The sequence below is a fragment of the Leclercia sp. UBA1284 genome (genome assembly GCF_002308415.1).
Taxonomy (GTDB): Bacteria; Pseudomonadota; Gammaproteobacteria; order Enterobacterales; family Enterobacteriaceae; genus Enterobacter; species Enterobacter pneumoniae.
The window spans coordinates 226435-339688 of record NZ_DBUS01000009.1 but is presented as its reverse complement, the minus strand read 5'-3'; the positions used below and the strand labels follow the sequence as shown (position 1 = coordinate 339688).

109 protein-coding genes, 1 tRNA gene and 1 pseudogene (1 of these 111 cut by a window edge) are annotated in these 113254 nt (G+C 56.6%); 48 read left to right on the top strand and 63 right to left on the bottom strand.

Annotation, left to right across the window (positions count from 1 at the left end; all coding sequences use genetic code 11):
* Positions 1-64: the start of an arginine exporter ArgO gene (gene argO, locus B3511_RS20210; protein WP_286791433.1), read on the bottom strand. It extends 572 nt beyond the left edge of the window; 64 of the gene's 636 nt are visible here — the first part of the coding sequence; the start codon lies at positions 62-64; its stop codon lies off the left edge, out of view.
* 158 nt (positions 65-222) lie between these two features.
* On the opposite strand from argO, the gene dctP reads away from it, so the two are divergent.
* Positions 223-1275, top strand: coding sequence for a TRAP transporter substrate-binding protein DctP (gene dctP / locus B3511_RS20205; protein WP_286791432.1), 1053 nt, complete (start codon positions 223-225; stop codon positions 1273-1275).
* 50 nt (positions 1276-1325) lie between these two features.
* On the opposite strand, the gene B3511_RS20200 is transcribed toward dctP, so the two are convergent.
* From B3511_RS20200 to tkt, 6 genes and pseudogenes are all read right to left on the bottom strand, one after another.
* Positions 1326-2186 carry a small-conductance mechanosensitive channel MscS gene (locus tag B3511_RS20200; protein WP_046887126.1) on the bottom strand — a complete coding sequence of 287 codons (861 nt, stop codon included), beginning with the start codon at positions 2184-2186 and terminating at the stop codon, positions 1326-1328.
* Between the two features lie 185 nt (positions 2187-2371).
* Positions 2372-3451, bottom strand: a complete 1080-nt coding sequence (fbaA, locus tag B3511_RS20195; protein WP_040074120.1) for a class II fructose-bisphosphate aldolase — start codon at positions 3449-3451, stop codon at positions 2372-2374.
* Between the two features lie 89 nt (positions 3452-3540).
* Entirely contained in the window at positions 3541-4704 is a 1164-nt protein-coding gene (gene pgk / locus B3511_RS20190) for a phosphoglycerate kinase (protein ID WP_040074119.1), read from the bottom strand.
* A 49-nt stretch (positions 4705-4753) separates the two neighbouring features.
* The gene (gene epd, locus B3511_RS20185) at positions 4754-5773 is read right to left on the bottom strand and encodes an erythrose-4-phosphate dehydrogenase (RefSeq protein WP_040074118.1); all 1020 of its coding nucleotides are present in this window, start codon (positions 5771-5773) and stop codon (positions 4754-4756) included.
* 245 nt (positions 5774-6018) lie between these two features.
* Positions 6019-6570 (bottom strand): annotated as a pseudogene (locus tag B3511_RS20180) (nucleoside triphosphate hydrolase); the annotation flags it as partial.
* Positions 6571-6661: 91 nt separating this feature from the next.
* On the bottom strand, positions 6662-8653 hold the full coding sequence (gene tkt, locus B3511_RS20175; RefSeq protein WP_040074111.1) for a transketolase: 1992 nt from the start codon (positions 8651-8653) through the stop codon (positions 6662-6664).
* Between the two features lie 273 nt (positions 8654-8926).
* Between tkt and B3511_RS20170 the strand changes: the two genes are divergently transcribed.
* A complete protein-coding gene (locus B3511_RS20170) occupies positions 8927-9685 on the top strand; it encodes a M48 family metallopeptidase (RefSeq protein ID WP_040074110.1) in 759 nt (252 codons plus the stop codon).
* Between the two features lie 343 nt (positions 9686-10028).
* Positions 10029-11297, top strand: coding sequence for an OprD family outer membrane porin (locus B3511_RS20165; protein WP_040074109.1), 1269 nt, complete (start codon positions 10029-10031; stop codon positions 11295-11297).
* A 126-nt stretch (positions 11298-11423) separates the two neighbouring features.
* Here B3511_RS20165 and B3511_RS20160 read toward each other — a convergent pair whose 3' ends face one another.
* The 14 genes from B3511_RS20160 to B3511_RS20095 form a co-directional block, all read right to left on the bottom strand.
* Positions 11424-13064, bottom strand: coding sequence for a thiamine pyrophosphate-binding protein (locus B3511_RS20160; protein WP_286791431.1), 1641 nt, complete (start codon positions 13062-13064; stop codon positions 11424-11426).
* 13 nt (positions 13065-13077) lie between these two features.
* The gene (locus B3511_RS20155; RefSeq protein WP_286791430.1) at positions 13078-14547 is read right to left on the bottom strand and encodes an aldehyde dehydrogenase; all 1470 of its coding nucleotides are present in this window, start codon (positions 14545-14547) and stop codon (positions 13078-13080) included.
* A 9-nt stretch (positions 14548-14556) separates the two neighbouring features.
* Positions 14557-15327, bottom strand: a complete 771-nt coding sequence (locus B3511_RS20150) for an aspartate dehydrogenase (protein WP_286791429.1) — start codon at positions 15325-15327, stop codon at positions 14557-14559.
* Between the two features lie 9 nt (positions 15328-15336).
* Complete coding sequence (locus tag B3511_RS20145) at positions 15337-16131, bottom strand: SDR family oxidoreductase (protein WP_040074105.1); 795 nt, start codon at positions 16129-16131, stop codon at positions 15337-15339.
* A complete protein-coding gene (locus tag B3511_RS20140; protein WP_286791428.1) occupies positions 16115-16885 on the bottom strand; it encodes an alpha/beta fold hydrolase in 771 nt (256 codons plus the stop codon). Before B3511_RS20140 ends, B3511_RS20145 begins: the two co-directional genes overlap by 17 nt.
* Before the next feature lie 9 nt (positions 16886-16894).
* Positions 16895-17425 (bottom strand): cupin domain-containing protein, encoded by a 531-nt coding sequence (locus B3511_RS20135; protein WP_006178420.1) that lies wholly within the window; start codon positions 17423-17425, stop codon positions 16895-16897.
* Positions 17426-17435: 10 nt separating this feature from the next.
* Positions 17436-18692 carry an MFS transporter gene (locus tag B3511_RS20130; protein ID WP_046887137.1) on the bottom strand — a complete coding sequence of 419 codons (1257 nt, stop codon included), beginning with the start codon at positions 18690-18692 and terminating at the stop codon, positions 17436-17438.
* Between the two features lie 25 nt (positions 18693-18717).
* Positions 18718-19905, bottom strand: a complete 1188-nt coding sequence (locus B3511_RS20125; protein ID WP_286791427.1) for an NAD(P)/FAD-dependent oxidoreductase — start codon at positions 19903-19905, stop codon at positions 18718-18720.
* Positions 19902-20828 carry a VOC family protein gene (locus B3511_RS20120; RefSeq protein ID WP_046887139.1) on the bottom strand — a complete coding sequence of 309 codons (927 nt, stop codon included), beginning with the start codon at positions 20826-20828 and terminating at the stop codon, positions 19902-19904. The genes B3511_RS20125 and B3511_RS20120 overlap by 4 nt, the downstream gene beginning before the upstream one ends.
* Positions 20829-20906: 78 nt before the next feature.
* Positions 20907-21695, bottom strand: coding sequence for an IclR family transcriptional regulator (locus B3511_RS20115; RefSeq protein WP_212476508.1), 789 nt, complete (start codon positions 21693-21695; stop codon positions 20907-20909).
* Between the two features lie 12 nt (positions 21696-21707).
* Positions 21708-22457, bottom strand: a complete 750-nt coding sequence (locus B3511_RS20110; protein ID WP_286791426.1) for an SDR family oxidoreductase — start codon at positions 22455-22457, stop codon at positions 21708-21710.
* The gene (locus B3511_RS20105; protein WP_046887141.1) at positions 22457-23479 is read right to left on the bottom strand and encodes an aromatic ring-hydroxylating oxygenase subunit alpha; all 1023 of its coding nucleotides are present in this window, start codon (positions 23477-23479) and stop codon (positions 22457-22459) included. The genes B3511_RS20110 and B3511_RS20105 overlap by 1 nt, the downstream gene beginning before the upstream one ends.
* A gap of 10 nt (positions 23480-23489) precedes the next feature.
* Positions 23490-23798, bottom strand: coding sequence for a recombinase-like helix-turn-helix domain-containing protein (locus tag B3511_RS20100; RefSeq protein ID WP_286791425.1), 309 nt, complete (start codon positions 23796-23798; stop codon positions 23490-23492).
* Complete coding sequence (locus tag B3511_RS20095; RefSeq protein WP_013098654.1) at positions 23795-24118, bottom strand: Rieske (2Fe-2S) protein; 324 nt, start codon at positions 24116-24118, stop codon at positions 23795-23797. Before B3511_RS20095 ends, B3511_RS20100 begins: the two co-directional genes overlap by 4 nt.
* A 406-nt stretch (positions 24119-24524) precedes the next feature.
* Between B3511_RS20095 and B3511_RS20090 the strand changes: the two genes are divergently transcribed.
* Positions 24525-25736, top strand: coding sequence for an MFS transporter (locus B3511_RS20090; RefSeq protein WP_286791483.1), 1212 nt, complete (start codon positions 24525-24527; stop codon positions 25734-25736).
* 3 nt (positions 25737-25739) lie between these two features.
* On the opposite strand, the gene speB is transcribed toward B3511_RS20090, so the two are convergent.
* The 4 genes from speB to B3511_RS20745 form a co-directional block, all read right to left on the bottom strand.
* Positions 25740-26660, bottom strand: a complete 921-nt coding sequence (gene speB / locus B3511_RS20085) for an agmatinase (RefSeq protein WP_040074090.1) — start codon at positions 26658-26660, stop codon at positions 25740-25742.
* 261 nt (positions 26661-26921) lie between these two features.
* Entirely contained in the window at positions 26922-28898 is a 1977-nt protein-coding gene (gene speA / locus B3511_RS20080; RefSeq protein WP_072039477.1) for a biosynthetic arginine decarboxylase, read from the bottom strand.
* A gap of 8 nt (positions 28899-28906) precedes the next feature.
* Positions 28907-29038 (bottom strand): acid stress response protein YqgB, encoded by a 132-nt coding sequence (yqgB, locus tag B3511_RS20075; RefSeq protein ID WP_154298976.1) that lies wholly within the window; start codon positions 29036-29038, stop codon positions 28907-28909.
* A gap of 94 nt (positions 29039-29132) precedes the next feature.
* Entirely contained in the window at positions 29133-29276 is a 144-nt protein-coding gene (locus tag B3511_RS20745) for a hypothetical protein (protein ID WP_422393496.1), read from the bottom strand.
* A gap of 422 nt (positions 29277-29698) precedes the next feature.
* On the opposite strand from B3511_RS20745, the gene metK reads away from it, so the two are divergent.
* The 8 genes from metK to ruvX all read left to right on the top strand — a co-directional run bounded on the left by metK (position 29699) and on the right by ruvX (position 36838).
* Positions 29699-30853 carry a methionine adenosyltransferase gene (metK, locus tag B3511_RS20070; RefSeq protein WP_040074088.1) on the top strand — a complete coding sequence of 385 codons (1155 nt, stop codon included), beginning with the start codon at positions 29699-29701 and terminating at the stop codon, positions 30851-30853.
* A 365-nt stretch (positions 30854-31218) separates the two neighbouring features.
* Positions 31219-32616 (top strand): galactose/proton symporter, encoded by a 1398-nt coding sequence (galP, locus tag B3511_RS20065; protein ID WP_040074087.1) that lies wholly within the window; start codon positions 31219-31221, stop codon positions 32614-32616.
* A gap of 60 nt (positions 32617-32676) precedes the next feature.
* Positions 32677-33174, top strand: coding sequence for a SprT family zinc-dependent metalloprotease (locus tag B3511_RS20060; protein WP_286791423.1), 498 nt, complete (start codon positions 32677-32679; stop codon positions 33172-33174).
* Between the two features lie 93 nt (positions 33175-33267).
* Positions 33268-33975: a deoxyribonuclease I gene (endA, locus tag B3511_RS20055; RefSeq protein WP_040074085.1), complete on the top strand. Its 708-nt coding sequence runs from the start codon at positions 33268-33270 to the stop codon at positions 33973-33975.
* A gap of 95 nt (positions 33976-34070) precedes the next feature.
* The gene (gene rsmE, locus B3511_RS20050) at positions 34071-34802 is read left to right on the top strand and encodes a 16S rRNA (uracil(1498)-N(3))-methyltransferase (protein WP_040078396.1); all 732 of its coding nucleotides are present in this window, start codon (positions 34071-34073) and stop codon (positions 34800-34802) included.
* 20 nt (positions 34803-34822) lie between these two features.
* Positions 34823-35770 carry a glutathione synthase gene (gene gshB / locus B3511_RS20045; RefSeq protein WP_040074083.1) on the top strand — a complete coding sequence of 316 codons (948 nt, stop codon included), beginning with the start codon at positions 34823-34825 and terminating at the stop codon, positions 35768-35770.
* Positions 35771-35861: 91 nt separating this feature from the next.
* Positions 35862-36422 (top strand): YqgE/AlgH family protein, encoded by a 561-nt coding sequence (locus B3511_RS20040; protein ID WP_040074082.1) that lies wholly within the window; start codon positions 35862-35864, stop codon positions 36420-36422.
* Entirely contained in the window at positions 36422-36838 is a 417-nt protein-coding gene (ruvX, locus tag B3511_RS20035; protein WP_040074081.1) for a Holliday junction resolvase RuvX, read from the top strand. Before B3511_RS20040 ends, ruvX begins: the two co-directional genes overlap by 1 nt.
* A 114-nt stretch (positions 36839-36952) precedes the next feature.
* Here the strand turns inward: ruvX and B3511_RS20030 are convergent, their stop codons facing one another.
* Entirely contained in the window at positions 36953-37648 is a 696-nt protein-coding gene (locus B3511_RS20030; RefSeq protein ID WP_046887146.1) for an IclR family transcriptional regulator domain-containing protein, read from the bottom strand.
* A 65-nt stretch (positions 37649-37713) separates the two neighbouring features.
* Between B3511_RS20030 and B3511_RS20025 the strand changes: the two genes are divergently transcribed.
* On the top strand, positions 37714-39972 hold the full coding sequence (locus B3511_RS20025; RefSeq protein WP_286791420.1) for an FAD-dependent oxidoreductase: 2259 nt from the start codon (positions 37714-37716) through the stop codon (positions 39970-39972).
* Here B3511_RS20025 and B3511_RS20020 read toward each other — a convergent pair.
* Complete coding sequence (locus B3511_RS20020; protein WP_286791418.1) at positions 39969-40949, bottom strand: type IV pilus twitching motility protein PilT; 981 nt, start codon at positions 40947-40949, stop codon at positions 39969-39971. The genes B3511_RS20025 and B3511_RS20020 overlap by 4 nt on opposite strands.
* 17 nt (positions 40950-40966) lie before the next feature.
* Between B3511_RS20020 and B3511_RS20015 the strand changes: the two genes are divergently transcribed.
* From B3511_RS20015 to B3511_RS19990, 6 genes are all read left to right on the top strand, one after another.
* A complete protein-coding gene (locus B3511_RS20015; protein ID WP_286791417.1) occupies positions 40967-41668 on the top strand; it encodes a YggS family pyridoxal phosphate-dependent enzyme in 702 nt (233 codons plus the stop codon).
* A 21-nt stretch (positions 41669-41689) separates the two neighbouring features.
* Positions 41690-42256: a YggT family protein gene (locus B3511_RS20010; RefSeq protein ID WP_046887150.1), complete on the top strand. Its 567-nt coding sequence runs from the start codon at positions 41690-41692 to the stop codon at positions 42254-42256.
* Positions 42253-42549 carry a DUF167 family protein YggU gene (yggU, locus tag B3511_RS20005; RefSeq protein ID WP_286791415.1) on the top strand — a complete coding sequence of 99 codons (297 nt, stop codon included), beginning with the start codon at positions 42253-42255 and terminating at the stop codon, positions 42547-42549. Before B3511_RS20010 ends, yggU begins: the two co-directional genes overlap by 4 nt.
* Positions 42550-42552: 3 nt before the next feature.
* The gene (locus B3511_RS20000; protein WP_286791414.1) at positions 42553-43146 is read left to right on the top strand and encodes an XTP/dITP diphosphatase; all 594 of its coding nucleotides are present in this window, start codon (positions 42553-42555) and stop codon (positions 43144-43146) included.
* Positions 43139-44281, top strand: coding sequence for a radical SAM family heme chaperone HemW (gene hemW, locus B3511_RS19995; RefSeq protein WP_212476524.1), 1143 nt, complete (start codon positions 43139-43141; stop codon positions 44279-44281). The genes B3511_RS20000 and hemW overlap by 8 nt, the downstream gene beginning before the upstream one ends.
* Before the next feature lie 63 nt (positions 44282-44344).
* Positions 44345-44683, top strand: a complete 339-nt coding sequence (locus tag B3511_RS19990; protein WP_286791413.1) for an endonuclease domain-containing protein — start codon at positions 44345-44347, stop codon at positions 44681-44683.
* Positions 44684-44881: 198 nt separating this feature from the next.
* Here B3511_RS19990 and B3511_RS19985 read toward each other — a convergent pair whose 3' ends face one another.
* The 3 genes from B3511_RS19985 to trmB are packed head-to-tail and all read right to left on the bottom strand — an operon-like array spanning position 44882 to position 46699.
* Complete coding sequence (locus B3511_RS19985) at positions 44882-45601, bottom strand: DUF2884 domain-containing protein (protein WP_046887155.1); 720 nt, start codon at positions 45599-45601, stop codon at positions 44882-44884.
* A 52-nt stretch (positions 45602-45653) separates the two neighbouring features.
* Positions 45654-45980, bottom strand: coding sequence for a YggL family protein (locus B3511_RS19980; protein ID WP_040074066.1), 327 nt, complete (start codon positions 45978-45980; stop codon positions 45654-45656).
* A complete protein-coding gene (gene trmB, locus B3511_RS19975; RefSeq protein ID WP_040074065.1) occupies positions 45980-46699 on the bottom strand; it encodes a tRNA (guanosine(46)-N7)-methyltransferase TrmB in 720 nt (239 codons plus the stop codon). The genes B3511_RS19980 and trmB overlap by 1 nt, the downstream gene beginning before the upstream one ends.
* Positions 46700-46843: 144 nt before the next feature.
* Here trmB and mutY point away from each other — a divergent pair, with 144 nt between their 5' ends.
* The 4 genes from mutY (at position 46844) to B3511_RS19955 (ending at position 50828) form a co-directional block, all read left to right on the top strand.
* Positions 46844-47896: an A/G-specific adenine glycosylase gene (mutY, locus tag B3511_RS19970; protein ID WP_286791410.1), complete on the top strand. Its 1053-nt coding sequence runs from the start codon at positions 46844-46846 to the stop codon at positions 47894-47896.
* 26 nt (positions 47897-47922) lie between these two features.
* A complete protein-coding gene (locus tag B3511_RS19965) occupies positions 47923-48195 on the top strand; it encodes an oxidative damage protection protein (RefSeq protein ID WP_040074062.1) in 273 nt (90 codons plus the stop codon).
* Positions 48196-48246: 51 nt separating this feature from the next.
* Positions 48247-49326, top strand: coding sequence for a membrane-bound lytic murein transglycosylase MltC (gene mltC / locus B3511_RS19960; RefSeq protein WP_233800956.1), 1080 nt, complete (start codon positions 48247-48249; stop codon positions 49324-49326).
* A 242-nt stretch (positions 49327-49568) separates the two neighbouring features.
* Positions 49569-50828 (top strand): nucleoside permease, encoded by a 1260-nt coding sequence (locus B3511_RS19955; RefSeq protein ID WP_040074059.1) that lies wholly within the window; start codon positions 49569-49571, stop codon positions 50826-50828.
* A gap of 36 nt (positions 50829-50864) precedes the next feature.
* On the opposite strand, the gene B3511_RS19950 is transcribed toward B3511_RS19955, so the two are convergent.
* Positions 50865-53000 (bottom strand): ornithine decarboxylase, encoded by a 2136-nt coding sequence (locus tag B3511_RS19950; protein WP_286791408.1) that lies wholly within the window; start codon positions 52998-53000, stop codon positions 50865-50867.
* 399 nt (positions 53001-53399) lie between these two features.
* Here B3511_RS19950 and B3511_RS19945 point away from each other — a divergent pair, with 399 nt between their 5' ends.
* The 3 genes from B3511_RS19945 (at position 53400) to B3511_RS19935 (ending at position 55436) form a co-directional block, all read left to right on the top strand.
* Positions 53400-54110 (top strand): DUF554 domain-containing protein, encoded by a 711-nt coding sequence (locus B3511_RS19945; protein ID WP_040074057.1) that lies wholly within the window; start codon positions 53400-53402, stop codon positions 54108-54110.
* A 95-nt stretch (positions 54111-54205) separates the two neighbouring features.
* A tRNA-Phe gene (locus tag B3511_RS19940) sits at positions 54206-54281 on the top strand.
* 591 nt (positions 54282-54872) lie between these two features.
* Positions 54873-55436 (top strand): fimbrial protein, encoded by a 564-nt coding sequence (locus B3511_RS19935; RefSeq protein WP_286791407.1) that lies wholly within the window; start codon positions 54873-54875, stop codon positions 55434-55436.
* Positions 55437-55516: 80 nt separating this feature from the next.
* Here the strand turns inward: B3511_RS19935 and B3511_RS19930 are convergent, their stop codons facing one another.
* Complete coding sequence (locus B3511_RS19930) at positions 55517-56893, bottom strand: PTS transporter subunit EIIC (RefSeq protein ID WP_286791406.1); 1377 nt, start codon at positions 56891-56893, stop codon at positions 55517-55519.
* A gap of 274 nt (positions 56894-57167) precedes the next feature.
* Here B3511_RS19930 and B3511_RS19925 point away from each other — a divergent pair, with 274 nt between their 5' ends.
* Entirely contained in the window at positions 57168-58367 is a 1200-nt protein-coding gene (locus B3511_RS19925; RefSeq protein WP_046886032.1) for an enolase C-terminal domain-like protein, read from the top strand.
* On the opposite strand, the gene B3511_RS19920 is transcribed toward B3511_RS19925, so the two are convergent.
* Together B3511_RS19920 and B3511_RS19915 are read right to left on the bottom strand one after the other, a co-directional pair.
* Positions 58355-59074, bottom strand: coding sequence for a GntR family transcriptional regulator (locus tag B3511_RS19920; protein WP_286791405.1), 720 nt, complete (start codon positions 59072-59074; stop codon positions 58355-58357). The two genes, B3511_RS19925 and B3511_RS19920, sit on opposite strands and share 13 nt — an antisense overlap.
* Positions 59075-59155: 81 nt before the next feature.
* The gene (locus tag B3511_RS19915; protein ID WP_349676220.1) at positions 59156-59893 is read right to left on the bottom strand and encodes an alpha/beta hydrolase; all 738 of its coding nucleotides are present in this window, start codon (positions 59891-59893) and stop codon (positions 59156-59158) included.
* A gap of 291 nt (positions 59894-60184) precedes the next feature.
* Here B3511_RS19915 and B3511_RS19910 point away from each other — a divergent pair, with 291 nt between their 5' ends.
* Together B3511_RS19910 and B3511_RS19905 are read left to right on the top strand one after the other, a co-directional pair.
* Positions 60185-63232, top strand: coding sequence for an autotransporter outer membrane beta-barrel domain-containing protein (locus B3511_RS19910; RefSeq protein WP_286791403.1), 3048 nt, complete (start codon positions 60185-60187; stop codon positions 63230-63232).
* 115 nt (positions 63233-63347) lie between these two features.
* Positions 63348-63971: a DUF2238 domain-containing protein gene (locus tag B3511_RS19905; protein WP_286791402.1), complete on the top strand. Its 624-nt coding sequence runs from the start codon at positions 63348-63350 to the stop codon at positions 63969-63971.
* On the opposite strand, the gene cobT is transcribed toward B3511_RS19905, so the two are convergent.
* The 10 genes from cobT to gss all read right to left on the bottom strand — a co-directional run bounded on the left by cobT (position 63961) and on the right by gss (position 73476).
* The gene (cobT, locus tag B3511_RS19900; RefSeq protein ID WP_286791401.1) at positions 63961-65010 is read right to left on the bottom strand and encodes a nicotinate-nucleotide--dimethylbenzimidazole phosphoribosyltransferase; all 1050 of its coding nucleotides are present in this window, start codon (positions 65008-65010) and stop codon (positions 63961-63963) included. The genes B3511_RS19905 and cobT overlap by 11 nt on opposite strands.
* A gap of 11 nt (positions 65011-65021) precedes the next feature.
* Positions 65022-65630 carry an adenosylcobalamin/alpha-ribazole phosphatase gene (locus tag B3511_RS19895; RefSeq protein ID WP_286791400.1) on the bottom strand — a complete coding sequence of 203 codons (609 nt, stop codon included), beginning with the start codon at positions 65628-65630 and terminating at the stop codon, positions 65022-65024.
* Between the two features lie 3 nt (positions 65631-65633).
* Positions 65634-66392 (bottom strand): adenosylcobinamide-GDP ribazoletransferase, encoded by a 759-nt coding sequence (cobS, locus tag B3511_RS19890; RefSeq protein ID WP_286791399.1) that lies wholly within the window; start codon positions 66390-66392, stop codon positions 65634-65636.
* A complete protein-coding gene (gene cobU / locus B3511_RS19885) occupies positions 66389-66934 on the bottom strand; it encodes a bifunctional adenosylcobinamide kinase/adenosylcobinamide-phosphate guanylyltransferase (RefSeq protein WP_286791397.1) in 546 nt (181 codons plus the stop codon). The genes cobS and cobU overlap by 4 nt, the downstream gene beginning before the upstream one ends.
* On the bottom strand, positions 66931-68448 hold the full coding sequence (locus tag B3511_RS19880) for a cobyric acid synthase (RefSeq protein WP_286791395.1): 1518 nt from the start codon (positions 68446-68448) through the stop codon (positions 66931-66933). Before B3511_RS19880 ends, cobU begins: the two co-directional genes overlap by 4 nt.
* Before the next feature lie 32 nt (positions 68449-68480).
* The gene (locus tag B3511_RS19875) at positions 68481-69110 is read right to left on the bottom strand and encodes an NrsF family protein (RefSeq protein ID WP_286791394.1); all 630 of its coding nucleotides are present in this window, start codon (positions 69108-69110) and stop codon (positions 68481-68483) included.
* Positions 69097-69654, bottom strand: coding sequence for a sigma-70 family RNA polymerase sigma factor (locus B3511_RS19870; RefSeq protein ID WP_286791481.1), 558 nt, complete (start codon positions 69652-69654; stop codon positions 69097-69099). The genes B3511_RS19875 and B3511_RS19870 overlap by 14 nt, the downstream gene beginning before the upstream one ends.
* Positions 69655-69674: 20 nt before the next feature.
* On the bottom strand, positions 69675-70907 hold the full coding sequence (locus B3511_RS19865; protein WP_046886022.1) for a protein-disulfide reductase DsbD family protein: 1233 nt from the start codon (positions 70905-70907) through the stop codon (positions 69675-69677).
* 19 nt (positions 70908-70926) lie between these two features.
* On the bottom strand, positions 70927-71478 hold the full coding sequence (locus B3511_RS19860) for a peroxiredoxin (RefSeq protein ID WP_046886036.1): 552 nt from the start codon (positions 71476-71478) through the stop codon (positions 70927-70929).
* A gap of 135 nt (positions 71479-71613) precedes the next feature.
* The gene (gss, locus tag B3511_RS19855; RefSeq protein ID WP_286791392.1) at positions 71614-73476 is read right to left on the bottom strand and encodes a bifunctional glutathionylspermidine amidase/synthase; all 1863 of its coding nucleotides are present in this window, start codon (positions 73474-73476) and stop codon (positions 71614-71616) included.
* Between the two features lie 153 nt (positions 73477-73629).
* On the opposite strand from gss, the gene B3511_RS19850 reads away from it, so the two are divergent.
* Positions 73630-74178, top strand: a complete 549-nt coding sequence (locus B3511_RS19850) for a DsbA family protein (protein ID WP_286791391.1) — start codon at positions 73630-73632, stop codon at positions 74176-74178.
* Between the two features lie 42 nt (positions 74179-74220).
* Here B3511_RS19850 and B3511_RS19845 read toward each other — a convergent pair whose 3' ends face one another.
* The 5 genes from B3511_RS19845 to B3511_RS19825 all read right to left on the bottom strand — a co-directional run bounded on the left by B3511_RS19845 (position 74221) and on the right by B3511_RS19825 (position 79620).
* The gene (locus tag B3511_RS19845; protein ID WP_286791390.1) at positions 74221-75198 is read right to left on the bottom strand and encodes an ABC transporter ATP-binding protein; all 978 of its coding nucleotides are present in this window, start codon (positions 75196-75198) and stop codon (positions 74221-74223) included.
* Entirely contained in the window at positions 75195-76172 is a 978-nt protein-coding gene (locus tag B3511_RS19840; protein WP_286791389.1) for an ABC transporter ATP-binding protein, read from the bottom strand. Before B3511_RS19840 ends, B3511_RS19845 begins: the two co-directional genes overlap by 4 nt.
* Entirely contained in the window at positions 76165-77010 is an 846-nt protein-coding gene (locus B3511_RS19835; protein ID WP_040074033.1) for an ABC transporter permease, read from the bottom strand. The genes B3511_RS19840 and B3511_RS19835 overlap by 8 nt, the downstream gene beginning before the upstream one ends.
* Positions 77011-77015: 5 nt before the next feature.
* On the bottom strand, positions 77016-77969 hold the full coding sequence (locus B3511_RS19830) for an ABC transporter permease (RefSeq protein WP_207292399.1): 954 nt from the start codon (positions 77967-77969) through the stop codon (positions 77016-77018).
* 61 nt (positions 77970-78030) lie between these two features.
* Positions 78031-79620 carry an ABC transporter substrate-binding protein gene (locus tag B3511_RS19825; protein ID WP_286791388.1) on the bottom strand — a complete coding sequence of 530 codons (1590 nt, stop codon included), beginning with the start codon at positions 79618-79620 and terminating at the stop codon, positions 78031-78033.
* A gap of 246 nt (positions 79621-79866) precedes the next feature.
* On the opposite strand from B3511_RS19825, the gene yghU reads away from it, so the two are divergent.
* Positions 79867-80733 (top strand): glutathione-dependent disulfide-bond oxidoreductase, encoded by an 867-nt coding sequence (gene yghU, locus B3511_RS19820; protein ID WP_286791387.1) that lies wholly within the window; start codon positions 79867-79869, stop codon positions 80731-80733.
* A gap of 27 nt (positions 80734-80760) precedes the next feature.
* On the opposite strand, the gene B3511_RS19815 is transcribed toward yghU, so the two are convergent.
* Positions 80761-81432, bottom strand: coding sequence for a substrate-binding domain-containing protein (locus tag B3511_RS19815; RefSeq protein ID WP_286791386.1), 672 nt, complete (start codon positions 81430-81432; stop codon positions 80761-80763).
* A complete protein-coding gene (locus B3511_RS19810) occupies positions 81432-82484 on the bottom strand; it encodes an ABC transporter substrate-binding protein (RefSeq protein ID WP_286791385.1) in 1053 nt (350 codons plus the stop codon). Before B3511_RS19810 ends, B3511_RS19815 begins: the two co-directional genes overlap by 1 nt.
* A 181-nt stretch (positions 82485-82665) precedes the next feature.
* On the opposite strand from B3511_RS19810, the gene B3511_RS19805 reads away from it, so the two are divergent.
* Both B3511_RS19805 and fucR read left to right on the top strand, forming a co-directional pair.
* Positions 82666-83649, top strand: a complete 984-nt coding sequence (locus B3511_RS19805) for a sensor domain-containing diguanylate cyclase (protein WP_286791384.1) — start codon at positions 82666-82668, stop codon at positions 83647-83649.
* Positions 83646-84362, top strand: coding sequence for an L-fucose operon activator (gene fucR, locus B3511_RS19800; protein ID WP_040074026.1), 717 nt, complete (start codon positions 83646-83648; stop codon positions 84360-84362). The genes B3511_RS19805 and fucR overlap by 4 nt, the downstream gene beginning before the upstream one ends.
* Before the next feature lie 50 nt (positions 84363-84412).
* On the opposite strand, the gene B3511_RS19795 is transcribed toward fucR, so the two are convergent.
* On the bottom strand, positions 84413-86044 hold the full coding sequence (locus B3511_RS19795) for a methyl-accepting chemotaxis protein (protein ID WP_212476595.1): 1632 nt from the start codon (positions 86042-86044) through the stop codon (positions 84413-84415).
* 503 nt (positions 86045-86547) lie between these two features.
* Here B3511_RS19795 and B3511_RS19790 point away from each other — a divergent pair.
* The gene (locus tag B3511_RS19790; RefSeq protein ID WP_286791383.1) at positions 86548-89151 is read left to right on the top strand and encodes an autotransporter outer membrane beta-barrel domain-containing protein; all 2604 of its coding nucleotides are present in this window, start codon (positions 86548-86550) and stop codon (positions 89149-89151) included.
* Positions 89152-89195: 44 nt separating this feature from the next.
* On the opposite strand, the gene yghX is transcribed toward B3511_RS19790, so the two are convergent.
* A complete protein-coding gene (gene yghX, locus B3511_RS19785; protein WP_040074023.1) occupies positions 89196-90083 on the bottom strand; it encodes a YghX family hydrolase in 888 nt (295 codons plus the stop codon).
* Positions 90084-90166: 83 nt separating this feature from the next.
* Between yghX and B3511_RS19780 the strand changes: the two genes are divergently transcribed.
* A complete protein-coding gene (locus tag B3511_RS19780) occupies positions 90167-91207 on the top strand; it encodes an aldo/keto reductase (RefSeq protein ID WP_286791382.1) in 1041 nt (346 codons plus the stop codon).
* A gap of 47 nt (positions 91208-91254) precedes the next feature.
* Here B3511_RS19780 and B3511_RS19775 read toward each other — a convergent pair whose 3' ends face one another.
* Entirely contained in the window at positions 91255-91746 is a 492-nt protein-coding gene (locus tag B3511_RS19775; RefSeq protein WP_046886010.1) for a TIGR00645 family protein, read from the bottom strand.
* A gap of 82 nt (positions 91747-91828) precedes the next feature.
* On the bottom strand, positions 91829-92332 hold the full coding sequence (locus B3511_RS19770; protein WP_046886009.1) for an ESA_00282 family adhesion-associated protein: 504 nt from the start codon (positions 92330-92332) through the stop codon (positions 91829-91831).
* 101 nt (positions 92333-92433) lie between these two features.
* Between B3511_RS19770 and B3511_RS19765 the strand changes: the two genes are divergently transcribed.
* The 3 genes from B3511_RS19765 (at position 92434) to B3511_RS19755 (ending at position 94324) form a co-directional block, all read left to right on the top strand.
* On the top strand, positions 92434-92838 hold the full coding sequence (locus B3511_RS19765) for a hypothetical protein (RefSeq protein WP_046886008.1): 405 nt from the start codon (positions 92434-92436) through the stop codon (positions 92836-92838).
* A 1-nt stretch (position 92839) separates the two neighbouring features.
* Positions 92840-93277 carry a cytoplasmic protein gene (locus B3511_RS19760; RefSeq protein ID WP_286791381.1) on the top strand — a complete coding sequence of 146 codons (438 nt, stop codon included), beginning with the start codon at positions 92840-92842 and terminating at the stop codon, positions 93275-93277.
* A gap of 150 nt (positions 93278-93427) precedes the next feature.
* Positions 93428-94324 carry an SDR family oxidoreductase gene (locus B3511_RS19755; RefSeq protein ID WP_286791379.1) on the top strand — a complete coding sequence of 299 codons (897 nt, stop codon included), beginning with the start codon at positions 93428-93430 and terminating at the stop codon, positions 94322-94324.
* Positions 94325-94700: 376 nt separating this feature from the next.
* On the opposite strand, the gene exbD is transcribed toward B3511_RS19755, so the two are convergent.
* Together exbD and exbB are read right to left on the bottom strand one after the other, a co-directional pair.
* Positions 94701-95126, bottom strand: a complete 426-nt coding sequence (gene exbD / locus B3511_RS19750; RefSeq protein WP_040074017.1) for a TonB system transport protein ExbD — start codon at positions 95124-95126, stop codon at positions 94701-94703.
* Between the two features lie 4 nt (positions 95127-95130).
* On the bottom strand, positions 95131-95862 hold the full coding sequence (exbB, locus tag B3511_RS19745; protein ID WP_040074016.1) for a tol-pal system-associated acyl-CoA thioesterase: 732 nt from the start codon (positions 95860-95862) through the stop codon (positions 95131-95133).
* Positions 95863-96111: 249 nt separating this feature from the next.
* Here exbB and metC point away from each other — a divergent pair, with 249 nt between their 5' ends.
* Together metC and yghB are read left to right on the top strand one after the other, a co-directional pair.
* Complete coding sequence (gene metC, locus B3511_RS19740; protein WP_040074015.1) at positions 96112-97299, top strand: cystathionine beta-lyase; 1188 nt, start codon at positions 96112-96114, stop codon at positions 97297-97299.
* A gap of 141 nt (positions 97300-97440) precedes the next feature.
* Entirely contained in the window at positions 97441-98100 is a 660-nt protein-coding gene (gene yghB, locus B3511_RS19735; protein WP_040074014.1) for a DedA family general envelope maintenance protein YghB, read from the top strand.
* A 27-nt stretch (positions 98101-98127) separates the two neighbouring features.
* Here the strand turns inward: yghB and B3511_RS19730 are convergent, their stop codons facing one another.
* The gene (locus B3511_RS19730; RefSeq protein ID WP_040074013.1) at positions 98128-99027 is read right to left on the bottom strand and encodes an AraC family transcriptional regulator; all 900 of its coding nucleotides are present in this window, start codon (positions 99025-99027) and stop codon (positions 98128-98130) included.
* A 194-nt stretch (positions 99028-99221) separates the two neighbouring features.
* On the opposite strand from B3511_RS19730, the gene yqhD reads away from it, so the two are divergent.
* From yqhD to B3511_RS19715, 3 genes are all read left to right on the top strand, one after another.
* Positions 99222-100385 carry an alcohol dehydrogenase gene (gene yqhD / locus B3511_RS19725; RefSeq protein WP_212476601.1) on the top strand — a complete coding sequence of 388 codons (1164 nt, stop codon included), beginning with the start codon at positions 99222-99224 and terminating at the stop codon, positions 100383-100385.
* Between the two features lie 107 nt (positions 100386-100492).
* Positions 100493-101320: a 2,5-didehydrogluconate reductase DkgA gene (gene dkgA / locus B3511_RS19720; protein WP_286791378.1), complete on the top strand. Its 828-nt coding sequence runs from the start codon at positions 100493-100495 to the stop codon at positions 101318-101320.
* A 110-nt stretch (positions 101321-101430) separates the two neighbouring features.
* Positions 101431-101904 carry a DUF3828 domain-containing protein gene (locus B3511_RS19715; protein WP_286791377.1) on the top strand — a complete coding sequence of 158 codons (474 nt, stop codon included), beginning with the start codon at positions 101431-101433 and terminating at the stop codon, positions 101902-101904.
* A 7-nt stretch (positions 101905-101911) separates the two neighbouring features.
* On the opposite strand, the gene B3511_RS19710 is transcribed toward B3511_RS19715, so the two are convergent.
* The 5 genes from B3511_RS19710 to B3511_RS19690 form a co-directional block, all read right to left on the bottom strand.
* On the bottom strand, positions 101912-104089 hold the full coding sequence (locus B3511_RS19710; RefSeq protein ID WP_040074009.1) for a YgiQ family radical SAM protein: 2178 nt from the start codon (positions 104087-104089) through the stop codon (positions 101912-101914).
* Between the two features lie 264 nt (positions 104090-104353).
* Positions 104354-105766 carry a cell division protein FtsP gene (ftsP, locus tag B3511_RS19705; protein ID WP_046885858.1) on the bottom strand — a complete coding sequence of 471 codons (1413 nt, stop codon included), beginning with the start codon at positions 105764-105766 and terminating at the stop codon, positions 104354-104356.
* A 57-nt stretch (positions 105767-105823) separates the two neighbouring features.
* Positions 105824-106561 (bottom strand): 1-acylglycerol-3-phosphate O-acyltransferase, encoded by a 738-nt coding sequence (plsC, locus tag B3511_RS19700; RefSeq protein WP_040074007.1) that lies wholly within the window; start codon positions 106559-106561, stop codon positions 105824-105826.
* A gap of 169 nt (positions 106562-106730) precedes the next feature.
* Positions 106731-108989 carry a DNA topoisomerase IV subunit A gene (parC, locus tag B3511_RS19695; protein ID WP_046885857.1) on the bottom strand — a complete coding sequence of 753 codons (2259 nt, stop codon included), beginning with the start codon at positions 108987-108989 and terminating at the stop codon, positions 106731-106733.
* 119 nt (positions 108990-109108) lie between these two features.
* Positions 109109-109516 carry a YgiW/YdeI family stress tolerance OB fold protein gene (locus B3511_RS19690; protein WP_040074005.1) on the bottom strand — a complete coding sequence of 136 codons (408 nt, stop codon included), beginning with the start codon at positions 109514-109516 and terminating at the stop codon, positions 109109-109111.
* Positions 109517-109654: 138 nt separating this feature from the next.
* Here B3511_RS19690 and qseB point away from each other — a divergent pair, with 138 nt between their 5' ends.
* The 5 genes from qseB to lysM all read left to right on the top strand — a co-directional run bounded on the left by qseB (position 109655) and on the right by lysM (position 113232).
* Positions 109655-110314, top strand: a complete 660-nt coding sequence (gene qseB / locus B3511_RS19685) for a quorum sensing response regulator transcription factor QseB (RefSeq protein ID WP_212476608.1) — start codon at positions 109655-109657, stop codon at positions 110312-110314.
* The gene (gene qseC, locus B3511_RS19680; protein ID WP_286791376.1) at positions 110311-111660 is read left to right on the top strand and encodes a quorum sensing histidine kinase QseC; all 1350 of its coding nucleotides are present in this window, start codon (positions 110311-110313) and stop codon (positions 111658-111660) included. Before qseB ends, qseC begins: the two co-directional genes overlap by 4 nt.
* Before the next feature lie 105 nt (positions 111661-111765).
* Positions 111766-112347, top strand: coding sequence for an NAD(P)H-dependent oxidoreductase (locus B3511_RS19675; protein ID WP_040074002.1), 582 nt, complete (start codon positions 111766-111768; stop codon positions 112345-112347).
* Positions 112348-112376: 29 nt separating this feature from the next.
* Positions 112377-112691 (top strand): putative quinol monooxygenase, encoded by a 315-nt coding sequence (locus tag B3511_RS19670; protein ID WP_040074001.1) that lies wholly within the window; start codon positions 112377-112379, stop codon positions 112689-112691.
* Positions 112692-112791: 100 nt separating this feature from the next.
* Positions 112792-113232, top strand: coding sequence for a peptidoglycan-binding protein LysM (gene lysM, locus B3511_RS19665; protein WP_040074000.1), 441 nt, complete (start codon positions 112792-112794; stop codon positions 113230-113232).
* The last annotated feature ends 22 nt before the right edge of the window (positions 113233-113254 follow it).

Genomic DNA, 113254 nt, shown 5'->3' with positions numbered 1-113254 from the left:
GTGGGCCGAGGGGAAGTATCATGGCCGCACCTAGAGCAAGCCCTTGAAAATAATAGGATAACATTCTTAATGTCTCAAACTGTTGTCTTAAGTGCAGACTATACTGCGAGAACGTCATTAGTTGAAATTGATATTATTAATTGTTAATTAAAATAATTAATGGCGGCAGTGATTATTGTATAACAGAATCAATTCCGTTTATTTAACTCACCAGGGATTGGTATGAAACCTCATCGTAGATTGTTTTGTCTGTCGTTAGTTCTCACTGCCCTTTTCATATCCTGCGCTGTTGGCCATGCGCAAACTGTGTTGCGCTACACCGATCACGAACCCTATGGCAACATGCGAACACGAGCCATCAACGAGATTTTTTTCCATGCAGTTGAGCGTGAATCTCAGGGAAAGGTAAAAATAGAAGCTCACTGGGGAGGTGAGCTCTCCACCAGCTACAATGCGCTTACCACCGTTGCCGAAGGCAAAATAGCGGATATGGGTATTGTGGTTCCGGAGTATTCACCCGCCCAACTCCCTCTGCACCAGATTTTCAAAAGCTTCCCTGTTGGGCCGGATACGGGCGCAGCTCAGGTCGCCTTTTTTAAACACATATTTTTGCAGAATCCACAGTTCAGCCGCGAGCTGAACAACAACAACCTGATCAATCTGCAATTTTTCCTGGGCTATCCAGCCGGATTTTTCAACACGGTACCGTCGCTACGGTTCGATGCGCTGGAGGGAACCCGCTGGCGAACAGCCAGCTTTTGGCACCAGGCGTGGCTCAGGAACGCGGGAGGAACGCCAATCTCAATGCCCTGGAACAACAACATTAGCGGGGCGTTGCGCAGCGGGCAGCTTGATGGTCTTCTGGTAAATCTTGATAGTGCCTGGGACATTCAGGCCCAGCGCGCTGCGCCGTGGGTAAGTTACTCTCCCGCGATGTGGCTGGGACATGTTTATCTATTAGCGATTAATAAAGAGGTGTGGGCGGCGCTGGATGCAAAAGATCGGGCTGCCATTCAACGGGCGGCGGCATCAACGGAAAAGCAACTGGGCACGCTACTCGACAAGAGTGTTCGTTCCCTGGGTAAGCGGATGGCAAAAGAGGGGGCTCACCTTCACATCCTGAGCCGTGCAGAGCTCACGCGTTGGCAGGAAGCCACGAATTATCAACAGGTACAGGCAGAATGGATTCAGATTCAGGAAGAGAAAGGTAATAAAGATGCCGCTCTGATAATGCGTGCCGTGGGATTAGCGCTTAAGGATGCCTTGCAAAAATAGCCTTTAAACGACGCCCCCGCGATGCGTGAGCGTCATTAGACGGGTGTCAGTTACTCACTCGCGTTCTCTTTCACTCGCTTAAAGTTAACGTCCATCTGCGGATACGGGAAGCTAATACCATTGGCATCGAAATCACGTTTGATGCGCTCCAGTACGTCCCAGTAAACGCTCTGCAGATCGCTGCTGTTACTCCAGACACGGACCACAAAGTTAATTGATGAGGCGCCCAGTTCGTTGAGACGCACCGTCTTTTCACGATCGTTCAGAATACGATCGTCGGAGTCGATGATGTTGGTAAGCAGCTGTTTCACTTTATCAATATCAGAATCATACGCGACACCAATAATAAACTCGTTACGACGTACCGGTTCGCGTGAGAAGTTGATGATGTTATTAGCGATGATTTTACCGTTCGGGATGACCACGATACGGCCATCTACGGTACGCATAGTGGTAGAGAAGATCTGCACCTGCAATACCGTACCTGCCACCCCACCCAGATCAACGTACTCGCCGGAGCGGAACGGGCGGAAGGTCACCAGCAGCACGCCAGCCGCCAGGTTCGACAGGGAGCCCTGCAACGCCAGGCCAATCGCCAGACCGGCGGCACCCAATACAGCGATAACCGATGCCGTTTGCACCCCGACGCGGCCAAGCGCGGCGATCAGCGTAAAGGCAATAATACCGTAACGAACCAGCGCGGAGAGAAAGTCCGCAACCGTGGCATCAATGTGACGCGCGCGCATTACGCGGTTAACCGCATTCGAAATGATTCGCGCGACAATCATCCCGATGATGATGATCGCAATCGCCGCAACGATGTTTACCGCATAACTCAGCAGTAGCGCCTGGTTACGCACCAGCCAGGAGCCAGCGTTATTGATGCTATCTACAACACCGAGATCTTCCATTTATCTATCCTTATGCTCATTCAACGTCAGAACCCTCCCACAGAGGGACAGGCAAGTGAGTAAAGGGTAAACAAAAAGCCAAGGTTTTGCCAAACAGATCACAAAATCAGGATTTACAGCTTATTGAAAAAGCATAAAAAAAGGCCCGCACAGGCGGGCCTTTCTGAGGCTGTTAGCAGCGCAAATTACAGAACGTCAACCGCGTTCAGCTCTTTGAAGGCCTGCTCCAGACGCGTCACCATGGATGACTGGGCAGCACGCAGCCATACGCGCGGATCGTAGTATTTCTTGTTCGGCTGGTCTTCGCCTTTCGGGTTACCCAGCTGACCTTGCAGATACGCTTCGTTGGTTTTGTAGTACTGCAGGATACCGTCCCAGGTTGCCCATTGGGTATCGGTATCGATGTTCATTTTGATCACGCCGTAGCTGACGGAATCTTTGATTTCCTGAGCAGAAGAACCGGAACCGCCGTGGAAGACGAAGTTCAGGCTGTTGTGCGGCAGGTTGTGTTTCTTAGAAACGTATTCCTGAGAATCACGCAGGATGGTCGGGGTCAGAACCACGTTACCTGGTTTGTAAACGCCGTGCACGTTACCGAAGGACGCTGCGATAGTGAAGCGTGGGCTGATTTTGCTCAGCTCGGTGTAAGCGTAATCAACATCTTCTGGCTGAGTGTACAGGGCAGAAGCGTCCATGTGGCTGTTGTCCACGCCGTCTTCTTCACCACCGGTGCAACCCAGTTCGATTTCCAGAGTCATGTCCATTTTGGCCATACGCGCCAGATATTTGGAGCAGATCTCGATGTTCTCTTCCAGAGACTCTTCAGACAGGTCAATCATGTGAGAAGAGAACAGTGGCTTGCCGGTAGCTGCGTAGTGTTTTTCACCCGCATCCAGCAGACCATCGATCCACGGCAGCAGTTTCTTCGCGCAGTGGTCAGTGTGCAGGATGACTGGAACACCATAATGTTCAGCCATCTGGTGTACATGGTGTGCACCAGAGATAGCACCCAGGATAGCCGCGCCCTGAGGAACGTCAGTTTTCACGCCTTTACCTGCGATGAACGCAGCACCACCGTTGGAGAACTGAACGATAACCGGTGCTTTAACTTTCGCAGCGGCTTCCAGTACGGCGTTGATGGAGTCGGTTCCCACGCAGTTAACAGCAGGCAGAGCAAAGTTGTTTTCTTTAGCTACCTGGAACACTTTCTGAACATCATCACCGGTGATTACGCCAGGTTTTACGAAATCAAAAATTTTAGACATGTTGCGAGTCCTGTATCTTCGGCCTTGGAAAGGGATGCGTGCTTTAAAGCGCGCTAATAATTGGGCAGGTTACCCTGCCCTTGAATGGCTTACTTCTTCGCGCGCTCTTCGAGCATTGCTACTGCCGGCAGAACTTTGCCTTCCACGAATTCGAGGAATGCGCCGCCGCCAGTGGAGATGTAGGAGATTTTGTCGGAAATACCGAACAGGTCGATTGCCGCCAGGGTGTCACCGCCGCCTGCGATGGAGAACGCTTCGCTGTCAGCAATCGCGTTAGCCACGGTTTCAGTACCTTTACGGAAGTTCGGGAATTCGAACACGCCAACCGGACCATTCCACAGAATGGTTTTGGCGTTTTTCAGGATCTCTGCCAGACGCTGTGCAGAGACGTCGCCGAGGTCCAGAATCTGCTCTTCATCTTTAATGTCAGAGACAGATTTCAGGGTCGCGGTCGCGGTTTCAGAGAACTCGGTCGCCACGCGAACGTCGGTTGGAACCGGAATATCGCAGGTAGTCAGCAGGCGTTTCGCTTCATCAACCAGATCGGCTTCGTACAGGGATTTACCCACGTTGTGGCCCTGGGCCGCGACGAAGGTGTTCGCGATACCACCGCCAACGATCAGCTGGTCAGCGATTTTGGACAGAGAGTCCAGAACGGTCAGTTTGGTAGACACTTTAGAACCGCCGACGATAGCAACCATCGGACGTGCTGGTTCTTTCAGGGCTTTACCCAGTGCTTCCAGTTCGTCAGCCAGCAGTGGGCCTGCACAGGCGACATCGGCGAATTTACCGATACCGTGGGTAGAGGCTTGCGCGCGGTGAGCGGTACCAAAGGCATCCATAACGAATACGTCACAGAGTGCAGCATATTTTTTGGACAGCGCTTCGTCGTCTTTCTTTTCGCCTTTGTTAAAGCGAACGTTTTCCAGCACAACCAGCTCGCCTTCAGCCACTTCAACGCCATCCAGGTAATCTTTTACCAGGCGCACCGGGCTGGACAGTTTGTCTTTCAGGTAATTAACAACCGGCAGCAGAGAGAACTCTTCGTTGTACTCGCCTTCGGTCGGACGACCCAGGTGGGAAGTTACCATCACTTTAGCGCCTTGTTTCAGGGCCAGTTCGATGGTCGGCAGAGAAGCACGGATACGCGCGTCACTGGTCACTTTGCCGTCTTTAACCGGTACGTTCAGATCTGCACGGATGAAAACGCGTTTACCAGCCAGATCCAGATCGGTCATCTTAATTACAGACATGGTGAATCCTCTCGTTGATTCTTAAAGTTTTGCAGGCGCTTTACGCGCCTTACCTGAAACCTTTAGCGGCCATTGCTAACGTGGTGTCGAGCATCCGGTTAGCAAAGCCCCATTCGTTGTCGCACCAGACCAGCGTTTTGATTAAGTGCGCTCCACTGACCCGCGTTTGGGTGCCATCGACAATGGCACTGTGCGGATCGTGGTTGAAATCAATTGAGACCAACGGTAATTCCGTATAGTCAACTATACCATGAAATGCTTGCTGTGCCGCTTTTTGCAGCAACAGGTTGACTTCACAAGCTTTTACCGGTTTTTTCACGGTAACGCTGAGGTCAATTGCCGTCACGTTGATGGTCGGTACGCGCACGGCAATGGCTTCAAAACGGTCGTTAAACTGCGGGAAAATGCGCGAAATACCGGCGGCCAGTTTGGTATCTACCGGGATAATTGACTGGCTCGCAGCACGCGTGCGTCGCAGGTCAGGATGATAAGCATCAATAACCTGCTGATCGTGCATGGCAGAGTGGATTGTGGTGACGGTACCCGACTCGATGCCATACGCATCATCTAACAGTTTAATGACCGGAATAATGCAGTTGGTGGTGCAGGAAGCATTGGAGACAAGGCGGTGTTCAGCTTGCAGTTCATGGTGATTCACACCAAAGACCACAGTAGCATCGAGATCGTTGCCGCCAGGATGAGAGAAAAGAACCTTTTTTGCGCCCGCCGCAAGATGCGCTTCGCCATGCTCGCGGCTGCCGTATACGCCGGTGCAGTCGAGCACCACATCTATGCCCAGCTCGCGCCAGGGCAGCGCATCAAGGCTGCGTTCATGCAGAACCCGAATGGCATCGTCACCGACAAAAAGCTGCTCTCTTTCCTGACGAACGTCCCAGGCAAAGCGCCCATGGCTGGTGTCATATTTCAACAAATGCGCCATGCCAGCAGCATCGGCCAGTTCATTGATTGCCACCACGGTGATTTCCGCACGGCGCCCGGATTCATATAAAGCACGAACCACGTTGCGTCCGATGCGACCGAAGCCATTAATCGCTATGCGTACGGTCATAAGTCTCCTGCAAGGCTATCCTTGATTCGAGGTGGCTGACAGAGTAATGCAGCGACGCTCAGAGGGGAATGCTTGCCTGTCACAAACTGCAACTGATTGGTCATTTGTCGAACACATAATCGACTGAAACGCTTCAGCCAGAATAAGCGAAACGTGGAATAAAAGGAACGTTCCAGCGGAGTGATTCGCCATTTATCTGACTTGCGTCACATTTTCTCCGTTAAAAGCGCGTCCAATTATTCCAGTCAGGCAAACCTGTATTCCCCTGCTGCCGTCATCTGCAATACCACATCAGCCTGACGACTCTGGCTAAGCACACGATCGACGTTCGGGCCATCTGTGCACAGATAAAATGCCTGGGCCTCTTCTGGTGATAACCCCCCTGCTATCTTGGGCTGCACCAGCCGTTCACGCAGCGCCGATGGTGGGGCTGTGATAAAAACCGATAAATCACAAAATACTTCCAGCGCTTTCCATTTCTCGTCATCGAGCAGGAGCCAGTTGCCTTCAACGATCGCAATACTCGCCGTTACCGTAATAGCCGCTTCGACAGGATCGTGTTTTTGTCTGTCATACTGCGGCCAGCGTGCGATTGGCTCGGGAAGCTGAGCCAAATTTGCGGCAAGTTTATCGACGTTAAAGGTCTCCGGAGCGCCTTTAAACGTGCGTAAATAGTTGGCGTCCAGCCAGGCGTTGTAGTGATGGAAACCGTCCATCGGCAGCGTCTGGATGCTGGGCAGGTCGGGGGCTTGCCGGGAGAAGTACTCCAAGAACGTTGTGAGCGTCGATTTACCTGTGCTCTGAACCATAAAAAAACCAGGCGACTTTTGGTCTGCCTGGCTTTGGGATTTCAGCCCCGGGCGTATAACGCGCCGGGGAAAATATCAATTACAGCAACGCTTTCGCTTTCGCGACTACGTTCTCAACGGTGAAGCCGAACTCTTCGAACAGCTGCTCCGCTGGTGCAGACTCACCGAAGGTGGTCATACCAACGATAGCGCCGTTCAGGCCCACGTATTTGAACCAGTAGTCTGCGATACCGGCTTCCACCGCCACGCGAGCGGAAACCGCTTTAGGCAATACGGATTCACGGTATGCCGCATCCTGCTTGTCGAACGCATCAGTAGACGGCATGGACACCACGCGCGCCTTCACGCCTTCGGCAGTCAGTTTTTCCCATGCCGCTACGGCCAGCTCAACTTCAGAACCGGTAGCGATGAAGATCAATTCAGGCTGGCCTGCGCAATCTTTCAGTACGTAACCACCACGCGCGATGTTAGCCAGCTGCTCAGGAGTACGCTCCTGCTGTGCCAGGTTCTGACGGGAGAGGATCAGCGCGGTCGGGCCGTCCTGACGCTCAACGCCGTATTTCCACGCTACCGCGGATTCAACCTGGTCACATGGACGCCAGGTAGACATGTTAGGAGTTACGCGCAGGGAAGCTACCTGCTCAACCGGCTGGTGAGTTGGGCCATCTTCGCCCAGACCGATAGAGTCGTGGGTGTAGACCATCACCTGACGCTGTTTCATCAGCGCAGCCATACGCACGGCGTTACGCGCGTACTCAACGAACATCAGGAAGGTTGAGGTGTACGGCAGGAAACCACCGTGCAGGGAGATACCGTTAGCAATCGCGGTCATGCCGAATTCGCGCACGCCGTAATGAATGTAGTTACCGGCAGTGTCTTCGTTGATTGGCTTAGAACCGGACCAGATAGTCAGGTTAGACGGTGCCAGGTCAGCGGAGCCGCCCAGGAATTCTGGAAGCCAAGGACCGAACGCTTCAATCGCATTCTGAGACGCTTTACGGCTCGCGATTTTAGACGGATTAGCCTGCAGTTTAGCGATGAATTCGTTGGCTTTCGCATCGAAATCAGATGGCATTTCGCCTTTCATACGACGGGTGAATTCAGCGGCTTCCTGTGGGAAAGCTTTCGCATAGGCAGCGAATTTCTCGTTCCATGCGGACTCTTTCGCCTGACCCATTTCTTTCGCATCCCACTGTGCATAGATCTCAGACGGGATTTCGAAGGCAGGGTGTTTCCAGCCCAGCGCTTCACGGGTCAGCGCAATTTCTGCGTCGCCCAGCGGCGCACCGTGGGAGTCATGGGTGCCAGCTTTATTCGGGGAACCGAAACCAATGATGGTTTTGCACATCAGCAGGGATGGTTTATCCGTCACCGCACGCGCTTCTTCAACTGCGCGTTTAATCGAGTCAGCATCGTGGCCATCAACGCCACGCACCACGTGCCAGCCGTAGGCTTCGAAACGGGCTGCGGTATCGTCGGTGAACCAGCCTTCAACGTGACCATCGATAGAGATGCCGTTGTCATCGTAGAACGCAACCAGTTTGCCCAGCTTCAGGGTACCGGCCAGGGAGCACACTTCGTGAGAAATGCCTTCCATCATGCAGCCGTCACCCAGGAATGCGTAGGTGAAGTGATCAACGATGTCATGGCCCGGACGGTTAAACTGCGCTGCCAGCGTTTTTTCGGCAATCGCCATACCGACTGCGTTAGCAATACCCTGACCCAGCGGGCCGGTGGTGGTTTCTACGCCCGCGGTGTAACCCACTTCCGGGTGACCTGGAGTTTTAGAATGCAGCTGACGGAAGTTTTTCAGCTCTTCGATTGGCAGATCATAGCCAGTGAGATGCAGCAGGCTATAGATCAGCATTGAGCCGTGGCCGTTGGACAGCACGAAGCGGTCGCGGTCAGCCCATGCTGGGTTCTGCGGGTTATGGTTCAGGAAATCACGCCACAGGACTTCGGCAATATCAGCCATGCCCATTGGGGCACCCGGGTGGCCAGATTTGGCTTTTTGTACTGCGTCCATGCTCAGCGCACGGATAGCATTTGCAAGCTCTTTACGTGAAGACATTTTGACTCCAGATCGGACTGTTAAAGGCCATACCCTTGACGACAGCGCGTTTTGGGCTACGCCGGAAAAAAGTGCCAACAATGTAACCCAAGCGACAAAGCATGTACATGGACCATTCTTTTGCCTGTTAAGAAATCTCTGGAACACGCTCGCATGTTGCGCAATCTTCTCGCCCGGCGTGATTTATATTCTTTATACTGAGTGAAACTCCGGCTTCGCTGCCCTGGAGTACTTTCAGAATTTATCGAATTCAACGAGTACGGAAGCAACATAATGAAAATGCGTGCAATAGTGCTGGCTCTGGGTACCACTCTGCTTTTGAGTGGCTGTCAGAACATGAACTCCAACGGTCTGATGAGCTCCGGTGCCGAAGCCTTTCAGGCCTACAGCCTGAGCGATGCTCAGGTTAAAGCCCTCAGTGATGAAGCCTGTAAAGAGATGGATGGCAAAGCCACCGTCGCGCCGGCTAATAGCACCTACTCGCAGCGTCTGACCAAGATTGCTTCCGCACTGGGCGATAACATCAACGGCCAGCCGGTAAACTACAAGGTATACATGGCGAAAGACGTGAACGCCTTCGCGATGGCGAATGGCTGTATCCGCGTCTACAGCGGGCTGATGGATATGATGACCGATAACGAAGTCGAAGCGGTGATCGGCCATGAAATGGGTCACGTGGCGCTCGGTCACGTGAAGAGAGGCATGCAGGTTGCGTTGGGCACCAACGCCGTGCGCGTGGCCGCCGCTTCTGCAGGCGGCATCGTCGGTAGCCTGTCTCAGTCACAGCTGGGCGATCTGGGCGAAAAACTGGTGAACTCTCAGTTCTCACAGCGTCAGGAGTCAGAGGCCGATGACTACTCCTACGATCTGTTGCGCAAACGCGGCATCAACCCATCCGGTTTAGCCACCAGCTTCGAAAAACTGGCCAAACTGGAAGAGGGTCGTGCAAGTTCTATGTTTGACGATCACCCGGCCTCCGCAGAACGTGCACAGCATGTACGCGACAGAATGGCGGCTGACGGCATCAAATAAAACAAAAAGGAGGCGATATCGCCTCCTTTTTATTCCGCACCAATTGCCAAGATTACCGCACAGATTGTTAATATTCCCTGATAGCAACCAAAGCGGGATATTCGATATTTCAGCCTGCCTCAGTGAAATATATTAAGAGCAAATGACTCTGCCATTTTTATCGCTGCCTGTATCCCTTCTGTCGAAATATAAAATAGTCTACCCCCTGCGCCGGAGAACCACGCGGCCAGTGGCCCGGCGCGTTACAGCGTGTCACATAACCATTGCAATCATTTATCTTTCAGGTAACTATCAAATACGCAGCAACGCAATTTGATATTATTTAGAAAGAGAAGTTCCTTCCGTGAAAAAAGAATTATCGTTAATCGCATTAGGTTTATTTTCGGCCCTTCCCGCCGTTGCAAGCCAGCAATCTGACAGCCAGGGTTTTATTGACGACAGCCATCTGGACCTGTTTTTCCGTAACGCATACATCAGCCGCGACTACCATCAGGGCCAGCAAGACAAGGCCGAATGGGGTCAGGGGATCGTTGCGACCTTTGAATCCGGTTATACCGAAGGGCTGGTAGGCTTTGGCGTCGATGGCATTGCGCAGTACGGCGTGCGTCTCGACGGTGGCCGCGGCAAGAGCGGCGCGGGCGGTATCGACTTCTTCAGGCAGGAAGATGATGGCCGCGCGAAGTCCGAACTGGCAAAATTTGGCGCGACCGCCAAAATGCGCATCTCCAATACCGTACTGAGCTACGGCAACCAGCGTCCTGCGTTACCGATTGTCACCTCCGACAGCTCGCGCCTGCTGTTCGAAAGCTATACCGGCGCGCTGTTAACCTCTAAAGAGATCGACGGTCTGGAAGTTAACGCGGGTTACTTTACCGACGAGCAGCGTAAGAGTGACGATCGCCACGATAGCGGTCTGAAGAGCCTTACCTTCGGCGGCGCAAGCTATCAGTTTAACGATCAGTTCAGCGGCGCGCTGTACGCCTCTCACAATGAAGAGGTGATGAACAAGCAGTACCTGGGTCTGAACTTCAAACAACCGTTCAGCACTGGCCAACAGCTGGTACTCGACTTTAACGGCTATAACTCTCGCCTGGATCAGGGCTATGCCAACGACCTCAACACCGGTCGCAGTAATAGCATCTGGAGCCTGGCGGCCAGCTATATCTGGGACGTTCATACCTTTAAGGTGGCATACCAGCAGAGCAGCGGCAGCACCGGTTATCACTATGGTAGCTATCGCGATCGCGACGGCGTGGGCGACGGCGGCAACACCATCTGGCTGGCGAACTCCTACTGGTCTGATTTTAATGGTGAAGACGAACGCTCGTGGCAGGCCTCTTACGGTCTGGACTTCGCAGGCCTCGGCTTACCGGGTCTGAGCTGGACCACGGCCTACGTGCGTGGCGATAACATCAAAACGTCTGAAACCAGCAACGGTAAAGAGCACGAGTGGTTCAACCAGGTGCAATACCAGGTACAGGATGGCCCCGCAAAAGATCTGAAGCTGAAACTGCGCTATTCCGTCCTGCGCGTCTCCAGCAACGCCAGCGACTATAACGTCGGCGGCAACGAGCTTCGCGCTTACGTGGAATATCCGTTTAACGTGTTTTAAGTTTGTCCCCCCTCACCCTAACCCTCTCCCAAAGGGAGAGGGAACGCGATCCCCCTCTCCCTTTGGGAGAGGGCCGGGGTGAGGGGAATCAACCCGCACCTCAGCTAACGTTGCTATATCCTCTAATCAATACAGCGACTTCTGCGGCGGCCCGGCAAACTTCAGCGCGCCAATCTGCCCCATGCGCACCTCTACCACCGACGGCCCCGGCATTGACAGCGCCTCCGTCATCACCGCGTCAAAATCCTCGGCCCGCTCCACGCTCCACGCCTGCAGGCCAATCGCCTGCGCCAGCAGGGTAAAGTCCGGCGTATGCAGTTCGTTGTAGTACTGACGCCCACCGAAATACTTATCCTGGATTCCGCGCATTACGCCGTAGCCGCCGTCGTTCATGATCAGCAGCGTCACGTTCGCTTTCTCCTGGGCAAGCGTTGCCAGTTCACCCAGATTAAGGCTCAGGCCGCCGTCGCCCACCAGCCCCACCACCTTGCGTTGCGGGTTGGCAATCGCGGTGCCGATCGCCATCGGCAGCCCCATGCCAATCGCCCCCGCCAGAGAGTGAATGTTCATCAGCGGGCCGTTAGCGCGGAACAGACGGCTGCCCCACAGGCTGCCGGAAACGGTGATATCCCGCACCAGCAGGCCGTCGTTCGGCAGGGCCTTGTCAATAGCATCGTTCAGCCTGGCATAGGCGCCGCACTGCTCGCGCAGTCCCTGCTCTGCTGTTGCCACCGCCTGCTGAACCTGCCCATCCCACTGGGCATTGCCCCATTCGCGCCCCTGCGCTTTGTTCGCCAGCGCCATCAGCAGCGCAGAACAGTCGGCGACCAGGGTGTTATCCATCAGATAGTTACGGCTCGCCGCCGCCGGATCGATATCAATCTGCACGCGGGGATGCGGCAGCTCGAGCGTCCACGAGCGGGTTTCGTTACTGCGCAGGCGCGAGCCTGCCACCAGCGTAAAGTCGCACCGGGCAATCAGCGCCTCGACCGACGGTGAATTGTGGAACGCCCGCAGGCTGGCGCGATGGCTGTCCGGCAGCACGCCGCGTGCGTGGGTGCTGGAGATCACCGTGACGCCCGCATCCGCCAGCTTTTGCACTGCCTCAGCGCTTCCCAGCGCCCCACCGCCCAGCCACAGCAGAGGCTGTTTCGCCTGCTTAAGCTGCGCCCAGAGCGCCTCGACCACAGCCTTATCAACGGTGTCCGGCGCGGAGGATTTTACCGGTGCCGTCACCAGCGAGGCCGGGATCTTCGCCCCCTGAATATCAATCGGAATTTCCACCGAAACCGGCCCGCACGGCGGCGTCTGTGCCTCCTGAATGGCCTTATGGAGAATAGCGACCGCCTGGTGAGCATTGCTGATGCGCCAGGCCCGTTTCGAGCTGGCCTTGAGGAAGGTCAGCTGATCGCGGGTTTCGTGAATAAACCCGGTGTCGGCATCCAGCCAGGCTTTTTCGACCTGGCCGGTCAGGTGCAGCAGCGGCGTACAGGCGTTCATGGCTTCCACCAGCGCCCCCACCGCGTTGCCCGCCCCTGCGCCGGTGCTGGTCAGCGCCACGCCAAGGCCGGAAAAGCGTCCGTGGGCGTCGGCCATGGTAACGGAACCCGCCTCGCCGCGCGCGGGAACAAAGCGGATGTTGCCCCGCTGCCCCACTGCATCCGCGATCGGCAGGTTGTGGATAGAGATGACGCCGTAGATGGCCTCAACCTGATACTGCTCCAGCGTTCTGGCGATGGCGTCGCCGACGGTTATCATTTCGCTCATTGCTCACCCTTTCTCAGTCGCACCAGTGGTTGACGCTGTTACCCGTCGCCAGATAAATGCTCTTTTGCTGCATCCAGGCTTTCAGCCCCTGAATGCCCTTTTCGCGGCCCAGACCGCTCTCTTTAAAGCCCCCAAACGGGGTCGAAATCGCAAACACTTTGTAGGTGTTGATCCACACGGTGCCCGCTTCCAGTTGCTCGCTCAGGCGCAGGGCACGTCCGGTATCGCGCGTCCAGATGCCCGCCGCCAGGCCGTACACCGAGTCGTTGGCCTCGCGGATCAGCGCCGCCTCGTCACTGAACGGCATCGCCACCAGCACCGGGCCAAAGATCTCCTCCTGACAGGCGCGGGCGGCGTTGGTCAGACCCTCGATGATTGTTGGCTGGAAGAAGCTGCCGCCGGCAAGCGCCGGATCGGCCGGGATCTCCCCGCCGCACAGGACGCGGCCCCCTTCGCGTTGCGCCAGTTCTACGTAGGCCTGCACGCTCTGGCGATGTTTGTCGTTAATCAGCGGTCCGATATGTGTACCGTCGGCAAACGGATGGCCGACGCGCAGGCCGCGCGTGAGTTCCAGCAGCCGCGCCATCAGCGGAGCGTAAATGCTCTCGTGGATAAACAGCCGTGAACCGGCAATGCACGCCTGCCCCGCCGAGCTGAAAATGCCGTAGCAGATCCCGCGCGCAGCCTGCTCGACGTCCGCATCGTCCAGCACAATGGTCGGGGATTTTCCGCCCAGCTCCAGCGACGCCGGGATCAGTTTTTCCGCCGCCACGTGCGCCAGATGCCGCCCCGTGGTCGTGCCGCCGGTAAAGGAAATTTTCCGCACGCGAGGATGGCGCGCCAGCGCGTCGCCAATCACCGAACCTTTGCCCGGCAGCACGCTCAGCAGCCCGGCGGGCAGCCCGGCCTGTTCAAAAATACGCGCCAGCTCCAGCGCCATCAGCGGCGTGGCCTCGGCAGGTTTGAGGATCACCGCATTTCCGGCGGCAATGGCCGGGGCAACCTTCTGCATTTCGCTGGCAATCGGTGAATTCCACGGCGTGATGGCCGCCACCACGCCGAGTGGCTCGTAGCGGCTCAGCGTCAGGAGATCGGGCTGGCGCGGGGTGGGCAGTTCGCCTTCCAGCAGTTCGCAGGCGGCGGCGAAATAGCGCGCCGTGCCCGCCGCACTCATCACCAGGCCACGCGCTTCCGCCAGCGGCTTGCCGTTATCGCGGCTCTGCATCTTCGCCAGTTCATCGACGCGGGATTCAATCAGTTCGGCCACCTTGTGCAGGATCTTCGCCCGCATATGCGGCAGGCGGTTGCGCCAGTCCGGATCGCGCCACGCGCGTTCGCCTGCCTCGATGGCTTCCTCCAGATCGTCCAGGCTTGCGGCGTTAAGCGTCGCGTTGATTGAGCCGTCCGCCGGGAACTGGCTCTGCATCAGGTTGCCGCCGCCGTGGCGCCAGTGACCACCGATAAAAATCTTCAGATCGTCCATCGTGACTCCTTAGCTCAGGGCCAGCTCGCGGCAGGCGCGCACCGCGCTCAGTGCCGCCAGGGTGGAGGTTTTGGGGTTGCTGGCAAGCGGCAGGCCGCTCAGCTCCAGATGAAACTCACCAAACAGCCCTTCGACGTGCAGCGTGTGGGTGTTGCGCGTCGTCGCCGGGTCGACCATCAGCTGCACGCGGGTGTCATCCATCCCGACGCCGCCGAGCGCCACGGTCGCCGCCACGTTGGCGTTAGCCGGGAACAGCCGCGCCGCCTCGCGGGCGCTGCCCTCAAAGAACACCTGCGCCTGCGACACCGCGTTAAGATCGATAAGCTGCTCGGCGTAGCTGCCGCGCCAACTGGCCGGGCTTTTGCGCGACCGATAGGTCACACGCTCCAGGCCGCCCTCTCTGGCGGCGGAGAGCCCGTCGATGCCCGCCACCGCGCCGGAGAGCAGCGTGAGTTTTCCGCCCGCGCTGAGCAGACGCTGTTCCAGCGCGCTGTCCGCCAGCGCACCGGTGGATATCACGGCCAGATGCCAGCCGCGATGCAGTATCTCTTCGCCGTACTGCGCCACTGCCTGCTGGCTGGCGCACTCCAGCACCAGATCGGGCGCTTCAGCGCAGTCCACCGGCGAGGCCAGCGCCGCCACCGCACCGCCGAACTGCGCGCGAATGGCCTCGTGGTGAGCCTCGCGCGCCACGATCCAGCCGATGCTGACGCCATCAGGCAGGCGCTCAATTACCGCCTGCGCCATCGCGCCAAAGCCAATTAACATGATTTTTTTCATGATGCGTCCTTACAGGTGACGGCAGAAGCCGCCGGAAACGTCCAGTGCGGCACCGGTGGTAAACGAGGCCAGCGGCGAGGCGAGGAACAGCAGCGCCTGTGCGGGCTCCTGCGGCTTGCCGAGGCGCGCCATGGGAATACCCCGCTTGCGCGCAATATCCGCCGTCCATTCCGGCCAGCTCTGGCTTTTATCCGTCCGGTTTTCAAAGCGGCGCTGCCACTGGCCAGACTCCACCATGCCGAGCAAAATGGAGTTGACGCGAATACCTTTGCCCACCAGCTCCTTTGAGAGCGTCAGCGTCATGTTCAGCAGCGCGGCGCGGGCGGCGGAGGTGGCGATCATGTGCTCCTCCGGCTGCAACGCCAGCAGGGAGTTGACGCAGGTGATCGAGGCGATATCGGACTGCTCCAGCAGAGGCTGAAACGCCTGCACCGGGTTGATCACCCCAAACAATTTCAGTTCGGCTTCGTGCAGCCACGCCTCGCGCGGGGTGTCGTTGAAGTGCGCCACGTAGCCCTGCCCGGCGTTGTTGATCAACATATCCGCCGCGCCAAAGCGCGCCTGAACCGCCTGCGCGAAAGCCTGCACCTCATCGGCGTTGAGCACGTCGCAGCGGTAAGCGAAGATCTCCCCGTCGGGGTAGTCGTTTTGTAGCGCCGCGTGCGCACTGGCGAGCCGGTCCGGATCGCGGCCGCAGAAGGCCACTTTTGCCCCCTCGCCCAGCAGCAGGCGCAGCGTTTCAAAGCCAATGCCGGACGATCCGCCGGTGACTACCGCTACGCGACCGTCAATGTGTGCATTCATCGCCTATCTCCTGGTGAATACGTAAAAGCTGTTGGTTAAAAAACGCCGCGTTATCGAGGTAGCTGGCGTGCCCGGCCTGCGGAATGGCGGTGAACGGCATGCCGTAGCGCAGCGCCAGCCCCTGCACCTGCTCGGGTTGGGTGATGGCATCCTGCTCGCCGCACCAGGCTTCAAAGGTGCCCGAATAGCGCGTCAACCAGCCGTGGATATCGTCGTGGGCCAGCATCCACGCGGCGGCGAGATAGCCATCCGGGCGCAGGGCGCGCATGCCCGTCGCAACGGTCGCGATATCCTCCACGCGCGCGCCGGGGCGCAGCAGCTTCGCCGCACGGGTCTGGGCGAGAATCTCGCCGCCCAGCGCGATCTGCTGCTCGCGGTTGCGCCACACCTGCTCGCGCTGCTCCGGTGCGGCCTGGCCGTAGCCCTGCGCCGCGTCCGCCAGCACCAGATGCAGCACGCGTTGCGGAAACTTCGCGGCAAAGGCGCTGGCGACCAGCGCCCCCAGCGAGTGCCCGACCAGCACCGCCTGCCAGACGCCCGCGCGATCGAGCATCGCCGCCAGCGCGTCGGCGTAATCGCCCGCGTTCGCGCGTTCGGTCGAGAGCATCGGGCTTTCGCCATACCCGGGCATGTCCCACGCCAGCACGCGAAAACCGCTCAGCGCCATCTGCTTATGCCAGGAGGCCGCGCCGGAGCTGATACCGTGCAGCAGCATCAGCGGCGTGCCGCTTCCCTGTTCGCGAAAGCCCGTCATACCGCCCCCTTACCCGCGCTTCACTTTAGAGAGCGGGTGATCGGCCGGATAGGTTGGGATTTCCGGCTTGTTGGTTCCCAGCATTACGCACATCAGCGCCTCTTCTTCGCCGTGGTTAAACAGCCCGCGGTAGATGCCTGGCGGAACGGAGATCAGGTCGCGCTCGCGCAGCACGGTTTCGGTGTAGTTGTCGCCGTCCTGAATCATCAGGGTGATCTGCCCTTTGAGCATGAAGAAGACCTCTTCCACGTCGTCGTGCAGGTGCAGCGGCCCTTCGCACTTCGACGGCAGTACCATGGTGGAGAAGGTGAAGTGATCGGCCTGAACGGTATTGGTGTCGTTCGCCACGCCGGTTGCGCCGGTGCCGATATAGCGCATCTGCGCGCGGCGGTATTTCGGGTCATAGTCCGCCTGGAACTTCAGGGCGTTCCAGTCATACTTGCGGCCTTCAAAGCGCGCAATGCGCGACTCGACCCACTCTTCCATGGTCAGATGCTCAGGCTTAACGCCCGGTTTTGCAGTTACGGTTGAATCAGTCATGACACTCTCCTCAGTAACGTCTCAGCAGCGGCAGTAACAGGACGCAGCCCACCGCCGCCATCACCGCCAGAAAAATCAGCCCGGAATCCATGCTGTGGGTGAAGGCGATAAGCGCCCCCATCACCGCGGGCGACAACGCCCCCGCAAAGTTTCCCAGCCCGTTGAAAATGCCGCCCGCCGTCGCGCTCACCCGGGGATGGGTAGCCTTCGCCAGCAGGGCGAAAATGTTCGGCGCACCCGTGCCCCACATAAAGGTGCTAAAGCTCATCGCCGCGATAATCGTCAGGGGCGTATCAAGGTGCATCACCGCCGTCAGCCCGACGGCTGCCCCCGCCATGGAGATAAAACAGGCCGCCGCCCGCTTATCGACGCGGTCCGAAAGCCAGGCGCCAATCACTTCGCCCGCCAGCATGGCGATAAACGGCATCGACGACAGCCAGCCCGCGTGCTCCAGATGAATGCCCTTGCCCTTGATCAGGTAGCCCGGCAGCCAGCCGTTGATCCCCCACAGATAGGTGAGAAAGGCGACGTTAAAGACGCAGATTACCCAGAAGTGCGGACTGACAAACAGCTCGCGCCGCGCCGCACGCCGCTCGTCCCGTGATGCCTGCGTAGTTGTTGGTTTCACGTCGAGGCGAATACCGCGCAGGCCTATGCGCACAAAGATCAGCACCGGCACGGTGAGCATCGCCATGACAAAGAAGGTGCTTTGCCAGCCGAAAGTGTTGAGCAGCCAGAGGGAGAGCGGGAAACCAATTGCCGCGCCCACCGGCGTACCGAGCAGCCACAGCATGGTGGCGCGCGCCTGCAGATGCTGCGGGAAGTTATGGCGCACGATGGCGAACGCCAGCGGGAACAGCGGCCCTTCGGCGATGCCCAGCAGAATGCGCAGGACAATCATCACCGTGTAGTTATGGGTGAAGCCCATCGCCACCATCAGCACGCACCACACCGCCATCATCCCGGTGAGCAGGCGCAGCGGCGGGATTTTGTCCCCCAGCCCGCTGAGCAGAACCGATGAAAAGCCGTAGCTCAGCAGAAATGCGCTCATCAGGATGCCGAGGCGCGTAGTGTCAAAATCGATCCCCATCGCCTGCTGGAAATGGCTATCGGAAAACAGTGCCGCGATACTGATTTTGTCGAAAAACGCAAGCAGCACGCAGGCCAGCAGCGACAGCGGGATAGCCCAGCGTACGGCTTTTTCAGGCGTACGGGTTCCCTCGCCGCTCGCCTCTGCGGGCGCGGCGTTGGTCTCGAATGTGGTCATGTCTCCCCCTACGGGTGCGGGTTAGCTATCGCAGTGACATCAGTGAAAAGGCCGGGTCGCTCAGCGGCACGTCCGATAAGTCTCGCCCCGCCGCCATCCAGCGCTTCGCCAGCTTGACGGTACGCGCGTCGTTAAAGGCCACCAGTTGCGTCAACCGTCCGCCGTCATCCAGCGAGAAGAACAGCGCGTTATCACGAACGACGGTTTTGCCGCCAGGCTGCGGAATGCCGAGGATCTGGATGTTGTGCTGATATTGATCCGACCACAGCCACGGTGCGTCGTCGTAGCCCGGCGCGTCGGGGTTAAGCATCGCTTTCGCCGTCGCCACCGCCTGATTCTGGGCAAAGGCCCACGACTGGATGCACAGCCCGTAGTGGTGATGCTGCGCGACATCGCCCGCGGCAAAGATGGCCGGATCCGACGTGCGCCCCTGCGCGTCCACCACGATCCCACGGTTGGTCTTCAGCCCGGCGTCGCGGGCCAGCTCGAGGTTCAGATCGACGCCGATCCCCACCACCACCGCATCGAAGGTTTCGCATTTGCCATCGCAGTGGATCACCGGCAGACCGTTGTGATCGTCAAGCTCCAGCGCGCCGCAGCCGGTGCGGATATCCACGCCCTGCTCGCGGTGGATCTTCTCCAGCTGTCGGGAGACCTCGCCGCTCACCGAGCGCATGCACAGGGCAGGCTGCTGCTCGAACAGCGTAACCGCTACGCCACTTTTGCGCGCCGAGGCGGCAATCTCCAGGCCGATCCAGCCGCCGCCGACAATCGCCAGGGTGTTGCTTTGCGTCAGACGCGTTTTCAGGCGCTGCGCGTTCTGCCAGTGGCGCAGGGTGTAGACCTGCGGATGTTTTCCCCACGCCTCGCCCGGCAGACGCGCCCGCCCACCGGTCGCAATCAAAAGGATGTTGTAACTAAGAAGCTCGCCGTTGCTTAAATGTACCCTCTTCGCGGCGCGATCGATCTGCGTGGCGCGCAAAGGACGGTACCAGGTCAGATTCAGCGCCTGCTGGGCCTCTTCAGCAAACAGGCGCGGCAGCGCGGCATCAGCGTCCAGCAACGCGGCTTTCGAAAGCGGCGGGCGCTCATAAAAATCCCACTCCTCTTCCGCCACCACGCAAATCTCGCCGTCAAAGCCGTCGTCGCGCAGGGTTTTCGCCGCCCAGCCACCCGCCTGGCCGCCGCCGATAATGACAATGCGCGAGGTCATACCGCCTCCGGCTTTTTCTGCTGGCGGCGCGTGTCATGGTCAATCCCGCCCTCTACTGCCCATTCGGTGAAGGAGATCAGGGAGTGTTCCAGCTCGCGCGGCTGCCAGTTTTCGGTCAGGTAGTCGTCGTTGGTGTAGTACTCAAACGCGCCGCCGGTCGGGCTGTTGACGTACCAGAAGTAGGCGGACGACACCGGATGGCGGCCCGGCCCGATGAAGGTACTCCAGTCGTTTTTATTCATCGCAATGCCGCCGCCAATCACTTCGTGAATGTCGCGCACGGTAAAGGCGACGTGGTTCAGGCCGCGCTTGCGGTTCGGCAGCTGGAGCAGGAAAAGATTGTGATGGCCGCCACGCGGGCCACAGCGTAGGAACACGGCGCGGTTGATGTAGCGGTCGGAAACCTGGAAGCCAAGCACCTCGCGGTAGAACTTTTCTACTGCCGCCAGCTCCTCGACGAAGAAGACCACGTGACCAACGTTGATCGGCTGAGCGCGGTCGTACACCGGGCTTGGCGTGTCGATGCGGCGGGCGTCGCCCCACTGGTTAATCGGCTCGACGTTCAGCTCAACCGGCACCTGCTGGCTCACCTGTACGCGCAGGGTCATGCCGTTCGGATCAAGACACTCCAGCGCGTCCCCCACCTGGCGAAAGCCGGGCTGCTGCGCCAGCTTCGGGCGCAACGCATCCAGCTCGTCCTGGGTCGCCACCGCCCAGGTCATGCGGCGCAGGGTGTTGCCCGCTTCAAACGCCGGCGGCAGGTCGGGGCTGTCAATTGGGTTGAGCTCAACGCGCGCGCCGCTCAGGGTGGTAAAACGCTGGCCGCTGGCATCGCCCGTCAGGCCAAAATCACGCATAAATTTGGCGCAGTGCGTCAGGTTATCAACGCCAAATTCCAGCTTTTCAATTCCGGTTACACTCATCGTTCGTTGCCTCATCTGGCCCAAATTGGGCGTAAAACATGCCCGACGCAGCAAAGCGCCTGACGTTAACTCACTGATTTAACTGGCCTGTGACAAATATCCTAAGAAGCCAGAGATTTTATCCGCCGCCAGACGGACCTCGTTTTGCAGGCGCTCGCGGTCGGTCCGGGGGATCTCCTCCGACGGCACCAGAATACTGACCACCGCCGCCACCCGTCCGCTGCGGTCATACACCGGATAGACAATGGAGGAGATGCCGTGGCGGAAGAAAGATTCGCCAATGACAAACCCGCGGGCTTTGTCCTGCTGCACCATCTGCCACAGCGCTTCGCGGTCGTGAAGCTGCCCCGGCGTGTTGCCAGGCAGGCGCTCATGCGGGAACAGGTGTTCAAAGTCAGCGCGCGAAATATCGGTCAGCAGCATGCGGCCAAGCGAGGTGCAGTGCACCGGCAGACGGGTGCCAATGCTGACCTGGTTGATGCGCGAACCGGCTGCGCTGACGCGGGCGACGTAGATGATGTCGCGCCCGTCGCGGATCGCCAGATGGCTGCTGCACTGGCTGACGTCGCGCAACTGTTCAATAACCGGCTGGCCGACCTGCGCCACGTCCAGCGAGGCGATGTACTCAAAGCCCAGACGCAGCACGTTCATGCCGAGCGAGAAGGTATTGGTGCGCGCGTTGCGCTCCAGAAAGCCCATGTATTCCAGCGTCTGTACCACGCGATAGGCGGTCGCTTTTGGCATATCCACCAGCCGGTGCAGCTCGGCAAAGGTCAGATCGCGGTGCTGCTCGCCGAAGGCCAACAGCAGCTGGAGACCGCGCTCCAGCCCCGGCACGAGATATTTCACTTCACGATCGTTTTCCATATTCACCAGGCCTCAGTTAAAGACAAAACCGCCGTTGACCGGAATCAGCTGCCCGGTAATGAACCGCGACAGATCGCTTAACAGCCAGACCACGCTGCCCGTCACATCTTCCGGCTGCTGCGCGCCGGTTAACGCGCGGCCATTTTCGTACAGCTGATGGCGTTCGGCGGGCACATATTCTGTCGCCTCGACGCGGGTTAATCCCGGCGCGATGGCATTGATGCGGATACGTTTTTCACCCAGCTCACGGGCCATCGAGCGGGTCATGGCAATCACCGCGCCCTTGCTGGCAACATAGGCCATCAGGCGCGGCGCGCCCCACAGCGCGGTGTCGGAAGCGACATTCACAATCCCGGCCCCCTCGCGCAGCAGCGGCACGGCGGCGCGCGTCACCAGCCAGGTGCCCTTGACGTTAACGCTCATCACCCGATCCCAGAGATCCGGATCGTAATCGAGCATGTTTTTGCCCCCCACGCCGGTCGCCATGGCCGCGTTATTCACCAGCCCGTCAATCTGGCCCTGTTCGCCGATGGCGCTGAATACCTGCTCAATGGCGTGCGGATCGGCCAGATCGATAATGTGGGATTCGATCGCATAGCCCTGCTCACGCAGCCCGTGCGCGCTTTCGGCCAGCTCGCCCTTCAGGATGTCGCACATCACCACCGCCGCCCCCTGCTCTGCGCAGGCTTTAGCAAAGTGATAGCCCAGCCCGCGCGCGGCGCCGGTCACGACGATGCGCTTCCCGCTCAGCAGGCCGTTCATCAGGCGGCTCCCTGCTGTTCTTCACGCATCGCCAGCTGCTCTTTTGCCGCCTTTTGCATCATGCGGCGCAGGCGGGAGAGGCCGACGTCGTGCTGGTACAGGTATTCATGCTCGCGGGCGTTCGGGGCGAGGCTTTCGAGTACTACGCGGTCCTGCTCGAGGACTTCCCAGTGCAGTTTCTCCAGGCGGTTGCGGTACATGAAGCGCCACATGTCACGCTGCCAGCCCTGCACCCGGCGGATACGCCAGAAGAAGACGCGGCAGTTGTCGTTATCTTCCGGCACCACCATGCCGACGATAAAGAAGTGGCCGCCCGGCCCGAAACGCTTCTTATAAGGAATGGAGAGGCGCATCCAGCAGGTGCCGCTGTTGCCCAGCTCTACCCAGTCGAAGTTGATGCCGCTCTGCCCTTTTTTCTCAAAGATGAAGCCGGTTTTGGTCGGCTGCAGCACCATCTCCGCCTTGCGGTCCCCTTCCGCCATCGAGTGCGACGACGAGTGCAGATAGGTGCCGTGCATCGGGTCCATCACGTTTTCCAGCGCATACTGGTAGTTGCATTTCCACCCGGCGGTGCAGAGGAAGTTGCTGAAATTGTCGGTGTCGGCGAGTTCATCCGGGAAGCTCAGCTCGTCCGGCTGCTGGTCAGCGGTAACGCCAAACCACAGGAAGATGGCCCCGTGCGCCTCCTGCACGTTGTAGCTGCGCACGCACTGCTGGCCGACCAGCGGGCATTTATCCACCGCGGGTACATCTTTCACCTCGCCGTTACCCGCCACTTCCACGCCGTGATACCAGCAGGCGATGCGGTCGCCGAGATTCCAGCCCATCGACAGCCGCGCGCCGCGGTGTGGACAGCGATCTTCGAGCGCCTGCACCTGGCCGTCTTTGTTACGCCAGACCACAATCTGCTCGCCGAGACGGGTAATGCCCACCGGGGCAGACTGCACTTCCCAGCTCGCCAGAACCGGATACCAGAGGCCGCGCAGACCTTTATCAAGATAGTGTTGTACGGGAGTCGTCATCGCGTTGTCCTCAGTAGCCGTTAACCTGTAAGAATGCCTGGAAGCTGTTCTCGCTCCAGGGCTCGCCCTGCTGGTCGTGCAGGCGTGCGGCATTCAGACCGTTCACCAGTTCCGGCAGGGTTTCCGCCCCCTGCTCAAACAATTCTTCCAGGGTGGCGATAAGGTGCAGCTCCCAGTTTTCCGGCTCGCGGCTGCGGGTCTGCCAGATAAGATTCGGGTATTCGCCCGGCTTGTGGATCGCACCGTTACCGCCCTCTGCCGGAGGGGTAAACTGGCGGCTTTCCGGCAGCGCCGGGTTAAAATTCAGGGTCTCGCTCATGCCACGGTCTCCTCGACAAAGGTAATCTGGATTTGGTTTTCAAAGACCCGAACCGGGTAGCGGTTGAGGTTGCGACCGCCAGGGCCATGCAGGCACTGGCCGGTTTTGACGTCAAAAACCGCCTCATGCAGCGGGCACTCCACTTTGCCGTCTTCCACAAAACCCTGGCTTAGCAGCGCGTAGGCGTGCGGACATACGTCTTCCAGCGCGTAATATTCACCGTCAATTAAATAAACGCCGATCTCTTTACCCTCGACGTTGCCGCTAAAAGGGAAATCTTCCTGTACTTGTTCTGCGTCACATACGCCTATCCAGCTCATCGCGATCCTCCAGGCTTTTGTTTCATATATGAAACTCTGTTTCTTATTTAATACGGTCAATATAAAAGCGATGAATCTTTCGTCAAGCGGCAATGTGACGAATTTGTTAACCAAAAGACAATTAATTAACTAAGTGTGCAAAGGATCACGAAAAAATGCAGCGATATGAAATTTTCATTATTTAGGCGTGAGGAAATACGTTTTAGTAATGGTCGTAAATATTCACCAAAAGTTATTGACTAATTTTATCATTCGTCATTAGAAATAAATAAAAGGGGTGCGCGCGGAGTTTCACCTGTGAAACTTATTTTTATTTTATTGTTTATAAACAACGAGTTTCACTGGTGAACCATTTTACTTGCGTGACAATCACATTTATAAAAAATCAATCAATAAGGCGAGCATGATGACGGCAAGATGGCAAGGTACGATAGCACTGTTATTGCTAATTATTATTTCGTATGTCGACCGGGTTAATATTTCGGTGATGATTTTAAACCCGGAGTTCGCCGAACACTTTCAGTTAAATGAAAACAGAATGTTACAGGGAATGCTAATGACATGCTTTCTGCTGGGCTATGGTTTTTCCGCGTTACTCTTAACGCCGGTTATTGAAAGCAAACTCCATTATCGCCAGGGGTTGTTAATGAGCATTGCCATCTGGGCAGCGGTGTGTGCCATTTCACCGCTGCTCGGCTCGCTGATGGGAATGCTCATCGCGCGGGTGATTTTAGGCGTTGCCGAAGGGCCGCTCTTTTCGCTGAAAACCCGCTTTATCAGCGATAACTTCTGCGCAGAGGAGATCGGCAAACCCAACGCTGTCACCGCGCTGGGCGTTTCGCTGGGGCTGGCGGTGGGCTTTCCGCTGATTACCTGGCTGATGGCGCACCTCGGCTGGGCCGGATCGTTTTACGCCCTGGCAGCGATCAACCTGGTGCTGGGCGGCGGTGCGATCTGGCATTTTCTGCCCGCGCCGCGCGAGGTGACGACCATCCAAAAACCGGGTTTTATGCAGACCTTTACCCTCGCCTGGCAAACGCCACTGCTCGGCCTGATCCTGCTGGTTGAAATCGCCACGCTGAGCTATCTCTGGGGTAGCAGCGCATGGCTCCCCGCCTGGCTGCGCGATGAGCATCACTTCTCGCTGCACGCGACCGGGCTGCTTGCCGCGGTCCCCTTCCTGTTAAGCCTTGGCTCAAAATTTCTCGGCGGCGTACTGCTCGACAAAATGCGCCCGGAGCAGGCCCCGGTGCTGTTTATGGTAGGCGGCTTGCTAACGGCGTTGTCCGTCATCGCGCTGATGCTGAGCCATCAGCCGGTGTGGCTTGCGCTGTTTATGCTCTCGGCAAATATCTTCTGGGGACTTCAGGGGGCGGCCATTCCTGCGGTGATCCAGCATCACGCGGCGCGAGAAGCGGTCGGTAGCGCCTACGGCATTATTAATGGGATCGGCAATCTCTGCGCCGCCTTTATTCCACTGCTGATGGGAATGGTGATGAAATCGATGGGGTCGGTGAGCTCAGGCTTTTCAGTGCTGGTGGTGTCGCAGGCGATCACCCTGCTGGCGGGGGGCGTGTTGCTGCTGCGCATGCGTCGCGCAGCAGCACTCAGCGCGTAAAGGTTATTCGCCCTTTTTCGCCGCCTGGATGTAGAGCATTTCCAGCGCCAGGGTCGCCGCGGCCAGGGCGGTGATCTCGGACTGATCGTAAGCCGGTGCGACTTCCACCACGTCCATGCCCACAATGTTCAGATCTTTCAGGCCGCGCACCAGCTTGATGGCGCGGTCAGAGGTCAGCCCGCCGATGACCGGCGTACCGGTACCCGGTGCAAACGCCGGATCCAGACAGTCGATATCAAAGGTCAGGTACACCGGCATATCGCCAACGATCTGCTTCACCTGGGCGATGATGTCGTCCACGCCGCGATCGTTCACCTGGCAGGCATCCAGCACGGTGAAACCGTTGTCTTTGTCGAACTCGGTGCGGATACCGATCTGCACGGAATGGTTCGGGTCGATTAACCCTTCTTTTGGCGCGGTGAAGAACATGGTGCCGTGGTCAAATTCACAGCCGTTCGCATAGGTGTCGGTATGCGCATCGAAGTGCACCAGCGCCATTTTACCGAAGTGTTTAGCGTGGGCGCGCAGCAGCGGCAGGGTTACGAAGTGGTCGCCGCCGAAGGAGAGCATGCGCTTACCGGCAGCCAGCAGCTTCTCGGCGTGGGCCTGCAGCTTTTCGCTCATCTCACGCGCGTCGCCGAAGGCATACACCAGATCGCCGCAGTCCACGACGTTCAGGCGCTCACGCATGTCGAAGTTCCACGGGAAACGGTGATGTTCCCAGGCAAGGTTGGTGGAGACCTGACGGATCGCCGCCGGGCCGTGACGGCCACCCGCGCGACCAGAGGTCGCCATATCAAATGGCACCCCGGTGATCACCCACTCCGCGTCACTGTCGTACGGCTGGAAGTTCATCGGAAGGCGTAAAAAACCAAACGCGTTAGATACCAGAGAGTTATCGTACTGATGACCTAAGGTGCTCATGTCCTGACCTCATTTAACGTCGATGTTTAAAAAAGATGAAAAAAAATCCCCTCCGCGTCGTTAAACCCGACGAGGAAGGGATTGATTCGTAAATCGCATATTGGGGCGAATTATCGCCGGTAATCCATACGGGTTCAAGTGAGTATAGCATCCTGCCGGAGGGCGCCTTCGCCTTATCGGACCTACATTCCCGGGCCCGATACACGGGCATCACACGCCCGGCGGTCTGTTACCCTCTCCCACAGGGAGAGGGAGGTTCACTTACTCGTCTTCCAGATACGTATAGCCGTACAGACCCGCTTCAAACTCTTCCAGGAACTGCTGCTGGAGCTGATCGTCCAGACCGGTGTTCTTCACCTGATCGCGGAACTGGGTCAGCAGTTTTTTCGGATCCAGCTGAACATACTCCAGCATATCGGCCACGGTATCGCCCTCGTCAGAGAGCTCTACTTCTACATTACCATCCGGGAAGACAAAGACATCCACCGCCTCGGTATCCCCGAACAGGTTGTGCATGTTACCGAGGATCTCCTGATACGCCCCGACCATAAAGAAGCCCAGCATTGGCGGGTTCTCCGGATCGTACTCCGGCATTGGCATGGTAGTGGCGATCCCGTCACCGTCGATGTAGTGATCGATGGCACCGTCTGAGTCACAGGTGATATCCAGCAGCACCGCACGGCGCTCAGGTACCTGATCCAGCCCTTCCAGCGGCAGGACCGGGAACAGCTGGTCAATACCCCATGCGTCCGGCATCGACTGGAACAGCGAGAAGTTGACGTACATTTTGTCCGCCATCCGCTCCTGCAGTTCGTCGATAATCGGGCGATGCGCACGGTTGCTCGGATCGAGCTGTTTCTGCACTTCGTGGCACATGTTCAGATAAAGCTGCTCTGCCCAGGCACGCTCTTGCAGGCTGTACGCCCCGGACGAATAGCCAATATGAATATCATGCAGGTCCATCTGGCTATCGTGCAGCCATTCACGCAGCGAACGACGCGTGCCCGGCTCGTGCATCTCTTGCCAGGTTTCCCACATGCTCTGCAGCGCACGCGAGGCATCTTCCGCCGGCGCGGTCGCTTCGGTGTATTCGTTGCGCTCAACGCCGATAATGTTCGAGACCAGCACCGTATGGTGTGCGGTAACGGCACGACCCGATTCGGTGATCACGGTCGGGTGCGGCAGACCGTGCTCATCACACGCATCGCCAATCGCCCAGATGATGTTGTTAGCGTATTCGTTCAGGCCATAGTTCACCGAGCAATCCGACTGGGAGCGCGTACCTTCGTAGTCCACGCCCAGGCCGCCGCCCACGTCAAAGCACTGAATATTCACGCCCAGCTTATGTAGCTCAACGTAGAAACGGGCCGATTCGCGCACGCCGGTGGCGATGTCGCGGATGTTAGCCATCTGCGAACCGAGATGGAAATGCAGCAGCTGAATACTGTCCAGACGACCATGCTCACGCATGATCTCTACCAGTTGCAGCACCTGGTTTGCCGCCAGGCCAAATTTGGATTTCTCGCCGCCGGAGGACTGCCATTTGCCGGAGCCCTGAGACGCCAGACGGGCACGCACGCCAAGACGCGGTACCACGTTAAGGCGCTCGGCCTCTTCCAGCACGATAGCGATTTCGGACATCTTCTCAATGACCAGATAGACCTTGTGGCCCATCTTCTCGCCAATCAGCGCCAGACGGATGTATTCGCGGTCTTTATAGCCGTTACAGACGATCACCGAGCGGGTCATGCCCGCATGCGCCAGTACCGCCATCAGCTCGGCTTTAGAGCCGGCTTCCAGCCCCAGCGGTTCGCCGGAGTGAATAAGGGATTCAATAACGCGGCGATGCTGGTTAACCTTGATCGGATAAACCAGGAAATAGTCGCCGTTGTAACCGTAGGATTCACGGGCGCGTTTAAACGCGGCGTTAATGGAACGCAGACGGTGTTGCAGGATCTGCGGGAAGCAGAACAGAGCAGGCAGACGCTGTCCCTGCGCTTCACGTGCTTTCACCAGTTGGGCGAGATCGACGCGCGCTTCCGGTACGTCAGGATCCGGGCAGACGCTGATGTGACCCAGTTCGTTGACGTCGTAGTAGTTGTTACCCCACCACGTAATATTGTATGTGCGCAGCATCTTGCTGGCTTCCTGGGAGCTCATCGCAACCTCCTGCATAGAACGTAGTACACCCTGTTCGCCTGCTGACGAAGGCGAAAATGAAGACATGTCGTCAGACATTGCGAACCTCAACTCTTACTAAAAAGTGTAAAACAGTTGACTACTATCGCAGCGTTAAACTGCGATAACAACCCATTAACCGACCAGTTTTCCAGCACAGAATGCTGGAAGCCGGGCCGTGCGACCGGTTTCTTGTTCATATCATTGTAAAACACGTAACCGAACTAAGTATGACAAGGTTCGGCGAAACCACGAGAAAACTCTTGTATTAACAAGAGCGCCCTTGTTCAGACTTCACAAAGCGTAACCGGCCCTGGAATCCTGAGAAGCGCCGAGATGGGTATAACATCGGCAGGTTTGCAGAATAGATTTGTAGAGAACGGGGAGTGCACTCCGGCCAGAAAGGCGGGACTGACAAGGCAGAAAACGACGGTTCATTATCTTGAATCACCTCCACGGGCGCCCCGAAAGACAGACCCACAAGCCAAAGCGAAAAGTTCACTGCTTAACCCGGCTGGAAGTGGCGTCCCGATGAGATCATCGAGCGCTATTATGTCGAAGCCGTGCGCGGCGTTTTATACCGAGAAGATGGGTAAAAAGCAAAATATAAATATGCGCATTGCCAGTGGTGTCCGGAAAAATTTCCAGTCGGGTTTTCAACGTAGTGGGAGCTATCTCAAAAAAAGCTGGAAATGGGGCGAAGAAGTGACCTAAAATAGCCGTCCAGATGTTAATCCATCCATACTGATTAACACTCAGACTGCCAGTGTCACTACCTGCACGTTCTGGCGGAAAACTCCGCTATAACGACCTCACACGACAGTTTGAGCTAACTAAATTCTCCTTAGGTGAAATAAAACATGGCAAAACACCTGTTTACGTCCGAGTCTGTATCAGAAGGACATCCTGATAAAATTGCTGACCAAATCTCCGATGCGGTGCTGGATGCGATCCTGGAACAGGATCCAAAAGCCCGCGTTGCATGTGAAACCTATGTCAAAACCGGCATGGTTCTGGTTGGCGGTGAAATCACCACCAGCGCATGGGTTGATATCGAAGAGATCACCCGTAACACGGTGCGTGAAATCGGCTATGTGCATTCTGATATGGGCTTTGATGCCAACTCCTGCGCCGTACTGAGCGCGATTGGCAAACAGTCTCCTGACATCAACCAGGGCGTTGACCGTGCTGACCCGCTGGAACAGGGCGCGGGCGACCAGGGCCTGATGTTCGGCTATGCAACCAACGAAACCGACGTGCTGATGCCAGCACCTGTGACTTACGCCCACCGTCTGGTGCAGCGTCAGGCTGAAGTGCGTAAAAACGGCACCCTGCCGTGGCTGCGCCCGGATGCGAAAAGCCAGGTAACTTTCCAGTACGATGACGGCAAAATTGTTGGCATCGATGCGGTTGTTCTCTCTACCCAGCACGCGGAAGATATTGATCAGAAATCCCTGCAAGAAGCGGTGATGGAAGAGATCATCAAGCCCGTTCTGCCGACCGAATGGCTGAACTCCGCGACCAAATTCTTCATCAACCCGACTGGCCGTTTCGTTATCGGTGGCCCAATGGGTGACTGTGGCCTGACCGGTCGTAAAATTATCGTTGATACCTACGGCGGCATGGCTCGTCACGGCGGCGGCGCGTTCTCCGGTAAAGACCCGTCTAAAGTTGACCGTTCCGCAGCGTACGCGGCACGTTATGTGGCGAAAAACATCGTTGCCGCTGGCCTGGCTGACCGCTGTGAGATTCAGGTTTCCTACGCAATCGGCGTGGCTGAACCGACTTCCATCATGGTGGAAACCTTCGGTACCGAAAAAGTGCCTTCCGAACAACTGACTCTGCTGGTGCGCGAGTTCTTCGACCTGCGTCCATACGGCCTGATTCAGATGCTGGATCTGCTGCACCCAATCTATAAAGAGACCGCAGCATACGGTCACTTTGGTCGCGAACATTTCCCATGGGAAAAAACCGACAAAGCAGCCCTGCTGCGTGACGCAGCCGGTCTGAAATAAACGACCGACCTCTCTTCAAGGCCAGCCTCGCGCTGGCCTTTTTTTATCGTCCTGCCCTGGGTTTATGACGTTTTCAGTACGACATGAAACCGTTTACACCACCTGTCATCGGCAGCGCTTTCAGAATATTCTCTTTGCATGAATCCCTTTCTTCTGCTGTTACATCCCCTTTAGGTTAAGTCTGAAACTGGCGCAAATACGATGCGCATCAACTATTTTAACTCTATATTTTCAAAGTCTTAATTTACTTTACGATCGCGATCCGGTGTAACCGATTACACCAATGTGACCTGTATCACATAACTTCACGATCTAATAACCTACCCTTTACATCGATAAAATTGATAACCCAACTGGAGGGCATAATGCCTGACAATAAAAAACAGGGGCGTACGTCCAATAAAGCCATGACGTTTTTCGTCTGCTTCCTTGCAGCCCTGGCAGGATTGCTATTTGGCCTGGATATCGGCGTCATTGCCGGTGCATTACCCTTCATCACCGATGAATTCAAAATTAGCGCCCACACCCAGGAGTGGGTAGTGAGCTCAATGATGTTTGGCGCCGCTGTGGGCGCCGTCGGCAGCGGCTGGCTCTCTTTCAAACTCGGGCGTAAAAAGAGCCTGATGATTGGGGCGATCCTCTTCGTGGCCGGTTCACTCTTTTCAGCCGCCGCACCCAATGTGGAAGTGCTGATCCTCTCCCGCGTATTACTGGGTCTGGCGGTAGGGGTAGCCTCTTATACCGCCCCGCTCTACCTCTCTGAAATTGCGCCGGAAAAAATCCGTGGCAGCATGATCTCTATGTATCAGCTGATGATTACCATCGGTATCCTCGGTGCCTATCTGTCCGATACCGCGTTCAGCTACAGCGGCGCATGGCGCTGGATGCTGGGCGTCATTATCATCCCGGCGATTCTACTGTTGATCGGGGTCTTCTTCCTGCCGGATAGCCCGCGCTGGTTCGCCGCAAAACGCCGCTTCCACGATGCGGAACGGGTGCTGTTACGTCTGCGTGACACCAGCGCCGAAGCCAAAAATGAACTGGAAGAGATCCGCGAAAGTCTGAAGGTAAAACAGTCCGGCTGGGCGCTGTTTAAAGAGAACAGCAACTTCCGTCGTGCCGTCTTCCTGGGGGTATTGCTCCAGGTCATGCAGCAGTTCACCGGTATGAACGTCATCATGTACTACGCGCCAAAAATCTTTGAACTGGCGGGTTATACCAATACCACCGAGCAGATGTGGGGAACGGTGATCGTCGGGCTGACTAACGTGCTGGCGACCTTTATCGCCATCGGCCTGGTTGACCGCTGGGGCCGTAAACCGACCCTGACGCTGGGCTTCCTGGTCATGGCGGTAGGTATGGGCGTGCTGGGTACCATGATGCACATGGGTATCAACTCACCGACCGCGCAGTACTTTGCCGTGGCGATGCTGCTGATGTTTATCGTTGGCTTCGCAATGAGCGCCGGTCCGCTGATTTGGGTACTGTGCTCTGAAATCCAGCCGCTGAAAGGCCGCGACTTCGGTATCACCTGTTCCACCGCCACCAACTGGATTGCGAACATGATCGTCGGCGCAACCTTCCTGACCATGCTCAATACTCTGGGCAATGCCAATACCTTCTGGGTTTATGGCGGTCTGAACGTGCTGTTCATTGTATTGACCCTGTGGCTGGTGCCTGAGACCAAACACGTCTCGCTAGAACACATCGAACGTAACCTGATGAAAGGACGTAAGCTTCGCGAAATCGGCGCTCACGACTAATCTTCAAACGGGGAGGATGGCTATTGCGCCTCCCCGCCTCCCGCTTTATGCTCTGCCCCTATGAAAACACCCCGTCTTCCCATCGCCATCCAGCAAGCCGTTATGCGCAGCCTGCGGGAAAAACTCGCCCAGGCCAACCTGAAGCTGGAGCGCAGTTATCCGGAACCGAAGCTGGTTTATCAGCAGCGTGGCACCTCGGCTGGCACCGCATGGCTTGAGCCATACGAGATCCGCCTTAATCCGGTGCTTATGATGGAAAATCAGCAAGCCTTTATCGATGAAGTGGTGCCGCATGAACTGGCCCATCTGCTGGTCTGGAAACATTTCGGGCGCGTTGCCCCTCATGGTAAAGAGTGGAAGTGGATGATGGAGAGCGTCCTCGGCGTCCCGGCGCGCCGCACCCACCAGTTCGAGCTGGATTCTGTACGCCGTAATACCTTCCCCTATCGCTGCGCGTGCCAGCAGCATCAGCTGACCGTACGCCGCCATAACCGGGTGGTGCGCGGTGAAGCGACTTACAGCTGCGTAAAGTGTGGCGAGGCGCTAACCGCAGAATAGACTGCGAACATTCAGGAACATTCCTGATCTGACTGATTGCATACAAGAACAACATTCGCTACGTTGCGGGCTCGTTTTACTACGGAGTTCACGATGTACCGTAAATACTCTCTCGCGGTTGCCCTTCTGGCTGCCGCGGTCTCTGGTCACGCGCTGGCCGAAGGTATTCACAGTTTCTCTCAGGCCAAAACCGCCGGCGTGAAGATTAACGCCGATGTGCCCGGTGATTTTTACTGTGGCTGTAAAATTAACTGGCAGGGCAAAAAAGGGGTCGTCGACCTTGAGTCCTGTGGCTACAAGGTTCGTAAAAACGAGAACCGCGCCAGCCGTATTGAGTGGGAGCACGTAGTCCCGGCATGGCAATTTGGCCACCAGCGGCAGTGCTGGCAGGACGGCGGACGCAAAAACTGCGCTAAAGACCCCGTCTATCGCCAGATAGAGAGTGATATGCACAACCTGCAGCCCGCGGTGGGCGAAGTTAACGGCGATCGCGGCAACTTTATGTACAGTCAGTGGAACGGCGGTGAAGGTCAATATGGCCAGTGCGCCATGAAGGTCGATTTCAAAGAGAAAGTCGCCGAGCCGCCAGCCCGGGCACGGGGCAGCATTGCCCGGACCTATTTCTATATGCGTGACCGCTACAACCTCACTCTTTCTCGCCAGCAAACCCAGCTGTTCAACGCCTGGAACAAGCTTTACCCGGTCTCCCCGTGGGAGTGCCAGCGCGACGAACGCATTGCAAAAGTTCAGGGGAATCACAACCCTTACGTGCAGCGCGCTTGCCAGGCGCAAAAGAGCTAACCTACACTAGCGGCAACTGATTTAGACAGACACGCCTTCAGGCCAGGGCCTGGAGGCGTGTCTGCATCACCGTATGACACATGGAATTTCTGACTATGCGCACTCCTCGCATCTATCACCCGGACCTGATTACCGCTGGCAGCGAAATTGCCCTCTCTGACGATGCGGCGAACCACGTCGGCCGCGTATTACGCATGGGCGCAGGCCAGGCGATTCAGCTTTTCGATGGCTCGAATCAGGTTTTTGAGGCGGAAATTACCCGCGCGGATAAAAAAAGCGTGCTGGTGCGCGTTGTGCGCGGCGAAATGGATGATCGTGAATCTCCGCTGCATATTCACCTGGGCCAGGTGATGTCGCGTGGCGAAAAAATGGAATTCACCATCCAGAAATCGATCGAACTGGGTGTAAGCCTCATTACGCCACTTTTTTCTGAGCGTTGCGGCGTTAAACTGGATGCTGAACGGCTGAATAAGAAGCTTCAGCAGTGGCAAAAAATCGCGATTGCCGCCTGTGAACAGTGTGGTCGCAACCGCGTCCCGGAGATCCGCCCGGCGATGGATCTCGAAGCCTGGTGCGCTGAAGAGGAGCAAGGGCTTAAGCTCAACCTGCATCCGCGCGCCAGCGCCAGCATCAACACCCTGCCGCTACCGGTTGAGCGCGTACGGTTGCTGATTGGCCCGGAAGGCGGGCTGTCAGCGGATGAAATCGCCATGACCGCGCGCTATCAGTTTACTGATATTCTGTTGGGGCCACGCGTTCTGCGTACTGAGACGACTGCACTCACTGCCATTACCGCACTTCAGGTGCGATTTGGCGATCTGGGTTGAAGCATTAACGGAGAAGAAGAATGATCAAGCTCGGCATCGTGATGGATCCCATCACCAGCATCAACATCAAGAAAGACTCCAGCTTTGCCATGCTGCTGGAAGCGCAGCGTCGCGGCTACCAGCTCCACTATATGGAGATGAGCGATCTTTATCTGATTAACGGCGAAGCCCGTGCGCGCACCCGCATTGTTAACGTCGAGCAGAACTACGATAAATGGTACGAATTTGGCTCCGAGCAGGATCTGCCTCTGGCCGAACTCGACGTGATCCTGATGCGTAAAGATCCGCCATTCGATACTGAATTTATCTACTGCACCTATATTCTTGAGCGTGCTGAAGAGAAAGGGACGTTGATCGTCAACAAGCCTCAGAGCCTGCGCGACTGTAATGAGAAGCTCTACACCGCCTGGTTCTCAGACCTGACGCCAGAAACCCTGGTGACCCGTAACAAAGCACAGCTGAAAGCCTTCTGGCAGAAACACGGCGACATCATCATGAAACCTCTGGACGGGATGGGCGGTGCGTCTATTTTCCGCGTCAAAGAGGGCGACCCGAACATCGGCGTGATTGCCGAAACCCTGACCGAACTGGGCACCCGTTACTGTATGGCGCAGAACTATCTGCCCGCCATTGTGGACGGTGATAAGCGCGTGCTGGTTGTTGATGGCGAACCGGTTCCTTACTGCCTGGCGCGTATTCCACAGGGTGGCGAAACCCGCGGTAATCTGGCGGCAGGTGGTCGCGGTGAGCCCCGTCCGCTGAGCGAAAGCGACTGGGAAATTGCCCGTCGCGTCGGCCCGCTGCTGAAAGCCAAAGGGTTGATATTTGTGGGTCTCGACATTATTGGCGATCGCCTGACGGAAGTGAATGTGACCAGCCCTACCTGTATTCGTGAAATCGAAGCGGCGTTCCCGGTTTCTATTACCGGCATGCTGATGGATGCGATTGAAACGCGTCTGAAGGGATAATTTCGTTCGAAATACTGTTAGTGACAGCGCCCCTCTTTGTACGCATACTGGGCGCTGTCGCTTTTTAAACCAGGAAACAGAACCTCTGACAATGAATTTACAGCATCACTTTCTTATTGCCATGCCTGCTCTCCAGGATCCGATTTTCCGTCGTTCCGTAGTCTATATCTGCGAATACAGTGATGACGGCGCAATGGGGATCATCATCAATAAACCGCTGGAAAATCTTAATGTTGAAGGCATTCTGGATAAGCTGAAAATTGCCCAGGATGAGCGCGTGCCGGAAATCCGCCTCGACAAACCGGTGATGCTGGGGGGGCCGCTGGCAGAAGATCGCGGATTCATCCTGCATACCCCGCCGGGCTTCTCTTCCAGCATTCGCATCTCCGACAACACGGTCATCACCACCTCCCGCGATGTTCTCGAGACGCTGGGTACCCTGAATCAGCCAGCCGATGTGCTGGTTGCGCTCGGCTATGCGTCCTGGGAAAAGGGCCAGCTGGAACAGGAGATTCTGGATAACGCATGGCTTACGGCGCCGGCGGATCTGAATATCCTCTTTAAAACCCCTATCGCCGATCGCTGGCGTGATGCAGCGAAGCTGATTGGCATTGATATCCAGACCATGCCTGGCGTCGCGGGGCATGCCTGATGAGCGGTACCCTGCTGGCGTTTGATTTTGGCACCAAAAGTATCGGCGTAGCCATTGGCCAACGCATTACCGGCACGGCGCGCCCGCTGACGGCTCTTAAAGCGCAGGACGGTACGCCCGACTGGAGCCTCATTGAGCGGTTGCTAAAAGAGTGGCAACCCGATGAGGTCATTGTGGGCCTGCCGCTGAATATGGACGGGACTGAACAACCGCTTACTGCCCGAGCGCGTAAGTTTGCCAATAAAATCCATGGCCGGTTTGGCGTGGCAGTGAAACTGCATGATGAGCGGCTGAGCACGGTGGAAGCCCGCTCCGGCCTCTTTGAACAGGGGGGATTCCGCGCGCTGAATAAAGGCAGCGTAGATTCAGCCTCTGCGGTAATTATTCTCGAAAGCTACTTCGAACAGGGTTTCTGACCCCCTCTCCTCTGATGCCCGGCATGCCGGGCAAATGCGCACAATATCTCGATCGCCATCACACTTCAGCCGGCCCTTTTTTGCTTTCTGATTAATGTTTCTATAAAAGAAACATTAAGGTGATTTTTGCAGCAACTGCTGGTTAAGCGTATCCAGTTGCTCGAGGCGAGTCTGAATGGTCTGTTCATCAGGGTTCCACATCCCGGCAAAGGCCAGTGCAGCCTGATGTTCGCCGACGGGCCGGGCCATGGAGACTTCGCCATCGTCATGGTGCCACACAACCTGTCCCTGTTCGCGTTGCTGAGCCACATGCGGTGCCAGGTTCTGCCACTGTTCCGGGGTAAAGCGCGCCATCAAGGCCTCGTCGCTCTCGGCAGCCAGCAGTGACATGCCGATGACCGAGCGCCAGGCAGGGAGCATATGAAAGCCGGCCAGCGCCTGCGTCGCCTGACTGCCGGGAACGGAGTGCCAGATATAGATGACCTGGTCTTCCCACAATACTCCTAACGCCACCACGATATCGCGCGGGGCATGGCGTTCCAGCGCCGGTAGCGCACGAGAGAAGAGCTCTGAGCCACGTATCGCCTGCGCCGCCAGCGCGTGGATCCCAGGCCCCGGCAGATAGCGACGCTGTTCATCCTGCATGGTGAGGCCAATAGAAGCCATGGTCATCAGCAGACGGTTAACGCGGGTGGTGTTAATGCCCATCAGACGCGCCAGCTCCCGGCAGCCAATAGCGCGACCACTGGAGACCAGATACTGCAGACAGCGAATGCCCTCAATAAGGCTTTGGTTCGGTTGTGATGACATAGCCACGTTCATTTTGTGTCGAAAAGTGAGTCGATTCTACCGCCAGTTCAGAAGGATACAAGGTAATGAATATCTATCCCCAACGCGAGGCCAGAACCTTTCCTGGCACCTCTCTGGAAGCTGACCTGCTGGTGGCAGGTGGTGGCCTGGCCGGGCTGTGCGCGGCCCTGGCGGCAGCCCGGGAGGGGCTCAGGGTCGTACTCATTCAGGACCGCCCCGTATTAGGGGGCAACGCCTCCAGCGAAGTACGCCTGTGGGCAAACGGCGCCACCTCGCACATGGGCAACAATAACCGCTGGGCGCGTGAAGGCGGCATCATGGGTGAGATCATGGAGGAGAACCTCTGGCGAAACAAAGAGGGGAACCCGGTGATGTTTGACCTGGTGCTGCTCGACCTCGCTAAAAGTCAGCCGGGTCTGACCCTGCTGCTTAATACCGCCGTATATGAGATCACCCAAGAGCAGGCTCGCCTGACCGCCGTCAAAGCCTTCAATGCCATCAATGAAACCTTTTATACCGTAACGGCAAGCCAGTTTTGCGATGCCACCGGGGATGGCGTCCTGGGCTTTCTGGCGGGGGCTGAGTATCGCGAAGGGGCCGAGTCGCCGGATGAACTGGGGGAGAAAATGGCCCCAGGGGAGCATTTTGGACACAAGCTCGGGCACTCGATCTATTTCTACACTAAGCGCACCGCTGAGCCGGTAAATTTTGTCCCCCCCTCCTTTGCGCTTGACGACATCACCGCCATCCCTCGTTATAAGCGACTGACCTCGACCCTCAACGGCTGCGATCTGTGGTGGCTTGAGTGGGGAGGCCGCCTCGACACCGTTCATGAGAGCGAGACCATCAAATGGGAGCTGTGGAAAATCGTCTGGGGGGTCTGGAACTATATTAAAAATTCGGGCGAATTCCCCGATGCGGACAACCTGACTATCGAGTGGGTGGGCGCGATCCCCGGCAAGCGCGAGAGCCGCCGGTTTATGGGCGATCATCTGCTCTGCCAGCAGGACATTATTGAACAGCGCGACCATTACGACGCGGTGGCGTATGGCGGCTGGTCTATCGACCTGCATCCTGCGGACGGGGTGTACAGTACACACGATGGTTGCCGACAGTTCCACAGTAAAGGGACGTACACCATTCCCTTTCGCTCGCTCTACAGCCGCTCTCTGGACAACCTGTTTTTGACCGGCAGGCTGATCTCTGCGTCGCATGTTGCCTTTGGCAGCGCAAGGGTGATGTGCACCTGCGGCCTGCTGGGGGAGGTGGTGGGCCGCGCAGCGGCGCTCTGTCATCGTCATCAGCTGACGCCGCAGGCGCTTGCGCAGCCGGGCCGCATTGGTGAACTGCAGCAGCGGTTGCAGACGACGGGCTGTTACATCCCGCGCCAGTGGCTGGAAGACCCGGCAAAAGGCGCTACTGTCACCACCAGCAGCGAGTATCTCCTCCGCGCGCTGTCGCCAAATGGTCAGTGGCACTCCCTGGCGGCGCGCATGGCAATACTGTTGCCCGTTCGTCGTGGAGGCACCTTGCCTGCCATGACCTTTACGCTGCGCACCCGCAGACCGCAGCCGCTCACGGTTACCCTGCTGGGGAGCGAAAAGAGCGGTAACTTTACGCCAGAATGTTGCTACGCCGGGGTGACGCTGGATGTCGGACAAGAGGGCGATTACACCTGCAACTTCGACTGGCAGAGTGACCGGGATCAGTACGTTTTTGTCGCCTTCAGCGCCAGCGAAGAGGTTGAGATAGCGCTGACGGATACGCATTTGCCTGGGCTGATGACCGTCTTTAATAGTCTGAACGCACGGGTCGCGAAACATACTCGCCAGGTGGCGGATGGCGATTATGGCGTGGATGAGTTTGACTTCTGGCTGCCGCGCCGTCATCCGCAACAGATCTTCCCGGCCATCCGTTTGGATACGCCGCTGGAGTGCTACAGCAGGCAAAACCTGCTGAATGGCCGCCTGCGCCCGGAACAGCAAGCCAACGCCTGGTCTCCCGCGGCTGATGACCCTGCACCGCAGGTGGTATGGCGATGGTCCAATCCGCAGGAGATTACCCACCTGACGCTGGTGCAGGATAACGATTTTGACAACGCAATGGAGAGCGTGCAGATGGGCCATCACCGGGCCATTACGCCGCACTGCATAACCCATTATCGCCTGTGGGGAGATAACGTCCTGCTCGCTGAAGTAACAGATAATCACCACTCCGTCTGTGAGCACCGTTTTGCGCACCCGCTCAGGGTGCAAGAGATCAAACTGGAGATCCTTGCCACCGCAGGCGCACTTCCGGCGGTCTACTCCCTGAACGTCCGTTAAACCCGGCCCTGGGCGCGGCGCTCGGCCAGGCTCTGGTCGAAGTTCTGCATCCCCATCTGCTGCCCGGTCTGAATCACGCCGGGCAACTGGTACGTTTTGCCCTCGCGGATCAGGTTCGCCGCCGCGGGGGTATTGACCAACAGCTCATACAGCGCCACTCGCCCGCCCTGGTTATCGTTAACCAGCTTTTGCGCCAGTACCGCACGCAAACTGCCTGCCAGCTGGTTACGCACCGGATCTTTTTCCTGCGCGGGAAAGGTATCGACCAGCCGTTCAATGGCCTGCGATGCGCCGCGCGTATGGAGCGTCGCCAATACCAGATGCCCGGTCTCGGCGGCGGTGAGCGCCAGACGAATGGTTTCGCTGTCGCGTAATTCCCCCAGCAAAATCACATCGGGATCTTCACGCAATGCGCCACGTAATGCCTCGGCGAAGGTGCGGCTGTGTAAGCCTATTTCGCGCTGCTGCACCAGACAGCGCTTGCTCTGGTGGATAAATTCCACCGGATCTTCCAGCGTCAGAATGTGCCCGTCGCTGTGGCAATTAAGATAATCGACCATGGCGGCCAGCGTGGTCGATTTTCCGCTACCCGTTGCCCCGGTCACCAGTATCAGGCCGTTATCGTTCGCCAGTAGCTCCGGCATCGTACGCGGCGTACCCAGCGCGCGTAGCTGCGGACAACAGTGCGGCAGCAGCCTCAGCGCAAGGGAGCAGCCCTGCGTGTGGGCAAAGGCACTGGCGCGCAGGCGATGCGCCTCCCCTACCGTGAGGGCAAAATCGACCTGCCCGCGGGCAATCCACTCGCCCTGCAGCTCTTCGCTGAGCCACCCATTAAGCAGCGCGGCGACATCCGGCGGGGGAAAAGGGGCTGGCTCAATCTTTCCACGGCGTCGCCAGCGCGGTGGCGCATTACTACACAGGTGTAGATCCGAGACATTATGCTTTACACTAAGGGCCACAATTTCTTCCATATCCACACGAATCTCCTCGGAAAATGAACGACATTGCGCATAACCTGGCACAGGTCCGGGATAAAATCTCAGCCGCAGCAACGCGTTGCGGCCGTGTTTCAGAAGAAGTTACGTTGCTTGCAGTCAGCAAAACCAAACCTGCGAGCGACATCGCAGAAGCGATTGACGCAGGCCAGCGCGCATTCGGCGAAAACTATGTTCAGGAAGGGGTAGAAAAAATCCGCCATTTCCATGATGCGGGCAGAAGCGATCTGCAATGGCACTTTATTGGGCCGTTGCAGTCGAACAAAAGCCGCCTTGTCGCCGAACATTTCAACTGGTGCCATACGGTCGATCGTCTGCGCATAGCCACGCGGCTTAGCGAGCAGCGTCCAGCCGAAATGTCTCCACTTAACGTGCTGATTCAAATCAATATTAGTGATGAAAACAGCAAGTCAGGAATCGCGCTTTCAGAACTCGATGCACTGGCAGAGGCCGTGGCGCAGTTGCCCGGACTCCAGCTGCGTGGATTGATGGCGATCCCGGCGCCGGAAGCGGATTACGACAGGCAATTTGCCGTGGCACAGCAAATGGCTGTAGCATTTGAGGCGCTCAAAGCGGGCTACCCAACCGTCGACACGCTTTCACTGGGCATGACGGACGATATGGACGCCGCCATTGCGGCAGGCAGTACCATGGTGCGCATCGGCACAGCCATTTTCGGTGCGCGCGACTACACCCAATAATAAGGAAACCTGAGGAACGCCATGAAGACGTTGACTTTCCTGCTCTCGACGGTCATTGAACTCTATACGATGGTGCTTTTGCTGCGCGTATGGATGCAGTGGGCGCGTTGTGATTTCTACAACCCCTTTTCACAATTTGTCGTTAAAATCACCCAGCCGATCATTGGGCCACTACGCCGTGTTATCCCTCCGATGGGGCCGATTGATAGCGCATCGCTGCTAGTGGCACTGGTGCTCTGCTTTATCAAAGCCATCGTGCTGTTTATGGTGGTCAGCTTCCAGCCTATCATCTGGATTGCCGCCGTACTGATCCTGCTGAAGACCATCGGCCTGCTCATCTTCTGGGTATTGCTGCTGATGGCGATCATGAGTTGGGTAAGCCAGGGCCGTAGCCCGGTAGAGTTTGCCCTGATCCAGCTGGCAGACCCCTTACTTCGCCCGATCCGTAACCTGCTGCCGTCCATGGGCGGGATCGACTTTTCGCCGATGATCCTTGTGTTGCTGCTGTACGTGGCCAACATGGGGATCGCCGAGCTGTTACAGGCGACGGGTAACATGCTGCTGCCGGGGCTGTGGATGGCGCTATGAGTGCCGTAAGCCGCTGCGCTGACGGGCTGGTTTTACGGCTGTATATTCAGCCGAAAGCCAGCCGCGACAGCATTGTTGGGCTGCATGGCGACGAGATAAAAGTCGCCATCACCGCCCCGCCGGTTGATGGCCAGGCCAATGCGCATCTGACCAAATATCTGGCTAAACAGTTTCGCGTCGCCAAAAGCCAGGTCATCATTGAAAAAGGTGAACTGGGGCGGCATAAACAGGTAAAAATCCTCAACCCGCAAAATATCCCGACGGAAGTCGCGGCGCTGACAGAACAGGACTAAACCATGCAGAAAGTTGTTCTCGCTACCGGTAATGCCGGTAAAGTGCGCGAGCTGGCCTCGCTTTTAAATGATTTTGGGCTGGACGTGGTCGCTCAGACCGAGCTTGGCGTGGATTCCGCCGAGGAGACGGGCCTGACCTTTATCGAAAACGCCATTCTGAAAGCGCGCCATGCCGCTCAGGTTACCGGCCTGCCGGCCATTGCTGACGACTCCGGTCTGGCCGTCGATTATCTTGGCGGTGCGCCGGGGATCTACTCCGCGCGCTACTATGGTGAAGATGCCACCGACCAGCAAAACCTGGAAAAGCTGCTTGTTGCCCTGAAGGATGTGCCTGACGACCAGCGCACCGCGCAGTTCCACTGCGTGCTGGTTTATCTGCGCCATGCTGAAGACCCCACGCCTGTTGTCTGTCACGGCAGTTGGCCGGGCGTAATTACCCGTGAGGCGGCAGGCAACGGCGGCTTTGGCTACGACCCGATTTTCTTTGTCCCGTCTGAGGGCAAAACCGCTGCGGAACTGACCCGCGAAGAGAAAAGCGCGATTTCCCACCGCGGACGCGCCCTGAAACTGTTACTGGAAGTATTACGTAATGGCTAATTTGCCACCTCTGAGTCTTTATATTCATATCCCGTGGTGCGTGCAGAAATGTCCGTACTGCGATTTCAACTCGCACGCGCTGAAGGGCGAAGTGCCGCACGATGATTACGTTGCGCATCTGCTGGCCGACCTGGACGCCGATGTACCTTACGCACAGGGACGTGAAGTTAAGACCATTTTTATTGGTGGCGGTACGCCGAGCCTGCTTTCAGGCCCGGCGATGCAAACGCTGCTGGACGGCGTGCGTGCGCGCCTGAACCTGGCAGCGGATGCTGAAATTACGATGGAAGCCAACCCCGGCACCGTGGAGGCCGACCGTTTTGTCGAGTATCAGCGTGCAGGGGTGAACCGTATCTCCATCGGCGTGCAGAGCTTTAGCGAGCCGAAATTAAAGCGCCTGGGGCGTATTCACGGCCCGGACGAGGCAAAGCGCGCCGCGCATCTGGCAACGGGGCTTGGCCTTCGCAGTTTTAACCTTGATTTGATGCACGGACTGCCGGACCAGTCGCTCGACGAAGCGCTGGATGACCTGCGTCAGGCGATCGAACTTAATCCCCCGCATCTCTCCTGGTATCAGCTGACCATTGAGCCAAACACGCTGTTTGGCTCTCGTCCGCCGGTACTGCCGGATGACGACGCGCTGTGGGATATCTTCGAGCAAGGCCATCAGCTGTTGACCGCTGCGGGCTATCAGCAGTACGAAACCTCCGCCTATGCGAAGCCGGGCTACCAGTGCCAGCACAACCTGAACTACTGGCGCTTTGGCGATTATCTGGGGATAGGCTGCGGCGCGCACGGCAAAGTGACCTTCCCGGATGGCCGCATCCTGCGTACAGCTAAAACGCGCCATCCGCGCGGGTATATGGAAGGCCGCTATCTGGAGCGTCAGCACGACGTCGAGGCAGCGGATAAGCCGTTTGAGTTCTTTATGAACCGTTTCCGCCTGCTGGAAGCCGCACCGCGCGCGGAGTTCTCGCGCTATACCGGGCTGGCGGAGTCGGTGATCCGCCCGCAGATCGACGAGGCGCTGGCGCAGGGGTATCTCACCGAATGTGATGAATACTGGCAGATCACCGAGCACGGCAAACTGTTCTTAAACTCCCTTCTCGAGCTGTTCCTCGCCGAAGATTCCTGAAGACGGCTTCCGGATTTTGCATCACGTTCTGCCAGCTGAAGAAAAGGCTGGCAGAGTGTGGGGATGGATAAATTAAAACAACTCCGCAAGGAAATGACACCCGAAGAATTACGCCTCTGGTATTTACTGCGAGGTCGCCGCTTCTTTGGTTATAAGTTTCGCCGCCAGATGCCGATTGGTGCATACATCGTGGATTTTGTCTGTTTTAAAGCCAAGCTGATTATTGAGCTAGATGGCGGGCAGCATCAGGATGAAGAAGCGTATGACTTACGCAGAACGGCTTTTTTAAAGGCTAACGGCTGGGAAGTGATACGGTTCTGGAACAATGAGTTCAGGGTAAATGAAGAGGAGGTGCTGGTCGCTATTTTGCAACGATTGCGATGCCTGTTGCCCTCACCCTAACCCTCTCCCACAGGGAGAGGGAACTTTTATGGCCGGGATCAAACATGCATTCTGAAACGACAGAGAGGCTGTGTTAGAGGCCATCTTTGAAATATTGCAAAGGCGGCGTCCTCTCACCTCGCCTGCGAGGTGAGAGAGCAAACCATTCCCTCTCCCCTGGGGAGAGGGTTAGGGTGAGGGGCCCAGCGTGCACTGAACTTACTTCAGCGTCCCTACCAGCGCCTTCCTGCTCTCTTCCAGCGACACCACGCGTTTACAGACATCTTTGCCGAAGGCCTGGAAATCCGCTTCCTGGTTCTTCCACTCGTTCTGAATCGAAGTCTGTAATCCGCCCAGGCTACCCAGCACGCCCTGCAGCGGGTTTCCGCCGCCTTTCAGCACGGCTTTTGCGCCCATCTCGTTGATGCTGTCCTGCAAAATACCGCCCATCGCCTGGTTCACCAGCTGCTGGCCGTCGGCACGCACCTGGTCGATAGCTTTGTAGTGGAAGGTCAGGCCGTCGGGACGGCGTTCAATGATGCGGTTCATCTGCTCTTTCAACTGGGCATCCAGTTTGGTCAGGCGGGTACGCATGTTGCTGCTCTCCCCCACCTCTTTGGCGATGATCTTGTCCAGTGCCACGCGGCCCTTTTCTACGCGGGTACGGGCGCCGTCGTCGATCCACGGCAGCGCGGAGCGCAGATCGGCCTGATAATCTTTCGCCTGCTCACGCTGGGCTGCGCTCAGGCTCGCTTGTTTGCCATTAAACATGACGCTGCCATCCGGGGTAATGACCAGATTGCCGTTCTCGCCTTTCACCTGCACGGTTTGCGGGCTCAGGATTACATCGTCACGCGGCGTCACTTCACATTTATATTCCGCATGCGCCGTTAAGGCGCTTGCCATCAGTGCCGCTGCCAGCAGCGTTTTGCGCATCATAAAAACTCCCTCAGACAAAATGGGCCAGCAAATGCTGGCCCCTTATGTTTAATTAGTCCCACCAGACGTCGAAAAGTTCGCTGATGCGTACCTCTTCGTATTTATGGTCTTCTAACCATTTACGGACGATAGCCTGATGTTCTTCCGTGCAACGGCCGATCTCTTGTTTGCAGATCAGACCTTCCCACGCCAGGTAGCCACTGCCATCAAAGGCCAGCTGGTTAGGTTCGATAACCTCTTCGATAAACGCATCAACGTCTTTATCGATCTGTTCTACGCTGGTGCCTTCCGGAAAACGCCATGCAACGGAAAAACCTACTTCCTGGAATTCGTCGATGTGCATTTTCTTACGCAGACGACGGCTACGGTTCTTTGCCATTATTTCACCCTCTCGAACATTAAGTCCCATACGCCGTGACCAAGACGATGGCCACGCTGTTCAAATTTGGTTACCGGCCGGGAGTCCGGACGCGGCACGTAGTCGTTACTTTGCGACTGGTTTTTATACCCGTCGAGCCCCGACATGACTTCCAGCATATGTTCTGCATAGGCTTCCCAGTCGGTCGCCATATGGAAAACGCCACCCAGTTTAAGCTTACTCTTCACTAACTCAGCAAAGGGTGCCTGCACAATGCGACGTTTATTATGACGCGCCTTGTGCCATGGGTCAGGGAAAAAGAGCTGAACCATGTTAAGTGAGTTGTCAGGGATCATTTTGTGCAGCACTTCTACCGCATCGTGGCACATCACACGCAGGTTTTCGACACCCTCTTCATGGGCCGTAGCCAGACATGCGCCCACGCCCGGTGAGTGCACTTCAATACCGAGGAAATTTTGTTCCGGGCGCGCTTTCGCCATCGTGACCAGCGAAGCGCCCATGCCAAAACCAATTTCCAGGGTGATGGGCGCGTCGCGGCCAAACAGTTCGACAAAATCGACAGGCTGCTCGCTGAACTCAACGCCCATCACCGGCCAGTAGTTGTCCAGCGCATGTTGCTGACCCTTGGTCAGGCGCCCCTGACGGCGGACGAAGCTGCGAATACGGCGCAGCGGGCGGCCGTTTTCATCAAATTCCGGTGAAATGACGTCGTTTTTCATAAAAGAGTAGTCTGCTTGTGAGTATGTTCGGGAAACGGGCATTATCCAAAGTTAAGGCATCTATGCAAGCATGGGAAAGATCCGGTTTACAGCTGATTGCCGCTGTGCTGCAATTCGCCCCCCTGATATCGCGAATCGAAGACCATGCAAGCCTCTCAATTTTCAGCCCAGGTGCTGGACTGGTACGACAAATACGGGCGTAAAACCCTGCCCTGGCAAATTGAAAAAACGCCCTACAAAGTATGGCTCTCTGAGGTGATGTTGCAACAAACGCAGGTCGCCACCGTGATCCCCTATTTTGAGCGCTTTATGGCGCGTTTCCCAACGGTAACCGATCTGGCGAATGCCCCCCTTGATGAAGTGCTGCATTTGTGGACCGGGCTTGGCTATTACGCCCGGGCGCGTAATCTGCACAAAGCCGCTCAGCAGGTTGCCACGCTCCATAAGGGTAAGTTCCCGGAAACCTTTGACGAGGTTGCGGCGCTGCCCGGTGTCGGGCGTTCCACCGCCGGGGCGGTACTCTCCCTGTCGCTGGGCAAACATTTTCCAATACTGGACGGAAACGTTAAGCGGGTGCTCGCTCGCTGCTACGCCGTTGACGGCTGGCCCGGAAAAAAAGAGGTCGAAAAGCGTCTGTGGGCGTTAAGCGACGCGGTGACGCCGGCCAAAGGGGTTGAGCAGTTTAATCAGGCAATGATGGATTTAGGGGCGATGGTCTGCACCCGCTCCAGACCAAAGTGCGAGCTTTGCCCGGTTAATAACCTCTGCGTAGCCTATGCCAACCATTCATGGGCTAACTACCCTGGCAAAAAACCTAAGCAAACGCTGCCAGAGCGCACCGGCTATTTTCTGCTGCTGCAGCATGATGAGAACGTCTTCCTGGCCCAGCGTCCGCCGAGCGGGCTGTGGGGTGGATTGTTCTGTTTCCCGCAGTTTGCCGACGAAGCCGGGCTGCGCGCCTGGCTGGCGGATCGGCAGATTAATGCCGATAATCTTCGGCAGTTAACCGCGTTTCGCCACACCTTTAGCCATTTCCATCTGGATATTGTGCCAATGTGGCTTCCTGTGTCCTCATTCACCGCGTGCATGGATGAGGGAACCGGTCTCTGGTATAACTTAGCGCAGCCACCGTCAGTGGGACTGGCGGCACCTGTAGAGCGCTTGTTACAGCAATTACGTGTTGGGGCATCAGCGTAGCCCCGGCACGACAAAGAGGAATGATTATGGCCAGAACAATTTTTTGCACCTTCCTGCAACGTGACGCAGAGGGTCAAGACTTCCAGCTTTATCCAGGCGAGTTGGGTAAGCGCATCTATAACGAGATCTCCAAAGAAGCCTGGGCGCAGTGGCAGCATAAGCAGACCATGATCATCAACGAGCAGAAGCTCAATATGATGAACGCTGAACATCGTAAATTACTGGAGCAGGAGATGATCAACTTCCTGTTCGAAGGTAAGGATGTTCACATCGAAGGCTATACGCCGCCGGAAAAATAATGAAGGGCCAGATGGCCCTTTTCACTGCTCACAACACGCACTCCCGGAATGATGAAAAAATTTTTAGCGCTAGCCCTTGTTGCGCCGTTGCTTGTTTCTTGTTCCTCGAAAAATAAAGGCGATAGCTATAACGAAGCCTGGATAAAAGACACTAACGGTTTTGACATTCTGATGGGGCAGTTTGCCCATAACATTGAAAATATTTGGGGATTTAACGAGGTCCTGATTGCCGGACCGAAAGATTACGTTAAATATACCGACGCGTATCAGACCCGTAGCCACATCAACTTTGATGACGGTACGATCACGATTGAAACCATTGCAGGCACTGAACCTGCGGCACGCCTGCGTCAGGCCATCATCAAAACCTTGTTGATGGGTGACGATCCGGGCACTATCGATCTCTACTCTGATGCCGACGACATCACCATCTCTAAAGAGCCGTTCCTGTACGGCCAGGTGGTGGACCAGACCGGCCAGCCGATTCGCTGGGAAGGTCGCGCCTCGAACTTCGCCGATTATCTGTTACAAACGCGCATGAAGAGCCGCACCAACGGCCTGAAAATCATCTACAGCGTCACCATCAATCTGGTACCGAACCACCTCGATAAACGTGCCCATAAGTACATCGGTATGGTGCGTCAGGCGTCGCGTAAGTATGGCGTCGATGAGTCGCTGATCCTCGCGATTATGCAGACTGAATCCTCGTTTAACCCTTATGCCGTCAGCCGTTCCGACGCGCTGGGTCTGATGCAGGTTGTGCAGCACAGCGCCGGGAAAGACGTGTTCCGTTCACAGGGGAAATCGGGTACGCCGAGCCGTAGCTATCTGTTCGATCCTGCCAGTAACATTGATACCGGCACCGCCTACCTGGCGATGCTGAACAATGTCTACCTGAGCGGCATTGATAACCCTACGTCGCGTCGTTATGCGGTGATCACCGCCTACAACGGCGGTGCGGGCAGCGTGCTGCGCGTCTTCTCCAGCGATAAGATACAGGCGGCGAATATCATCAACAGCATGGCGCCAGGCGATGTCTATCAAACCCTGACCACCCGCCATCCGTCCGGTGAATCCCGTCGCTATCTTTACAAAGTGAATACGGCGCAGAAAAACTATCGTCGTCGTTAGTCCACACTTTCCTCTCACCCTGCCCCGTCTCCCTGTGGCAGGGTGAGGCGGACGCCACAACGCCCTCCTGCCATACGAAAATGTTATTTGCATCACAATCCAAACTGCAAATTAATGAGGATTGCATTTTTTTGCGGGAGGTAACAAAACATCAGGCCGTCCACTGATAGAATTGCACCAAATAGCCCCCCCTGAATGTTTACACACTAACAATTAGCCCGCTCACTTGTGAGGAAAGCAACATGAACCTTAAGCTGCAGCTTAAAATTTTGTCATTTCTGCAGTTCTGCCTGTGGGGGAGCTGGCTAACCACGCTCGGCTCCTACATGTTTGTCACGCTGAAATTTGATGGCGCATCCATCGGGGCGGTATACAGCTCGCTCGGTATCGCGGCGGTGTTTATGCCGACGTTGCTGGGGATAGTGGCGGATAAGTGGATCAGTGCGAAGTGGTTGTACGCACTCTGTCACCTTGTAGGCGCAGCAACGCTATTTATGGCGGCCGGGGTGACCACGCCTGGGGCGATGTTTGCGGTCATTCTGCTTAACTCGCTGGCTTATATGCCAACGCTTGGGCTGATCAACTCTATCTCCTACTATCGCCTGAAAACGGCAGGTATGGATATCGTGACCGACTTCCCGCCAATCCGTATCTGGGGCACCATCGGCTTTATCATGGCGATGTGGGCGGTGAGCTTCTCTGGGTTCGAACTGAGCCATATGCAGCTCTATATCGGCGCGGCGCTCTCCGTACTGCTGGTGCTGTTCACCCTGACGCTGCCGCATATTCCGGTTTCCAACCAGCAGAGAAACCAGAGCTGGAGCAGCATGCTCGGTCTGGATGCGTTTGCGCTGTTCAAAAACAAACGCATGGCGATCTTCTTTATCTTCTCGATGCTGCTGGGCGCTGAACTGCAAATCACCAACATGTTCGGCAATACGTTCCTGCACAGCTTTGATAACGATCCGCTCTTCTCGGGTAGCTTTATCGTTGAACACGCGTCGGTAATGATGTCGATTTCGCAGATCTCCGAGACGCTGTTTATCCTGACTATCCCATTCTTCCTGAGCCGCTATGGCATCAAGAACGTGATGCTGATCAGTATCGCCGCGTGGATGCTGCGCTTTGGTCTGTTCGCTTACGGTGACCCGTCTGCCTTCGGCACCGTGCTGCTGGTTCTGTCGATGATTGTCTACGGCTGCGCCTTCGACTTCTTCAACATCTCGGGTTCCGTGTTTGTCGAGAAAGAGGTTCGCCCTGAAATTCGCGCCAGTGCGCAGGGGATGTTCCTGATGATGACCAACGGCTTCGGCTGTATTCTCGGCGGGATTGTGAGCGGTAAGGTTGTGGAGATGTATACCACTAACGGCATTACCGACTGGCAGCCGGTATGGCTAATCTTCGCCGGTTACTCCGTGGTGCTGTTCTTTGCCTTCATGGCTCTGTTCAAATACAAACATGTTCGTACTGCGGATGGCGTTCAGCCCATCGCACACTCGTAAGATGTTGCCCCTCTCCCGCGGGAGAGGGGCTGTGCATCACTTCAGCACATAGCCGTACAACCGCTTAATTCCGTCCGCATCCTTTTCGCTGTAGACTCCCTGTAGCTCCGGTGAGAAGCCGGGCAGAAGATTAACCCCCTCTTCCAGCGCCAGGAAGTAACGCTGTACCGCCCCGCCCCACACTTCGCCAGGCACAACGCACAGCACGCCCGGTGGATAAGGCAACGCCCCTTCAGCAGCGATACGCCCTTCCGCTTCGCTAATACGCACCAGCTCCACGTCGCCGCGGATAAACGCCTGGTTAGCATCCTGCGGATTCATCGCCACCGACGGCAGGCTCTCCTGTCGGAACATCGCTTTTTGCAAATCTTTAACATCAAAGCTGACGTACAGATCGTGCATCTCCTGGCATAGCTGACGCAGGGTGTAGTCGCGGTAGCGCACCGGATACTTCTGCCAGATAGTGGGCAGCACGTCCGCCAGCGGCGTATCGTCTTCAATGTGCTGTTCAAACTGGCCGAGCATTGCCACCAGCTGCGCCATCTTATCTGCGCTCTCCGCCGGGGTGAGCAGGAAGAGGATTGAGTTGAGGTCGCATTTCTCCGGCACAATCCCGTTTTCACGCAGATAGTGCGCCAGAATAGTCGCCGGAATACCGAAGTCGGTGTACTCCCCGGTTTGCGCGTCGATGCCGGGAGTGGTCAGCAGTAGCTTGCAGGGATCGACAAAGTATTGCTCACTGGCGTAGCCCTCAAAGCCATGCCATTTTGCTCCCGGCTCAAAGCTAAAGAAGCGCAGTTCACTGGCAATCGCGTGGGTGGGATGGTCCTGCCAGGGTCGCCCGCCTACCTCCGGCGGAATAAACGGACGTATCATTTTGCAGTTGGCGATGATCGCTTTACGCGCTTCAATACCCAGCGCGACGCACTCAGCCCAGAGACGGCGTCCGCTCTCCCCTTCGTGCATTTTGGCGTTCACATCCAGCGCGGCAAACAGCGGATAGAACGGGCTGGTAGAGGCATGCAGCATAAAGGCATTATTCAGGCGCTTATGCGGGCAGAAGCGTGCCTGGCCGCGAATGTGGTTATCTTTTTTGTGAATTTGCGAGGTTTGCGAGAACCCGGCCTGCTGCTTGTGCACCGACTGGGTGACAAAAATACCTGGATCGTTCTCGTTCAGTTCCAGTAACAGCGGTGAGCTGTCAGCCATCATCGGGATAAACTGCTCATAACCGACCCATGCCGAGTCAAACAGGATGTAGTCACAGAGGTGACCAATTTTGTCGATGACCTGACGAGCATTGTAGATGGTGCCATCGTAGGTGCCGAGCTGGATCACCGCCAGGCGGAACGGACGTGCATCGTTCGCCTTCTCCGGTGCCACCTCGCGAATCAATTTACGCAGATAGTCATCGTTAAAGCAGTGTTCATCAATCCCGCCGATAAAGCCAAACGGGTTTCGCGCCGCCTCCAGGTAGACCGGCGTCGCACCGGCCTGAATCAGCGCTCCATGATGGTTTGATTTATGGTTGTTGCGGTCAAACAGCACCAGGTCACCACGGGTGAGCAGCGCATTGGTCACCACTTTGTTAGCGGCAGAGGTGCCGTTCAGCACGAAGTAGGTTTTGTCGGCGTTAAAGACCTTTGCCGCGAATTTCTGCGCATGCTTGGCCGAGCCTTCGTGGATCAGCAGATCGCCCAGTTTGACGTCGGCGTTGCACATATCGGCGCGAAAGAGATTCTCGCCAAAAAAGTCGAAGAACTGACGCCCGGCCGGGTGCTTTTTAAAGAAGGCACCGTGCTGATGGCCAGGGCAGGCAAAGGTGCTGTTCTCCATGGCAACGTACTGGGTCAGGGTGTCGAAAAACGGCGGCAGCAGCGTCTCTTCGTAGCGGCAGGCGGCGTTTTCGAGCTCCAGCCACTCCTGCGCTTTACCCGCGATGACGGCGGCAACCCCGGCAGGCGCATCCAGCGGCTCTTGCGAGAACATAAATACAGGTAGCTGGAACCCCGTGCGTTTCAGTAAGGCCAGGATACCGCTGTGACTATCAGCGAGGGTAATGACGACTGCCGCCACATCCGTAAAATCGGTGTTATCCAGCGTCACCACTTCCCGGTGCGTGGACAAGGCGGAAACCAGCTCGCGGCTGACGGCAATTTTCATTGTTTTCATAAGCGCAAATACCCGTTAAAGGCGAGAAAAAGCCCCGGACAGGGTGACAACCCTGCCCAACGAATGTGTCTGACCGGAGTTCAGCTCCGACCGCCAGACATCAGTAAAAGCAGAACATGTCTGATTTTACTGCTGTCCTGCAGCGAGCGTGCGATACCCTCACCGCATGGTGAGGATAGAGGAGAAAGCGGAGATACGGCCAGCCATTCGCAAAGCGACATACAACATATTCATAGGCGGCCCCGTATCCTGAAGGAGAAAATTCGCGCAATAATGTCACCTTTCGCCAGGGGGCGCAAGGAAGAATCCTTATGCAGAAAAGCGGCTAAGAATTGGCGATTACTCTCTGAAAAGAGTAATAATAATGCAATATCAATGAGTAATTAACAGGAGTCCATTTTGGTTATCGGCCCCTTTATCAATGCAAGTGCCGTGCTGCTGGGCGGCGTGCTTGGCGCGGTTTTAAGCCAGCGTTTACCTGAGCGTATTCGCTCCTCCATGCCGTCGATTTTTGGTCTGGCCTCGCTGGGTATCGGCATTCTGCTGGTCATCAAGTGCGCCAACCTGCCGGTGATGGTGCTGGCGACCCTGCTCGGTGCGTTGATCGGCGAATTTTGCTATCTGGAAAAAGGTATTAACGGCGCCGTCGGCAAAGCCAAAAATCTGATCTCGCGCGGCAAGAACGCCGCCGGCGCGCACGATTCATTTATTCAGAGCTATGTGGCAATCATTATTCTCTTCTGCGCCAGCGGCACCGGTATTTTTGGCTCGATGCAGGAGGGGATGACCGGCGACCCGAGCATTCTTATCGCTAAGGCGTTTCTCGATTTCTTCACCGCCACCATCTTTGCCACCACGCTGGGTATCGCCGTGGCGGCGATTAGCGTGCCGATGTTGCTGATTCAGCTTGCTCTGGCGACCTGTGCCACGCTCATCTTGCCGCTCACCACTCCCGCGATGATGGCCGATTTTACTGCCGTGGGTGGCCTGCTGCTGCTGGCAACCGGGTTGCGGATTTGCGGCATTAAAATGTTCGCCGTGGTGAATATGCTTCCCGCGTTGATCATCGCTATGCCGCTCTCGGCCCTGTGGACGGCCTTTTTTGCCTGAGTTCGCAGCAATCTGGCGAGAGAGTGTGCAGTCTGTAGCGAAAACAACAAATTTCGTTGACGCGAATGGGCGGATCGGGTTTAATGCGGCCCGTTGCCCGGATAGCTCAGTCGGTAGAGCAGGGGATTGAAAATCCCCGTGTCCTTGGTTCGATTCCGAGTCCGGGCACCACTATTTAGAAGAACCCGCCTATGGCGGGTTTTTTGCTTTCTGAAGCCGGACTCTCCATCGAACTTCGTTCGATTATTCGCCGCAGGCGGCTCACCCCTTCGGGGCCAGCGTGACAAGCGCGCTGTTCAACGCTTTCAGCGTTAGTCCGGGTCCGGGCACCACTATTCAGAAGAACCCAGCCTATGGCTGGGTTTTTGCTTTCTGAAGCCGGACTCTTCATCGAACTCCGTTCGATTATTCGCCGCAGCACTTAAATCATTCAGCCTGCAAATCTAAAAAATAAACAATAACCCTTTATAATATTATTTATAGAAATGGCTCAGGTTAATTATGAAACATATTAATCAGGACCACAAAAAAATAAATATATTGCCGAGATGAATCCCAGCCGAATAAATTCCTAATCCACCCCTTTAAGGGAATAATAGCTTTCCGTTTATGAAAATCACTTCAGGTCAGGCTCAGGGCAAGGTAATATTATTTTTGCGAAAAAGCAGAACAGCAAATTCAGTTTGTATCACCAGGAAATTTCAGCGTGATCATTTCTATTTGCCTCAGGAATTTTCATTAAATTAAATATGGATTTTGTAAATGAATAAAAATATTCAAGCCGCTATTATTGCCGTAGCGACGGTGATGAGCGTCCCGGCTATGGCCGCAGGGAATACGGCTCAGGTTGTGATTGACGGCATTGTCATTGATGACACTGAATCCTGTAATATTACTCCGGGCGGCGCCATAACCAGTAATACCGTCAGGCTCGACGATATTAGAGCGAATGAACTTGAAAAACTGGCAGTCAACGCCCCTTCAATGACATTTGCGAAGGACGTGTTCTATACCATTCAGGACTGCAAAACCGGAGGACGTAATTTTACGGGGAATCTGACGGTAAGTATGTCAGGTAACTTCAATGCTGCGATGGATAATGTCCTGGTCAACGAAATTACCACTAACCCAGCCCGCAATGCGGCAATCACCCTCGTCAATTATGACAATAGCCGCATCAAACTTGACGGCTCAAGCACTAAAACGGTCGCGTTTACGCCGGGTGCCCCTACCCTGGTACGCTACAAAGCAACTTACGTGAAAACGGCAAACGGCGTCACTGCAGGTGATATTAAAGGCACCTCCGTCTTCACGGTCTCCTACTAAAAGCCAACAAAGCCTGCCGCTGGCAGGCTTTGCTAAATACCCATCGGGTTTTGTCGGTAAAGCATTCAGCCCAATGCGCGCTATTTCTCTGCCGCCTGCTCTCTTCCCACCAGCACCGTCGTGATGACAAACGACAACACCAGCGCAATAGCCACACCCGATAGCGCAAACATAAAGTACGGGCCAATATAGGCGGGTAAACTAAAGATGCTCGACAGAATGTAGCCATACAGGCGCACTCCGAAGAAGGCGATAAACGCCGATGCCAGCGAGCTGGCTACCGTAGCCGCGATAAAGGCTTTTTTGTAGCGGGTCAGTACGCCAAATAGCGCCGGCTCGGTGATCCCCAACAGGGCCGAAATCGCGGCTGACAGCGTGACCGTTTTCTCCTGACGATCGCGGCTCAGGCGCCAGATTGCAAAGGTCGCACCGGCAATCGCCATATTAGCCATAAACATCATTGGCATCAGCATGTCGTAGCCGCGGTCGCTGAAGTTTTGCAACGCGATGGGCGTCATGGCGTGGTGCATGCCGGTAAGAATGGCCACCGGTCGTATCGCACCGACGATTAACCCGGCAAAGCTCGCCGACACGCCGAACAGCCCTTCAATAAAGTAGGCCAGCCCTTTGCCCAGCCAGATCCCGATGGGGCCAATCACCACCAGCGCGGCCAGCGCGCCAATAAACAGCGTCAGCGTGGGCGTAAAGACGGTTTTCAGCACATCCGGCATGATGCTGTCCACCCAGCGATGGATATAGCTCAACGCCAGCACCGAGAAGATGACCGGAATAACGCTTGAGGCGTAGTTAAACACCGATACCGGAATAGCATTAAGCAGCCAGAGCGCGCTTACCGCCCCTTCCTGATGCGCCGCCAGCGCTTTAGCCGCCTCAATCAGCGAAGGATACATCAGGCAGGCCGCAACGGCTGCCGCCAGGTATTCGTTCGTTTTAAAGATCCTGGCCGCCGACACCGCCAGGAAGAACGGCAGGAAGTAAAAGACGCCGCTGGCGATCAGATCGATAACCATCACGGTATCGCTCTTCGCAGAGACCACCTTCAGCGCAATAAGGCCCGCCAGCAGCCCTTTGATCATCCCTGCGCCGGCAATGGCAGGTACGATGGGGCCAAACACGCCGGAAACGGTATCCATAAACATCGAGACCAGGCTCTTGCGCCCTTTTGTCTCCGCTGGCGCGCTGTCGGTGCCCTGTCCCAGCACCTTCAGCATTTGTTCATACCAGCTATTCACCTTTGGTCCGATAATGACCTGAAACTGGTCGCTCTGGAGCTGAGCCCCCAGCACGCCCGGGAGATTTTTAATGGCGGCCTGATCCACTTTATTGTCGTCGATTAAATCGAAGCGTAATCGCGTCATGCAGTGCCAGACTTTATTTATATTCCCCTGGCCACCGACCAGACGAATAATATTGTTGATGGCTTCTTGCGTCCCCATAAAGACTCCTGCCGGTGTTGTTGTTTTAATGTTGTCCAGAAGCATAATTAAACCTATCTGACAAAACAAACCAATAAAAGTTGATTAGCCTCACAGTTACTTACAAACAGAGGCCAAAAACCCACGCTTTAGCAAAATTGGTACGGTTTTTAATTCATTTATTCGCAAATAACTGACCAAAATAAATAATAAAAAAAACGGTTTACCTGCCAACATTTTTAGGGCGATGATAAACCTATCACCTATTCCCAAAGTCGCCGCAAAGGAGTTCTTCGTGACGCCTGTGATTATTAAAGATATTGCCTGCTTTATTACCCGTCCGGACAGACATAACCTGGTGACCGTGCGCGTTACCACTGAACAGGGGGTAATCGGGCACGGCTGCGCCACTTTCCAGCAGCGTCCGCTGGCGGTCAAAACGCTGGTCGATGAATATCTAAAGCCGCTGCTGATTGGCCGCGATGCCAGTAACATCGAAGACCTGTGGCAGATGATGAACGTGAACGCCTACTGGCGTAACGGCCCGGCAATGAACAACGCCATTTCTGGCGTGGACATGGCCCTGTGGGATATCAAAGGCCAGCTGGCGGGTATGCCGCTTTACCAGTTGCTGGGCGGCAAATCTCGCGATGCGATCCCCGCTTACAGTCATGCCAGCGGCGAGACGCTGGGTGCGCTGTTCGCCTCTGTGGATACGCTACTGGCGCAGGGCTATCGTCATATTCGCTGCCAGTTAGGGTTTTATGGCGGCACGCCGTCAGCCCTGCACGCGCCTGATAACCCCACCCCCGGGGCCTGGTTCGATCAACACGAGTACATGGCTAACACCGTGGAGATGTTCCGCGCCCTGCGGGAAAAATATGGCTGGAAGATCCAGTTCTTGCACGATGTACATGAGCGCCTCTTCCCTCAGCAGGCCGTTCAACTGGCGAAACAGCTGGAGCCTTATCAGCCTTACTTTATCGAAGATATTCTCCCGCCGCAGCAGAGCGGATGGCTGGAGCAGGTTCGCCAACAAAGCTGCGTCCCGCTGGCGATGGGCGAGCTCTTTAATAACCCGGCGGAATGGCATGACCTGATTGTGAATCGCCGTATCGACTTCATCCGCTGCCATGTTTCGCAAATTGGCGGCATCACCCCGGCTATCAAACTGGCGCATCTCTGTCAGGCCTTCGGGGTACGCCTGGCGTGGCATGGCCCCGGCGACATGACGCCCATCGGCGTGGCGGTGAATACCCATCTGAACATTCACCTGCACAATGCCGCTATTCAGGAGTTCATCCCGCGTTCGGACACCACCGATCGGGTGTTCCCGGGGGCGCCAGAGGCGAAAGAGGGCTTTATCTATCCCCCTGTCGCGCCAGGCATTGGCGTAGGGTTCAATGAGGAGCTGGCGCGGGCGCATCCGGTGGTCTATCGCCCACACGAATGGACGCAAAGTCGTCTGCCCGATGGCGCGATTCACACGCCCTGATTTTGCCGCCAGGCTAAGTTATCGCGGTTCCACGGAGTGACGTAGGTACAGGTATAGTTGATATCAATGATATCGCTGACTTCAAAGACGCGCCCTCCCTCCAGAATCCCACGGTTATTGATATGCATTGCCGGGCTGCCTTTTTTGCAGCCCAGCATGACGGCCTGTTCACGGCTGACGCTCACGGCGCGATAGGTCGTGAGCATGTGCGAGATAGTTAAACCTTTACTCACCACATACTGCTGGATAGAACGCTCGATCGCCTGTTGATTGAGGTCGGGGAAGTCCGCGACAGGCATACTGGAAACCTCCAGCTGTACCGGCTGATCGTCGACATAACGCAGACGGCAAAAGTGCCAGATGAAGCTCTCTTCCGCGATGCCAAAGATCTGTTGCGCCGCCCGGTCAGGCCGCCGCTTATGCAGGCTTAGCATCCGGTAACGCATCTGATCAAAGCGCTTTTCGGTGATCGAGTTGTAGATCAGTGGGTTGTTACGCGCATGCTCGTTGATCCAGATCCCCGAGCCCTGCACAATGCGCACCACGCCAATGCTCACCAGTTTTTCCAGCGCCTGACGAATCGTAAAGCGCGACACGCCATACTCTTCGGCCAGCTGCCGCTCAGGGGGCAGTTTACGCGGCCCAGACGTGCTCTCCTGATAAATTTTGCTCAGAAGATCCTGGGTAACAAACTCACTTTTTTTCATGGCTCGGCCCTGCCTATTTTCAACCGTTGCGGCGAGCGATGAGTTTATCATTTTGCGCCTGGTTATTTTATAACGCTTCACTTAACACGCAGGAACCCCCTTCGCCAGCAGCGCTGGCCAGACGGATGCCCAGTCAGATCCATGCGCCATACCTGCTACGCGCACAACCCGAACACAATCGCCGCCCACCGCCTGCTGAAAACGCGCGGCGACGGCAGGTGGAACGGTCGTATCCTCTTCACCGCTGAAGTGGGTTTGCGGCACGTGGCGCAGGGTCGCGGCTGCATCCATCGCGCTAAGCGCGTGCGGCATGGGGCTGACCTTGTGCTGCCTATTCACAAAGGCCACATCCAGGTTGCCTGCTACGGTGCGCAGAGTCCGCACATCGCGACGTCGCTCAGCCAGCAGCGCGGCAATATTTCCGCCGCCGGAGTAGCCAATCACATCGAGTTGCACGCCCGGGTAGCGCTGCACGACCTGGTCGAGCGCCTCGTTCATGGCATCAATCACCGCGGGAGAAAAACGATCGTTTGTCCACATGTTTACCTGGCACTGGCGCGGCAGAGGCGAAGATAAAAACTGACAGGGCCGGGCGAGATAGAGCACATTGGCCGCTGTATCGCTGGCGGCCAGTTTCAGGCCAACCGGATTATGCGGGGTGGGGTTATTTGATGGCTGGGTACGACTTCTCCAGGCAAAGCCGTCCCCTTCAATGTACACCCGCAATAAATTAACCGGACGGGTAATTCGGCTCCAGCTAACAAGGGTAAATTGATTAGCCTGCAAATCAGTGCTGATCAGACCAGAACGAGCAGCCATTTTATTTGCCGCCTGATTAAGATCCCCTGAAACACACCCTGTTAATAAAAAAGATAAGTGAATCAATAGCACCAGAAAGAATATATTTTGTTTTTGCTGCATTTAATTCCAATCCCTAAGTTAAATTAAAAGACACATAAAAAAGAGGCCTTTGTTTCAATAACAAATAATTAAGCAGCGCTTATTGTTTTTGGCAACAAAATGTATATTCTCCACACCAATGATATCGGATTAATCCGAAGATTAGACCAGCTGCATCTTACAATGTTTGCAACTTTATGATGGTACACCATGGAAAAAAAACGCCTTAGCCAGCTGATCTCTCTGCTGCTGGCCTCCGCGGCTGCGCAGGGTTTGATGACTACGCACGCCTTTGCTGTTGCCTCTAGCGATCTCGTTATCACGACCTCTGCTGATAGCGTCATTATTGATGACCCACTGATCGGTAACCCCACCACGGCGTTAGCGGTGAACTCGGGTATTACTGTTGGAACCCTTATTAATAACAGCCATATTCAGGATATGGCTGACAATAATTCTTATAGCAATCTTAATATTGCCCAAATTGATGGTAATGTCGGTACACTGATTAACAATGGCACCCTTGCCAGCGTCAATCGCTATCACTATGGCAGTATTCTTGAAGTCAGTTCTGCCGGTGTAGTTTCAAACTTCATCAACCATGGCAAAATTGAATTTTCAACCGACAGCTATAGCCTTAATTATTACGATACTGGCGCGATTGATAATGCCGGCAATATCGGCACGCTGACTAACGCAGTTGATGGCACAATTAACGGGCCACGCGGTATCAGTAACCTGGGGCGGATTGATAATTTAAATAACGCCGGGGTCATCGCAACCGAATCGGGAAATATGCCAGGATTTGGCAACAATGGCGCTATTTACAACAGCGGCTCCATCGGTACGCTGCATAACACCGGAAGTCTGATCGCCACTGAGGATATGATGGGTGACAGCTCAGGGGTTTATAACCAGGGCACCATCACCACGCTGATTAACGATAATACCATTGAGGCCAGTAACAGCGGCATTCACAACTACGGTATCATCAATACCCTCGAGAATAATGGCACGATCCACGGCAGCATTGGTATCTTTGACAGTACCTCCGGCACTACCTCAATCAAGAGTATCGTTAATAACGGCGAGATCGTTGGTAGTTACTCAGGTATTTACCTGATTAATTTCAATACCACGCCGGATGCCATGACCATTGTGAATAACGGCGTGATAAGCGGCCAGACCTACGCGCTCTATATTTACAGCGACATCAATAATGGCAATGCCAGCGCTGACGTGACGCTGACTAACACCAATATGGTGAAGGGCATTATTGAATCCCGTAGCCCTGTCGCGCTGAAAATTAACGGCGGCGATCACTCCGTGGGCGTGCTGACCGGCCTTGATGGGCTCAACACTGTCGGCACCATTACCACCACCAAATCCGATCTCATCTTTGGTACCGGTTCCCTGTTGCTGAATGACAACGTGTTGACCAACAACAGCACCGTGGTGAACGACGCGGCCTCGCTGCAGGTGAATAACGCCATCAGCATCACCGGCGATTACCATCAAAAAGCCGCTGCGACGCTGATTTCCGGGATCTCCGATCTGGCGACCCAGGACCTCGACCTGCTGAGCGACAGTGGCTACGGCCGCCTGAACGTTAGCGGCAACGCCGTCATCGACGCGGGTTCCAGCGTTAACCTACTGCGTACCGGCAGCACCTACAAATTCGCTGAAGGTCAGCGCTATGTGGTGGTTAACGCGCAGGGCGCGGACACGCAATACAACGCCAGCGCGTTGAAATATAAAGCCGTCGGTTATAACGGCAAGGTTTACGGTTCAGTGTATGAGGTTGAGGCCAATAAAGCCCTGGTGCTGACCGTGGGCCCACAGAACAGTGAACCGGATGTGGTGACGAACCCAACCAAACCTGAGCCGACAACGCCGACGCAGCCGACGCCAACTCAACCGACTACGCCAACTCAACCGACTACGCCGACAAAGCCGACTCCAACTCTGCCGACGAAGCCGACTCCGACTCAGCCGACGCCGACGCCGACGCAGCCCACTCAGCCAACTCAGCCGGCGCAACCTGAGCCGACTCTGCCGACGCAACCGACTCAGCCATCACAACCTGAGCCGACAGAACCTGCGCAGCCAGGTAAACACAGCTGGGCTACCACGCCAACCGCAACCGCGGCGCTGGGCGGTCTGAGCAACTACTCTGGCATCGCTTCCCCGCAGCTGCTTGAACTGTATAACGCCTCTTTAGCGATCGATGGCACTGCAGAAGCCAACCGCGTGGGCGAGAAGCTTTCTCCGGGTCAGAACATCAACACCAGCACCGCAGCAGGGGTAGCAACCTCTACCGCACAGGCCGTGGTTGGCGCACACATTGATGCCGTACGCAATCCACAGGCCTCCGGCACCACGGGCGTGGCGACCGGCGACGACTATAGCGCGAACTGGATCGTCTGGGGTCAGCCGTTTGGCGGTTATGCCCGTCAGGACAGTACCCGCGATATCAGCGGTTACTCCGCCAAATTCGGCGGTCTGATCCTCGGTGCCGACCGCGCGCTGGGCGACGACTGGCGTCTGGGTGCGGCGGTGAACTACAGCAACACCTCTGTTCACGGTAAAGACAACCTGAGTGGTAACACCTCTACCGCCGATAACTACGGTGTGATTGCTTACGCAGGTTATACCGGCGAACCCTGGTACCTGAACCTCTCCGCAGGGCTGAACCGTCAGAACTACAGCTCCGTTCGTCGCGCTGAGTTCACCGGTTTCTCCGGCTCCGCTCAGGGTAAATTTAACGGCTCTTCCGTCACCCTGCAGACCGAGTTCGGTTACCCGATCACCCTGCCGGCAGACGTGGTCGTCACGCCGCTCGCCAGCCTGACTTACGGTTATCAGCATGTTGATGGCTATACCGAGACAGGCGGAAACGGCATGGCGCTGGACGTGGGCAGCACCCACTCTGAATCGGTGGTGAGCGATATCGGTGCCCGCATCGAAAAAACCTTCGATACCGGTCTGGGTAAGCTGACGCCATTCGCACAGGTTTCCTGGATCCACCAGTATGACAACCGTCAAATGAGCAGCCGTGCGACCTACGCCGCAGATACCATTGGTGAAACCAGCTTCATCACCAAAGGCGCGGCCCCGGTCGAAGATATGGCCGGTCTGGCGGTTGGTAGCACGCTGTATGACGCAAACGAGCTGAGCATTGATGCCCGTTACGATCTGCAGGCAGGTGAACGTTACCAGGCGCATACCTTCAGTCTGCGTTTACGTAAGATGTTCTGATAACCACAGCTGAAAAACGGGGCCACTACGGGCCCCGTTTTTTTATCCCTCTGCCAGCCATTGAATTTTTACCCCTGCAGGTCGATAGTAGTCATTTTTCAATAAGTAGAATGCTATGACTGCAACCACGCTCTCCCCGGCATTAAAAGGCGGCGCGTTGATCCTGCTGCTTGTCCTGATCTACACCGGTGTCTATACCGGCGACCGTATCACCTGGCTGATGGAAGTCACGCCGGTGGTGATCGTTGTGCCTCTACTGCTGGCAACCCATCAGCGCTATCCCTTAACCCCGCTGCTCTACATTCTGATTTTCTTGCACGCCCTCATTTTGATGGTCGGCGGGATGTACACCTATGCCAAAGTGCCCATCGGTTTTGAGGTGCAGGCGCTGTTCGACCTCAGCCGCAACCCCTACGACAAACTGGGTCACTTCTTCCAGGGGCTGGTGCCGGCCGTGGCCGCGCGGGAGATCTTGCTGCGCGGTCATTACGTTCAGGGGCGCAAAATGACCGCGTTTCTGGTCTGCTGCATTGCGCTGGCCATTAGCGCCACCTATGAGCTGATCGAGTGGTGGGCGGCGCTGGCAATGGGACAAGGCGCGGATGATTTCCTCGGGACCCAGGGCGATCCCTGGGATACCCAGTCGGATATGTTCTGCGCCCTGCTCGGCGCGCTCACCACCGTCCTGCTGCTCGGGCGCACTCATCAGCGACAGCTAATGAGGACGGTTAAGCCTTAAGGTCAATGCCGCTGTGCGCCAGCACGCCCATCTGGCTATACATGGCGCAGGCGGCGCTGACGATCGACATGCCCAGCGCGGCGCCACTCCCCTCGCCAAGCCGGAGGTCGAGCCAGAGATAGGGCTGTAAACCAAGATGTTCCAGCGCACGCTGCGATCCCTTCTCTGCCGAGAAATGGGAAGGGATACAGTAGTGTTTCACCGCCGGCGCGATCTGGCAGGCCGCGATTGCCGAAGCGTAAGAGAGAAATCCGTCGAGCACCACCGGCAGTCCGCAGGCCCCGGCCCCCAGGATAACCCCGGTCATCCCCACCAGGTCATACCCCCCTACCTTCGCCAGCACGTCCAGCGCATCGGCGGGATTGGGCTGATTAACGCGGATGGCCTGCCTGACAATCGCCTCCTTGTGCTGCAGCCGCTCGGGGGGCAGGTTTGCACCATGCCCCACCACCTCATGCGGATCGCAGCCACACAGGACGCTGATCATCGCCGAGGCGGGGGTGGTGTTCGCCATCCCCAGCTCACCGGTACCCAACACCGCGATCCCCGCTGCGGCCCGCTGTTTTACCAGCTCAGCGCTCGCCAGCAGGATCTGTTCCGCCTGCTCGCGACGCATTGCCGGACCGACGGCGATGTTATCGCTGCCCCGCGCCACTTTCAGGCTGAGCATCCCGTCGAGTGGGTCGCCGTTAATGCCCACATCCACCGGCAGCACCGTCGTCTGGTTGCTTCTCGCCAGCACGCAGACGCCAGAGGAGCCATTGAGCATATTCTGCGCCTGAAGACGGGTGACCGCCTGCGGAGCCAGCGCCACCCCCTCCTGATAGACACCGTGGTCGGCGCACATCACGATAATCTCTTTGGCCAGATCGCCCAGCGGCGGCAGCCCCCGCATACCCGCCAGTTGAATAGCCAGCGCTTCCAGCCTGCCAAGGCTATTCAGCGGCTTCACCAGACCATCAATGTGCTGCGCGGCCTGCGCCATTTTCTCTGCGTCCAGCGGGGCGATCGCCGCCACCAGCGCTTCTATGCTCTGCATCGGTGTTATTCTCACTGTTCTGAACGGAAGGGACTTTGATGATTAAAGTGGCGTAAGATCATAAACCCACCGCGATTTTCCACCATCGTCCAGCTGCCCTGCTGAAACGGAAAGTGCCACATCGCCTCTGCCGGCATACGCAGCCAGTGGGCCAGCATCAGGCTTAATACGCCCTGATGAGCGACGACCAGGCTGTCGCCGTCTTCCTGTTGTTGCGCCAGCTCGTCGGCAACGCTTTTTACCCGCCCGGCAAATTCGGCAAAGGGCTCACCGCCGCCGGGGGTGACGTTCTGCCAGTCATCCACCCAGCGCTGCCACGCCTGGGGTTCCTCTTCGGCAATGCTGCTGTGGTGGCGCATCTCCCAGCTACCGAAGTGCATCTCGTTGAGCCGGGGATCGCTGTTAGTAATAATGCCGTTGGGCACCACCAGCCGGGCGGTTTGCTGCGCGCGCTGAAGCTGGCTGCAGTGAATTTGCCCGAAGGTGAGCGTCGCCAGACACTCCCCCACTCGCCGCCCCTGCTCAATGCCTTTATCGGTTAATGGCAGGTCGGTGCTGCCGTAAAAGAGGCCGCTCTCATTGGCTGCGGTTTGCCCATGACGTACCAGAACCAGGCGCATGGTTTAGCTCCACATCAGGGCCAGCAGAAACAGCGTCTCGCCGGTTTCTGCCAGCGCGCCAAGAGTATCGCCGGTCTGGCCGCCTAAACGGGTACGCAAATAGCGCACCAGGCACGCCATCAGCCCCCAGGTGACCAGCATCGCCGCCACGCCGTGGAGTCCGGTCAGCGCCACCACGATAAGCGCGCCGATGAGCAGCGTTATCGCCGCTTCGTGAAACAGAATGCCGCCAATGTACAGCGTACCCAGCCCCTCGCCTTCCCGGGCATAGCGCTGACCATACATCCCCAGCACCAGCCCTGCCCGTGAGACAACCGGCGCGCAGACCAGCAGCGCGAAGAGTTCCACAGGGGGGCGAGAGGATAAGCCCGTCACCGCCATCACCTTGAGCAGAATGCAGAAGATCAGCGCCAGCCCGCCGAAGGTGCCGAGGCGGCTGTCCTTCATGATCGCCAGCATCCGCTCCCGGCTACGGGCAGAGAAGATCCCGTCGCAGGTATCGGCCAGCCCGTCGAGATGGAAGCCGCCCGTCAGCAGGGCCATCGCCAGCGCCCAGACGGCGGCCCCCAGGTAAATGCCGCCGCCCGTCTGGCTCACCAGCAACGCGGCCAGCGCGGCCACCACGCCGACAAACAGCCCCACCAGCGGGAAATAGGGCACGCCACGCCCGAGCTGGCGAAACTCGACGCCATCGGCCCACTTCTCCGGCACCGGGAAACGGGTCATTAGCCGCAGCGTGGCCCAGAGTAAATTCAGCTTCATTTAATTTTGACTCCAATCCCTGAGACCATCAGCCATACGTCGTCTGCGGCCCGGGCCAGCTTCTGGTTGGCCCGCCCGGCGATATCGACAAAGTGACGTGCGAGGCGATTTTCCGGGGTGATGCTCATCCCCAGCTCATTGGTAACAATAAATACCGGTGCCGCCGTGTGCTGGCAGGCGGCAATCAGCGCGTCCACCTGCTCCTGCAGCCAGATCTCCAGCGGCGCGAAATCGAGCGTATCCGGGTCGGCACCGCCGGAGGCCTCGTACAACAAGTTAGCGAGCCAGGTGGTGATGCACTCCAGCACCACCCCTTCTCCCGGCTGCACCTGCTCGCGTAGCACCCGATCGAGCGCACGGTATCCCTCCCAGGTGCGCCAGTGCGCGGGGCGCTGCGCCTGATGCTGCGCAATGCGGCGAGCCATCTCCTCGTCCGTCACGACGGAGGTCGCGATATAGAGCACCTGCTGACACTGTCCGGCAACCAGCTTTTCAACCTGCGCGCTTTTGCCGCTGCGCGCCCCGCCCGTAATTAAAATCATGCCATCGGCTCCTGATGCTCGCGCATAATCCGGTAAATGCTCTGTAGATCGAGATGCTGGCGCATGCTCGCCGCCAGCTTGTCAAACTGCTGCGCTTTATAGGCCGCGTAGTCTGGCAAGGTTTCCAGGGGGGCGAGTCCTTTTCGCACCCGCAGGCTGTCCACCAGGGCACGGGTAAAGATGTCGTTGTCGAACAGACCGTGCAGATAGGTACCCCAGACCAGGCCATCGTCACTCACCGCGCCGTCGGCGACGGGCTGGCCATTTTTTTGCAGGTACAGGGCCGGCTGCGCGCCGGTAGCCAGGGTGGTTTGTCCCATATGGATTTCGTAGCCGCGCAGCGTCAAGCCTGAAGCACTGGCCAGCCAGCCGGGAAGTTCAGCCAGTCTGGCATCGACCAGGGTAGTGGTTTTAAGTGGGGCGAAACGGGTGACGGTATCCAGCAACCCCAGCCCTGGCAGCGTACCGAGGCCGGACTCCACCTCATCTATCAGGGTGTTGCCTAGCATCTGATATCCGCCGCAGATCCCCAGTAGCGGCACGCCGTTCCGGTGTTGCACCCGCAGCGCCTGCGCCATCGCGCTCTCCCGCAGCCAGGTGAGATCCTGCAACGTACTTTTGCTGCCCGGCAGGATAATCAGATCTGCGCCTGCAAGCTGGTGCGGATCGCGGACATAGCGCACCCGCACGTCCGGCTGCGCGGAAAGGGCATTAAAGTCGGTGAAATTGGACATGTAAGGCAGTTGCACCACGGCGATATCGACGCTGCGCTGCCCCTGCTGCATGGCGCGGCGTTGTAACACCACGCTGTCTTCCTCTTCCAGATCAAGCTCCAGCCAGGGCAGCACGCCCAGAACCGGCACGCCGGTGAGCGCCTCAATCTGCCGCAGTCCCGGGGTCAGCAGCGACACATCGCCGCGAAATTTATTAATGATGACCCCTTTCACCCGCCAGCGCTCATGCTCCTGCAACAGGGCCAGGGTGCCGTAGATCGCCGCAAAGACGCCGCCGCGATCGATATCGGCCACGAGGATCACCGGACAGCGGGCAATCTCGGCCATGCCCATATTGACGATATCCCGGTCGCGCAGGTTGATCTCTGCCGGGCTGCCCGCCCCTTCCAGCACCAGCCGGTCGTACTCCTGCGCCAGGCTCTGGTACACCGCGGCAATCTGCTCGCGAAGCCGGGGTTTGAAATCGTGGTAGCGAACGGCATCCATATCGCGCAGCACCTCGCCCATCAGCACCACCTGCGCCTGGCAGTCAGAGGTGGGTTTCAGCAAAATGGGGTTCATACGCACATCCGGGGGGATCCCCGCCGCTTCGGCCTGCATGATCTGCGCCCGCCCCATCTCTTTACCGTCAGGGGTGATGCCGGAGTTGAGCGCCATGTTTTGTGATTTAAAGGGGGCGGTGCGCCAGCCATCCTGATGGAATATCCGGCACAGCCCGGCCACCAGCACGCTTTTCCCCACGTCCGAGGCGGTGCCCTGCAGCATGATTGCCTGCGTCATTACTTCTCCTGAATACCTTCACTGAGAGGTATTCAGCTTATCACTACATGCCTCCAGCCCAACACTATCGTTGCGCTGACAATGGTGAGGATGGCGGCAATATGCAGCAGAAAATCCATCGGGTGTATCTCAACGGGGTGGCATAAGGTGAGCAGCGTCAGCGCCATGCTGGCGACCCCGGCCCCGGCGGTCGCCAGGGTGCGCAGAGGATAGAGTGACCGGGTGCGGCGCAGATACGCAATGACAATCACCACCATCGGGGCGCTGACCGTGAGCATAAAGGCATAGCAGTTCACTTCACCGCTGTGATGCCCGGCAGGAGGCGATGAATTGAGGCTGAACAGCGCCCCTATGGCCCATAGCAGCAGGGGCAGCGCAAACCAGCGCCAGCTCAGCGGCTTGCGCCCGGCAATACTCAGGGTGAACGCATTCGCAATCGCCATTCCCCCTACCAGGAAAGCGAGAGAGAGTTGCACCACCGCCAGCCAGGATCCCGCTGCAGACCAGTCGGTGGCGGCACGGTTGACCAGCAGGCTGCTTAATCCTGCGCAGGGGAGCGCCAGCAGCATCCAGGTGAGCACCCGCAGATTGCGGGCCTGCGGGCGCGTCACGGGCGTCGCCTCGCGGCTCAATTGTTTAATCAAGAGATCATGATCGGCCATGGTTCGCTCCCATCCGGCGAAGATTGGTTAAGGCTCTGTGCAGGAGAGATTTGACCGCCGAAATAGTCAGGTTATGCCGTGCGGCGGCCTCGGCGAGGCTCATCTCCTGCAGGTGGATATGCTCCACAATCTGGCGCTGGCGCGCCGGAAGCTGGTCTAAAATCGACGCCAGCTCCTCTTCGGTTTCTTGTTGCCCGATATTCCCGGTCCAGGTCCCTTCCGCCAGCGGCTCATCGTCGGTTTCCCGCCGCTGTCGCCGTCCGCGCTGGCGTAACGCATCCACGGCACGCGCCTGCGCAATCGCCATCAACCAGGGTAAAAAGGGGCAGGCCGGATCGTAGGTATGACGCACCCGGTGCACGGTGAGCAGCACCTCCTGAATCACATCATCGATCAGCACAGGATCGGCAATCTGCTTACGGACCAGCGCCCGAATCACCGGCACCAGGGCCCGGAGCAACAGGGAATAGGCGTCGCGATCCCCGGCCTGCGCACGTGCCATCAGCCCGGGCCAGGTCTCGCGGGGAGCCAGATTGCTATCCATCATTCGCCATGCGAATTACCTCACGCTTTTTTACCGGCCGCCCGATCGAGGGCGTTCACCACAATCGACGGGGTCAGCACCTGCGGCAGCACCTTAGGTTCGCTACCGTCGGCCGGATAGACCACGTACAGCGGCAGCCCGCCCTGCCCGAAGGCCGTCATGGCATCGTCGATATCGGCGTTAAATTTGGTGGAGTCCGCCACCATATAAATAGTGCCAGTGCGCGACAGCGCCTGCTTCACCGCCGCGGTAGAGAGCGAGGTGCGATCGTTCACCTGACAGGTGATGCACCACGAGGCGGTAAAGTTCACAAAGATAGCTTTGCCGTGGCCGCGCATCTCTGCCACCGTTTGCGGCGACCACTTCACCGGCGCGACCTGGCTCGCAACGGCCGGTTCTGCCGTAACGGACTGCGTCTGCATGATGCCCGGCAGGGGCGTAATCGCCGCCACGAAGAGCACCACCGTTACCGCCAGCAGCACTTTATACGAACGCCCGGCGAAACGTCTGCGCTGGGCCATACCATACAGCCACGCGGTGAAGCTCACCACCACGGCACAGGCCAGCATTGCCGCCAGCGCGGTGGTTCCCGCCTGTTGCGCTAATACCCACACCAGCCAGGCAAAGGCGCCAAACATCGGAAACGCCAGTCCGCGCTTGAGGATATCCATCCACGCGCCCGGTCTGGGCAGGCGAGCGGCAATCGCCGGGAAGAGCGAAATCAGGGTAAAGGGGGCGGCGAACCCCAGCGCCAGCGAAAGGAAGATAACCAGCGAAACCGCTGGCGGCTGCACCAGCGCATACCCTACCGCACCCGCCATAAAGGGGGCTGAGCATGGTGTAGCGACCACAATCGCCAACGCGCCGGTTAACGCCGAACGGGTAAATGCCCCGCGCCCGCCTGAGATCTCACCCGCCCGCTGCAGGGATAATCCCACCTCAAACACCCCCAGCAGGTTCAGCGCCGCGCCGAGGATAATCAGCGCCAGCGCGGTAATGACCAGTGGAGATTGCAGCTGAAAGCCCCAGCCCACGGCAGTACCGCCAGCGCGCAACGCCAGCAACACGGCGGCCAGCGCCAGCATGGTAAAAATCACGCCCAGTAAAAAACCGAGCCCTTCGGTGCGGGCGCTGGCCCGGTCTCCCTGATGTCGCAACAGCCCCAGCGCCTTCAGCGAAATCACCGGAAAAACGCACGGCATAAAATTGAGGATAATGCCGCCGGCGAAGGCGGCCAGAATGGCGGTTAACATAGCGGGCCCCGAAACTGAATTATGAATGTGTGTTCGCGTATTGCTTCACGGCATCCATGGACTTCTGGATATGCTGGTCAGGGTTACGGTCGGTATAGCTCATCAGAATTTTACCGTCGGGGGCGATGACGTAGGAGGTGCGGTCAGAGACCGTTTTACCGTTCATCTGCATCAGCGTTTTGTACTCGCCCGCCACTTTCGCGCCGGGATCGGCGGCCACGGCAAATTTATCACGGCACTCCAGCTTCGAGAACTCATCCACCTGATCGACATTCCCGGCGGTGACCCCAACCACGGTCGCCCCCAGCTTTTTAAAATCATCGCTCGCTTCGGCGAAAGCATGTGCCTCCAGGGTGCAGCCTTTGGTAAAGGCTGCCGGGAAGAAGTAGAGCACCACCGGGCCTTTCTGTAATGCCTGCTGAAGCGAGAAGGTGAGCGGCTTGCCCCCCAGCGCCCCTTTCAGGCTGAAATTGGGCGCGTTATCCCCCACCTCGAGCGCCGCGTTGGCATTCAGGGTAAAGAGGGAAAAGGTCAGTACCGCAGCAGCAGAGAGAGTGTTAAACAGTTTCATGGTCAGCTCCATCAGGAAAAAACGTACTTTATGAATCATAGTTCGCACGCTAAGGCCCGAAGGTTTCGCTCGCCGATAAAAAAAATCCGCAAGGGTCGCTTGCGGAGGTGAAGGCAGCATCAGGATGGGTGGGGGTTACCGATCTTTTTCCACCATTAACGGTTCGATATCGCTCTCTTTCTTAATCACCAGCGAAGTATCACCGCGCAGGCAGGTACCGCCGTAATTGCCGCCGACGGTAAAGGTACAGACCTGGATATACTTCTCGTCCACCTTCGGCAAACACCACAGCTGCTGGTAAATATTTTTGCGATCGACAAACTTGCCGCTCGATTTATCCAGTAGCTCCTCCTGCGGGCTGATGAGATCGATATTGCTGCCGCAGCGCCCGGCGATAGGCTTCACGGCGTACCCGGTCTGGCTAAGCAGTGCGTTGACCTCAAAATCGGTATCCAGCAGGTAGCGGTGGTGAGGGAAGAGCTGCCACAGCACCGGCAAAATGGCTTTGTTGCCGGGGATCACCGTCCATAAGGGTTCAAAGACCAACACTTCCGGGCGCAGCAACACATCGATTAAGCGCACCTCGTTTTGCGGGTGGCCGGTACGGATAGGAACCGCCGCGTACTCGGTTTCACTGACTTCGCGGATCTGCTCGATGGCCGTCTCCCACGCCCAGGTTTTCCAGACGCAGTTGACCAGCCGCCCTTCATCATCAATTAATTGACCCGCCGCATCCCAGCTTAACGCCCCCAGCCCATGCAGGATTTTGGTTTCAAACCCGGCCTGAAGCAGTGAACGTTGAATAAAGAGCGCGTGGTAATCCTCCTCCACATCGTTGTCCTGCATGATGTGCACAAAGGGACGGGCCTGGCTGTGCTTCCAGGCGCCGGAAAGTTCTTCCAGTAACCCTTCCGCCGGGTTATGTCCGCCGCCGCGATAGCCGTTTTTCACCCACTCTTCCAGGATCAGCCCACCTTCGGTGTGGCACGACGCGGAGTCGGCATTGTACTCATACACCTTGATGCCACGCTCATCCATACAGAAATCCATGCGGCCGGTAATCATATGGTGACGACGCCACTGCCAGGAGAGACGCAGGCGCGGCCAGAGAATTTTCGGAATGTCGAAAAGCGCCAGTAAGTTGTCATCTTTCAGCACCTTGTCGGTGGCATGCAGATACATCAGGTGCAGCTCGTTGGTCGCTTTGATCAACTCCTGCTCGGCGCTTTCGGTGATGGTGAAGTAGTGGCAAGGATCGTGATTGATAAAATGGCCGTTGGCACGCACGTAGGCCTGCTGCAGCGCATCGTTCTCATTGAGCCATTTGCCATCAAACTGGCGGTTGTTTTTCAGCCGCGCGCCGCGAATATTCAGCAGTTCGCCGTTAACTTCTGGCTGCGGGAGGCTGTGTTCGGTGTCGCTGGTCTGGATCATCCAGCCCAGAATTTCGGTGTCGCTGAAGGTGTCATGAAGCCGGTAGCTGCCGTTCTCCACGCTCATTCTGAGTTCGCGCGTCCACTGCTGTCCCAGCGGCAGCGGAGAGTGAATAACATTCTGCTCCGCAATGCGCACCTTATCACCCAGCCGTTGCGTGATGACGGCCACGTGGCCGGTTTCGTGGAACTCACCGCCCTTTTGCCAGATAAGCAAAGCCCCCGCCTCCGGCGCGCGCTGAGAGCCGTTAGCAAAGGCCTGCAGCGGCAGGATATCGTCATTCACTACCTGACGAACAAAGCGTAAAGAGAAGATCTCCCACGCCATGCGCACATCGGTAAAGACAAAGCCGTAATTCAGGAACAGGAAGCGGCGGGCAAACTCAACGCACTGCCACTTGTGCCCCATATATTCATTGCCGGTATAGCTGCGAAAATCGGCATCTTCCGGATAATTTCGCGGATCGAGGGAGCTGTAATTCGAGGAGTAGATCGCCACGCCTCCCGGCGCATAGCCTAATAATGTCCCGAATGGCGCATCACTGCTTAACGTTCCTTTACGCATGTTTCCAACCTAATAAAGGCAGGCGGCAATTTTTTAGGGGGTTGTCGTCGTCTGCACGTTGTAATTAACCTGACAGAGGTGGATTTATCATACACCCGCGTGGCAAATTATTCGCCGCAGCAATAACGAAAAACAGACAACACAGGAGTCAATATGAGCGTACAGGCGCAGCCGCTGGAGTGGGGTCACGGCCCACGTATCTTTGAAGTGTTCCTGGAACCGACCTGCCCGTTTTCGGTCAAGGCCTTTAATAAGTTAAACGCGCTGCTGGAACAGGCTGGCGAGGATAAGATCACCGTCAAAATCCATTTACAGTCGCAGCCCTGGCATCTCTTTTCCGGCGTGATTGTGCGCTGCATTCTGGCGGCGTCGACGCTGCCCGAGGGGAAAGCGGCGGCACACAAGGTGATGCAGGCGGTGGCCGATCGCCGGGAAGAGTTTGAATTTACCGACCACTGTAGCGGGCCGAATATGCAGGCGACGCCTGAGGAGATTATCGCGCGCATCGAGCGTTACAGCGGGGTGCAGCTTGCCGACGCCTTTGCGCGCCCGGAACTGCAAACGGAAATTAAGTGGCACTGTAAATATGCACGTCAGAATGGGATCCATGTCTCCCCAACCTTTATGGTCGATGGTCTGGTGCAGCCCGATTTGGGCAGCGGCGACGAGGTTGCGGTATGGGTGAAGCGACTGCTGGGATAAGCGCCACCCTCTCTCGCCCGGGCGAGAGAGGGGCGGCTCCTGTTACGTTTTAAATAACCAACAGGCGGCAAAGTGCCCCGGCGCAATCTCCTGCATCGCCGGTTCCTGCGCCTGACACACCGGCATCGCATGGGGGCAACGGCTGCAAAAACGACAGCCTGGCAGCGCCGAGGTCGGCCCTGGGATCTCGCCCCGCAACGTGGCGTTATCAAGATTGCGGATGCGCGGATCGGGCTGGGGCACCGCCGCCAGCAAAGCACGCGTATAGGGATGGGCCGGATGCTGATAGAGCGCATTCGCGGGTGCGACCTCCACCAGCTTACCGAGATACATCACCCCAATGCGGCTGGAGATGTGGCGCACCATCGACAGATCGTGGGCGATAAACAGATAGGTGAGCCCCAGCTCCTGCTGTAAATCCTGCAGGATATTCACCACCTGCGCCTGCACCGAGACATCCAGCGCCGACAGCGGCTCATCGCACAGTACAAACTCCGGGCGCACGGACAAGGCGCGGGCAATGCTGATGCGCTGACGCTGACCACCGCTGAACTCATAGGGGAAACGTTGCAGATGTTCCTGTTTGAGCCCCACTTTATAGAGCAGCGTTTCGGTACGTTCACGCTGCTCCTCCCGACTGTAGCCGTGGATCTGCATCGGCTCGGCAACCAACTGCTGCACGGTCATGCCGGGGTTGAGCGAGGAGTAGGGATCCTGAAAAATCGCCTGCATCCTTCTGCGCAGCGGTTTCAGCTGTTTCTCGCTGGCCTGGGCAATGTTCTGCCCGGCAAAGTGGATCTCGCCGGAGGTGATGGCAAACAGGCGTAAAATGGCGCGTCCGAGGGTCGATTTGCCGCAGCCTGACTCCCCCACCAGGCCAAAGGTTTCACCGGGCATGATGTCAAAACTGACGCCATCCACCGCTTTTACCGCCGCCCCCTTTCGCAGTAGTCCGCTGTTTAGAGGATAGTGTTTGCGTAGCTCACGCACGCTGACTAACGGAGTACGTTGTTCGCTCATGCCTGAACCTCCTTATCGGCCCATAGCCAGCACGCGGCGCGGTGGCCTTCGTCCATCCGGTAAAACGCCGGCTGCCGATCACACTGCGGCATCCGCTTCGGACAGCGCTCAGCAAAGGGGCAGCCGGGAGGCGGATTGAGCAAGCCAGGTGGCGTGCCCTCGATCGGCGATAATCGCTGATTCACCTCGCCCGGACGGGGCAATGAGGCCAACAGCCCCTGGGTATAGGGGTGCGCCGGACGGTAAAAAATGTCCTCAACGCTCCCCTCCTCCATCACCAGCCCGCCATACATCACCACGACGCGGCTACACACTTGCGCCACCACGCCCAGATCGTGGGTGATGAGCAGGATGGCGGTCTGGGTTTGTTGTTGCAGGCTTTTCAGCAGACGCAATATCTGCGCCTGAATCGTCACGTCCAGAGCGGTGGTCGGTTCGTCGGCAATCAGCAGCTTTGGGTTACAGGAGAGCGCAATGGCTATCATCACCCGCTGGCGCATGCCGCCGCTGAACTCATGGGGATACTGATTGTAGCGCCGTTCCGCCTCGGCAATGCCAACCTGCTCCAGCATCGTTAGCGCCGCCGCTTTGGCCGCTTTTTTGGTCAGCCCTTTATTACGCATCAGGATCTCAGACATCTGCTTGCCGATGGTAAGCACCGGGTTAAGGGCGGTCATCGGATCCTGGAAAATCATGGCGATCTCATTGCCGCGAATGGCGCGCATCTGCTGCGGCGTTTTTTGCGCCAGATTGGCATTCTGAAACCGAATACTGCCACCGGTGATGCGGCCGTTACTTCCCAGAAGCTGGATAATGGATTTACAGGTCACGCTCTTGCCGCAGCCGGATTCGCCAACAATGCCGATAAGTTCCCCCGGCTGTACCTGAAAGCTCACGCCGCGAACTGCATGGACATCTCCCTGTCGGGTATGGAAGGTGGTTTGCAGATTATCAAGTTCGAGTAAGTTACTCATCGCGGTTCGCTCCCGGCTCAAAGGCGGTACGAAATACGTCGCCTAATACGTTAAAGCTGAACACCGTCAGCAGGATCAGAATGCCGGGGAACATCGCCAGCCACGACGCTTCGCCAATGTACGACTGGGCGTTGTTGAGCATACTTCCCCAGGAGGCGGCCGGCGCCTGTACGCCAAGCCCAAGAAAGCTCAGCGTCGACTCCATCAGGATCGCCGAAGCGATATTGAGCGTGGCGGCCACGATAATGGTCGGCAGCACGCCGGGAATGATATGGCGCACGATGATCCGTAGCGGCTGTTCGCCGGAAGCACGGGCATAAAGCACATATTCGCGCTCTTTAACCGAAAGCGTTTCGGCACGTACCAGCCGGGACATGTTCATCCACGTCAGCAAGCTAATGATAAAAATGATGTTATCCACGCCTGGCTTGAGGTAAGCGTTCACCACCAGCAGCAGGAAGAAGGCCGGGATCGCCATCAGAATATCGACGATACGCATCATCAGGTTATCGAGCCAGCCGCCAAAATAGCCGCTGATCGTGCCGACGAGGGTGCCAATCAGCGTAGAGAAAACCATCGCCAGAAAACCCACCATCAGCGAGATCTGCCCGCCGTAGAGGGCGCGGGTAAAGTAGTCGCGCCCGTACTCATCGGTACCAAACCAGTGAGTACTGTCCGGCGGCAGGGTACGGGCGTTCAGCGCCATCTGATCCGGGTCGAACGGGCTCAGCCCCGCACAGAGCGCGGCGACAACAAAGATAAAAAGGACAAATAACGAGAACTGCGCCGGACGGTTGCGGCGCAGCTGGTGACGAACTTGCTGCCAGCGTCTGCTCATCCGGGTTACCTCAGAGTTCGAATGCGGGGATCGGCGAAGCGATACAGCAGATCGGCGATCAGGTTGCCCACGATCAACATCATGGAAGAGAGCATGATGATCGCCATGATCAACGGGTAATCCAGCGAGGTGATCGACTGGATCCCCAGCAACCCCATGCCCGGCCAGGAGAAGACGCTTTCCGTCACGTAGGCCCCGACCACCAGCTCCCCAAACGACAGGCCGAACAGGGTAATCACCGGCAGCAGCACGTTTTTCAGCACATGGCGGAACAGAATGCCGGAACGGGTCGCGCCGTACGCGAGCTGGGTCTGCACGTAGTCGGCAGAGAGCTGCGTGATGGTATTGGAGCGAATATAGCGCACATAGCTTGAGAGATTGTAAAAGGTGAGCGCAATGCACGGCAGCACGCCGTGGCGAACCACATCCAGCCAGTTATCTTCCATGCCGATGGTGCGCATCCCCATGCTGGGAAACCAGTTGAGTTGTACGGCAAACACGGTGATCAGCAGTATGCCGAACCAGAAGATCGGCACCGAGATGCCAATATAGGCAAACAGATTCAGCAGATGATCCAGCCAGCGATGTTTAAACGCCCCGGCAAGCAGCCCGAGAGGAATGGCCAGCACGATGGCCAGCAGCAGCGACGCCCCCATCAATCCCAGGGTGGCCGGAATGCGCTCGGCGATCATCTCCAGCACCGGGCGGTGATAGATAAGCGAGTAACCCAGGTCGCCCTGCGCGACGTTTTTCAGCCACAGCAGGTACTGGGTGACCAGCGGCTTATCCAGCCCCAGGCTTTGACGGATGCGCTCGATATCTTCCGGCGCCATCCGCGGCGTGATATAGGCGGCAACCGGGTCGCCAGGAGCGAGTTTGACCAGCAAAAACGCCACCAGCGAAATAAAGAACAGCATCGGCAGCAGTTGCAGCAACCGACGCGTGAGTAATGTGTTCACGACATGCCCTTAAACGACTTACCTTGACGTAAGGCCCCGGCGAAATGGCCGGGGCAACCGCTTATTTCTGATAGATTTTTGATAAGTCCTGGAACAGATAAACCGGCTTCGGCTCCGCCTCTTTTGTGCCGCCGAAGCGTTTATCCACGGCAACGATCGCATTGGTATAGGCGATCGGGTAATAGGTCATGTCGCTCGCCACGGTCTGCTGGATTTGCTTGTAGATCTCCGCACGTTTTTTGGCATCGGTTTCCACAGCACCTTTATCCCACAGGGCATCGAACTGCGGATTTTTATAGTGCGCGTAGTTATAGGCCTCGTTACTCATAAACAGTGATTTGTAGCCGTCCGGCTCTGCGCCCATGATGTAGCCACCCAGATTCAGATCCCACGCGGTGTTGTTCATGTCCAGACTGCGCTGCGACATGGCGTTGGAATCCAGCGGCATCAGCTCAACGATCACCCCAATTCCCTTCAGGGCCTGCTGGATGTACAGCGCCTGGCTCTCCTGGGTTTTATTGGTATTCACGTAGGCCAGACGCAGCTTCAGGTTTTCTGGCGCACCTGAGTCCTTCAGCAACGCTTTGGCTTTTTGCTGATCGAACTTGTACTGCTCTACGTCGGCAGTCTGGTAGAGAGTATCCGGCGTCAGGAACGAGGCGGCGGGTTTCGCATAATCCAGCGAGGTGAAGGCGGTCTGGGTCAGCTCGTCTTTGTTGATAGCGTAAGCGATAGCCTGGCGCAGCGCTTTGCTCTTCATGACCGGCACGTTCTGGTTGAACGTCATATAGGCCAGACGCCCTTCCGGATAGACCACAAAGTCGAATTTACCGGTGTTTTTCAGGCGTGACACATCCTGCGGATCCACCATCTTCATGTTGATCTCGCCATTTTGCAGCGCAAGGTTGGCAGAGTTGCTGTCTTTAGCAAAACGGTAGGTGACGGAATCGAGCTTCGCCTTGCCGTTCCAGTAATCGTCGAAACGCGTCAGGGCATAGTACTGCCCGGCGCGATACTCTTTAAATTTGAACGGCCCGGAACCGATCGGCGTATCGTTTTTGGCGCTCTTTTCAAAATCGCTTTCACCGGCGAATACGTGCTGCGGGATGGGGTAAATTTGCACCAGCGTGCCGGTAAATGCCGCACTCACCTGCGGTAGGGTGAACTTAACGGTGCGATCGTCAACCTTGCTCACCACCACGGGTTTGCCGCCGTAAGTAAACATGCTGCGGAAGAAGCTGTGCTGGCTGGGATCGAGCAGTTTATTGAAGGTGAAGACCACGTCGTCGGCGGTCAGCGGCTGGCCATCCTGCCACTTCAGATTGGGTTTTAAGGTCAGGGTATAGCTCAGGTTATCGGCGGCGGGCGTCAGGCTTTCGGCCAGCCCCCATTCGATTTTCCCCTCGTTGAAGCTATATAGCGGTGCATACAGCGCCTGCATGATAGTTAACGTAGTACGGTCGCTGGCATAGAGCGGATTCACGGCCAGCGGGTCGCCGGAGGTGATGCCGATAATTAACGAACCGCCCGCTTTAGGCGCGTCATTGTTGGCGGCAGGCGCGTTGGCCGCCTCTTTATTTTTTGCCTCATCACAACCCGCCAGACCTAACGCGAGCGAAACCACAACTGCCGAAAACAGAAGCTTACGCATCTCACTAACTCCTTGCCTGATAAAGTGTTTATTACTGCCCGTTTTTATATATGTGCAAGCATCATAGGCAGCTTTACGCCCTTTCGCATTAACAATGAAAATGCGATTTTCGATTAAGCTTATACCGAATTTGATATATATAAGCGCAATGTGGAATAGCGCATAACCTTATGCGCTCGCAACGTTAAAGGGTTCACGAATCTCCTGCTAAACTGCCTCAACACATCATGCAAAAGGCAGGTCAACATGTCAGACAACAACTATCAGCCACCGAAAGTGTGGGAGTGGAAGCAGAACACCGGCGGCGCGTTTGCCAATATCAACCGCCCTATTTCCGGCGCAACGCATGAAAAAGCGCTGCCCGTCGGCGCGCACCCCTTGCAGCTCTATTCGCTGGGTACGCCGAACGGTCAGAAGGTGACCATTCTGCTCGAAGAGCTGCTGGCTCTGGGCATAACCGATGCCGAGTACGATGCCTGGCTGATTCGCATTGGTGAGGGCGATCAGTTCTCTAGCGGGTTTGTTGAGGTGAATCCTAACTCCAAGATCCCGGCGCTGCGCGACCACTCCACCACCCCGCCGACCCGGGTGTTTGAATCTGGCAATATCCTGCTCTATCTGGCCGAGAAGTATGGTCATTTTCTGCCGAAAGACCCGGCAGGCCGTACCGAAACGCTGAACTGGCTTTTCTGGCTGCAGGGGGCTGCCCCCTTCCTTGGCGGCGGTTTCGGCCATTTCTATAACTACGCCCCCGTGAAGATCGAATACGCGATCGATCGCTTTACCATGGAAGCGAAACGTCTGTTCGACGTGCTGGATAAACAGCTGGCGCGCGGCCGCTACGTGGCAGGCGATGAGTATACGATTGCCGATATCGCCGTCTGGCCATGGTTTGGCTGCGTGGCGCTGGGCAGCGTGTACAACGCCGCCGAGTTCCTGGATGCAGAGAAGTACACAAACGTGCAGCGCTGGGCGAAAGAGGTTGCAAATCGCCCAGCCGTCAAACGGGGCCGTATTGTGAACCGTACCTATGGCGAGCTGAACGAACAGCTGCATGAACGCCACGCCGCCAGCGATTTTGACACCAACACAGAAGATAAGCGCCAGGCATAAGCGCAAGCCGGGTGGTTCGCCGCCCGGCTATGCCTCAAATCCCGCCTCGCGTAAGATCCCCTTCGCAATCTCTGACTGTAAAAACATGCCCAGCCGCTGCCCTGCAGGGGTTATCACCGCACAGCCATACTCCGCGCAGGGGTTGTAAGGCGCCGGGAGAGGAATCACGGTTAAGCCGGGGATCGTGCGCAGCCTGGAGGCATAGCTGGCGTAGCCGATAAACAGCTCTGCCTGGCCGCTGTGGATAATCCACTCCGCCGCCAGCTTGCCCGCAGGAATCGGCGCAGAGTGTCGCCCACCGACCAGCGCCCTCGCCCGGGCTCTTACCCCCTCGCCGCTATCGCCCATGCGATCAAATAACGTCTGCGCATAATCTCCGCAAGGATCTTCCCCCGCCGTCGAGGTGGCGAGGCGCAAATCATCGCGGGTCAGTAGCGATAGCCAGTCATCCCCCTGCTGCAGCACATCACTGCGCACGGTCAGGCAGAGTGAATTGCGGGCGAAGGGGATGACGGCGAGCGGATTAAGCGCCCGGGGATGGGCAAGGTTTGCCGAGGCGAAAAGGTCGCACGCTTCACCCGCCGCAATACGCGCCCGCAGCAGCCCCGCCGGGCCAAACGCGGTCTCTACCGGCTCCGGGAAGTGGCGCAGTAACGAGGGCCAGACCCCGCGCAAACTGCCTGCCGCCAGGACGCGCATTAATCGATGCCCTGGTAGTCAGTGCGGTAAAAACGGTGATACCAGGCGTTTGCCTCTTTGCGCATATCCACGTCTTTGAACTTCCCGGGATAGAGTTTTTTCGCCATCCACAACTCGCCCAGCCCCATCGCTTCCGGCATCGGATAACCCCAGGCTTTCGCGTAATCGGGCATCAGGTAGACGCGCTGATTTTTCACCGCATCGAGGGTTTGCCATTGCGCAGAAGTTTTAATCTCATTGACCACGGAGGGGTAGCGATCCTGCACGAAAATTACCTGCGGGTTCCAGGCGATAACTTGCTCCATCGCCACGGTTTTAAAGCCCTTGATAGTGGCGGCGGCCACATTCAGCGCCCCCGCATGCGCCATCATTAAACCGGTATATTTTCCGGAGCCGTAGGTGGTTAACGCCGGGTTCGCCATATAGGCACGCACGCGCTCTGCGGCCGGGATCGCCTGCAGGCGATCGCGCACCTTTTTGCGTCCCGCGTCCGTTGCCGCAATCAGCACCTTCGCTTCTGCCGGCTTATTCACGATCTCGCCAATCAGGGTGATCCCTTCCCGCAGCCCCAAATCGTAGGCTTTCTCTTCATCGGCCTGGGTGGGGTTCAGTTTGTCTTGTTCACCGGGGGCATCGTGGCGTAGCGAAATCGCCACCACCGGGATCCCAAGGCTAGCGATCTTGTCGATCATCTCCCGCGGCGCATAGTTTGTGACAAACACCACCTGCGGTTTCAGCGCAACCAGCTTTTCCGGATCCACATGGGTGAGATCGCCGAGCATGGGTTTCTGGTTCAGCTCGGGCGCAAGGCGGGCATAGCCATCACCGAGTTGTTGCTTCCAGTTCGCCATCACCCCAACGATTTTATCGCTGGCGTTCATTTGCACCAGCAAGTTCAGCGTCTGGTGCTGCAGTACCACTACGCGATTCACCTCATCCGGGATCGTCACCTGACGGCCAATCTGGTCGGTAATCTGGCGCGACGCCTGAGAAGAGAACGGAGAAATGGCCAGAAAAAGAAAAGGTAATACCTGCCAAAAGCGCTGTTTCATCGTAGCCTCACATTCGTTATGTAATTTATTATATAACGAATGCGCGCCCCGTGTCCCGGCCCCTTTAGAGGTAGAGCGGGCAGGCGTGCCTTAACGCAAATCCCTCTCTTTTTTCAACGGCATGTTTACAACCATCCGGGAATCGCGCAAGAATCATTCTTATTTACCGATGAGCCTTTTCATGTCAGAGCAGGCGTTAAGACAACAGATTCAGAATCTCAAAAAGCACAATGCCCGGCTCGTCAGGCTAGCACGTGACGCCCGCAGTAAGCTGAGCGCTGCGCTGGACGGGACGGGTCTCTGTCTCTGGCAGCTGGATATTCCCAGCGGCAAGCTGATTATCTATAACCGCCGATGGGGTTCGATGCTGGGCTATCAGCCGAAAGCGCTTAGCGCCCAGTTTGAGGTCTGGCGGGAACACCTCCATCCCGATGACAAGCAAGACGTGCTGGACGCGTTTTACGATCATCTGAACGGTAAGACCCCCTTCTATGAAGCGCTGCACCGTATGCAGCACAGAAACGGTACCATCACCTGGGTGCTTGACCGGGGCCGAGTGACCGAATGGGATGAAAACGGCGCGCCGCTGAAGGTGACCGGCACCCATATTGATATGACCAAAGAGAAGCAGTACGAAGAGCAGCTGGCGCAGCTGGCTAACCACGACCCGCTCACCGGGCTGGCTAACCGTCATGCGCTGCTGCAACACTTTGCACAGCTTAAAGCCCGCGGTCCGCTGTGCGTGGCCTTTATTGATCTTGATGATTTCAAAGCCGTTAACGACGCCTTCGGGCACCGCAGCGGTGACGAACTGCTGATCCAGCTTAGCCAGCGTTTACGGGAAAGCTGCCCACCAGACAGCATCGTCGGGCGTCTCGGTGGCGACGAATTTGTGCTTTTACTCCCCCTTGCACTCTCCAGCCTGCAGGTGACGCGCATTGCTCAGCAGTGTCTGCACGCCGCCCTCACCCCCTTTGAGCTGGACAATGGCCAGGCGCGGGTGGGCGCCTCGGTAGGCATTGATGAAGTGCAGGAGGAGGATGACTTTGTGAATGCCCTCAAGCGCGCCGATCGGTCGATGTATCAGATCAAACATACCGGTAAAAACGGCGTCGCCCTCGGGCAGACGCCCCTCTCTCTCCCCCGTCTGGAAACCGGAACATGAAAAACAGCCGTCAGCAGGCCATTATTCAGCGGCTGGCGACGTGCGACTGGCTGACGACGGACGCGCTGGCCGACGCGCTGGCGGTGAGTAAAGAGACGATACGCCGGGATCTGAAAGCGCTGCAGGAGCAGGGGAAGATTGTGCGCCATCACGGGCGGGCGCGAGCGATCCACCCGGACAGGCAAGACGGTGGCGAGCCCTTTGGCGCGCGGCTGAAAAGCCACTACGCCGACAAAGCCGATATTGCTCGCCTCGCGCTGGACTGGGTGAGCGAAGGGATGACACTGGCGCTGGATGCCAGTTCGACCTGCTTTCATCTGGCAAAACAGCTCCCCGATATCGCCCTGACGGTGTTTACCAACAGCCTGCCGATTTGCCAGGAGATGGCCAGACGCGAACGCGTTACGCTAATTTGCTCCGGCGGTACCCTTGAGCGTAAATACCGCTGCTATGTGAACCCCATGCTGGTCACCCAGTTGAAATCGCTGGAGATCGATCTGTTTATCTTTTCCTGCGAGGGGGTGGATGAGCAGGGCATTATGTGGGATCCCTCGCCCGATAACGCCCGTTTTAAAACCCAGCTACTTAGCCGCGCCAGCCAGTCCTTGCTGCTGATCGACAAGAGTAAGTTCCGACGTTCCAGCGAAGTGAAAATTGGCCACCTGTCACAGGTCACCCAGCTTATCTCCGACGCGGAGCTCGTCAGGCGATAGCGCCGCGTCAGGCCGAATGCTGGCCGCGCGAGGCGGCCATTTTCAGATCCTTAGAAATTGGTCCAGTCGTCTGCGGCTGACGCCGCGGCGGGTTTCAGGCGAACCGGAGCGCTCGGCGGCGCGGCGACGGGCTCCTGAGCTGAGAGACGGAACTTCTGCACCGACCGCTGTAGCTCTTCGGTCTGGCGCTCGAGCGCAGAGGCGGCGGCGGAAACTTGCTCCACCAGCGACGCATTCTGCTGAGTCACGCCATCCATCTGGGTGATGGCGACGCCCACCTGCGAAATGCCCTTGCTCTGCTCTTCCGAGGCGGCGGCAATCTGCTTCATGATGGTGGTCACTTCGGTTACCGCCCGCAGCACCGCTTCCATGGTGGTGCCCGTGTCGTTAACCAGCTGCGAACCCTGCTCCACCCGGGAGACAGAATCAGCGATCAGCCCTTCGATCTCTTTCGCCGCATTGGCGCTACGGCTGGCCAGATTACGTACCTCGCCCGCCACCACTGCAAAACCACGTCCCTGCTCGCCCGCACGCGCCGCTTCCACCGCAGCGTTCAGCGCCAGAATGTTGGTCTGGAAAGCGATGCTGTTGATCACATTGGTGATCTCAGCGATTTTCTTGGAGCTGTCCGAGATGCCGGTCATGGTGCTGATCACATCTTCAACCAGCGCACCGCCCCGGCTGGCGGTAGTCGAGGCCACATCCGCAAGCTGGCTGGCCTGACGGGCATTATCTGCGTTCAGTTTCACCGTGGCCGTCAGCTGCTCCATACTGGCGGCGGTCTCTTCCAGCGCGGCCGCCTGCTCTTCGGTACGTGATGAGAGGTCGTTATTGCCGCTGGAGATCTCCGTCGCCCCGCGCCAGATGTTATCGCTGCCCGAGCGGATAGTGCTGACCGCTTCGCGCAGGCTATCCTGCATGGCGCTCAGCAGCGGCACCAGTTGGCCGACGCAGTTACGGCCAAACGGGGTGATAGGCTGGCTGAGGTCGCCCTGCGCAATCTGGCGGAAATGTTCGCGAATACGATCCAGCGGTTTCACCAGCATGGCGACCAGATAGCGATCGGTAAACAGCAGGATCAACAGGCCAATGATAGTCGCCACGATAATCACCGTGCGGGTGATGCTGGTGAAGTTGTCTACCATCACGCGGGTCGTATCCAGCAGGCGATCGGCGGCTTTATTGAAGTTTTCAGCGCTGGCGCCAAACGCACGACTGAGCGGCGGCGTGACGTTATTGGCTTGTTGACGGTAACCGTCCACGTTGCCCTGCTGTGCGAACTGCATCTGAGGGATGACGCCGTTTTCCAGTAACGCCTGCCAGCTGGCAATGACCTGGGCTGAGACCTGCGCATCCATCGGCCCCGGAGACATGGCTTTCATCTCCGCCAGTTTTTTGCTCATGTTATCCAGCGCCTGCTGTACAGGCGCGAGATCTGGCGAGCCTCCTGCCGCTTTAACATCCATAGCGCGGGTCAGGCGGGTCACGAAACGAAAATACTGATCGTTGCCCTGGCTCAGGACCGTCATCTGTTTGACCAGCTGGCGGTCGATTTCATTACCGTCCGACATTTTAGAAAGGGACCAGGTGCTATACAGCCCGACGCCTGCCCACATTAAACAAAAGATCCCAAGAATCGTCAGCAGAACGAAACGGATCGTGAAATTACGAAGCATTTGCATTTTTTTTCCTTACCGTGAGGAAGATATCGCCCGAAAGCGACTCCTGATCCCGTTATCGGCAGAAAAAAGGGAAGTTATACCTTTTCGCGAGTAATTTTATAAAACTTTTCATTCACCTTTAATTAGCGGAGAAACGATAATCATGCTGGGGAAATATCCCTGGAAATAACGTGTTTTTACATTTCATAGAATTAACAAATGTAAGTCATCCTCGCCATTCATTACCCGCATAATCCGAAAGGATTAGGGTGCTGAGAAGCATTGCCAATGAATCACTCGCTTTAAGCCTAAAAACCCCGCTTTTTGTACGTTAATAAAACCATCACATTCACCTTAAGAATATATTTATTCTGATTAATCAGGTTTAATTAGGTTAATTGCCATATTTTTAACACGGTCAATTTTTAAATTTCATTACATCCTTTACCCGTCAGACGTTTCTGAATTACGCAATTTTAAATTAAAAAGAGTCCACTTTTTTCTGGACTCAAAGAGGATTTGAAATGCGTCATTCCGTAAAACGGACAGTATTGTCACAATGTGTATTACTGGCTTTAACATCTTTCGCCGCGCAGGCCCAGGCGGGCGCCGCCACGCCTTGCCAAAATGGCGACACAACCAAAACCTGCGGCCTCTCCTTCTATGATAATACGGGCTATTATTATCAGAGTGAGGGCGTGGATAACGCCGTTATGGCCGATAAGACCGCAACCGATATCTATATGGATGGTCACCGCTCGCCAACCGATAGCCAAACCTTAACCGTCTCTGGCACGGATATGACAGGCTATTATATTCAGGGCAGCACCGGCGGTACCGCCGATATTAATGTCACCAATAACGCTAAGGTGGATATGGTCGAAGTCGGATCGGCTAAGAATACTACCAATACTACGGTCAATATCGATCATGCCACCCTGAACGGTGAAAACAGTGCGATCGAATACGGCGGGAAAAATAAAAGCTATATGATGGGCGCCGCCATCTATGTTGACCCTCTTGATAAGGGGGTCCACAACGTGAATGTCAGCAATGGCAGTGTCCTGCACGGCAGTATTATCAGCGCGGGGGCGGGCACGCAAAATATTGCTATCAGTAATAGCACCATGGACAACGCCGGCATTTATACCGGCAGTGCCACTTCGGATGTCACCGTCTCGCTGACCAACGCCACTCTCGACGCCAGCAACAGCCAGGTGGCGAAGAAGATGAAAACACTCGTGGACACACTGAGTAAGACCGAACCGTTCAGCGATATCAACCTGGATGCCTTTAGCGATGTGGCGATTGCGATGTATGGCACTGCCCACGAAAGTTTAACCCTGAATAACAGTACCGTGACCGGGGATGTGGGCATCATCAATGATAAAGGTCAGGTCGATCTCTCCGTCACGAATAACAGCGTGGTGAATGGCAATGTGACCCTCAACGGCAATGCCACCGACACCATCCTTGTGGATAACAGCACCATTAATGGTGATGTGAATACCAGCCAGAATAGCGGCAATACCACGGTTACCCTGCAAAATAACGCCAACGTCAATGGCGATATCACCACCGGCACCGGCAACGATACCGTCGTGCTGGTTAATAACTCCCACGTCAGCGGCAACGTCTCAGGCGGTGACGGTACCGATACCTTATCCATGGATGCAGGCAGCTCTATATCCGGGCAGATTAATCAGTTCGAAACCATCAATACCACCAGCGCGAACAGCATTACTATCGATACTATTAACGATGCCACGAGCTGGAATCTACAAAATGGCTCACGTCTTGTCTCTGCTACCACGGGCAGTAATGCCGTTGTGAATATGAGTACCGATAGCTTTGTCGATTTCGGCCAGATTACCGGCAGCGACAACGCGGTCGTGGTGAATAACATCACCCCCTCGGCGCTGAATCAGCAAAACCTGGTGATCGGCACCTTTACGACAAACACAGAGGGTGCGCCACAAGATTACGCAGCCGCCCGTTTTACCAATGGCGAGCAGCAGGTTGAGAACCGGAGTGGAGCCTATAACTACGATAACAGCCTGGACATTGTCGCCGCCAATGGGGATGTCACCCCGCAAACGCTGCTCGCCGCAGACAACAGCCAGAGCTGGAATATCGTCTTTAACAGTGAGCGAGGCTCTCTGGCGAGCGATGTTCAGGGGCTGATCGCTGGGCTGGATGCCGCCGAACAGGCGGGCCACCAGGTCACCGACGACATCACCAGTCACCTGGATCGTCTGCATCTTGCTGCCCTGACCGGGACGCAGCAGGAGGGGGCGCAGGTATGGGGAGATTTCCTCTATCAGAACGGCACCTTCAGCAACGATGTGGATTACACCAGCATCACCCAGGGGGCGCAGGGCGGCGTTGACTGGACGCACGCGCTCGCCAACGGTGACAGCGTGACCGGCGGTGTCGCTCTGGCCTGGACCCGCAGCCGCGTGGATGATACCCAGAGCGGCCCGGATAGCTTCAAAGATACCGTCTACGGTAACTATTACAGCCTTTATGGCGGCTGGCAGCAGGCAATGAATGGCCGTGACTGGGGCCTGTTCGCGGACGGTAGCTTCAGCTATGGCGATATGCGCTACACCCTCTCCGCCAACAACGTGACCGGCAACACCAGCGGCATGACCGAAGCCCTGCACGGTTCCACCGACGGCAACCTGTATATGGCGCAGGCGCGTGCTGGGGTGAACGTGCTCCTGCCAGGGGAGACGTTGCTACAGCCGTACGCCATTCTTGGCTGGGATCAGACCAAAGCCAACGGTTTCTCTGACAAGGAGGTGACCTTCGCCGACAGCCAGGTCTCCTCCTGGAACGGCGGCGCAGGGCTGCGTCTCTCCACCACCCTCACCGATCTCAATAAGAACGTGCAGATCACCCCCTGGGTGGATGCCCGCTTCCAGAAAGAGTTCAGCGATGATACGGATATCCAGGCGGCGGATTATCACAACACTCAGGGTCATAACAATACGATGGGCATGTTCGGTGCGGGGATCAACGCCACTGTTGCCCATAATTTCTCGGTCAATACGGGCATTTACTATGGCACCGGCGACGTGGATAACGACGCCAGCGTGCAGGCCGGTTTAAGCTATAGCTTCTGATAACGTTATGCCCGGTGGCCTTGCGCGCACCGGGCGCTTTGCGCTTAGCTCAGATACTTTTCAAACCATCCTAACGTGCGCTTCCACGCCAGCTCCGCTGCCGCTTCGTCGTAACGTGGCGTCGAGTCGTTATGAAAGCCATGATTCACGCCGGGGTAGATATAGGCCTCGTAAACCTTATTATTGGCTTTCAGCGCCGCCTCCCAGGCGGGCCAGCCTTCATTAATGTTTTTATCCAGTTCGGCAAAGTGCAGAAGCAACGGTGCCTTGACCTTCGCGGCATCTGCCGCCGGGGGCTGACGACCATAGAACGGGACGGCGCAGGCGAGCTCAGGCCAGGCGACCGCCGCCGCGTTAGAGACCCCGCCGCCATAGCAAAATCCGGTTATCCCCACCTTGCCGGTGGCCTCCGGATGCTGCTGCATAAACGCAATAGCGGCAAAGAAATCGTTCATCAGTTTGGTGGGATCGACCTTCTGCTGTAACACCTTCCCCTCTTCGTCGTTACCCGGATAGCCGCCGACTGAACTCAGGCCATCAGGCGCCAGGGCGATATACCCCGCCTTTGCGACCCGACGCGCAACGTCTTCGATATAGGGGTTCAGGCCACGGTTCTCATGCACCACCACCACCGCCGGGACCTTGCCGGCGGCTTTGGCCGGTTTGACCAGATAGCCCCGCACTTCACCGTGCCCCTCGGGCGAAGGATAGGTGATGTACTCCGGCACAATATCGGGATCGGTAAACTTCACCTGCTCCGCCAGGGCATAGTTGGGCTTGAGCATGTTAAACAGCGCCAGCGCCGTCACGCCGCCAACAGCATACTTTGCCGCCAGGTTGAGGAATTCACGTTTGCTGATTTTGCCGTGGGCGTAATAGTCATAGCTGTCGAGCAACTCTTGCGGAAAATCTTTGGCGGTGAGACGTGTCATAGCATATCTCCATGAATTGTGGGCTCTGTAAGGATAGAATGAAAACGCTGTTTCGAAAATTTATCGATAATAAAGGAGACATCATGCCCTGGAACGCCTCCCCTGAACGTTACGAAACCATGCAGTACCGCCGCTGTGGTAGCAGCGGCCTGCGTCTGCCCGCGCTGTCGCTGGGCTTATGGCACAGCTTCGGTCACGTTCATCCCCTCGAATCCCAGCGCGCCCTGCTGCGTAAAGCCTTCGACTGTGGGATCACCCACTTCGATCTCGCCAATAACTACGGCCCACCGCCGGGCAGCGCCGAGGAGAACTTTGGCCGTCTGCTGCGTCAGGATTTCGCCGCCTACCGCGACGAGCTGATTATCTCCACCAAAGCGGGATATGACATGTGGCCCGGCCCCTATGGCTCAGGCGGCTCGCGCAAGTATCTGCTCGCCAGTCTCGACCAGAGCCTGAGCCGGATGGGTCTGGATTACGTGGATATCTTCTACTCCCACCGGGTAGATGAGGCGACGCCCATGGAGGAGACCGCCTCTGCGCTGGCCCAGGCGGTGCAGAGCGGAAAAGCGCTCTATGTGGGTATCTCGTCCTACTCGCCCGAGCGGACGCAGAAGATGGCTGACTTACTGCGCGAGTGGAAAATTCCGCTCCTGATTCATCAGCCCTCTTACAACTTGCTGAACCGCTGGGTCGATAAAAGTGGATTACTGGATACGCTCAGGGCCAACGGCACGGGCTGTATCGCCTTTACCCCGCTAGCGCAGGGTCTGCTGACCGGCAAATACCTGAATGGCATTCCTGAAGGGTCGCGCATGCAGCGTGAAGGCAAAAAAGTGCGTGGACTGACGGAGAATATGCTGACCGAAGCGAACCTCGCCAGCCTGCGGTTACTAAATGAGATGGCGGAGCAGCGCGGCCAGACCATGGCGCAGATGGCGCTGAGCTGGCTGTTAAAAGATGAGCGCGTTACATCAGTGCTTATCGGCGCCAGCCGACCAGAACAGCTGGAAGAGAATGTGAAGTCGCTGGATAACCTGCACTTTACCGCAGACGAGCTGGCGAGGATTGATCGTCATGTGGCGGATGGGGAGTTGAACTTGTGGCAGGCGTCGTCAGATAAATAGAGGTAAACGGACAGCCCCGCGCTACAGCAGGGCTGTCCGGGTTTGGCTTACTTGCTGCGATTCAGCTTATCCAGATACCCCATCACAAACGCCGACAACACGAACGTCAGGTGGATAATCACATACCACATCAGTTTGTTATCCGGGATATTTTTGGCGTCCATAAACACCCGCAGCAGATGAATCGATGAGATTGCAACAATCGACGCCGCCACTTTGTTCTTCAGCGACGACGCATCCATCTTGCCCAGCCAGTTGAGCTTCTCTTTATCGGCAGAGATATCCAGCTGAGAGACGAAGTTCTCGTAGCCAGAGAACATCACCATCACCAGCAGACCGCCCACCAGGGTCATGTCTACCAGCGACAGCAGAACGAGGATCAGATCGGATTCGGCGACGCTGAAAATATGGGGCAGGACGTGAAAGATTTCCTGAAAGAATTTAATACCGAGGGCAATTAACGCCAGCGAAAGGCCAAAATAGACCGGGGCTAATAACCAGCGGGAAGCATACATTGCGTTTTCGAAAAAGCGTTCCATAGGATCCTGTCCGCGAAAAAAAACCAGCGTGCAGTATATCGCAAGGAGGCAATTCGTATGCAACAACTAAACGATAAAGACCTTACACATGCTCAGGTTTAACCATCGGGCGCTGGTATTCCGGCCACACCAGCACTACCAGTGCCGGATAAGCCTCCATGCTAAATTCGCGGAAACACTGGCGTAGGTTCAGCACATCGAGATCGGAATGGGAGACCTTTTCTCCGTTCAGGCAGCGCTTTTTGATATTATCGTAATATTTATAGACCGCCGAGTTGAGATCGCTACAACGGCGTTGAGCATCAAACAAGCCGGGGATACTATTTAATTCCGCCATGTTCATTCGTTTAATTGTGGCATGGAGAAAATCAATATATTCATGATTAACCCGCCAATACCACACCGGGGTAATGGCATTCATTAACAGCGAAAAATGGTCCTCCCCCTCCTCTTTGGACAGAGGCGGCGGCGGCGGCGAGGCCTGCCCGACTGCATCATTGCTGCTTTTATTGAAATCGCGCATCAATACAAGAACAACCGCAGTAAGCAATAACAATGTAATGACAGTATAAAAAATGCTGTTCATGAGAGGCTCCATTTTTTTTGATTTTAAATTTGCCTCATGTTATTGTCAACGAATCTCACGCTTCGAACAACCTCACCCCGTTGAATTTAAAGGACATATAAATGCTGCCTGAGAATCTGGTTCCGTCCAGGTTTCACATTTCTTCAGTGGAGCCGAAACAGGCGGAAGCAGAAACTGACGCTAATTTAACTAAGGGGAAAAGAACGCTTGCTGATTATGCGCCAGATATATTAATTGGCGTAACCCGCAATGGTCAGTCACGCAATATGTTGCTGGAAGAGCATGACCGTCATATTAAAGACCGTTTATTTCGCGTTTTTAAAATCGAGACCTTTGCCCGCCTGCTAAACGATCTGCAAGCTGAAGGGGAAATTGACGCGCAGGAACTAAGTCAAATATTGGCGGAAAAGACCGAAGAAATAAATGAAGCGGGTAATGAAATTTGGCTTAATTTAATTACCTGCGAAAAGGAAACGCCCCTTTTTTATCAACTTGAGGACGAATAAAATGAAAGAAGTTGATAATAACAATGTGTATTTGACTTTAGATGATAAAAATAGCGACGAGTTTATCTTAAAGCAGAATATCGACACGCTTAAAATGATCAAAAATGAAGAGATGGCGCGCATCGCCAAAGAACTGGTATCGATTCCGGCCGCGCTGGTTCGTCTGAAGTGGCATAATCGTCGGGAAATTTATCCCCTGCAGGTCAAAGAAGAGATCTACGGCGCCACTCTCAGCGCCATAATTGAACGCCAGCCCGCGCTGAAAGATAAAATTATGGCCCGACTGGAGAGCAACTATCAGTATCTGCTGGCCCGCGAAACGGCCACCCTGCGCATTACGCGTAAACTTGCTGATGAGGGCTATCGCACCTCTTGCGTCACTACCGTCGCGCTCGACGAGGAGTATCTGGCAAAGCATCAGCAAAAAGACCCTGTCTGAACACCTTTTCTGCGTCACCCACTCGCCCGACTAACGTCTACCGCTTCGCTTCCCGTTGTAAAAAAACTTAAGGATTATCCTGAATATTTCTCAAAGTGCAGTTGATTCTCCTAAGCTTAGATTCTCTCTACGCAAACAAGGAGCGCAGTTATGGCTAAGAATCAAACCGAACTTCAGGACCCAACCACCCAGTACTACACCGGCGAGTATCCGCAGCAGAAGCAGCCTGCGCCGGGCGTTCAGTCGAAAATGGATCCGGTACCCGATTGCGGTGAGCAGAGCTATAAAGGCAGCGGCCGACTTCAGAATCGTAAGGCACTGGTGACAGGGGGCGACTCCGGTATCGGGCGTGCTGCCGCCATTGCTTACGCGCGTGAAGGGGCGGATGTGGCGATTAACTATCTGCCTGCCGAAGAAGAGGATGCGCAGCAAGTTAAGCAGCTGATTGAAGAGGCTGGCCGCAAAGCGGTGCTGTTACCCGGCGATTTGAGCGATGAGAGCTTTGCCCGCTCGCTGGTGCATAAAGCGCATGAGGCGCTGGGCGGACTGGATGTGCTGGCGCTGGTCGCGGGGAAACAGACGGCGGTCAAGGACATTGCCGACCTGACTACCCAACAATTTAAAGAGACCTACGCGGTGAACGTGCTGGCCCTCTTTTACATTACGCAGGAGGCGCTGCCGCTGTTGCCAGCCGGTGCGAGCATCATTACTACCTCCTCTATCCAGGCTTATCAGCCAAGTCCACACCTGTTGGATTACGCCTCTACCAAGGCGGCGATCCTTAACTACAGCCGCGGGCTGGCGAAGCAGGTGGCGGAGAAAGGGATTCGCGTGAACGTGGTGGCACCGGGTCCAATCTGGACAGCGCTGCAGATTTGTGGCGGCCAGCCGCAGGAGAAAATCCCGCAGTTTGGTCAGCAAACGCCGATGAAACGTGCCGGTCAGCCGGCAGAGCTGGCGCCGGTATATGTTTATCTGGCAAGTCAGGAATCTAGCTATGTTACCGCAGAAGTGCATGGGGTATGCGGCGGGGAACATCTGGCATAACCCCTCTGCGGGCTGATGCCCTCACCCCGGCCCTCTCCCACAGGGAGAGGGAGCTGATACGCAAAAAGGCAACTGAGGTTGCCTTTGTTTTGGCTTCTGTGCGGGCTGATGCCCTCACCCCAGCCCTCTCCCACAGGGAGAGGGAGCTGATACGCAAAAAGGCAGCTGACGTTGCCTTTTTGTTTTGGCTTTTGTGCAGGCTGATGCCCTCACCCCAGCACTCTCCCACGGGGAGAGGGAGCTGATACGCAAAAAGGCAACTGACGTTGCCTTTTTGTTTTGGGTTCTGTGCGGGCTGATGCCCTCACCCCGGCCCTCTCCCACAGGGAGAGGGAGCTGATACGCAAAAAGGCAACTGACGTTGCCTTTTTTACTTTTATTTCGCTGCCGTTTTCTCTTCGCCGACCAGACCAATCTTCAGATAACCCGCCTGGTGCAGCGTGTCCATTACCTTCATCATGGTTTCATAGTCGACAGTTTTATCGGCGCGGAAGAAGACCGTCGTGTCTTTCTTGCCCTGCGTCAGCGCGTCGAGCGCCGGGATCACAGACGCATCGGTCACCGGGTCATTGCCCAGGAACATCGATTTATCTGCCTTAACGGACAGGTAGATCGGTTTTTCCGGACGCGGCTGTGGCTGGCTGGAGGAGGCCGGCAAATTCACCTTCACATCTACCGTCGCCAGCGGCGCAGCAACCATGAAGATAATCAGCAGAACCAGCATAACGTCGATGAACGGCGTTACGTTGATTTCATGCATTTCACCGTTATCGTCCAGATTTTCATTAAGACGCATCGCCATACAATCAACCTACACGCAGTTTCGACGAGGAATGCACCGGCTTAACATTGCTGGCGTTGAGGTCCAGGTCACGGCTTTGCAGCAGCAGAACCTGTGCGGCAACATCGCCCAGCGTGGCTTTGTAGCTGCCAATCATGCGGGCAAAGACGTTATAGATAACCACGGCCGGGATTGCTGCCACCAAACCGATAGCCGTAGCCAGCAGCGCTTCTGCGATACCCGGTGCTACCACCGCCAGGTTAGTGGTCTGGGTTTGAGCGATACCGATAAAGCTGTTCATGATGCCCCAGACGGTACCGAACAGACCTACGAACGGCGAAATCGCCCCGATGGTCGCGAGATAGCCGTTACCGCGTCCCATATGACGGCCCACGGCAGCAACGCGACGTTCCAGGCGGAAACCTGTACGCTCTTTAATACCTTCGTTATCTTCACTGCCTGCAGAGAGTTCCAGCTCGTTCTGAGCTTCATTAACCAGAAGGCTGGTCAGGCTTTTCGCATGGAAGGCGGAGGTCATGTCGCTGGCCTGGTCCAGAGAGCGGGCTTCAGCCAGCTGCTGCTGTTCGCGCTTAAGGCGACGCTTCTGGCTGATGAGCTCTACGCTCTTGCTGAAGAAGATGGCCCAGGTGACAACGGACGCCAGAATCAGGCCGATCATCACAATCTTAACCACGATGTCAGCATGATGGTACATGCCCCAGACGGAGAGGTCCGTCTGCATCAAATTATTACCCACTCTGTATCTCCAGGACGCAAATCACAAATTCTGAGCATAATAATATCAAAATATCTCCGAATTGATAGTAGTTCTCATTAGTATTTGCATACTGCATGAATTTGCCCGTTTTTTCCTTGCGCTTACGCAGGGAAAACTTTCATCGCCCTATTTTAAAAAATTATCTGTTTATTCTTCCAGCAAGAAGGCACACACTTTTACTTTCATGATAGTCTGGACGTCCAGACGTATAAAACAGGTTGCGCGAACATGACAGAGAAGCATCTTGATACCGCCCTCGTTCAGGCGGGACGCAGTAAAAAATATACCCTCGGCTCCGTTAACAGCGTCATTCAGCGCGCCTCCTCTTTAGTTTTCGATACCGTCGAGGCCAAAAAACAGGCCACCCGTAACCGTGCCAACGGTGAGCTGTTTTATGGACGCCGCGGCACCCTGACCCACTTCTCATTGCAGGAAGCCATGTGTGAACTGGAAGGCGGCGCAGGTTGTGCTCTCTTCCCCTGCGGCGCGGCGGCCGTGGCCAACACGATACTGGCGTTTGTCGAACAGGGTGATCACATCCTGATGACCAATACCGCCTACGAGCCGAGCCAGGACTTCTGTACCAAAATTCTGAGCAAGCTGGGAGTGACTACCGACTGGTTTGATCCATCTATCGGGGCGGGGATTGCGGAACGTATTCAACCGAATACGCGCATCGTATTCCTGGAATCGCCGGGCTCCATCACCATGGAAGTACATGATGTTCCCGCCATCGTGAAGGCGGTACGCAGTAAAGCGCCTGATGCCATTATCATGATTGATAACACCTGGGCGGCGGGAGTGCTATTTAAGGCCCTGGACTTCGGTATCGATATCTCTATCCAGGCCGCCACGAAATACCTGATTGGCCACTCCGATGGCATGATTGGCACGGCGGTCGCCAATGAACGCTGCTGGGCACAGTTGCGCGAAAATGCCTATCTGATGGGGCAGATGGTCGATGCCGATACCGCCTATATGACCAGCCGTGGCCTGCGTACGCTTGCGGTGCGCCTGCGTCAGCACCATGAAAGTAGCCTGCTGGTGGCCCAGTGGCTGGCGCGACATCCGCAGGTTGAGCGGGTCAACCATCCGGCACTGCCGGGCAGCGTGGGCCATGAGTTTTGGCAACGTGACTTTACGGGCAGTAGCGGCCTCTTCTCCTTTATATTGAAAAAACGGCTGACTGACGACGAACTGGCTACCTACCTGGATAACTTTACGCTGTTCAGCATGGCCTACTCCTGGGGCGGCTTTGAATCATTGATCCTGCCAAACCAGCCAGAGCAGATCCAGGCACTGCGGCCCGGCGGCGATGTCGACTTTACCGGCACCCTGATCCGTCTGCACATTGGGCTGGAAAGCGTGGACGATTTAATTGCCGATTTAGCAGCAGGATTCGAGCGCATCGTGTAGAGTGCGGGCTGTAAACGACTCCTGGACCTCTTTTTGCACACCACCAGCAGAAATGTCTGTATTTGTTGCGCCCGGGATCAACCCCCGCGCGCGAAAATGGGAGTACAATAGACCGATACATGCTGTTCCACAGGAAAGTCCATGGCTGTCATCCAGGAAATTATTGCCGCGCTTTGGCAACACGATTTTGCAGCGCTGGCAGACCCGCATATCGTCGGGATTGTCTATTTTGTTATGTTCGCAACGCTGTTTCTCGAAAATGGATTGCTGCCAGCCTCGTTTTTACCCGGTGACAGCCTGCTGCTTCTGGCAGGCGCGCTAATTGGCAAAGGCGTTATGGACTTCGCCCCCACGATGGTGATTTTGACCTCCGCCGCCAGCCTCGGCTGTTGGCTGAGCTATCTGCAAGGTCGCTGGCTGGGCAATACACGGGTGGTGAAGAGTTGGCTGGCGCAGTTGCCACATAAATATCACCAGCGCGCCACCTGCATGTTTGATCGACATGGCCTGCTGGCCTTGCTGGCCGGGCGTTTTCTGGCCTTTGTCCGCACCCTGTTGCCGACGATGGCGGGGATCTCAGGCCTGTCGAATCGCCGTTTCCAGTTCTTTAACTGGTTAAGTGCCCTGCTATGGGTTGGGGTCGTTACCACCTTTGGTTATGCCCTGAGCATGATTCCGTTCGTGAAACGACACGAAGACCAGGTGATGACCTTTCTGATGATCCTGCCTCTGTTTCTTCTGGTGGCAGGCTTAATCGGCACCCTGGTCGTGGTGATCCGCAAAAAATACTGCCGCGCCTGATTTCGCCCTCTCCAACAGGAGAGGGTGTCACATCCCCTGCATCATACGAATTCTGGCCGCATCTTCCCCCGGCGTGACACCAAAATAGCGCTTAAACTCGCGGCTGAATTGCGACGCACTCTCATACCCTACGCGCATCGCCGCCGCGCTGGCTTTCATGCCATCGTGGATCATCATCATCCGCGCCTTATGCAGACGATAGGTTTTTAAATATTGCAGCGGCGAGGTACTGGTCACCGATTTAAAGTTATGGTGAAACGCCGAAACGCTCATGTTTGCCTCGGCGGCCAGTTGGTCAACGCTGAGGTTTTCGGTGTACTGACTCTCGATCCGTTTTAGCACCCGGCTGATCAGACTAAAGTGCGTTTGACGGCTGACCAGCGCCAGTAACGCGCCGCCGCCCGGCCCCAGCAGCACGTGATACAGAATTTCACGAATGATCTGCTTACCCAGGATGCGGGCATCCAGCGGGCGCTCCATCACATCCAGCAGACGTTCAATGGCACAGAGGATCTCATCGGTGAGGGTCGCGGAATTAATGCCGCTCGCCGCCATCATCGGACGGAAAAGCGCATCTTCGCCGATATCCATCAACAGCTCCTGCAGCTGCAAAATATCCACGTTCAGGCGGATCCCCGCCAGCGGTACCGCCTCTGTCGCGAAGGTTTCACATTCGAAGGGTAAAGGTACGGTGAGCAGCAGGTACTCGTTGGTGTCGTAACGAAAAACGCGTTCGTTGATATAGCCAATTTTATGCCCGGAAAAGAGAAAAACGATGCCTGGCTGATACATCACCGGCGTACGCGTACCGGGTTGCGTCCCGTAAAGCAGACGAACATCGGGCAACAGATGGTTAAGATTATTTTCATTAACTTTCAGTCTGTTAATCTGCGCCGTTAATAGCTGACAGGTCTCCTGACGGTTCATTTTCGCGGGCTCCAGAGGGCAATTTTGATGCTGGTATAGTGCGCATATTTTCGCATTTTCTCCAGTGCGATGTAGAAATGGGCAAGACATCGGCAGGAATGTGCATTGAGAGACGCGCCCCCCCTCTTCACAATGGACACCATCAGGCAGCACTCTGCGCCGCCACGTTTTCCACCCACTTAAGGGAACGAGCAATGAACAATTTTAATCTCCATACCCCAACCCGCATCCTGTTTGGTAAAGGTGCCATCGCTGATCTGCGTGACCAGATCCCGGCCGACGCCCGCGTTCTGATTACCTACGGCGGCGGCAGCGTGAAAAAAACCGGCGTTCTGGATCAGGTTTACAGCGCGCTGCAAGGGCTGGATGTGCGTGAATTTGGCGGTATTGAACCGAACCCGTCCTACGAAACCCTGATGAATGCGGTCAAGATCGCCCGCGATGAACAAATTACCTTCCTGCTGGCGGTAGGCGGGGGCTCCGTACTGGATGGCACCAAATTTATCGCCGCCGCGGCCCACTATGCTGACGGCATCGACCCGTGGGAGATCCTGCAAACCGGCGGAAGCAACATTACCAGCGCCATCCCGATGGGCTCCGTGCTGACGCTGCCGGCAACCGGCTCAGAATCTAACAAAGGGGCGGTTATCTCCCGTAAAAGCACCGGTGACAAACAGGCCTTTATGAACGAACACGTTCAGCCGGTCTTCGCGGTGCTGGATCCGGTTTATACCTACACGCTGCCGCCGCGCCAGGTCGCCAACGGCGTTGTGGACGCCTTTGTCCACACCGTAGAGCAGTACGTGACGTATCCGGTAAATGGCAAAATTCAGGATCGTTTCGCGGAAGGCATTCTGCTGACGCTGATTGAAGAAGGCCCGAAAGCGCTGGCAGAACCCGAAAACTATGATGTGCGTGCCAACGTCATGTGGGCCGCGACCCAGGCGCTGAACGGCCTGATTGGCGCGGGCGTCCCTCAGGACTGGGCAACCCATATGCTGGGGCATGAACTGACCGCAATGCACGGGCTGGATCACGCCCAGACTCTGGCAGTCGTGCTGCCTGCCCTGTGGAATGAGAAGCGCGAGACCAAACGCGCCAAACTGCTGCAATACGCAGAACGCGTCTGGAACATCACCCGCGGCACCGAAGATGAGCGCATTGATGCAGCCATCCTCGCCACCCGTAACTTCTTCGAGCAGATGGGCGCTCCAACCCGCCTGTCCGATTATGGCCTCGACGGCAGCTCTATCCCTGCCCTGCTGGCAAAACTTGAAGAGCACGGCATGACGCAGCTGGGCGAGCAGAAAGATATTACCCTGGAGGTGAGCCGCCGTATCTACGAGGCCGCACGCTAAGCGTTTTTACGTGCCTGCCTTTCGTTTTTCGGCATTTCGACCAGACTTAATGCACACCACGCCGCCGGGGGCACGCTCCCGGTAGCTGAGCAAATGGAGGAGGAAAGATGGCAAACCCAACCTTAATCAAGCTTCAGGACGGGAACGTAATGCCCCAACTGGGGCTCGGCGTATGGAAAGCCGGTAACGATGAAGTCGTGTCCGCCATTCATAAAGCACTGGAAGTGGGCTACCGATCAATTGATACCGCTGCTGCCTACAAAAACGAAGAGGGTGTCGGCACCGCACTCGCCAGCGCTGGCTTGCCGCGCGAAGAGCTTTTTATCACCACCAAGCTCTGGAACGATGACCAGAAACGCCCGCGCGAAGCGTTAGAGGAGAGCCTGGAGAAGCTGCAACTCGATTTCGTCGACCTCTATCTGATGCACTGGCCGGTCCCGGCAATTGACCACTACGTAGAGGCCTGGAAAGGGCTTATCGAACTGCAAAAAGCGGGTCTGGCAAAGAGCATTGGTGTCTGTAATTTCCAGATCCACCACCTGCAACGTCTGATTGATGAAACGGGCGTCGCCCCGGTAATTAACCAGATTGAGCTCCACCCGCTGATGCAGCAGCGTCAGCTTCATGCCTGGAATGCGACTCACAAAATCCAGACCGAATCCTGGAGCCCACTGGCGCAGGGCGGCGAAGGGGTGTTTGATCAGAAGATCATTCGCGATCTGGCCGAGAAGTATGGCAAAACCCCGGCGCAGATTGTCATTCGCTGGCACCTTGACTGCGGTCTGGTGGTGATCCCGAAATCGGTCACCCCTTCGCGTATTGTCGAGAACTTCAACGTCTGGGACTTCCGCCTCGATAAAGATGAGCTGGGCGAGATAGCGAAGCTGGAACAGGGCAAGCGGCTAGGCCCGGATCCCGATCAATTTGGTGGTTAAATTCCGAAAAGCCCCCGGTTATACCGGGGGTTGTTATTTTCGGCCTGACTGAAGATCAGGAGTGCATTTAATATCGGGACGTTTTCCCTACACTGAAAAAGGATTTTTCAATGAAAAAACGTCTCGCGATCTCTCTCGCCCTGCTGCCTTTTTTTACCTGGGCGCAGCCTGCTCAATCCCCACAGGATTTTATTACCCTGCTGTATAACGACGATGGGGTGAATCTGGAGCAGCTCTACTCTCCGGCAATGAGAAATATTCTGCATGAAAACATCCGTGTCACGCCACACGATAAGGTGCCCTACCTGAACTTCAATCCGCTGTGCGGCTGTCAGGACGGGGAAGTGAAGCTGCAGAAGGTTTCCGGCGTTAGCCCTGACAAGCGCGGGAGACATGAGACTGTCCTGCAGGTGTTTTATACGCTATCCGACGAGAGACAACGGACGCTGACCCTGAAGCTGATCCCGGACGGGATGTCATGGAAGATTGATGATTTCGTCTACCCGGAGATGGGCAGCCTGAAGATGAAACTGCAGGAAGTGTCGGCCAGCCTGGTGAAACAGGCCAGCCGAAAATCGTCCTGAGAGTCGATTAAGATGAGGCTTTACGCTTCGCTGGCTTCTTAACCCCTGCGCTGCCATGAGAACGCTGATGCGCAATCGGCGTGTGTTTGGTCAGCGCCGGACGCGTATGGCGATTCTGACGACGTGCTTCGCGCATCTCGTCGAGCGTTGGCGCGGGTACCAGGCAGTCGCGGCGAGAACCGATCAAGTGCTTTTTACCCATCTCTTCCAGCGCCTGACGGATCAGCGGCCAGTTAGCCGGATCGTGATAACGCAACAGCGCTTTATGCAGACGGCGCTGTTTGTCCCCTCTCGGCACCACCACCTCTTCACTTTTATAACCAATCTTACTCAGCGGGTTCTTGCCGGTGTAATACATGGTGGTCGAATTCGCGAGCGGCGACGGGTAGAAGTTCTGCACCTGATCCAGACGGAAGCGACGCTGTTTCAGCCACAGGGCCAGATTCACCATGTCTTCATCTCGCGTGCCGGGGTGCGCGGAAATGAAGTACGGGATCAGATACTGCTCTTTGCCCGCCTGCTTTGAGTAGGTGTCAAACAGCTCTTTGAAGCGATCGTAGCTGCCCATCCCCGGCTTCATCATCTTCGACAGCGGGCCCTCTTCCGTGTGCTCCGGGGCAATCTTCAGATAACCACCCACGTGGTGCGTCGCCAGCTCTTTGATATATCGTGGATCTTCCACGGCAATGTCGTAACGCACGCCGGAGGCGATCAGGATCTTCTTGATGCCTTTCAGATCGCGGGCACGGCGATAGAGGTTGATCGTCGGCTCGTGGTTGGTGTCCATGTGCTCGCAAATGCTCGGATAGACACAGGATAAACGACGACAGGTCTGCTCCGCGCGCGGCGACTTACAGCGCAGCATGTACATGTTGGCGGTCGGGCCGCCGAGATCGGAGATCACGCCGGTAAAGCCCGGCACGGTGTCGCGAATGGCTTCGATTTCGTTAACGATCGACTCTTCAGAACGGCTCTGAATAATGCGCCCTTCGTGCTCGGTAATGGAGCAGAAGGAGCAGCCGCCAAAGCAGCCACGCATAATATTGACCGAAAAACGGATCATCTCATAGGCCGGGATGCGGGCGTTACCGTATGAGGGGTGCGGCACACGCTTGTAGGGCAGCGCAAAGACGCTGTCCATCTCTTCGGTAGAGAGCGGGATCGCCGGCGGGTTAACCCAGATATAACGTTCCCCGTGCTTTTGCATCAGTGCACGCGCGCACCCCGGGTTGGTTTCGTGGTGCAGAATACGGGAGGCATGGGCGTACAGCACTTTGTCGCTTTTGACCTTCTCGAAGGACGGGAGCAGAACGTAGGTCTTTTCCCAGGGCTTCGGACGCGGCGGCTGAACCACAACGGCTTTCGCTTCGGCTTTTTTGGGTTCAACTGGTTTGTTATCTGCACAGGGCAGATCGTCGCCGTACGGGTGTGGGATCGGATCGATTTTGCCCGGCATATCGATGATACGGGAATCGACTCCGCTCCAGCCCGGCAGCGCCTCTTTGACCATGATCGCCGTGTTACGTACATCGCGGATGTTCCCTACCGGCTCGCCCTGGGCGAGACGGTGCGCGACTTCCACCAGCGGACGCTCACCGTTACCGAAGATCAGCATGTCGGCTTTTGAATCCACCAGCACCGAGCGGCGCACGGTATCAGACCAGTAATCGTAATGCGCGGTACGGCGCAGGCTCGCTTCGATTCCGCCGAGAATGACCGGCACCTCTTTCCACGCTTCTTTGCATCGTTGGGTATAGACGAGCGTGGCGCGATCTGGACGTTTACCTGCCACGTTGTCGGCGGTATAGGCGTCGTCATGACGCAGTTTACGATCGGCAGTGTAGCGGTTAATCATGGAGTCCATGTTGCCCGCAGTCACGCCGAAAAAGAGGTTGGGTTTGCCCAGACGCATAAAGTCGTCTTTGCTGTTCCAGTCCGGCTGGGAGATGATCCCCACGCGGAAGCCCTGCGCTTCCAGCATACGGCCGCAGATAGCCATTCCGAAGCTTGGGTGATCGACGTAGGCGTCACCGGTCACCAGTATAATGTCGCAACTGTCCCAGCCCAGTTGATCCATCTCTTCACGAGACATTGGCAGAAAGGGTGCCGGTCCAAAACAGGCTGCCCAGTATTGCGGCCAGGAGAAGAGGTCTCGATCCGGCTGGATCAAGGAGATTGCGCTCATAGTGCTTCCGAAGAAAAAATAGACAAAAGGGCCGGGATTATACGCTGGAACAGTGGGGGAATTGAAGGGGGAATATGCGGGCTTTACCCTCACCCTAACCCTCTCCCCAGGGGAGAGGGAACGGTCATGTGCGGTTTTGGCCCGGGTGCCATGGGTTTTGCCCCTCACCCTAGCCCTCTCCCCAGGGGAGAGGGGACGGTCATATGCGGTTTTGGCCCTTTTTCTCCCTCTCCCTCCGGGAGAGGGCCGGGGTGAGGGTAAAACTTACGGCGCCGGGTTCACCAGCATCTGTCCCACCGAACCGCGATCCGCCATCTCCAGCGTCTGGCTGTGGAACAGGAACGGGAAGTGCGGCCACGAAGGTTGACCATAATAGACCAGCAGCTCAACCTGCCCGTCGATCCAGACCGTATCTTTCCAGCCCCTGTCTTCCGGGAAAGGCATCGCGCCATTCACATTGCGGATCAGGAAGCTTACCCCTTCGATATGGAACGACTGCGGCATGTCCGCGCGCACCGTCCAGCGCTCCCAGGTGCCCTGCTGCGCGGTGATATCAATGCGGTTAATGTCCCACAGCGTCCCGTTAATACCCGGGTCGTCGCCCAGGCTGATATCCCGGCTACGCACCGGCGACCCGGAGAGGATCTCCTCCGACAGCAGACGCATCGGCAGGCTGTCGGTCACCAGCGGTAACAGGCCAGTCGGGCGCAGGGTTAAAACCAGCGTCGACACCAGAATACTGGAGGGCTCAAAGAAGCCGCGAATACGATCGACAATACCCGCCGCTTCACCGCAGGTAATCGACACTTCGTCGCCGTTGGTCATATCCACGAGAATTTCGCGGCGTTCACCCGGCGCCAGGGCCAGCTGTTTAACGGATACCGGTGCCGGTAAAAAGCCCTGATCGCTCGCGATAACGTGTAAGGCCCGACCGTCGCTCATTTGCAGTTGATAGCGTCGGGAGTTAGAGGCGTTCAGCAAGCGTAGACGCACCCAGCCGCGGGATACCTCAACGTATGGGCTCTGGGCACCGTTAACCAGCAGGGTGTCCCCCACAAAGCCCCCGCTGCCCGGCTCGCTGTATTCAGGCGTGCCGAAATTATCCAGCCGTTTATCCTGGATAATAATCGGGAAATCATCCACGCCGTAGTGGTTCGGAATAGGCAGCGATTTGCTGACCTCGTCCTCAATCAACCACATTCCCGCCAGGCCGTTGTAAACCTGCTGGGCAGTGCGGTTAGGGGTATTCGCATGATACCAGAGCGTCGCCGCACGCTGGCGCACTGGCAGCACCGGCGCCCAGTCGGCGCTCGGGGACATCATGCGCGGCGCGCCACCCAGCAGCGGGCCTGGCACCTGCAAACCGCTGATGGTCATGGCGACGTTTTCGGCCAGACGGTTGCTGTAGATCAGCTTCACGTCATCGCCGCTCCAGACACGCACCGTCGGCCCGAGATAGCGGCCATTAATACCCCAGACGGGCGCACGTGTGCCCTGGCTAAAGGACCAGTGGCTCCGTTGCAGCGTCAGAAAAAGGGGCTGACCACGACGGGATTCGAGTAACGGCGGGATGGGCAGCGGCTGTTGCTGCCCGGCGGCGTTTGCCCTCAGTGGAACCGCACCTGCACACAAGGCGATTCCGGATGCCTGAATAAACTGACGGCGACTGAGTGACATATTGGCTCCATGTAATACAAACGAACAAGGCGGGAAGTCGTTTCCCTTTCATCCGGCTTAAACCTTGCCGGCAGCTTCTCTTTCAGCAACTTCTTTATTGAGTGCCTCATACTTATTCAGCATGAGCTCACGGCAGTGGGTTGCCAGTTCACGCACCTGATCTTTGCCATACTTGCTGACGTCGACAGGCGGCAGCATTTCGACAATCACCAGCCCATTATTCAGGCGGTTAAGATTAATCTTATTCGAAGTATTGGAAACGCACACAGGAATAATTGGAACACCTGCCGCAATAGCGGCGTGAAATGCGCCCGTTTTAAACGGCAGCAGGCCGCGACCACGGCTGCGAGTACCTTCCGGGAACATCCAGATTGAAATCTTGCGCTTTTTGAAGTGATTGACCACTTCAGCAATGGTGCTGTGCGCTTTGGCGCGGTTATTACGGTCGATCAGCAGATTGCCGGTCAGCCAGTAAAGCTGGCCGAAGAACGGGATCCACAGCAGGCTTTTTTTCCCGACGGTCACCGTCGGCGGCTGCACAATCTTGGCGGCAGTGACCATATCGTAATTGTTCTGATGGTTTGCGATATAGATAGCGTTGCCATACTGCTCTGCCCCCTCGGGTTTGCGCAGCTCCACTTTCAGGCCGAACAGCGGCGATAAACGGCCAAACATATGGCCAAACGTCGCGACATGTTTTGGATTACGCGGGCTGAACAAACACCAGATAGAGCCAAAAATACAGACCAGAATGCAGTAGATGACGGTAAGAATGATTCGAATAATTAATAGCATAGCGACCTCAAAAGCCCTGACAGCGGATAATGGTATGTCAATTTCAGTCAGGACCTGGATTACGAACGGATCCGCAAACCCGTATTGTTAATCGCAACGCACGAATTAACAACGGCTTTACAGGAAATTTTAGCGAGATCCCCCTTCAGAACGGAGGGGGAAAATGGCGTTATTCTTCGCTATCGCCTGCGCGCGACGCCTTAGGCGCGTCAACCTCAATGCGATCGATACGCTGCAGGCCGCGCATCAGCGAACCGCGACGTCCGCGCTCGCCCACCACCTTCTGCAGCTCTTCCGGACGCAGCTTGATTTTACGCTTGCCGACGTGAATGGTCAGCGTGCTCTGCGGCGGCAAAATCATCAGATGCGCCAGGCCATCTTCGCCTTTGGCAGCTTCAGCGGAAGGGATGTTGATGATCTTGTTGCCCTTGCCTTTCGACAGCTCTGGCAGGTCGCTGACCGGGAACATCAGCATACGGCCGGCCTGGCTGATCGCCAGCAGCATGTCGCTTTCGTTCTCAACGATCAGCGGCGGCATCACATGGGCGTTGTCCGGCAGGCTGATCAGCGCTTTACCGGCGCGGTTGCGTGAGATCAGGTCATTAAAGGTACAGATAAAGCCGTAGCCCGCGTCAGAAGCCATCAGCAGTTTCTGCTCTTCGGCCTCCATCAGCATATGCTCAACGGTTGCCCCCGGCGGCAGCGTCAGCTTGCCGGTGAGCGGCTCACCCTGTCCGCGTGCCGATGGCAGCGTAATCGGGTCAATGGCATAGCTGCGTCCGGTGGTGTCGATAAAGGCGACCGGCTGGTTGCTCTTCCCTTTCACCGCCGCTTTGTAACTATCGCCCGCTTTGTAGCTCAGGCCCGGCGCGTCGATATCGTGACCTTTGGCGCTACGCACCCAGCCGCTCTGGGAAAGCACAATGGTCACCGGCTCGGACGGCAGCATGTCGTGCTCGTTCATCGCCTTCGCCTCTTCGCGCTCATGGAGCGGAGAGCGACGATCGTCGCCAAAGGCATCGGCATCGGCCTGCAACTCTTTCTTCAGCAGGGTGTTCATCTTGCGCTCGGAGGCCAGGATCGCCTGCAGCTGATCGCGCTCTTTTTCCAGTTCGTTCTGCTCACCGCGGATCTTCATCTCTTCCAGTTTGGCGAGATGGCGCAGTTTCAGTTCCAGGATCGCTTCGGCCTGGGTTTCACTGATGCCAAAGCGCGACATCAGCGCTGGCTTCGGCTCATCCTCGGTACGGATGATCTCAATGACTTCATCGATATTGAGGAACGCCACCAGCAAACCTTCGAGGATATGCAGGCGTCGAAGGACTTTTTCCAGACGGTGATTCAGACGGCGACGCACCGTATCGCGGCGGAACGCCAGCCATTCGGTGAGGATCTCCAGCAGATTTTTCACCGCCGGGCGCCCGTCCAGGCCGATCATGTTCAGGTTAATACGGTAGCTTTTTTCCAGATCGGTGGTGGCGAAGAGGTGGTTCATCACCTGTTCCATGTCCACGCGGTTAGAGCGCGGCACAATCACCAGACGAGTTGGGTTCTCGTGGTCCGACTCATCGCGCAGGTCGTCGACCATCGGCAGCTTTTTATTGCGCATCTGGGCGGCGATCTGCTCCAGCACTTTCGCGCCAGAGACCTGATGCGGCAGCGCGGTGATCACCACGGCGCCGTCCTCTTTGCTCCATACCGCACGCATACGGACAGAGCCGCGGCCGCTCTGGTAGATTTTGCGGATCTCCGCGCGGGAGGTAATGATCTCTGCTTCGGTCGGGTAGTCTGGCCCCTGCACGATATCCAGCAGATCGTCCAGCGAGGTTTTAGGCTGTTCAATCAGGGTAATGGCGGCTTTCGCCACCTCGCGCAGGTTGTGCGGCGGAATGTCCGTCGCCATGCCCACGGCGATACCGGTGGTGCCGTTCAGCAGGATATTTGGCAGACGCGCAGGCAGCATTTTGGGCTCCTGCATCGTACCGTCGAAGTTAGGTACCCAGTCAACAGTACCCTGGCCGAGCTCGCCCAGCAGCACTTCCGCATATTTCGACAGGCGCGATTCGGTATAACGCATCGCCGCAAAGGATTTCGGGTCGTCCGGCGCACCCCAGTTCCCCTGGCCATCGACCAGCGGATAGCGGTAAGAGAACGGCTGGGCCATCAGTACCATCGCCTCATAGCAGGCGCTGTCGCCGTGCGGATGGTATTTACCCAGCACGTCACCAACGGTACGGGCGGATTTTTTGAACTTGGCGCTGGCGCTCAGCCCCAGCTCGGACATCGCATAGACGATGCGACGCTGAACCGGCTTCAGGCCATCGCCAATAAAGGGTAACGCCCTGTCCATGATGACGTACATGGAGTAGTTCAGGTAGGCGTTTTCGGTAAATTCATGTAGCGCGAGGCGCTCTGCCATATCGCTCATTAATTGTGATTCCTCAACTCAGAAACCTGTTGGCTTCAGGCAATATTGCCGCAGATACTACCCTATCTGGCGTGTTGAGTCACAAAGAAAAAGGACCGGCTAAGCGGTCCTTTTTAGGGTTATTTGTTCAGTTTGATGACCTGCTTCACGTCAATTTCAAACTCGTTCCACTCTTTATCGACTTTACCCTGAATTTCCACTTTATCCTGCGGGGTCACCGTCACGCCGTTCCAGCGTTTGTGGTCGATCTCGACGTCTACCGTGCCGCTCTCATCGCGGAAGGTGTAACGGTCGTCAGAGAGGCGCTGAGTGATATTTCCGCGCAGCTTCACCCAGCTGTCGTCTTTCAGATCTTTCACTTTTGCCGCCGTGGTCAGATTGGCGTCGTTATCGACAAAACCGCCCTTCTGGGTCTCGGTTTGCGTCTGAGCCGGTGCGGCTGTCGGGCCGTTAAAGCCCCCCTGGGCAGCAAAGACCGGGGCCGTGGTCATCATCATGATGGCAGCAATTGCAGCATATTTTTTCATCTTAACTCTCCCTTTAATGTCGTTTCGCAATCCATTAAACAGGGTAAACCTTAACAACTTCTTAAGGGGAAAATTTATTTATTTTTACTGTACAGCAGGCTGAAGCAGAGGGTTTACTGACGGCATCAAGGAGGGAATATGCGCATTTTACTGGTAGAAGATGACAAGCTTATCGGGGATGGCATCAAAGCGGGCCTCACCAAAATGGGCTTTAGCGTCGACTGGTTCACCGACGGCCACACCGGGCAGGCGGCGCTTCTCAGCGCCCCTTACGACGCGGTGGTTTTAGACCTGACTCTGCCAGGGATGGATGGGCTGGCGATCCTGCGCGCCTGGCGCGACCAAAGGCGCAGCGAGCCGGTGCTGATCCTCACCGCCCGCGATGCGCTTGAACAGCGCGTGGAGGGGTTACGTCTGGGGGCCGATGATTATCTTTGTAAACCCTTTGCCCTTATCGAAGTCGCGGCCCGTCTGGAGGCGCTGGTGCGCCGCAGCCATGGTCAGAGCCAGAGCCTGCTTCAGCACGGCAAGGTGGCGCTGGATCCGGCCAGGCTGGTTGCGACGCTGGAGGGCGCTCCGCTGGTGCTGAAGCCGAAAGAGTTTGCCCTGCTGGAGCTTCTGCTGCGCAATGCCGGGCGCGTGTTACCACGTAAACAGATCGAAGAGAAGCTCTACACCTGGGACGACGACGTGTCGAGCAACGCCATTGAAGTACATATTCACCATTTACGCCGCAAGCTCGGTAGCGAGTTTATCCGCACCGTGCATGGCATCGGTTATACCCTGGGTGACGCATGAAACTGACCCAACGCCTGAGCCTGAAGCTGCGGCTCACCTTTCTCTTTCTGATACTGGCCCTGGCGGCCTGGCTGGCAGCAAGCGTGGTGGCCTGGCAGCAGACCACTGACAAGCTTGATAAGCTGTTCGATACCCAGCAGATGTTATTTGCTAAACGCCTGCTGACGATGGATCTCGATGAGCTAAACGCCTCTGCACGCCTGCGCGACGTGCCGGAAAAAGCCCGGCATGGTCATCTGGATGACGATGCCCTGGCGTTCGCCATCTTTACCCCTGAGGGGAAGCGGGTACTACACGATGGGGAAAACGGGCAGGAGATCCCGTATCGCTGGCGGCGGGATGGCTTTACCAACGGACACCTCGAAGATGACAACGATGCGTGGCGCTTTCTGTGGCTGACCTCCCCGGATGGAAAATACCGTATCGTGGTGGGTCAGGAGTGGGAGTATCGCGAGGAGATGGCGCTGGAGGTGGTGACTTCTCAGCTCACGCCGTGGCTGGCGGCCCTACCCGTGATGCTGCTATTGCTTATCCTTCTGTTAAGCCGCGAGCTGAAGCCGCTGAAAAAGCTGGCGCAGACACTGCGTACACGTTCACCCGATGCCACCGATAAGCTGCCGACGGAGGGGGTCCCTACGGAAGTGCGGCCTCTTCTCGACGCGCTGAATCAACTGTTTGCCCGCACCCAGGCGATGATGAGCCGCGAGCGTCGCTTTACCTCAGATGCCGCCCATGAGCTACGCAGTCCGCTGGCCGCCCTGAAGGTACAAACCGACGTGGCGCAGCTCTCTCTTGATGACCCGCAGGCCCAGGAAAAAGCGCTGGCGCAGCTGCATGCCGGTATCGACCGCGCCTCCCGGCTGGTCGATCAACTCCTCACGCTGTCGCGCCTGGATTCGCTGGATAACCTGGACGGAGTAGAACCCCTTTTACTGGCTGATTTACTCCAGTCGGCGGTGATGGAGAGCTATCATCCGGCGCAGCAGGCGGGCATTGATCTACGTCTGCATATCAATGCACCAGAGGTGAAACGCATGGGGCAACAACTGCTCCTCAGCCTGCTGGTGCGTAATCTGCTGGATAACGCCATACGTTACAGCCCGCGCGGTAGCGTCGTGGACGTGACGCTGGATAGCCGCAGCTTCATCGTGCGTGACAACGGCCCCGGTATCTCATCCGACGCGCTGGCGCGGATCGGCGAACGCTTTTATCGTCCGCCGGGACAGGATGCCACCGGCAGCGGACTGGGCTTATCGATTGTGAAACGCATCGCCACCCTGCACGGAATGCACGTCTCGCTGAGAAATGCAGCCGACGCTGGCGTTGAAGTCCAGGTTAGCTGGTAAGCGATTATTGCGTATAACGCAAAAGACTATGCACATTTTGCTCATTTTTCCGCTCCGTCCTCGCGCGTAGAATACTCGGCATACTCTCACCACCGAGGACAAATAATGAGCAACGTACTGATTATCAATGGCGCGAAAGAGTTCGCGCACTCAAAAGGCCAACTGAACGACACCCTGACCGAGGTCGCGGATGGTTTTCTGCGCGACGCCGGGCATGATGTTAAAGTCGTCCGCGCAGACGGCGACTATGATGTGAAAACGGAAGTGCAGAACTTTCTCTGGGCCGATGTCGTTATCTGGCAGATGCCGGGCTGGTGGATGGGCGCGCCATGGACTGTGAAAAAGTATATGGATGACGTCTTCACCGAAGGTCACGGCTCCCTGTATGCCAGCGACGGCCGTACCCGTTCAGATGCGTCTAAAAAATATGGATCAGGCGGCCTGATTCAGGGCAAAAAGTATATGCTTTCCCTGACCTGGAATGCCCCGCTGGATGCCTTCACCGACCCGGATCAGTTCTTTGAAGGAGTGGGCGTAGACGGAGCCTACCTGCCTTTCCACAAAGCCAACCAGTTCCTCGGAATGGAAAGCCTGCCAACCTTTATCGTTAACGATGTCATTAAAATGCCTGACGTGCCGCGTTATATCGCAGAATATCGCAAGCATCTGGCGGAAATTTTTGCTTAACTGGAAGCCTGTTATCAGGAGAAAACATCATGCTTACCATTATTGCTGAAATCCGCACCCGCCCTGGTCAACACCACCGCCAGGCGGTGTTGGATCAGTTTGCAAAAATTATCCCCACCGTTTTGCAAGAAGAGGGCTGCCACGGCTATGCGCCGATGGTGGATGCTGCTACCAGCGCCAGCTTCCAGGCCACCGCGCCAGACTCCATTATCATGGTAGAACAGTGGGAAACCGTGGCCCATCTTGAAGCCCACCTGCAGACGCCGCACATGAAAGCCTGGAGCGATGCCGTTAAAGGTGATGTGCTGGAAACGCACATTCGCATCCTCGAGCCTGCGGCTTGATGTCATCCTAATCAGTCTTCGCCCTCATCGGTGAAGACTGATTAACTTTCCCTTTGCCTGCTATGCTTATTCTGTCTTCATATCTAACAGGAGGGGTAGTATGGGCATTTTTAACTTCGTTAAAGAAGCAGGTGAAAAACTCTGGGACAATTTGACGGACCATAAAAACCAGGGCGAAAAAGTCACCGAACATCTCAAAAAACTCAACATACCTGGCGCCGAGAAGGTTCAGGTCAACGTCACCGACGGTAAAGCCAGCGTGACCGGCGATGGCCTCACCCAGGAGCAGAAAGAGAAGATTCAGGTTGCCGTAGGTAACATTGCGGGCGTTAGCGAAGTGGAAAACAACATCACCGCTTCCGATACCAAAGATGAAGCCACCTACTACACGGTAAAATCGGGCGATACCCTGAGCGCCATCTCCAAAACCGTGTACGGCGATGCCAATCAGTACAACAAAATCTTCGAGGCTAACCGCCCGATGCTCTCCAGCCCCGACAAAATCTACCCGGGTCAGACGCTGCGTATTCCTAAAGCATAACGTCTGAGGCTATCGGTTCACG

What these genes read in the sequence shown, in the direction of transcription:
- dctP (WP_286791432.1), top strand. Translation starts at nt 223, where the DNA reads ATGAAACCTCATCGTAGATTGTTTTGTCTGTCGTTAGTTCTCACTGCC.
- B3511_RS20200 (WP_046887126.1), bottom strand. Translation starts at nt 2,186, where the DNA reads ATGGAAGATCTCGGTGTTGTAGATAGCATCAATAACGCTGGCTCCTGG.
- fbaA (WP_040074120.1), bottom strand. Translation starts at nt 3,451, where the DNA reads ATGTCTAAAATTTTTGATTTCGTAAAACCTGGCGTAATCACCGGTGAT.
- pgk (WP_040074119.1), bottom strand. Translation starts at nt 4,704, where the DNA reads ATGTCTGTAATTAAGATGACCGATCTGGATCTGGCTGGTAAACGCGTT.
- epd (WP_040074118.1), bottom strand. Translation starts at nt 5,773, where the DNA reads ATGACCGTACGCATAGCGATTAATGGCTTCGGTCGCATCGGACGCAAC.
- tkt (WP_040074111.1), bottom strand. Translation starts at nt 8,653, where the DNA reads ATGTCTTCACGTAAAGAGCTTGCAAATGCTATCCGTGCGCTGAGCATG.
- B3511_RS20170 (WP_040074110.1), top strand. Translation starts at nt 8,927, where the DNA reads ATGAAAATGCGTGCAATAGTGCTGGCTCTGGGTACCACTCTGCTTTTG.
- B3511_RS20160 (WP_286791431.1), bottom strand. Translation starts at nt 13,064, where the DNA reads ATGAGCGAAATGATAACCGTCGGCGACGCCATCGCCAGAACGCTGGAG.
- B3511_RS20155 (WP_286791430.1), bottom strand. Translation starts at nt 14,547, where the DNA reads ATGGACGATCTGAAGATTTTTATCGGTGGTCACTGGCGCCACGGCGGC.
- B3511_RS20150 (WP_286791429.1), bottom strand. Translation starts at nt 15,327, where the DNA reads ATGAAAAAAATCATGTTAATTGGCTTTGGCGCGATGGCGCAGGCGGTA.
- B3511_RS20145 (WP_040074105.1), bottom strand. Translation starts at nt 16,131, where the DNA reads ATGAATGCACACATTGACGGTCGCGTAGCGGTAGTCACCGGCGGATCG.
- B3511_RS20140 (WP_286791428.1), bottom strand. Translation starts at nt 16,885, where the DNA reads ATGACGGGCTTTCGCGAACAGGGAAGCGGCACGCCGCTGATGCTGCTG.
- B3511_RS20135 (WP_006178420.1), bottom strand. Translation starts at nt 17,425, where the DNA reads ATGACTGATTCAACCGTAACTGCAAAACCGGGCGTTAAGCCTGAGCAT.
- B3511_RS20130 (WP_046887137.1), bottom strand. Translation starts at nt 18,692, where the DNA reads ATGACCACATTCGAGACCAACGCCGCGCCCGCAGAGGCGAGCGGCGAG.
- B3511_RS20125 (WP_286791427.1), bottom strand. Translation starts at nt 19,905, where the DNA reads ATGACCTCGCGCATTGTCATTATCGGCGGCGGCCAGGCGGGTGGCTGG.
- B3511_RS20120 (WP_046887139.1), bottom strand. Translation starts at nt 20,828, where the DNA reads ATGAGTGTAACCGGAATTGAAAAGCTGGAATTTGGCGTTGATAACCTG.
- B3511_RS20115 (WP_212476508.1), bottom strand. Translation starts at nt 21,695, where the DNA reads ATGGAAAACGATCGTGAAGTGAAATATCTCGTGCCGGGGCTGGAGCGC.
- B3511_RS20110 (WP_286791426.1), bottom strand. Translation starts at nt 22,457, where the DNA reads ATGAACGGCCTGCTGAGCGGGAAGCGCATCGTCGTGACCGGCGCCGCG.
- B3511_RS20105 (WP_046887141.1), bottom strand. Translation starts at nt 23,479, where the DNA reads ATGACGACTCCCGTACAACACTATCTTGATAAAGGTCTGCGCGGCCTC.
- B3511_RS20100 (WP_286791425.1), bottom strand. Translation starts at nt 23,798, where the DNA reads ATGAGCGAGACCCTGAATTTTAACCCGGCGCTGCCGGAAAGCCGCCAG.
- B3511_RS20095 (WP_013098654.1), bottom strand. Translation starts at nt 24,118, where the DNA reads ATGAGCTGGATAGGCGTATGTGACGCAGAACAAGTACAGGAAGATTTC.
- B3511_RS20090 (WP_286791483.1), top strand. Translation starts at nt 24,525, where the DNA reads ATGACGGCAAGATGGCAAGGTACGATAGCACTGTTATTGCTAATTATT.
- speB (WP_040074090.1), bottom strand. Translation starts at nt 26,660, where the DNA reads ATGAGCACCTTAGGTCATCAGTACGATAACTCTCTGGTATCTAACGCG.
- speA (WP_072039477.1), bottom strand. Translation starts at nt 28,898, where the DNA reads ATGTCTGACGACATGTCTTCATTTTCGCCTTCGTCAGCAGGCGAACAG.
- yqgB (WP_154298976.1), bottom strand. Translation starts at nt 29,038, where the DNA reads ATGAACAAGAAACCGGTCGCACGGCCCGGCTTCCAGCATTCTGTGCTG.
- B3511_RS20745 (WP_422393496.1), bottom strand. Translation starts at nt 29,276, where the DNA reads ATGAACCGTCGTTTTCTGCCTTGTCAGTCCCGCCTTTCTGGCCGGAGT.
- metK (WP_040074088.1), top strand. Translation starts at nt 29,699, where the DNA reads ATGGCAAAACACCTGTTTACGTCCGAGTCTGTATCAGAAGGACATCCT.
- galP (WP_040074087.1), top strand. Translation starts at nt 31,219, where the DNA reads ATGCCTGACAATAAAAAACAGGGGCGTACGTCCAATAAAGCCATGACG.
- B3511_RS20060 (WP_286791423.1), top strand. Translation starts at nt 32,677, where the DNA reads ATGAAAACACCCCGTCTTCCCATCGCCATCCAGCAAGCCGTTATGCGC.
- endA (WP_040074085.1), top strand. Translation starts at nt 33,268, where the DNA reads ATGTACCGTAAATACTCTCTCGCGGTTGCCCTTCTGGCTGCCGCGGTC.
- rsmE (WP_040078396.1), top strand. Translation starts at nt 34,071, where the DNA reads ATGCGCACTCCTCGCATCTATCACCCGGACCTGATTACCGCTGGCAGC.
- gshB (WP_040074083.1), top strand. Translation starts at nt 34,823, where the DNA reads ATGATCAAGCTCGGCATCGTGATGGATCCCATCACCAGCATCAACATC.
- B3511_RS20040 (WP_040074082.1), top strand. Translation starts at nt 35,862, where the DNA reads ATGAATTTACAGCATCACTTTCTTATTGCCATGCCTGCTCTCCAGGAT.
- ruvX (WP_040074081.1), top strand. Translation starts at nt 36,422, where the DNA reads ATGAGCGGTACCCTGCTGGCGTTTGATTTTGGCACCAAAAGTATCGGC.
- B3511_RS20030 (WP_046887146.1), bottom strand. Translation starts at nt 37,648, where the DNA reads ATGTCATCACAACCGAACCAAAGCCTTATTGAGGGCATTCGCTGTCTG.
- B3511_RS20025 (WP_286791420.1), top strand. Translation starts at nt 37,714, where the DNA reads ATGAATATCTATCCCCAACGCGAGGCCAGAACCTTTCCTGGCACCTCT.
- B3511_RS20015 (WP_286791417.1), top strand. Translation starts at nt 40,967, where the DNA reads ATGAACGACATTGCGCATAACCTGGCACAGGTCCGGGATAAAATCTCA.
- B3511_RS20010 (WP_046887150.1), top strand. Translation starts at nt 41,690, where the DNA reads ATGAAGACGTTGACTTTCCTGCTCTCGACGGTCATTGAACTCTATACG.
- yggU (WP_286791415.1), top strand. Translation starts at nt 42,253, where the DNA reads ATGAGTGCCGTAAGCCGCTGCGCTGACGGGCTGGTTTTACGGCTGTAT.
- B3511_RS20000 (WP_286791414.1), top strand. Translation starts at nt 42,553, where the DNA reads ATGCAGAAAGTTGTTCTCGCTACCGGTAATGCCGGTAAAGTGCGCGAG.
- hemW (WP_212476524.1), top strand. Translation starts at nt 43,139, where the DNA reads ATGGCTAATTTGCCACCTCTGAGTCTTTATATTCATATCCCGTGGTGC.
- B3511_RS19990 (WP_286791413.1), top strand. Translation starts at nt 44,345, where the DNA reads ATGGATAAATTAAAACAACTCCGCAAGGAAATGACACCCGAAGAATTA.
- B3511_RS19985 (WP_046887155.1), bottom strand. Translation starts at nt 45,601, where the DNA reads ATGATGCGCAAAACGCTGCTGGCAGCGGCACTGATGGCAAGCGCCTTA.
- B3511_RS19980 (WP_040074066.1), bottom strand. Translation starts at nt 45,980, where the DNA reads ATGGCAAAGAACCGTAGCCGTCGTCTGCGTAAGAAAATGCACATCGAC.
- trmB (WP_040074065.1), bottom strand. Translation starts at nt 46,699, where the DNA reads ATGAAAAACGACGTCATTTCACCGGAATTTGATGAAAACGGCCGCCCG.
- mutY (WP_286791410.1), top strand. Translation starts at nt 46,844, where the DNA reads ATGCAAGCCTCTCAATTTTCAGCCCAGGTGCTGGACTGGTACGACAAA.
- B3511_RS19965 (WP_040074062.1), top strand. Translation starts at nt 47,923, where the DNA reads ATGGCCAGAACAATTTTTTGCACCTTCCTGCAACGTGACGCAGAGGGT.
- mltC (WP_233800956.1), top strand. Translation starts at nt 48,247, where the DNA reads ATGAAAAAATTTTTAGCGCTAGCCCTTGTTGCGCCGTTGCTTGTTTCT.
- B3511_RS19955 (WP_040074059.1), top strand. Translation starts at nt 49,569, where the DNA reads ATGAACCTTAAGCTGCAGCTTAAAATTTTGTCATTTCTGCAGTTCTGC.
- B3511_RS19950 (WP_286791408.1), bottom strand. Translation starts at nt 53,000, where the DNA reads ATGAAAACAATGAAAATTGCCGTCAGCCGCGAGCTGGTTTCCGCCTTG.
- B3511_RS19935 (WP_286791407.1), top strand. Translation starts at nt 54,873, where the DNA reads ATGAATAAAAATATTCAAGCCGCTATTATTGCCGTAGCGACGGTGATG.
- B3511_RS19930 (WP_286791406.1), bottom strand. Translation starts at nt 56,893, where the DNA reads ATGGGGACGCAAGAAGCCATCAACAATATTATTCGTCTGGTCGGTGGC.
- B3511_RS19920 (WP_286791405.1), bottom strand. Translation starts at nt 59,074, where the DNA reads ATGAAAAAAAGTGAGTTTGTTACCCAGGATCTTCTGAGCAAAATTTAT.
- B3511_RS19915 (WP_349676220.1), bottom strand. Translation starts at nt 59,893, where the DNA reads ATGGCTGCTCGTTCTGGTCTGATCAGCACTGATTTGCAGGCTAATCAA.
- B3511_RS19910 (WP_286791403.1), top strand. Translation starts at nt 60,185, where the DNA reads ATGGAAAAAAAACGCCTTAGCCAGCTGATCTCTCTGCTGCTGGCCTCC.
- B3511_RS19905 (WP_286791402.1), top strand. Translation starts at nt 63,348, where the DNA reads ATGACTGCAACCACGCTCTCCCCGGCATTAAAAGGCGGCGCGTTGATC.
- cobT (WP_286791401.1), bottom strand. Translation starts at nt 65,010, where the DNA reads ATGCAGAGCATAGAAGCGCTGGTGGCGGCGATCGCCCCGCTGGACGCA.
- B3511_RS19895 (WP_286791400.1), bottom strand. Translation starts at nt 65,630, where the DNA reads ATGCGCCTGGTTCTGGTACGTCATGGGCAAACCGCAGCCAATGAGAGC.
- cobS (WP_286791399.1), bottom strand. Translation starts at nt 66,392, where the DNA reads ATGAAGCTGAATTTACTCTGGGCCACGCTGCGGCTAATGACCCGTTTC.
- cobU (WP_286791397.1), bottom strand. Translation starts at nt 66,934, where the DNA reads ATGATTTTAATTACGGGCGGGGCGCGCAGCGGCAAAAGCGCGCAGGTT.
- B3511_RS19880 (WP_286791395.1), bottom strand. Translation starts at nt 68,448, where the DNA reads ATGACGCAGGCAATCATGCTGCAGGGCACCGCCTCGGACGTGGGGAAA.
- B3511_RS19875 (WP_286791394.1), bottom strand. Translation starts at nt 69,110, where the DNA reads ATGGCCGATCATGATCTCTTGATTAAACAATTGAGCCGCGAGGCGACG.
- B3511_RS19870 (WP_286791481.1), bottom strand. Translation starts at nt 69,654, where the DNA reads ATGGATAGCAATCTGGCTCCCCGCGAGACCTGGCCCGGGCTGATGGCA.
- B3511_RS19865 (WP_046886022.1), bottom strand. Translation starts at nt 70,907, where the DNA reads ATGTTAACCGCCATTCTGGCCGCCTTCGCCGGCGGCATTATCCTCAAT.
- B3511_RS19860 (WP_046886036.1), bottom strand. Translation starts at nt 71,478, where the DNA reads ATGAAACTGTTTAACACTCTCTCTGCTGCTGCGGTACTGACCTTTTCC.
- gss (WP_286791392.1), bottom strand. Translation starts at nt 73,476, where the DNA reads ATGCGTAAAGGAACGTTAAGCAGTGATGCGCCATTCGGGACATTATTA.
- B3511_RS19850 (WP_286791391.1), top strand. Translation starts at nt 73,630, where the DNA reads ATGAGCGTACAGGCGCAGCCGCTGGAGTGGGGTCACGGCCCACGTATC.
- B3511_RS19845 (WP_286791390.1), bottom strand. Translation starts at nt 75,198, where the DNA reads ATGAGCGAACAACGTACTCCGTTAGTCAGCGTGCGTGAGCTACGCAAA.
- B3511_RS19840 (WP_286791389.1), bottom strand. Translation starts at nt 76,172, where the DNA reads ATGAGTAACTTACTCGAACTTGATAATCTGCAAACCACCTTCCATACC.
- B3511_RS19835 (WP_040074033.1), bottom strand. Translation starts at nt 77,010, where the DNA reads ATGAGCAGACGCTGGCAGCAAGTTCGTCACCAGCTGCGCCGCAACCGT.
- B3511_RS19825 (WP_286791388.1), bottom strand. Translation starts at nt 79,620, where the DNA reads ATGCGTAAGCTTCTGTTTTCGGCAGTTGTGGTTTCGCTCGCGTTAGGT.
- yghU (WP_286791387.1), top strand. Translation starts at nt 79,867, where the DNA reads ATGTCAGACAACAACTATCAGCCACCGAAAGTGTGGGAGTGGAAGCAG.
- B3511_RS19815 (WP_286791386.1), bottom strand. Translation starts at nt 81,432, where the DNA reads ATGCGCGTCCTGGCGGCAGGCAGTTTGCGCGGGGTCTGGCCCTCGTTA.
- B3511_RS19810 (WP_286791385.1), bottom strand. Translation starts at nt 82,484, where the DNA reads ATGAAACAGCGCTTTTGGCAGGTATTACCTTTTCTTTTTCTGGCCATT.
- B3511_RS19805 (WP_286791384.1), top strand. Translation starts at nt 82,666, where the DNA reads ATGTCAGAGCAGGCGTTAAGACAACAGATTCAGAATCTCAAAAAGCAC.
- fucR (WP_040074026.1), top strand. Translation starts at nt 83,646, where the DNA reads ATGAAAAACAGCCGTCAGCAGGCCATTATTCAGCGGCTGGCGACGTGC.
- B3511_RS19795 (WP_212476595.1), bottom strand. Translation starts at nt 86,044, where the DNA reads ATGCAAATGCTTCGTAATTTCACGATCCGTTTCGTTCTGCTGACGATT.
- B3511_RS19790 (WP_286791383.1), top strand. Translation starts at nt 86,548, where the DNA reads ATGCGTCATTCCGTAAAACGGACAGTATTGTCACAATGTGTATTACTG.
- yghX (WP_040074023.1), bottom strand. Translation starts at nt 90,083, where the DNA reads ATGACACGTCTCACCGCCAAAGATTTTCCGCAAGAGTTGCTCGACAGC.
- B3511_RS19780 (WP_286791382.1), top strand. Translation starts at nt 90,167, where the DNA reads ATGCCCTGGAACGCCTCCCCTGAACGTTACGAAACCATGCAGTACCGC.
- B3511_RS19775 (WP_046886010.1), bottom strand. Translation starts at nt 91,746, where the DNA reads ATGGAACGCTTTTTCGAAAACGCAATGTATGCTTCCCGCTGGTTATTA.
- B3511_RS19770 (WP_046886009.1), bottom strand. Translation starts at nt 92,332, where the DNA reads ATGAACAGCATTTTTTATACTGTCATTACATTGTTATTGCTTACTGCG.
- B3511_RS19765 (WP_046886008.1), top strand. Translation starts at nt 92,434, where the DNA reads ATGCTGCCTGAGAATCTGGTTCCGTCCAGGTTTCACATTTCTTCAGTG.
- B3511_RS19760 (WP_286791381.1), top strand. Translation starts at nt 92,840, where the DNA reads ATGAAAGAAGTTGATAATAACAATGTGTATTTGACTTTAGATGATAAA.
- B3511_RS19755 (WP_286791379.1), top strand. Translation starts at nt 93,428, where the DNA reads ATGGCTAAGAATCAAACCGAACTTCAGGACCCAACCACCCAGTACTAC.
- exbD (WP_040074017.1), bottom strand. Translation starts at nt 95,126, where the DNA reads ATGGCGATGCGTCTTAATGAAAATCTGGACGATAACGGTGAAATGCAT.
- metC (WP_040074015.1), top strand. Translation starts at nt 96,112, where the DNA reads ATGACAGAGAAGCATCTTGATACCGCCCTCGTTCAGGCGGGACGCAGT.
- yghB (WP_040074014.1), top strand. Translation starts at nt 97,441, where the DNA reads ATGGCTGTCATCCAGGAAATTATTGCCGCGCTTTGGCAACACGATTTT.
- B3511_RS19730 (WP_040074013.1), bottom strand. Translation starts at nt 99,027, where the DNA reads ATGAACCGTCAGGAGACCTGTCAGCTATTAACGGCGCAGATTAACAGA.
- yqhD (WP_212476601.1), top strand. Translation starts at nt 99,222, where the DNA reads ATGAACAATTTTAATCTCCATACCCCAACCCGCATCCTGTTTGGTAAA.
- dkgA (WP_286791378.1), top strand. Translation starts at nt 100,493, where the DNA reads ATGGCAAACCCAACCTTAATCAAGCTTCAGGACGGGAACGTAATGCCC.
- B3511_RS19715 (WP_286791377.1), top strand. Translation starts at nt 101,431, where the DNA reads ATGAAAAAACGTCTCGCGATCTCTCTCGCCCTGCTGCCTTTTTTTACC.
- B3511_RS19710 (WP_040074009.1), bottom strand. Translation starts at nt 104,089, where the DNA reads ATGAGCGCAATCTCCTTGATCCAGCCGGATCGAGACCTCTTCTCCTGG.
- ftsP (WP_046885858.1), bottom strand. Translation starts at nt 105,766, where the DNA reads ATGTCACTCAGTCGCCGTCAGTTTATTCAGGCATCCGGAATCGCCTTG.
- plsC (WP_040074007.1), bottom strand. Translation starts at nt 106,561, where the DNA reads ATGCTATTAATTATTCGAATCATTCTTACCGTCATCTACTGCATTCTG.
- parC (WP_046885857.1), bottom strand. Translation starts at nt 108,989, where the DNA reads ATGAGCGATATGGCAGAGCGCCTCGCGCTACATGAATTTACCGAAAAC.
- B3511_RS19690 (WP_040074005.1), bottom strand. Translation starts at nt 109,516, where the DNA reads ATGAAAAAATATGCTGCAATTGCTGCCATCATGATGATGACCACGGCC.
- qseB (WP_212476608.1), top strand. Translation starts at nt 109,655, where the DNA reads ATGCGCATTTTACTGGTAGAAGATGACAAGCTTATCGGGGATGGCATC.
- qseC (WP_286791376.1), top strand. Translation starts at nt 110,311, where the DNA reads ATGAAACTGACCCAACGCCTGAGCCTGAAGCTGCGGCTCACCTTTCTC.
- B3511_RS19675 (WP_040074002.1), top strand. Translation starts at nt 111,766, where the DNA reads ATGAGCAACGTACTGATTATCAATGGCGCGAAAGAGTTCGCGCACTCA.
- B3511_RS19670 (WP_040074001.1), top strand. Translation starts at nt 112,377, where the DNA reads ATGCTTACCATTATTGCTGAAATCCGCACCCGCCCTGGTCAACACCAC.
- lysM (WP_040074000.1), top strand. Translation starts at nt 112,792, where the DNA reads ATGGGCATTTTTAACTTCGTTAAAGAAGCAGGTGAAAAACTCTGGGAC.